This window comes from Candidatus Krumholzibacteriia bacterium (genome assembly GCA_030748535.1).
Lineage (GTDB): Bacteria > Krumholzibacteriota > Krumholzibacteriia > JACNKJ01 > JACNKJ01 > JASMLU01.
Genome location: JASMLU010000002.1, coordinates 171,278 through 286,620, shown reverse-complemented (window position 1 = coordinate 286,620; position 115,343 = coordinate 171,278). Strand labels below are relative to the sequence as shown.

Genomic DNA, 115,343 nt, shown 5'->3' with positions numbered 1-115,343 from the left:
GATCGAAGCGGACAGCCTTCTTCTGAAAGAAGCTCTCGCTCTCTTCGGCAAGACCTTTGACCGGCAGGACCGGCTCAGTGGCCATATGAATCTGAGCGGGGCGCCATCAGGACTGGAGTTGGAGGGCAAGCTGAGCGGCTCTCTTTACGGCTATGAACTGGCGGAACTCGAGACTCTCGGGCAGTTCCATGACGGGCAACTGACCTTGGACCGCATGGACGGAGAGCTGAACCGCAATTTCCTTCAGTCAAGTGCCCAGTTCCGTTTCCCCCGTGCAGGGAAGGGTCTGGGCCTGAGCATGGAAGGCCAGTTGCAGCATTTCGATCTGAACCGTTTCTTCGGCGGTGGGCCGGTTTCGGATCTGCAGGGCGATTTCCATCTGGAGAAAAGTCCGGAAACCCTGTCTCTGGGGCTTCAACTGGGTGAGGGGCATCTGATCGCTTTGCCCTTTGCTTCTGCTTATGCGGATCTTGAGTTCTCCGGTGATACACTTCATGTAAATCGATCCGGGTTTCTGGATACGGGCCTGAGCCTGAATCTGACCGGCTGGATCAATCCCCGGGAAGCGACCCTGCAACTGGAGGGGAGTGGAGAGAGCCGGTCTTCCGCCCTTTCCCGTCGCTTTAGCGGAGACACGCTTCTGCAAGGGGATCTGGATTTTCAGCTTTCTGCCGGGGGAAGCGCCCTTGCCCCCGACTTTTCTCTGGAGGGAGATTACCGGAATACGACGTATCTGGGGACAGGAATCAGTTCGGGGCATCTGCTTCTGGAGTCCGATTCTCTCTTGCGGGCTCCTCTGGAGGTGGAACTGACCGGGAAAGCACTGAAGCGCGGAGATTGGCATTTCGAAGAGGGCTTTCTGCGGGGGCAGATCCTCCCCGGGGCATTGGATCTCGACTTCCTTTCCCTGGACGGCCAGGACTGGGGACTCACTCTTTCCGGTCTGCTTCCTTTCGGGGAGAAGGAAGACTGGTTTCTTCGCCAGTGCTGGCTCCATTGGCAGGGTCATGACTGGCTGAACGACCGGGCTTTCCTCTACCGGCCCGGAGAGCGTCTCCCCCGTGGCTCTGTAGATTTTCGCTCCCGGGGCGGGCACCTGAGTTTCCGCCGCGAATCCGAAGAGGCAGGTCAGCTGGTCTGGAGAGATCTGGACCTGCAAGCCTTGCTGCCCGATTCCCTGAATCCGAAGAAACTGGAGGCAAGGAGCAATGGCTGGATCGAAAGGCGGGAGGATGGGAGTCTGGAGCTTTCATTGAGCCTCGATGAGTTCAGTCTCGCTTCCTCTCCGCCAGGGCAACTGAATCTGGATGCAGGATGGAAGGACGATGTCCTGAACCTGAGTTCTCTTCGCTGGGAAGAGGCGAGGGGGGGGCAGGTCTGGGTTTCCGGACAGCTCACGGGAATGCCTCCGAGCGGAGATGCTTCCTTGAGGATTCCCGAGGCACCCGAGTCGCTGGAACTGGAACTCCTCTTTTCCGATTTCTCTCTTGGCAAGCTGCATTCCCTGCTTCCCGGGACCGGGAAGCTGCAGGGTCTTCTCAGCGGGAACCTCCAGTTGGAAGGGCCTCTGGAGGAGCTCTCCTCTTCTGCAAGCATGCATCTGGACTCCTTGTCCATAGAGGACTGGGCTCTTCTGGAGTCACTGGATTTCGACGCAGAGATTGAAGGTGGAGGCTTGTATTTCAAGTCTCTGGAATTGAAGCAGGGGCCGGAACAGAGGAGCCGGATCAGGTCCGAGTTTCTCTTGCCTGCCTCTCTCTCCTTTCCAGGCGGCTTGAAGCTGGAAAAAGACGATGCCCTGGAGGGACAGCTCTTTCTGGATGCACGTTTGGAGGACCTGCCGGATCCTCTTGGATGGCTGGCCGAGGGGGAGGGCGATCTTCGCGGCAAGCTGCTTCTTGAGGGGAGTCCTTCCCATCCTCAGCCCCGGGGCGAGCTATCTCTTGACAAGGGGCGGCTTCGCCTGGCCGGCACCGAGGAACTCTTTGAGGAAGTCCGGATAGAGGCCCGGGTAGAGGGCGACAGCATCTTCCTTGAAGAGGTGGAGGCACAGGAAGGTCTGCGCTACCTTCGCCAGCGCAATGGTCACCTGAAGGCTCGCGGTTGGCTGACCTGGTACGGACCACTCCGCTATCAACTGAGTGCCACATTGAGTGACTTCGCTCTGGGTACTCTCCCCTTCTTCAGAGGTGATGTGTCCGGAGATCTTTCCCTCCAAAGGCAATGGTCGGGCGAAGCCTGGCGACCTTTTCTGGAAGGCCAACTTCTGGTTTCCTCCGGAGAGCTGCAAAGGAGGGAAATGGGGATTGGGTCAGAAAGCTCAGGCTCTGCTCTGGACTATCGTCTGAAGCTTCGTGCCGACGGGCAGCTCTTCCTGCGGGATGCGGAGTCGGATCTGGAACTGGCGGGCGACATTACTCTCGAGTCTCTGCCCTCGGGTTTCGATATCTCCGGCGAACTGGACATCCTGCGCGGGCGATACCTGATCTTCTGGAATCACTTCCGGCTTCTGGAGGGCCATCTGGATTTCAATGGAACCCGTGGATTCAATCCCATGCTCGATATCCGTGCAGAGAGCAGAACTAGCGATGATCTGATCACCCTGACAGTCTCGAATACACTTCAAGAACCAAAGGTAAGCCTCGAAAGTAAATCGGGTTACAGCGAAGAAGACGCCCTCAGGATCTTGGCGGGACTTCCCCCGGGAGATGTGGAGGGCATGGAATCCCTGCGAGGGGCTCTCGGCGGCAAGATCGCCACGGGGCTGATCAGCCAACTGGAGAACTGGGCGACCGGGGAACTTCTTAGTGGTGTGATCCAGAGCGTTGAAATTGAGAACCGGGGAGCGGAGGGCGAGGAGGAAACGCGCTGGCAGATTGCCTCCTATCTGCCCGGCGGAGTTTATGTGACCTACAATCAGGGCTTGAGTCAGAACTCGTCCCATGAACTGGGAATCGAGAAGAGAGTTCGCGACTGGGTAGTTCTGAGAATGGAAGTCTTGAGACAGTCGGAGCAACTTGGAGAAGAAGGGACAGCCGATGCCTACAACTTCGACATTCGTTTCCGCTATGAATACTAGCGGGAAACGGGCATCCCTCCTCCTGGCAGGAGTGCTGATTTTCCTGCTCCTGCTGCCTGCGGGAGCACAGGTCTTCGGCAAGAACAAGGTGCAGTACAATTCCTTCGAGTGGCGTGTCTACACGAGCGAGCATTTCGAACTCTACTACTACCCGGAGGAATCCCGTCTGGCCAGTCAGGCCATCCTGATCGCAGAGGAAGCCTGGACACGCCTTTCGCGACTTCTCAGCCATGAACCCATGAAGCGGGTTCCGCTGGTTCTCTTCAGTTCCCATCCATTTTTCCAGCAGACGAATGTTACCCCGGAACTGATTGGAGAGGGGACGGGGGGCTTCACCGACATCTATCGAAGCCGGGTGGTGCTGCCCTTTACCGGTTCGCTGTCGGAGTTCCGCCATGTGGTGGCCCATGAGCTGGTTCATGTCTTCATGCTTGATCTGCTCTTCGGGGGAATTGGCCCCCAGTACGCCATGCGGACTCTCGGGCAGATGAAGATGCCTCCCCTGTGGTTTATCGAGGGTCTGGCCGAGTACCTGTCTACGGGCTGGGATTCCGAAGCGGAGAGCTTTGTCGCAGACGCCGTGGCTTCAGACATGCTTCCCTCTCTGAACCGTCTCTACGGTGGTTTTCTTGTGTACAAGGAGGGCCAGGCCCTTGTTCGCTACCTTGCAGAGGAGTATGGGGAAGGGATTCTGCCGGAGATCCTGCAGGAAACCAGAAAGTCCTCTTCCTTTTCCAAGGCGCTTCGCAAGCGACTGGGGATGGATCTGAAAGAACTGGATCGTGCCTTTCGCAGAAAGCAGATGCAGGAGAGCTGGAAGCTGCTTGCCGATCACGAGGATCCTGCCACCGAGGCCTTCCCCCTTCGGGAGCATTCAGAAGGTCGAAGCTACTTTACCCGCCGCCCTTCTTTCTCTCCCGATGCACAGCGCATGGTCTGGTTTGAGGATCACGAGGGGGAGGTCAATCTCTATCTGGCCAGTGCCCTGGACGGGAAGGTCATCCGAAAACTCCTGACCGGGCATCGCAGCGCCGACTTTGAGAGCCTCCACCCCTTTGACAGCGGTGCTACTTTCTCACCGGAGGGAAGCAGGGTCGCCCTGCTAGCCCTTCGGGCCGGAAGGGACGAGATCCTTCTGCTGGATGCGGTGAAGGGAAAGGTCCTCCGTCGCATCGAGTCCCCTCTGGACAGCATGCGTCATCCTTCCTGGTCGCCGGATGCCGGGAGCATTCTGGTTTCCGGTGTCTTGGGGGGAGTGACGGACCTCTGGCTTCTGGATCTGGAAACGGAGGAATGGAGCCGCCTGACTCACAGCCTTGCCGATGAACAGGATCCGGTCTGGCTGAACGATGAGGAAATCCTCTACGCTGGCCATGAGTCCCTTCTCCCCGAGTCCAGGATTCCCGCAAGTCCTGCCGAACTGGACAGTTCCTCCTTCATCGGAAACGAGAGCATTTTCGATGATGGGCGGGGATACGAGATCTACCGCCTGCGCATCGGGGAGGGGAGTCGTCCCCTGACCTCCACGGCGGGCGATGACCGGGATCCACTTCCCCTCAGGGGAGGTGGCTATCTCTTTCGCAGCGATGTTTCCGGGCAGACCGCACTCTGGTATTGCGATCCCGAAGAGCGGCTTTCCCGAGTCTATTCTCCTTCGGGCGGCCTTCTTGACCCCTCTCTTTCTCCTGATGAAAACTCTCTTGCCTTTGTCAGCCTTCGTGGGGGGGGCTATGACCTCTTCATTCTGGAAGATCTTCCCGCAAGGCTGGAGGAAGCAGAAGAGGAATCTCCCGGGGAGAGAATGTGGATGCCCTTCGATCTCGCTCTGGACGGGCAGCACCTGCTTCCTCCCTCAAAAGCCCGGGAAGCTGACAGCCTTGTCGGACAGGATGCTCCCTATCGACTTCGTTTCCTGATTGATACCATGGGCCGCCGCCTGACCTTCAATACGCTCTACGGGCTTTACGGGAGCAGCGTGATTTCGCTCAAGGATGTTCTCGGTGACCACGAGATCCAGATTCTTCTGGATGTCTTCGGCAGAATCAGCGATTCGAATTTCCTGCTTTCCTATGCCAATCGAAAGAACCGGATCAACTGGAGCACGGGAGCCTACTCCTTCCTCAACTACTACCAGGGTACGGTCGGCGCCCTGGACGGGACCCTGCCCGAGGATCGCCTCTTTCTGGAGTGGAGCCGTGGTCTCTGGTTCGGGGGGAGTTATCCGCTGAATCTCTACACCCGTTTCGATGCGGATCTGAACCTCTACTACACGCATCGGGAGTACTTTGAAGGCTTCGATCTTTTCGGAGATCCCATTCCCGACCCGGAGCGAAGCGAGGAAAACCGTCTCTTGATCCAGCCGGGCATATCTCTGGTTCATGATGATGCGCTCTTTGCTTCTCTCGGCCCGGTAAAGGGAAGCCGCTGGATTCTGGGTCTTTCCCGCAGTGAAAGCCTTGCGGGAGATGTTCCGACCTCCCGCTGGATCATTCACGGTGACTGGAGGCGCTACCTTCTGGGGCCCGGTGGGCATAGCCTGGCTTTCCGGCTTTCAGGCCGCTACAGTCAGGGGCAGGATCCCCTCTGGTTCCATCTCGGAGGGCCTCAGGATCTGCGTGGATACGACTATCTGGAATTCTCGGGAACCCGAAGTATTCTGGGGAGTGTGGAATGGCGCTTTCCCTTCATTCGCTACCTGATGCTGGGCGGACCCATTCCCTTTGCATGGGGAAACATCGGGGGAGCGATCTTTGCAGACTTTGGCGCTGCCTGGAAGGAAAGCGATATCTTCGATCCTTGGGAAACCGATGAGGATGGTTTTCTGCTCCGGGATCTCCATGGGGACATCGGCTACGGGTTTCGAATGGATCTCGGCGGTGTTCTTCTGATGTGGGACATTGCCTGGCCCATGGATTTCCGGGAATTGGGCGACAGGCGCCATCACATTTCCATTGGCGCACAATTCTGATTCCCTCTTTTCCCCGAACCGGTTTCAGGCTATCTTGCTTCCTTCCACACACAGCGGAGTTGCATGAAGGCACTGTCCCTGAATAAACCGCAAGAAGAAGCCGTCCTGCATGAGGAGGGGCCCTGCCTTGTGATTGCAGGCGCGGGGAGCGGAAAGACCCGTGTCCTGACCGAGCGCATCCGGAGGCTGGTCACTGAGGGCACGCCTCCCTGGAGGATTCTCGGCTTCACTTTTACCAATCGCGCAGCTTCGGAGATGCGTCGCCGACTGGAGGAGTCACTCGGAGAGCGTGCAAGAAGGCTCTGGCTCGGCACCTTCCATTCCACGGGACTCAGGATCCTTCGCCGTGAATGGGAAGAGGCCGGCATCGACCGGGACTTCGGCATCTATGATGCTGATGACCAACTTTCGCTGCTGAAGAGAATCATCAAGGATCTTTCCATCCCGGAAGGGATCAGTCCCAATTCTGCCCGCTCGGTGATTGAGGGACTGAAGCGTTCGCTGATTCTTCCCTCTGAATTCGAAAGCCGCGCCGAGGGAATCGTGGAAGCCCGGGTGGCCCGCATTTACAAAGCCTATGAGGCGGGACTGCGATCGGCGAAGGCTCTGGACTTCACGGACCTGATTTCCCGCCCCGTCCGTCTTTTCCAGGAGAATCAGGATCTCATGCGATCCTGGGCAGATCGTTTTGATTTCGTGCTGGTCGATGAATTTCAGGATACGAACCCCTTGCAGATGCAGTTCATTTCTCACTTGTCCTCCCTTCACGGAAATCTCTTTGTGGTGGGCGACGATGACCAGTCCATCTATGGCTGGCGGGGTGCAGAAATCAGCCACATTCTGGAGTTTGAAAAACAGTGGAAGGGCGCACGCACGATTCGTCTGGAGCAGAATTACCGTTCCACGCGCCCCATCCTGGAAGTGGCCAATGCGGTGATCGCGAACAACCGGGACCGGAAAGGGAAGACCCTCTGGACGGCTCTTGATGAAGGCGAGAAGGTCAGGGTTCAAACCGTGCTGGATGAGGAAGAGGAAGCCGAGAGCATTGCCCGAAGGATTCGCAGCTCCGAAGTTCTCGACAGCCACTGGAACCGTCATGCAGTGCTCTATCGCACTCATGCGCAAAGCCGTTCTCTGGAAGCCGCACTCGGCCGCTACCGTATTCCCTATCGTATCATCGGGGGAACTCGATTCTATGACCGCAAGGAGATCCGGGATCTGCTTGCCTACCTGAAACTGGCGGCCAATCCCGCCGACACGGTCAGCTTTCAGCGGGTATTGAATGTGCCGCCCCGGGGAATTGGCAAGACCAGCGCAGCTAGGCTTCTGGATCTTGCCAGGCGTGAAAAGATGGCGCCGGGGCTCCTGATAACCGCCTTTCCCGATCTGCTGGAGGAACTGCCTGCTGCAGCTTCCCGGCGTCTTCGGGACTTCGGCAAGCTACTTCTTTCCCTGAGTCCCGATCCCCGCAGGGATCATGCTCCGTCGGTTCTGCAGCGACTGCTGGAGAAGGTTCCCTATCTTGACTACCTCGAGCAGAGTGATCCTTCGACCTTCGACACCCGCAGGGAAAATGTGGAAGAACTGCTCAATGCGTCTCAGGCCTTTTACGAGTCCCGGATCAGTGAGCCTGTTCCCGAGGATGAAGACAGGGCTTCCGCCGAGTCAGGTTCCCTGAGTGACTTTCTTGCCGATGTTGCTCTGGTAGCGGACATCGATTCTCTGGAGGAAGACAGCGAGACCGTTACGCTGATGACCCTGCACAATGCCAAGGGTCTTGAATACGACTCGGTCTATCTTTCCGGGGTGGAGGAGCTTCTGCTTCCTCATGCAATGAACATTGAGGAAGACAGCAAGCTGGAAGAGGAGCGCCGACTTTTCTATGTAGGAGTGACTCGTGCAATGCGCCTCCTCTTTCTCACCCACGCCCTCAACCGGCGTCGTTTCGGGGATACGCTATCCGTGATGCCTAGCCGCTTCCTTTCCGAACTGCCGGAGGACTGGGTTGAAAGGGAGGGGGAGGAACTTTCCTTCCGAAGCGGTACCTCTTCCTTCGCAAATCGTCGGAGCTCCTATCAGGGGAGAGCTGCGGCCCCCGTTCATCGTGCTCCTTCCAGTTCTTCCTGGGATGACTTCAGTCAGGAAAGCGGCAGTGAGAATGATTTCAGTCAGGATGAGTCCGGGCTTCGAGTCGGAATGCGAGTGCGCCACCCCAGTTTGGGTCTGGGCAAGGTTCACAAACTGGAAGGCAGTGGTGAGGATCTTCGCGTGATCGTCATGTTCGACCGGAAGGGAGCCCGCAAGCTCCTGGTCAGGGTGGCCGGACTGGAACCTGCCTAGCCTTCCTTGCGGGAAGAATGTCCGGCGCGGGCCTTTCGTGATTCCTCACTGCTGAAGGCCTCATGACGAATTCGGGCGATTTCTTCCAGACTGTCTTTCGACAAGGTCTCTTCCTCATCGAGCAGGTTCAGCAGGCGTCGGCTCCCGCAGAAGGCAGCGCGGGTTCCCTTGCTGATGGATTTTAGAACTTCGTGAGTTTCTTCTTCCAGTTGGTCTTCAGGGCAAACTCGATTGAGGAATCCGGACGCCATGGCCCGTCGGGCATCGATGGTCTCTCCCGTGAGAAAGAGCTCCCGGGTCAGGGCGGATCCCATTCGACGCATCCCCGTGTGGCTGTAGACCAAACCGAGTCGCACGGAGGGAATGGCCAGACGGATCCCCTCGGCGGCAATCCTCAGATCCGCACAGGATAGCAGTTCCAGGACCCTGCCCCAAGCGTCTCCCTGAAGGCTTGCGACGATGGGAGCGGGCCAGTCCGAAAGCCTCTGCATGAGAGATTCAAAGGGGTCATGCCGCCTCTCTTCCTCTGAAGAGTGAAAGATGCTCTCCGGAATCCTGTCAATCGGGTAGCCGGTGCTGAAGTGCTTCCCCTCGGAGCTGAGAAGAAGAATCGTGCTTCCATCAAGAGAGTCGAGAGCCTTGTGGAAATCCCGAAGAAGTTCGGGGGACAGCAGGTTGCGAGGGGGATCCTGGAGGCGGATCTCCGCCCACTGTCAGTGGCTGCTGCACTGGATCATCATGGCAACTCCCTGATTGATTTCGATCAGGCTAGTCCCTGTCATGAGGAATGGCCATAGAAAAAAGGGGGGCTATTGCCCCCCCAGAATTTGCTCAATGGATATTCTATCCGGTTCGCCCGGCTAGTTGCAGGAACTGATCGCGTAGAAGCTAGCGAAGAATCCGAGGTCGGCGACGTCAGTGGCGCCATCCTCATTGTAATCGTGGCAAGGATCAGATGTACCCGTATTGAAGTCACTGGCGAACTTTGCAAGGTCAGAAACGTTCACGGTGAGAGAACCGTCAAGGTCCGGACTGTCGGCGGACACGCAGACGGGGTTACCGTTGTTGAGGACAATGTCCAGGGCCAGAACGTAAAGATCGGTGTCATTACAGTTCACGCCCGTGCTTCCGTCGCCCGCAACTCCGCCGAGGATCGTGCCACTGAAAGTGGCCTGACCGTTAGCATCAGTACCGGAGTCGGCCTGGCTGGCCTGACCGGCGCAGGTGACGATCTGGGGATTGTAAAGAGTCAGGTCTGTGGCGGCGAGAGTCACAACGGGATCACCATAAATGTCGAGAACCGTAACCGAAATGACATAGCCGTTGTCCGAAAGGTCTTCGGCTCCACTAGGGGCAATCGTGAAACGACCGCAGTTTGCAGCAGACGCGGTGGAGTTTGCGGAATTCGGGATTCCGGCGAGTGCCACGGAGACGATTCCCATGGTGAGCAGGGCTGCCAGCGCAAAGGTGAGTTTCCTCTTGGCCATTCATAACCTCCTGAAGATGGCCGCCCCTGAGAAGTATGTCTTGCTAGGGGCTGAACCGAATGTTCAAACAAACAAAAGACAGACTAGGATGCCTTTCGCAAATATCCATGAGCAGGAATGATGCTGCCCAAGTTCCAACAGGGATAAGTATACCCCGAAAAGGGGTGAAGGGTCAACTGCTAGAAAGATGCTAGAGTTCTTTTGCCATTCCCTGGACCCGGTCAACAGGCACAGTAAACGCAATTCCGCTGCCCTTGCGGCTCAGGGGACCACAGATTTCCGGGAGCATTTTGAGGATGGCATCGGCCTTCTCCTCTTCCACCACGGAAAGAAGAAGGGAGTGCTGGCTTTCCCTTCCCGGGAAAAGTCCGCGAATTCCGGCGAATATCGGGATCTCTTCCGAGAGAATCTGCCCCATCCCTCTGGCATCCAGCACCGTTGAGCCGGTGACACCGACCTCCAGAAAGGCTTCCAGAATGTCCTCCAGGACATCGCTTTGGGGCAGGATGATGACGAGCATAACCATGGATTTCCACCTGTTTCCTGTGAGGGGGCAAGCTTCCTTCCTTTTTCCCGCTCAGGCAACAGAAAAGTGACTGCAAGCTGCCATTGACAGGAGAGACTTCCCTTTCTAGAGTAAGCGTCCGGCGCAAGCAAGGAAGGGTTTTCGTTTGAGCCAGCTACTGAGCGCGGAGCAATTGCACCAGAGGATGTTGCGTCGCAAGCGACTGGACGCGTTTTCTGCGCTACTCTATATCCTTCCCGCTGCGGCCGTGGTCTTTACCTTCCGTCTCGTTCCCATTATTGCGGCCTTCACATTCAGTTTCTTCGAAATCAAGATGGGAGCCCTGGTTGGCTTCGTAGGTCTGGGGCACTACGGAAAACTGTTCCAGGATCCGACCTTCTGGCACTCCCTCTCCACGACACTCTGGTTCGTACTCGGGACCGTGCCACCCGCGATCTTTGTCTCTCTCTTTTTCGCACTGCTTCTGAACCGGAAGATCCGTGCTCTGGGTCTTTACCGAATGGTCTACTTCATTCCCGTGGTAACGAGCATGGTGGCAGTGGCCGTCATCTGGAAATGGATCCTTGAGCCGGAAATCGGCATCCTGAATTTTCTGCTGGAGAAGATCGGAATCGGTCCCATGGGATGGCTGTCGGAAAGTCGGGGGATCTTCCAGCTCATGGCAGCAGGAGTGGGCCTGAGCCTGCCGGAGTGGGCTGGCGGGCCGAGCCTTGCCCTGATCAGCCTCGCCCTGGTGAACACCTGGAAGGGTCTGGGCTACAACATCGTGATCTTTCTGGCGGGATTGCAGAACATACCGAAGCAACAGTATGAGGCCGCTCGCATCGATGGAGCAAACAACTGGCAACTCCTGCGCTATGTGACCTGGCCCATGCTCAGTCCCACGACATTCTATGTTTTCATCATGAGCACGATTGTCAGTTTCCAGACTTTCAGTCTGGTCTACCTGATGACCTCTCCGCCGGGCGGGCCGGAGGACAGCACAAAGGTGCTGGTCTACTATCTCTTCGACAAGGGCTTCACGCCTCCGGCCAGTCTGGGACGGGCCAGTGCCGTGGCTCTGGTTCTCTTTGTGATCATCCTCGCGCTGACCATCGTGCAGCGGAAGGTCGCAGAGAAACGGGTTCACTACTAGGGGGACGGGATGAATCTGGATACGATGCGCAGGATTCCGGGGAGGGTGGGTATCCACCTTCTGCTGATCGTATGCAGTCTCACGATGCTCCTGCCCTTTGTCTGGATGAGTGCCACGAGCTTTCGCGACACGATGGAAATCACTCGCGATCCCTTTGGATTCATTCCCCGGATTTTCACCTCAGCGTTCACGGAGGGAGGGGAAGTTCGCTCAGTCGCCCGGGTCTTTGCCAACTACATTGAAGCCTGGCAGAGCGCACCCTTTGCCCGATACTTCCTGAACACGATTTTCGTGGCCCTCTCCTGCGTCTTCGGGGTGGTGGTGACCAGTGCGTTTGCGGCCTATGCCTTCGCGAGGATGGAGTTCAGGGGAAGGGACATTCTCTTCATGATCTTTCTGGCCATGATGATGGTACCCGAGCCAGTGTATCTGGTGCCGAGCTTTGTCATCATGGCTCGCCTACACTGGCTGGACACCTACTACGCGCTGATTGTCCCCTGGACCGTGAAGGTCTTTTCCATTTTCCTGCTTCGACAGCACTTCAAGACCATCCCCCAGGATCTCTTTGATGCGGCGAAAATTGACGGTGCCGGTCGCTTCAAGGTGCTCTTGTCCATTGTGATTCCGCTGAGTCGAGCCATTCTGGTGACGATCGTTATTTTCACGATTATCGGAAGCTGGAACTCCTTTCTCTGGCCGCTGGTCATGACGCACAGTCCGGAAATGCGCCCCATCCAGATCGGTCTTGCGGCCTTCAGTCAGGAAGAGGGAACCGAGTACGGCCTGATGATGGCGGCTACTACGCTCAGCGTCCTGCCACTTCTGATTCTCTACTTCTTTGCCCAGAAGCAGATCATTTCCTCCATGGCTTCCAGCGGATTAAAGGAGTAGGGATGAAGCGTTGGTTTCTCCTTCTGTCTTTGTTCATGACATTGACCAGTTGTGCGCCCGGCCCTTCCGATGAGGAAGTCATTTTCTGGCATGCCATGGGTCGATGGGAGGGCGTGCTTGTCGAGATTATCGAGGAATTCAACGCCACCCATCCGCAGTACCTTCCGGTCAAGGCCTACAACATGAGCCGCTATCAGGCCCTGAGTCAGAAGATCATTGCTGCGGTCGCTGCCGGACAGCCTCCGACGATCAGCCAGGCTTATGAGTCCTGGACCAATGAAATGCGCTCGGCGAAGATCATCGAGTGCCTGCAGGATTATGCCGATGGACCGAAGGGACTCAGCGATGCCGACTGGGAGGACATCCAGCCGGTTTTTCTGGAAGAGTGCAGGGACAGCGAAGGCAGGCTTTGGAGCTTCCCTTTCAACAAGAGCGTTCGCTCCCTCTTTTTGAACCGTGACTTCTTTCGGGATTACGGCTATGACCCCGATCTTCCCCCTGAGGACTGGAGCAGTTGGCGGGACATGAGCCTGGCCATGACCCGGGATCTGGACGGCGACGGGCGCAATGACCATTGGGGAAGCACGGCCAAAAACTCGGTGACTTTCTTCGGGAACCTGCTTCTGCAAAACGGGGGTGACTTCTTCACGCCCGATGGCAAACGCTCTGCCATTGACAGCCCGGAGGGAGTCGAGGCCATGGAGTTCATGTGGGAGTTGCTTGGTTCCCGCAAGATGGGTTACTCCACCTTTGACTATGCCTACCAGAACGAGTTCAAGGCCGGCCTGGTTGGCATGATGGAAAGTTCCTCGGTGTCTCTTTCCTTTCTGCGTGGCAAGATCGACTTCGAACTGGGAGTTGCGCCCCTTCCCGGACGCAAGAAGCGTTGCGCCCTGATTCAGGGGACGAATCTGGTGGTCTTCAAGAAGGCCAATGAGCGACAGAAGGAGTCTGCCTGGGCCTTCATTCGTTTTCTGACCAATCAGGAGAATGCCACGAAATGGTCACTGGCGACGGGCTATGCTCCTCTTCGCAAGAGCTGCCTTGAGGCGGAATCCATGAAAGCGCTGATGCAGGAAGTTCCCGGCCTTCGGGAGACCTATGAGCAGCTCACCCTGAGCCGCTCTGAGCCGAGCAACATGGCCTGGTTTGCCGGCAGGAAGTATCTGGAAGAGGGTGCCATCCAGCGCGTGATGCGTGGCTCGGCTGACCCCGCGGAGGCTCTGCACAAGACGGTCGCTAAAATCAACAGGGAAATTGACTCGGAGTTGTAGCTACTCCGGCATCCCCCTTGCACTTTCTCGCCTCCTCCCTCCCGCAAAGGAGGCGTGAATGCAATTCCTCAAGCCGGGGGCTTCTGTTCCCCTGATTCTCTGGATCCTCTGTATTGTGACGGCCCTGCCATCTGGCAGTTTCGCCGAAGTGATTCTCAGCGAGTTTCTGGCCGCACCGGGAAGTGACTGGAGTGGCGACGGCATCATTGACTGGCGTGATGACGAATGGGTGGAAATTGTCAACCGCGGTGACAGTCCCGTGGAGCTCGGGGACTACTGGATCTCCGACTCCGTGAGCGATCCTGCCTGCCGATTCCGTTTCAGCGGTGTTCTGGAGCCGGACTCCCTGATCTGGGTGACCGGGGCCGAAGCGCGCGCATGGCAACTGGACATGGGTCTCGGTGGTGCAGGCCTCAGCCTCCGCAACAGCGGGGGAGAAGTCGTGCTTTACCGGGACGAGGGAGAGGAAGTCATCGAAGTCAGCCGGATAGACTATCTCACCTATCAGGCGGAATATCGAAGGAGCTTCGGTCGCTTTCCTGTCGAGAGCGAGGAGTGGGTTCTCTTTGACGGTTACAATCTCTACCACGGGCAGCAGACTCCCGGTTCCACCGGCTGTATGCCGAGCCCCGGGAGGGAAAACGAATGCGAGTCTCTGGCTGTGGAAGAGGCAGACTGGAGTCGACTGAAGCAACGCTATTGATCTCCGGGCGAGGGGAGGCAGGTGCCTCCCTTCGCCGTGGACAGCCCTTATAGCCTGTGCTAGCTTTTTTCAGAGGAGGCGGCATGGCTCAGGCGATGGTATCTGCATTGATCGATTCCTTTCGGCAGGGCGACCGCCTTGCCCTCGCCCGCCTGATCACTCTCGTGGAGAACCGGGCAAGCGCCCGAGACGAGATCATCGATTCGATACTCCCTCTTGCGGGTCAAGCCTATCGCATCGGCATCACCGGACCTCCCGGTTCCGGGAAGAGTACCCTGCTGGAAGAGCTTCTTCTGAAATACCGTAAAGACGGAAAGAGCCTAGGGGTCATTGCGGTGGATCCGAGCAGCCCCTTCAGTGGAGGAGCCTTGCTCGGGGATCGCCTGCGGATGCGTCGTGCCGGAGCAGATCCCGGTGTGTTTATCCGAAGTCTGGGCTCACGGGGAGCTCTGGGTGGCCTGAGCGAGGCGGCCGACATGGCACTGGATCTTCTCGATGCCTTTGGCATGGAGCGGGTCTTTGTGGAGACGGTGGGTGTGGGGCAGAGTGAACTAGATGTCGCGGAAAACGCCTACACCACGGTGGTGGTTCTGGTCCCAGAAAGCGGAGACCAGATTCAGACGATGAAGGCCGGACTTATGGAAATCGGGGATGTTTTTGTCGTCAACAAGACCGATCGAGAGGGTGCCGGGAGAATGATGGAGGCTCTCGAACTCAGTCTCGAGGAGAGTCCGGCTCGGGAGGGATGGAAGCCTCCGGTTCTGGGAACCTGTGCGAAGACTGCAGAGGGGGTCCTGGAACTCCAGGCGGCCATCGAATCCCACCGCGAGCATATATCGCAATACGGCAAGCTTGGTAATCTTCGAAAAGAGATTGGCTTGCGAAGAATACATAAAGCGGTTTCTAGCTCAGTCACCCGTGCCCTCTGGTCCGATCCCCGTCGAGCAAAACTTCTCGACCGGGGTCTTGATCAATGGCTGTCAGGTGCAGTAGCTTTCGGGGAACTCGTGGAGTCTCTCCTTCCGGAGGGACTTCATGCAAAGAGTCAGGGGGAAGGCGATGAGTGAGATCATTCGGGTTCTCGTGGCCAAGCCGGGACTGGACGGGCATGATCGTGGCGCGAGAGTCATCGCTCTGGCTTTGAAGGATGCCGGCATGGAGGTTATTTACACCGGGCTTCACCAGACGCCGGAGATGGTCGTGGAAGCGGCTCTCCAGGAGGATGTGGATGTGGTGGCCCTGAGCAGTCTCTCCGGTGCCCACATGAACCACTTTCCCCGTGTCCGGGAGCTTCTCGACGAGGCGGGAGCCAGTCGGATTCTCGTTGTCGGGGGAGGGATCGTTCCGGACAAGGATCGGGAGGAACTCTCGAGTCTGGGAATCGGCCGGTTCTTTGGACCGGGAACCGACACCCGTGATGTGATTGACTACATCCATGAGGAAATGGCGGCCCGCAGGGCGAATGAGGAGGAAGCATGAGTGAGCGGCTAATGGTGATTGGCGCAGGAACCATGGGGAACGGGATTGCGCAGGTCTTTGCGGCAAAGGGCTATGAGGTTCTGATGGTGGATGTGGATGAGAAGGCTCTGGCACGGGGAATGAAAACGATCTCCGGCAGTCTGGAGCGTCTCGTGAAGAAAGAGAGAATCACTGAAGAGGAGCGGAATACAACGCTTGCCCGCATTCAGACATCAAGCGACCCGAACGATGGCGCCGAGGTCTTTCTCGCAATCGAGGCGGCCACTGAGAATCAGGAAATCAAGGAAAAGATCTTTGCACAGTTGGCAGGAATCGTCCGGGAAGATGCCTGGCTTGCCACGAACACCTCCAGCATCTCCATTGATGAACTGGCCTCCGGTCTTCCCAATCCTTCCCGCTTTCTCGGCATGCACTTCATGAACCCGGTTCCCATGATGAAATTGGTGGAGATCATTCGGGGCAAGGCGACTTCCCGGGAAGTGGAAGAGGGCGTGCTGGAACTGACCCGCAAGCTGGGGAAGATTCCTGTACTGGTCAACGATGCACCGGGCTTTGTCGCAAACCGGATTCTCATGCCCATGATCAACGAGGCCTGCTTCACTCTGGAAGAGGGTGTGGGCGAGAAGGAAGCCATCGACACGATCATGAAACTTGGCATGGCGCATCCCATGGGGCCTCTGGAACTTGCCGACCTGATTGGACTGGATGTCTGTCTGTCGATAATGGAAGTCCTTCATGAGGGCTTCGACGATGAGAAGTATCGTCCTAGTCCCCTTCTTCAGCGCCTGGTGGCCGAAGGCAAGCTGGGTCGGAAAACCGGCGAGGGTTTCTACGACTATCGCAAGGAAGGAGCCAGCGGGGCATGAGAATTTACCTGCTTCTCTTACTCATGGTTGTCGGTAGTGCCACGGCTCTTGAGCCACTGCTTGATGAGATGAGCAGGGAAGGCGCCGATCCTTTTATCCGCAGTCTTCTTTGGCCCGGTCTCGGGCAGATCGACCAGGGTCGCCTGGCCGAGGGTGCCGGTTTCGCCGGGGGAGCGGTCCTTCTTACCGTCGCGCTCTTCCAGTTCCAGATGGATTACCATGGAGCTGCTCTCGACTATCGAAATGCGGGCGACGCCTATGCCGATGCCATCGAGAATGGAGACAGCGATACGGCCTGGGAGAACTACCAGCGGCTGTCGAGCCTTCACGGGGATGCCGACCGGAATCTGGAGCGTCGCAACCATGTGCGAACCGCACTTCTTCTCTGGTGGTCTGCCAACCTCGTGGATGTCTGGTGGCATGAGCGGGGGGCTCCCGACAGGCTGCACCTGCGAGCGCATCTTCGCCCCGACAGAAACGGTCTTGCACTCAGCGTGGATTTCTAGGAGGGATGATGCTACGGAGAACTCTCATTCTTTTGGCCCCGGCCTTCCTTCTCGGATGTGGAACGGATCACGGGCCTCTGGTCATCGACAGCTTTCCCGCGCCCCTGATCACAGAGGCGCAGCTTGTGTCTGCGGACTCGGTGCATCTGGCCTGGGAGTTTGAGAGCAACGATGAGGTGGATCTCTATCGGGTCTACATCGGTCTCTATCTCGCCTATCCGGGGGGAGAGGCCGCAGATACTTCTGCGCTCCATGACTCCACGACAGCTCTCCACTACGACTACTGGGACACGGCACTCGCTGTCTTCGATTCCACGCTCGGCGATACACTCTATCGCTTTACCTATTTCCGCGTGGCTCCCGTGGTCGAAGGGGTCGAGGAACTGGCCAGCCCGCGCGCCTTCCCCTCCTGGTAGGCGGGATGCTGAGGCTCGGCTGCATTCTTGTTCTTCTTCTTGCCGGACTGGCCAGCCCGGACTGGATTGAACTGGATCCCGTGGAGGGCGAAAGCCCGTCTGTAGCTCCCGAGCGCGAAGAGCCGAAGCAGATCGACCTTCCCCGCCGTTTCGTCTGGAAGGGAAAAGTGAGGCAGCTTGCTCCTGTCGGCTTCATCTACCTGGGCGATTACTACCTCATTGATGAACTGGACTCCAGGATGGCCGATCTGGCTTGGGACAGGGCTCTCGAGGAGTGGCCCGCTTCTTCGCAGATTCACCGGAGGAAGGACCTTGCCGGGATCTTTCAGGGAAAGTGGCAGGAAAGTGCCAGCTCCCTGAAACTGGAGCCGGGAAGGAGTCTCGGAAAGGCCCGGCAGCTGGACTGGAATCTGGGTCCCGACCTTCCTCTCGATTCCCGGAATCCAACTGACATTCCCGGACTTCCGACCATCCTCTATCGACTGTCCCTCGAGGCCCTTCGCCAGCAGGACCCCGGGGAAGATGTGGACGCACGGGCTTTTCTGGAGGCGCGCCTGCTCGCGCTGAGCGGCAAGATCCGGGAAGCAAGACAGGTTCTCAAGGATGTGGAAGGGGAGGGGGAGTGGTTCGTGCAATTGGTGAACTTGCGCGGGCAACTCGATGACCTGTCATGGAATCCGGAAAGGGCACTCGCCGAATTCCAGATTCTGGCTGAGATGGGAATCGAGAGCGACTATCTCCGTTCCCGGATTCAGGGACTCAAGAGAGGACTCCGCCCTCTTCCCCGTTCGGAAGGATCAAAAGGGGAAGTCCGGGTTCGCCTTCTGGGAAGAACGAGGGAGGGGCGCTGGGCTCTGGAAGCACCGGATCCGCTTCTGAAGAGTCTGACTTCTGTTCACGAAGCCTCGGGAGCTTCCGTTCCGGCGAGACTCAGTTATCACTCGGAGGAGTACTGGGTTGTTTCCCTGCCACTGGGAAGCAGCAGCGGGGACTGGGAATCGGGAGATGTCCTGACCCTTACCGGTCGGATCTAGCGGTCTTCCACCAACTCGAGAAGCACCCCGTTTACATTCTTCGGATGGAGGAAGCAGACTCGCCGTCCTCCGGCTCCGATTGACGGGGGCGCAATGGGCAGGAGTCCCCGGCCCTTGAGAAACTCCAAAGCCCGGTCCATGTCCTCCACGGCGAAGGCCGCCTGTTGCAGCCCCTCGCCCCGGCGCTCGAGATACTTCGCAATGGGGGAGTTCTCTCCGTGGGGAGCGAGCAATTCGACATGACAGTTTCCCCCGTCGAGCATCAGGACTTCCACGCCCTGCTCTTCGAGTACCTCGCGGTGGAGGAAAGTGAAACCGAGATCTTCCGTCCAGCGGCGTCCGGCTTCTTCCAGATCACGAACGGCAATGCCGAGATGATCGAGTCGACGAAAGATCACAGGATCCCTCCTCCACGATAGGTTCCGAAGATCTCCCGAAGTGCCCCGAAACTCTCCCCCAGAGTCACTCCGGAAGCCAGTGCTTCCTTGAGAGCGGGGAGCAGGTTCTTGTCTCCCCGGGCGGTCTCGCGAAGGTGATCCAGACTGGATTCCACGGCATCCCGATCCCTGTTCTCCCGGAAGCGAGCCAGACCTTCCCGCTGTTCTTTTTCCAGTCCCGGAGACAGTTGGAAAAGAGAGCGGTCTTCCTCTTCTTCTTCGGACTGGTAACGGTTCACACCCACGACCGTCTGCTTTTCTTCCTCGATTTCCCGCTGGGTTCGGAAGGCAGCCTCTCCGATCTTGCGCTTCTGGAAGCCTCTCTCTATTGCCTCGGCCGCACCGCCCATATCCTCGATTTCTTCCAGCAGGCTCCAGGCCTCTTCCTCGAGGTCCCGGGTCCAGCTTTCCAGCAGGTAACTACCTCCCAGAGGATCCACCGTGTCGGCCACGCCACTCTCTTCGGCAATGACCTGCTGGGTGCGAAGAGCCAGTCTCACGGATTCCTCGGTGGGAAGAGCCAGTGCCTCATCGTAACTGTTGGTGTGAAGGCTCTGCGTCCCTCCCAGTACGGCTGCCAGTGCCTGAAGGGTCACGCGGACGGCATTGTTCAGGGGCTGCTGTGCCGTGAGAGTGCTTCCCGCCGTCTGGCAGTGGAAGCGTAGGCGCATGAGTTTTTCGTCCTTTACCCCGAACTTCTCCTTCAGAATTCGAACCCAGAGTTTGCGGGCCGCACGGAACTTCGCGACCTCTTCGAGCAGGTTGTTGTGCACATTGAAAAAGAAGGAGAGGCGGGGAAGGAAGTCTTCGGGCCCGAGCCCGGTTGCTTTGGCAGCGCGGACATATTCCACGGCATTGGCGAAGGTGAAGGCCAGTTCCTGGGGAGCGGTGCTGCCAGCCTCCCGGATATGGTAGCCGCTGATGGAGATGGTGTTCCAGCGTGGTGTGTGTTCAGCGCACCAGGCGAAGGTGTCGGTGACCAGTCGCAGGCTCGGTCCGGGAGGGAAGATGTAGGTTCCGCGGGCGATGTACTCCTTGAGGACATCGTTCTGAATGGTTCCCCGCAGGTTTTGGGAAGCCAGTCCCTTTCCTTCTGCCATGAGAACATACATAAGCATGAGCGCAGAAGCAGGCGAGTTGATGGTCATGGAGGTGGAGACAGCCGAAGGGTCGATGCCTTCAAAGAGACTCTCCATGTTCTCCACAGTAGAGACGGCCACGCCGACCCGGCCAAGCTCTCCATCGGCCAGTTCGTGGTCGGAGTCATAGCCCATCTGCGTGGGAAGGTCGAAGGCGGTAGAAAGTCCGGTCTGTCCCTGTTCGAGAAGGTAGCGAAACCGTTCATTGGTTTCCCGGGCTGAGCCAAAGCCCGCATACTGACGCATGGTCCAGAGCCGGCCCCTGTACTGGTTGGCCTGCACGCCGCGCAGGTAGGGAGCCTCTCCCGGATAACCCAGTTCGCTTTCGGGATCCAGACCCTCGAGTTCTTCCGGGCCGTAGAGGAGCTTTACCTTCCGTCCCGAAGGCGTCTGAAACTCTTCCTTGCGCTCAGGGTTCTTCTCGAGATGGGGGCGGAGACAGCGCTCCTTCCAGTCCTTCTTCCCGCTCATTCTTCCTCCCGGATGACGCGGGCGAGAATAGTGCCGGTCTCGACCATCTGCCCTTCATCCACCAGGTACTCACCCAGGTTTCCCTCGATCTCCGAGGCCAGTTCATTCTGCATTTTCATGGCTTCCAGAACGAGAATCCCTTCGCCCTTTTTCACCGGGTCTCCTTCCTTGAGAAGGCGACGCACCACGATGCCCGGCATGGGAGCCTCCAACTGGAAGTGGTCTCTGTCCTTCCCGGCACTGGCCATTTCCTCGGCGACAGCTTCCAGCTCATCGCGCACGATCACCTGTTTCTGTCCGGCGAGCGCGCCGATGGTGAACCGCCCACGATCCCAGTCTTTTTCCAGAAGGTCAACCATGTAGCTCTTGCCGTCGATGATGAGGGAGAAAATCTCGTCCTTCTCGACAATGATCTCTTCCACATGGTGAAGCTTGCCATCGAGATTGACGGCCCAGCGGTCTCCCTCGGGAGAGACCAGGATCTCTTTCCTCTCGCCGTCGATGGTCAGCAGATAGCGACTTTCCCTCATCCCTGCCTCCTTCTCATCACGGCCTGTCGGCGCGCGGCCTGTTTCCAGCGGCTGCCGGAACTGAACTCGGCCGGGCTGCCAAGATTGAGGCGCCGACTGTGGCGGTCATAGGCCAGGGTGGCGGCAAGCATGGCAACAAAGGGAAGCTCGGGGTCGCAGTCGAGCTTTGAGGAATCGAAATGGCGGTCGATGAAATGCGTGTCGAAATTCGCTTCCGCGTAGTCCTTCTGCTCAAGGAGCCACTGGTGAAAGGGAATGTTCGTTTTCACTCCGCCGATGGAAAACTCACTGAATGCCCGGCGGGCACGCTGGATTACTTCCTCCCGGCTTTCGCCATAGATTACGAGCTTGCTGAGAAGAGGATCGTAGTAGACGGGGATCTCGTACTTCTCATAGATCCCGCTGTCATGGCGAATGCCGGGGCCCACCGGTTCTCTCAGGCGCAGGATCTTTCCGGTCGAGGGCAGAAAGTCCCGGGACGGATCTTCAGCGTAGATCCGGAACTCCATGGCCCAGCCACGGGAAGAGAGATCCGCCTGGGCAAAGGGCAGGGTCTCTCCGCAGGCGATCAGGAACTGCAATTTCACAAGATCGACATTCCAGGTCAGTTCCGTCACCGGGTGTTCCACCTGCAGGCGTGTGTTCATTTCCAGAAAGTAGAACTCGCGGTTTGAGTCGACAATGAACTCCACGGTTCCCGCGCCTTCATACTCGCAGGCCTGGGCCACCCGGATTGCCATCTCGGCCATGTCTGTGCGCATGGAAGCATCGACGATGGGACTCGGGCTCTCCTCGACTACCTTCTGGTGGCGCCTCTGGATGGAGCACTCCCGTTCGCCGAGATGCACGCAGTTTCCGTGGCGATCGGCAAGAACCTGGATTTCCACATGGCGGGGACTGTCGATGTACTTCTCCAGAAAGACCGAGGGGTCGGCGAAGGCTTTTTCCGCTTCCTCGCGCGTATCCCGGAGAGCGGTCTCAAGTTCCTCTTCACTGCGAACCACGCGCATTCCCTTGCCGCCGCCGCCGGACGCAGCCTTGAGCATGACTGGGTAGCCGATTTCCTTTGCAAGCCTCGCTGCTTCCCCTGTTTCGGAGACCGGGCCGTCGCCGCCGGGAATGACGCGAACCCCGGTCTCGATCATCCGCGCTCTTGCCGAAAGCTTGTTGCCCATGGTTTCCATGGCTTCGGGTGAGGGCCCCACAAAGGTCAGACCCTCATCGCGCAGAGCACGGGCGAAGGCGGGATTTTCGGAGAGAAAGCCGTAACCGGGATGAACGGCATCGGCACCGCTCTTGCGGGCGGCCTCGATGATACGCTCGATGTTCAGGTAGCTTTCCGCAGAGGGTGCAGGGCCGATATTCACGGCCTCATCGGCAAAGAAAACATGAGAGGCTTCCCGGTCGGCATCGCTGTAGACGGCCACCGAAGGCACTTCCATCTCACGCAGGGCGCGCATGACGCGCAGGGCGATTTCCCCGCGGTTTGCGACCAGAACTTTCCGGATCTTCGAGGCCATGAGTCTCCTAGAGCGGGATGTTGCCGTGTTTCTTGGGAGGAAGTTCCTGCCTCTTGTTCGCAAGAGAGCGCAGTCCCGCAATCAGTTTCGAGCGTGTCTCTCTGGGCAGGATGACATCATCAATGTACCCCGCTTCGGCGGCCAGGTAGGGGTGGCAGAAGGTTTCATTGTATTCGTCGAGAAGTTCCTGGCGTTTCTCTTCGGAGTTGTCGGACTCCTCGAGTTCCTTGCGATGCAGGATGTTCACCGCACCTTCTGCGCCCATGACGGCCAGTTCCGCCGTCGGCCATGCGTAGTTCAGATCCGCCCGAATGTGTTTGCTGCTCATGACATCGTAGGCGCCTCCGTAGGCCTTGCGTAAAACGACGGTGATTTTCGGCACCGTAGCCTCACAGTAGGCATAGAGAAGTTTCGCACCATGCTTGATGATGCCCCCGAATTCCTGGTCTGTGCCCGGCAGGAAGCCCGGAACATCCTCGAAGGTAATCAGGGGGATGTTGAAGGCATCGCAGAAGCGGACAAAGCGTGCGCCCTTCAGGCTGGCGGCAATGTCCAGTGCTCCGGCGAGATTCTTCGGCTGGTTCCCGACAAGGCCCACGGTCTGCCCGCCCAGTCTTGCGAAGCCCACGACAATGTTCCTTGCGAAATGCTCCTGCACTTCCAGAAAACTGTCCCGGTCCATGACGCGACGCATGACCTCGGAAACATCGTAGGGCTGATTGTTTTCAGCGGGAATGATGCTGTCGAGCGATTCGTCCTCGCGGTCCACCGGGTCACTGCTGTCTTCACGCGGAGGATCGTCGAGATTGTTCTGGGGAAGGTAGCTGAGGAGCTTCTTGGTCAGCAGCAGGGCTTCCTGGTCGTTGGCGGCCATGAAGTGAGCTACGCCGCTTCGGCTGTTGTGCGTTCCCGCGCCACCGAGTTCCTCGAAGCTCACTTCCTCGCCCGTGACCATCTGGATCACCTTTGGCCCGGTCACGAACATGTGACTGCTGCCATCGACCATGACGATGAAGTCCGTGATCGCGGGGCTGTAAACGGCTCCGCCTGCACAGGGTCCCATGACCACACTGATCTGGGGGATGACGCCACTGGAAAGGGTGTTGCGAAGGAAAATGTCTGCGTAGCCGCCCAGACTCTGTACGCCCTCCTGGATTCTGGCTCCTCCGGAGTCATTGAGACCGATTACGGGGGCCCCGTTATCCAGCGCCAGATCCATGAGGCGGCAGATTTTTGCCGCATTGGCCTCGCTCATGGTCCCGCCGAAGACGGTGAAGTCCTGAGCGAAAGCATAGACCAGTCGCCCGGAGACCTGCCCGAATCCGGCGACCACTCCATCGCCGAGAGGGCGTTTATCCCGGATGCCGGGATCCTGGGAGCGATGCCTCACAAAAACGCCCAGTTCCTGAAAACTGCCCTTGTCATAGAAAAGCCGAATGCGTTCCCTGGCGGTGAGACGGCCGGACATGTGGATCTTGTTGATCCGGTCCTGACCCCCGCCCAGTTCCGCTTCCGCCTTCTTTTTTGCCAGAACTTCGAATTTCTCTTCGTGTGGCATGCCCTTCCTTCCCGAAAACGGGGACAATTCCTGTCGCGCAGTCTAATTGCTTTCCTGACAAGCGTCAAGGAGCGGGGATGCTTGACTTCCCATCGAGAATGGGGGAAAGTTCGTCTTTCGACATTTAATGAAGAGGTGGCTTTGTGAGTTGGTCGAACCTGACACTGGAATTCGAAGGCCCGGTGGCCCGTCTGGAGATTTTCCGCCCCAAGGCCCTCAACGCACTCAATTTCGAGACACTGAATGAACTGGATCGTGCTCTCGACGAGATTCGGTCCCGGGAATCCTGTAGTCTTCTCTTCTTGAGAGGAGAGGGGGCGAAGTCCTTCGTCGCCGGGGCGGATATCACTGAACTGGCGAAGCTGGATCGGGAGCAGGGCGTGGAGGTGGCCCGGCGTGGGCAGGCTCTCTTCGACCGCATCGAACTGCTGCCATTTCCCGTGATCGCCCTGGTCAATGGCTTTGCCCTCGGAGGAGGCTGTGAACTGGCCCTGGCCTGTGACCTCCGGATTGCCTCTGAAAATGCCGTATTCGGACTTCCCGAGGTCAAGCTGGGCGTGATTCCCGGCTACGGCGGCACGCAACGCCTGAGCCGCCTTCTGGGCAGTGGGCGGGCGCTGGAGATGATTTTTACCGGTCGCATGGTCCCGGCTCCCGAAGCCCTGTCCATGGGACTGGTCAACCGGGTCGTCCCTGCCGACTCGCTGGAGAAGGCTGGAAAGGAAATGGCAGAGCAGATTCTCGCCAACAGTCCCCGGGCTATTGCTGCAGCCAAGGAGTCGGTTCTGGAAGGACAGCAGGAGAAAATGGGGGAGGCTCTGGAGATCGAGGCCCGCCTTTTCGGGAATCTCTGTGGGGGCGAGGAGATGCAAGAAGGCATGGCGGCCTTCCTGGAGAAAAGAAGACCGGATTTTCCGGGTTCCTGACCATCGAAACGGTTTTCCCGGAAAGCCTTGACCATCTCCCCTTCGGGTCTTTTACTACCTGTAGGGTCGCTCCATTTCTCCTTTCGCAGGATCTCATGCGAGAGTGGTGGAATTGGCAGACACGCGGGATTTAGGATCCCGTGAGGAAACTCGTGGGGGTTCAAATCCCCCCTCTCGCACCTGAATCTCGGTCCAGAAAATGAGGAGCCATGAGCGAAGACAAAACATTGCAGGAACCTCACGCGCACGACCATCCGCCCCTGGTGGAATTGGAGTCGGTCGATGTCAAGGAAACGAAGAACTGGCAGCGGGAGGTGAGCGTCAGCCTTCCTTGCTCTGAATGGGAGAAGGCCCGCAAACAGGCTGCAGTGGAAACCCTGAAGTCTGTCGAGTTGCCCGGTTTCCGCAAGGGCAAGGCTCCGGCAGACCTGGTGGAAAAGCAGTTCGGCCCCCGGATCGATATCGAGGCCGTGGAGTGGCTGCTTCCCCGCGCCTGGCATCAGGCAAGCCATGATCTGGATTTCGTACCGATCAATGATCCGGAGTTTTCCGACATCGATTTTGGAGAGGGCAAGTCCTTCACCTTCAAGGCCACCGTGGAACTTCGACCGGAGATCCAGATCAAGGGCACCAAGGGCATGAAAGTGACCTGGTACAAGGAGAAACTCCCCGAGGATGCCTGCGAGCAGACCCTGACGAATATCCGCGAAGAGCGGGCCGACTTTATCCTCGTCGAGCGGGAAGCCGCTGACGGGGACCGGGTGACAGCCGACTTTCGTCAGATGGATGAGTCCGGCCTTCCCATCGTGGGAACCGAGGTCAAGGACCATGTATTTGAACTGGGCAATCCCATGATCCTCGAGGACTTTTCCAAGGGAATGAGTGGAATGAAGGCAGAGGATGAAAGAAGCTTCCCGGTCAAATATCCCGAGGATTTCGGCAACGAGGAACTGGCAGGAACGACTCGCAGTTTCCACGCCACTCTGCAGCGGGTGGAGGAAAAGAAGCTCCCTGAACTGAACGACGAGTTTGCGAAGGCGCTGGGAGATTTTGAGTCTCTGGAACAGTTGCGGGATCGAATTCAGAAGAACATGGAAATGGAAATCGAGGGCAGAAACCGGGAACGGCTCGATGCTTCTCTGGTTCAATCTGCCCTGGCCAAGAACGATTTTGAGGTCCCGCCTTCCATGATTACCGGCTATGTTGAAGCCATGATCCGCGAACAGGAAAGCAAGGGGCAGGAAATTCCCGAGACAGAGAAGGAAGAAGCTCGGAAAAATCTCCGTTCCGGTGCGGAATTTGCGATCAAACGCTGGTTCCTTCTCGATACGGTCGGGAAACAGGAAGCCCTTTCGGTCAGCGATGAGGAGTACCAGGAACACCTGGGAAAGCTTGCGGAACTGGAAGATAGCGACCTGGAGACCGTGGAGAAGGGAATTGAGAATGCGGGTGCCGAGGGACGGATCCGCGATGACCTGAAGCAGCGCAAGGTCCTTGACTATCTGATGGATCAGGCCAAGGTCAAGGAAGAGGACATTCCGGAGTCGGCCCCGCAGGTCGGTGCCGGAGCATCGTAAGGAGTGAGAGAGCATGGCTTACATGCCGGTACCCATGGTGATCGAGCAGAGCGGGCGCGGGGAACGTGCCTATGACATTTACAGTCGCCTGCTGAAGGATCGCATTATCTTCATCGGATCGCCCATTGACGACAATGTCTCAAATCTGGTGATCGCCCAGTTGCTTTTTCTGGAAGCGGATGATCCGGATCGGGATATTTTCATCTACCTGAACTCACCGGGCGGAAGCATTACTTCCGGCATGGCCATGTTTGACACGATGCAGTACATCAAGCCCGATGTGTCCACGATCTGCATGGGCATGGCGGCGAGCATGGGAGCCTTTCTGCTGGCCGCCGGTCAGAATGGCAAACGCTATGCGCTTCCCAATAGCCGGGTAATGATCCATCAGCCCATGGGAGGGACCCAGGGGCAGGCCACGAATCTCGAGATCTACACGAGAGAGATCCTGAAGACCCGCGACCGCCTCTATGAGATCATGGCAGACCTGACCGGCAAGAGTGCCGAGACCATTGCCGCTGACAGCGATCGGGACTTCTGGATGTCGGCGACTGAGGCTCTTGAGTACGGGCTTGTGGATCGTGTGATCGAAAAGGCTGACACCATCAAGGATGAGGGATAGGTACGACGGATGATCAAGTGCTCTTTTTGTGGCAGGGGACAGGACGAGGTGGCCAAGCTGGTCAGTGGTCCGAATGTCTATATCTGCAACGAATGCATCAAACTCTGTGATGACATTCTCGATGAGGAGATGGAAGTCTCTCCCGCATTTGAGGAGGATTTTCCCAAGCCCCGGGAATTGAAGGAGCAACTCGATCAGTACGTCATCGGCCAGGAGAAGGCCAAGGTGTCGCTGTCTGTGGCCGTCTACAATCACTTCAAGCGGATTTCCCATCTTCAGGAAGCCGATGAGGTGGAGTTGGAGAAGAGCAACATTCTTCTTCTCGGCCCCACGGGAACAGGGAAAACGCTTCTGGCGCGCACTCTGGCAACTCTCCTGAAGGTGCCCTTCGCGATCGTGGATGCTACGACCCTGACCGAGGCCGGCTATGTGGGCGAGGATGTCGAGAACATCCTGGTGCGACTTCTTCAGTCGGCCGACTACAATGTGGCCGATGCGGAACGGGGCATTGTCTATATTGACGAGATCGACAAGATCTCTCGAAAGAGCGACAACCCCTCGATCACGAGAGATGTCTCGGGCGAAGGCGTTCAGCAGGCTCTGCTCAAGATTCTGGAAGGGACGGTTGCCAATGTTCCTCCCCAGGGCGGACGCAAGCATCCGCAGCAGAAGTACATTGAAGTGAACACGAAGAATATCCTCTTCATGGTGGGGGGAGCCTTTGACGGGATTCACGAGATTATTTCCCAGAGGGTCGGCAACAAGACCATGGGTTTCGGTGCGGAGATCAAGAGCCAGAAGGAACGAAATCTGGACAACCTGCTCCTTCAGGTGGAGCCTCAGGACATGTTGCGTTTCGGTCTGATCCCGGAACTCGTGGGCCGTCTTCCCGTGGTTGCGCCGCTTCACGGGCTGGATGAGGCGGCTCTCACCGAGATTCTGGTTCGCCCGAAGAATGCCCTGGTTCGCCAGTATCGGAAACTCTTTGAGATGGAGAACATTCAACTGGAGTTCGACCCCGGTGCAATCCGCGCCGTGGCGTCTCGCGCTCTGGATAGAAACACCGGTGCCCGGGGTCTTCGATCCATCATGGAAGAGACCATGACCGAGCTCATGTATGACACACCGGGCAAGACGGACATTGAGCGTATCGTAATCAGCGAAGAAGTGATTAACGCGGGGGCAAAGCCCCGAATATTCCACCGGGATGAAGATGAGGCCCGTCAGGCCTGATCCCCAAGGAGACCATGCACAAGATTGACTACCAGGACCGGGTCCTTGAGATCGGGGAGGAACTGCCACTTTTGCCCCTTCGGGATGTCGTGGTGTTTCCCTCCATGATTCACCCTCTGCTCGTGGGACGGGCGGCCAGTGTGTCGGCTGTGGAAGCCGCCATGTTGCAGGACCGTCTCTTGCTCGTTGCCATGCAAAAGGACAAGGACATCGACGAGCCGGGTCATGAGGAAATCCATACCATAGGAACCGTCGTGCAGATCACACAACTTCTGCGACTGCCGGACGGAACCATGAAGATCCTCGTGGAGGGTCTCCTGCGCGCGGAGATCAGCAAGTTTGTCGACCATGAGGATCACTTCATGGCGCAGATTCGCCCCATGGAAGACCGGGAAGATCAGGAGAAGGCCCTGAAGGTCGAGGCTCTTATGCGGAGTCTGGAGGACAGTTTCCGCGACTATGTCAGCCTCAACAAGCGTGTTCCCGACGGAGTGCTGATTTCCATTGAGAACCTGGAAAGCCCCTCATTGCTGGCCGATACCATTGCCACTCACATTCCTGACAAGCTGGACATCAAGCAGGGTGTTCTGGAAGAGAACTCACCCGTCGGGCGCATCAAGCTTCTCCTGCAGATGATCACCGAAGAGATGGAGATCCTCAAGCTGGAGCAGGAAATCGAAACCGAGGTAAAGAGCCAGGTTCAGCGTAACCAGCGCGAGTTCTATCTGAACGAACAGCTCAAGGCCATCCGCCGGGAGCTGGGACACGATGATGAGGACGGCGGTGAGCTGGAGGAAATCGCCGGAGCCATCGAAGAGAGCAAGATGACCCGCGAGGCTGAAGAGGCTTCTCTCCGCGAGCTGGATCGTCTCTCCAAGATGCCTCCCATGAGCCCGGAGGCTTCGGTCATCCGTACCTATCTGGAGACCATGATTTCTCTTCCCTGGGGCAAGCGCAGCCGGGATCGTCTGGAGCTTGTCAAGGTCAAGGGGAAACTCGACGAGGATCACCACGGGCTTGAAAAGGTGAAGGACCGGATTCTCGAGTTCCTCGCCGTGATGAAGCTGACCCGCAAGGGCAAGAAAGTTTCACGCATGAAAGGGCCGATCCTCTGTTTCGTGGGCCCTCCGGGAGTGGGGAAAACCAGCCTGGGTCGCTCGATTGCTGATTCCATGGGTCGAAGCTTCCATCGGATCAGCCTCGGTGGCGTAAGAGATGAGGCTGAGATTCGCGGGCATCGCAGAACCTATATCGGTTCCATGCCCGGGCGCATTGTGCAGGCTCTCAAGCGGACCGGAACCCGCAATCCCGTCATTCTACTCGATGAGGTGGACAAGCTGGGTATGGACTTCCGCGGCGATCCGACCAGCGCATTGCTGGAAGTTCTCGACCCCGAGCAGAACAACACCTTCAGCGATCACTATCTGGAAGTGCCCTTCGATCTTTCCGAGGTCTTCTTCATCACGACGGCAAATAACCTGCATGCCATTCCTCCGGCCCTTCAGGATCGCCTGGAGATCATCCGGATCCCGGGCTACCTGCAGGACGAGAAGAAGGCCATCGCCAAGGGCTTCCTGATTCCCAAACAGTTGGAAGCTCACGGGCTGAAGGAAGGTCAACTGAAGCTGTCCGATGCGGTTCTGGATCGCGTGATCAGCGAATACACCCGGGAGTCTGGCGTTCGTAATCTGGAAAGGGAACTGGCGGCGCTCTGCCGCAAGACGGCCCGTCAGGTGGTGGAGAAAAGCGCAAAAGCGGTCTCGGTTACATCCAAAAAGCTGGAAGAGCTTCTCGGGCCGCCCCGCTTCCTGAGCAAGGAAATGGAAGAGGGCCATGAGATCGGACAGGCAACCGGCCTGGCCTGGACCCATGTGGGTGGCGAGACCCTGAACATTGAAGTGCAACTGATTCCCGGAAAGGGCGAACTGATCCTCACCGGACAGCTCGGCGATGTCATGAAGGAAAGTGCCAAGGCGGCGCAGACCATCGTGCGTTCCCGTGCCAGCGAGTGGGGACTGTCCCAGGACTGCTTCAGTTCGCATGACCTTCACATTCATGTGCCCGAAGGCGCTGTCCCGAAGGATGGCCCGAGTGCGGGCGTGGCCCTGACGACGGCTCTTGTCAGTGCGCTGACGGAGATTCCCGTTCACCACACCGTGGCCATGACAGGAGAGATCACCCTGCGTGGCAAGGTGCTGGCCGTGGGAGGGCTTCCCGAAAAGACGGTCGCGGCACAGAGACTGGGAATCCAGACCGTGATTCTGCCCAAGCAAAACGAGAAGGATCTCCCCGATCTTCCCGACACGGTGAAGAAGTCGCTGAACCTGGTCTTCGTTTCCACGATCGAGGAAGTTCTTGAACACGCCCTGCTCAAGATGCCCGGAAAGGCGAAGGCTTCCCGGAAGAAGACAGCGAAGCGGGGGACGGGACGGAACCGTCCTTCTCCTTCGGTCTCATGAGTGGCTGGAAGAATATCGACTTTGTGACCAGTGCATCCGAGCTCAGAGGCTGCCCGAAGCAGCCCTGGCCCGAGGTTGCTTTTTCCGGACGATCCAATGTTGGCAAGAGCAGCCTGATCAACACGATCGCTTCCCGCCGGGCTTTGGCGAAGGTCAGCGGCAAACCCGGGAAGACCCGTCTTCTGAACTTCTTTCTCCTTGGCGGCAACCGTCATCTGGTGGATCTGCCGGGCTACGGGTATGCGGCCGTGAGCAAGAGCCTGAAAGAGGAGTGGTCCGGCTTTGTCAGCAACTACCTTCAGAATCGGGAGCAGTTGGCAGGGGTGGTTCAGTTGATTGATTCACGGCACCCGCCCACGAAGCTGGACATACAGATGGTGGAGTGGCTGAGAGAGGCCGAAATCCCCGTGCTTCTCGTGCTGACGAAGGTGGACAAGATCAAGCGCGGGCAGCGTGCGAAGACCCTGTCCTCCGTGCGCAAGGCCCTTGGAATGGAGAGCGCAGAGCAGAGCATGTTCTTTTCCTCGGAGACGGGGGAAGGCAAGCCGGAACTGCGCTTGCAGGTGGATTCGATTCTCTCCGGCTGGAGATCGCTTTCCAGCCCTTGACGGCGTTTTCTTCGCCCTCTATCTTGGGGCGGCTTTCTCAGGGGGCAATCCAATGACAGAGAATCGCGGAAGCGCAACGGTAGTGCTCGGTGGACAGTGGGGCGACGAGGGCAAGGGCAAGATCGTGGACTATCTTGCCGAGACTCACGATGTCATCGTCCGCTATCAGGGTGGGGCGAATGCGGGGCACACGATCCGCACCGAGGGACAGGAGTACATCTTTCACCTGGTTCCTTCCGGCGTCCTGATGGAAGGCAAGGACTGTCTTCTCGGCGGCGGGCTGGTCATCGATCCCCTGGAGTTGATGGGCGAACTGGAAGCCCTTCGGCAGCGGGGAGTGTCGAGCGAGGGCCGGGTATTTGTCAGTTCTTCCGCCCACATGCTTCTTCCCTATCACAAACTGCTCGACCGTCTTCATGAGGAATCCCTCAAGGGAAAGAGCATTGGCACCACGGGTCGCGGTATCGGTCCGGCCTATACGGAAAAGGCCGCTCGCACGGGACTTCGCGGCGAGATGTTTCTTCTCGATGATGAACGATTTGAAAGAAGCATTATCGAGAAGTGCATCGAGATCAACCGGCGTGTAGATGCACTCTATGGTGCCGAAGGGTTGAATCCCAAGGAAACGGCAGAGAAGCTTCTGGCCATCAAACCCCAGATGGCGGACATGATCGTGGACTCACACCGTCTTTTGCAGGATGCCCTGGCTGCGGGCAAGAAGGTTCTGCTTGAAGGTGCTCAGGGTGCCTTGCTGGATCTGGATCATGGAACCTATCCCTTCGTGACAAGCAGCAACCCCACAGTAGGGGGAGCGATCATCGGTAGCGGCATCGCGCCCCGGCATCTGGAAAATGTGATCGGGATTTTCAAGGCCTATTGCACACGCGTCGGCAACGGCCCTTTCCCCAGCGAGCTGCTTGACGAGACCGGCGAGGAGCTTCGCTCGGTAGGAAGCGAGTTTGGAGCAACCACGGGCCGCCCGCGACGCTGTGGATGGTTCGACATGGTGGCCGCTCGCTACTCGGCAGAACTCAATGGCGTGACCCAGTTGGTCGTCACCAAGTTCGATATCCTGAGTGCCATGGACAAGATCTATGTTTGCACGGCTTACCGGGTGGGGGATGAAGTGATCGAACACTACCCTCGCGATCCGGCGACTCTTGAGATGTGTGAGCCCGTTCTGGAGGAATTTGAAGGCTGGGACGAGGTGCTCACCGAGATGCGAAACTGGGAGGAGATTCCCGATGCAGCTCGCACGTATCTGGATTTTCTGTCGAAGGGCCTCGATGCGCCTCTGCTCTATGTGAGCGTGGGGCCGGACCGGAAGCAGATCATTCCTGTACCCCGGTCGGGTGCTTGACAATCCATTCTCGCGTCTTACCTTGGACGCGCTGACCCGCTAGCTCAGTTGGTAGAGCATCTGACTTTTAATCAGGTGGTCGATGGTTCGAGTCCATCGCGGGTCACCTTGAAGAGCCCTTGCTGCACTTTGCAGTGAGGGCTGCCTCTTCCCATTTCCTCCCTGATCCACTACAATGGCATGCCAGAAAGAGGAACCCATGCTGCTACTTTTTGCCGGCATTCCTTTGACCCTGACAGGCCTGACCTACATCCCGGTCTGTCTGGCTCTCTTTGTCCTCTCCTTTTTGCTGCAACAGAGAGTGCTTCGCAGATCCCGAATGCGCTTCCCTATTCCATCGGCTTCCTTTTCTTTGCCCTGGTTTCCCTTACGGGGGTTCTGGCCGGAACGTTTTACTCCGGTACGCCCGCGGGGATTGAAGGGATGCTGGTTCTCAGTTCCTTCCTGCTGACCTTCGGCAATGCCAGCTTTGCCTATGCATTCTTCCGTTCCCGCCTTCCCCGTTTCTCGCCCTGGACAGGCTTCGCCCTGCTCGCAGTTCTCGGCACGGCGGTGTCCTTCTGGACCATCTGGACACCGGTTCACCCTTCGGTCGATTCTCATGGAGGAATCTACTGGGGGCTTCCTTTCAAGCTCTCTGCCTTGAGGGGCGCAATCTACTTTCTCGGCATTGGCCCCCTGATTCCTGTGGAATGGTCCCGATTCCGCTGCGCCCAACATCGTCTGGAGAGATCGAGCAGCCTCGGTTTCTTCCTGATCTTTGCCACAGTGCTGGCGATCGTGGCGATTGACTTCTACTACGAACCTCTGTCCGGTGCACCGGCCCTGATGAGTGAAGTCACGATCCTTCTGGCCACGGTCCTCAGTATCATTCTCTATGCAGCAGTGAACTTCGGGGTATTGCGAAACAGTGAGCGCCGGCAAAGGGAGCTGTCCAGCGCACTGAAACGAAGTCTGGAAGACACGATCCAAAGCCTCAGTGCCGCCCTTGAGTCGCGGGACCAATACACTTCCGGTCATCAGGAAAGGGTGGCGCGACTTTCGGGGGCCATTGCCCGTGAACTGGGGATGGGGGAATCGCAGATCGACGCAGTTAGCAATGCGGCGATCCTTCATGACATCGGCAAGATCAAGGTGCCTCTGGAGTACCTCACATCGCCCGCCCGCCTGAACAAGGAACAGTTTGCCATCATTCAAAACCACGTGATGGCAGGCTATGAAATCCTGCGGGGAATCGAGTTTCCCTGGCCCCTGGCCCGAATCGTAAAAGAGCATCACGAGAGAATTGACGGCAGCGGCTATCCCGAGGGCCTGCTCGCCGAGGAAACTCTCCCCGAATCGAGGGTCCTCAGTGTGGCCGATGTGGTGGAGGCGATTTCCTCCGATCGTCCCTACCGCCCCGCTCTTGGCCTTGAGCCGGCGCTGGAGGAGATCGAGAAGAATCGTGGGATTCTCTATGATCCGGAAGTGGTGGATGCCTGCCTTCGTCTCTTTCGGGAGAAAGGCTTCTCTCTGGACATCAAAGCCGGGGACTGAGCTAGCGCGCACTTCCCATAGCGACAAATCCGGCCCAATGGAAGGGATGGGTGTCGAGTCCCCGTTTCCTTCGATCCTCCAGGATCGCCTTTCTTGTCCGGTGAACGCAGTCTGCCGTGTTCATCCCTTCAGATTCCATGCGATAGAGCTCTGCCATCCAGAGGGAGGTGTCCCGGTCGGGAACCGGCCAGAGGCTGAAGATCACGGTTTCGCTTCCCGCAAGTTGAAAGGCACGGCTGAGACTCAGCATGCCCTCTTCCCTGTCGAGCCTCCCGAGCCCGGTCTCACAGGCGGACAAGACGGTCCAGCGAAGTCCCTGAAGATCCAGCCCCGCGATTTCCTCGGCACTCAGGAGTCCGTCTTCCTCTCCCACGGCAGCCCGGTTCGCCCCGGCCAGAGCGATACCGCAACGCAGTAGGGGACTCTCATCAAAGGTTCTTCCCTCTACCTCTTCTTCCGAGAGGAAGTAGGCGTGGCTGGCCAGGTGGAGCATCCTTCGACCCGGAGCAAGTGCCTTCAGCGCTGCTTCCCCCGCTTCCTGTTTGCTCAGGACAATATCTTCGGATGCAAGCGGCAGGGAGGAAAGTTCCCGGGCCGTCCCCGGGAGTGCAGTAAAGGAGCCCAGAAGTCCGCCTGACGGTTCCCCGTATTCCGGATTCCCGAGAGCCAGCATCCCCGTGCCGGGCAATGCGGCCACTCGCAGGAGATCCCTTTCACAGGACAGCCGGTGAAGGGCCATTTCCTCATCGGCCAGATAGCCTGAGGAGCCAATCGGCAGGGAAGCGAAACTGAGAAGCGACAGCGGGCCATCGGGAACAACAAAGAGGGTAGTCAGGCCTACCAGCTCAGGAGCCAGAGGATCCCAGACATTCACTCTGAGGGCTTCTGCGCTTTCACGATAACGGGACTCGCGAATTCGGGGTGGAGGAAAGAGCTTTCTGGCTGCACGAATCCCGCCCTGCCAGACCTCAATCAGCGAATCCCGGGGAGCAGAGGGCCCGAGAGGAATGACACCGAGTGCTTCCCGGTCCTTGCGCATGACAAGCGCCAGGTCGCAGGAGAGCTCATCGGGATAGCGGGAGTAGCGGAAGAAGGCCAGGAGAGCGGATCCCTCAGGCAGTGCTTTTCGAAGGGCCGCAAGGTTCGCAGTTCTGAGATCGACCTGTTCCCGATAGGCTTCGCTCTTGTCGGCCAGGGCCAGTTCCGCTTTCTGTTTTTCCTGCCTTGCCTCCTCCAGTCTCTGCTGGCGAAGCTCCTCAGGGATTTCAAGATCCTCCAGTGCGAAGCGGGCCAGATCGCTGCGCCTTCGATCCAGTTCCTCCTGAAGGGGAAGAAGGGAGGGATCCGGTGGAGGAGACTGACGGATCAGCATCTCGTCAAGGACCCGGGCCCGGGAACGGAGAAGGGCATTCCAGGCTTCTTCCAGGGAGGCGGGATCCGGTTTCGTTTCCAGAATGGAAAGCAGCAGGTTCCGGCTTCCCGGTCGACGGCCCGCATAACTTCGGGCCTGATGCTCGGGGAGAGCTTGCACCATGAGAACCCGGTGTTGCAGGCTCATTTCCTCGGCAGTCAAGGCGGTCTGGAATGCCTCTTCCCTCTTGCCGGAAGTCAGGTGAATGCGGGACAGCAGTTCGCGCATGGTATTCGTGCGAGGATGGATGTTTCCCAGCCTCCGGACGCTGGAAGCGAGGCCCTCTTCGGCAAGACTCCCGGCGTGTTCAAGTTCTCCCTGCTCCAGCAGAACTTCCGCAAGGTTCAGGCGACAATGCGCGGTGGCCGGATGCTCCTGTCCGAAGGTCTCCTGATGCTGCTGGAGAAGTTCCTCCAGTTCATCCCTGGCTTCTTCAAGCCTCCCCAGTTGCCAGAGACAGGCGGCGCAGTTGTTCCTTGTGCTGAGAACGGAACGGTGCAGGGGATCCCGGGACTTTAGGTAGGTGTTCAGTCCTGCTTCATAGTACTCCAGAGCCTGCTGGAACTGTTCCTCACTCCAGGCCAGATCCCCGAGTGCGGTCTGGGCCCAGGCTCTCTGGGGATGCTCGGGCATGATCTCCGCATAGATCGCTTCTGCTTCCAGAATGTGTTCCCGGGCCGCCCGGAGATCCCGGATCTTGATCAGGAAGCGTCCCAGGTTCTTCAGCCCGCGAGCCAGGGAACGATTGGGCTTGTCCGAGAAACTGCGCTTCAGGGAGAGGCTTTTTTCATAAGCCCGACGGGCCTTCTTCATTCGCCCGGCCTTGACGCAGGCATTGGCCTGATTGTCGAGGATCGTGGCGATGTGATTCAGGGGAGGATTTTCCTGTTCCTCCAGAATGGAAAGAGCCTCTTCGAAAATGGAGACGGACTTCGGGTAGTGACCGATGGCCATCTCAATGTTGGCAAGCCCGTTGAGCGTGTAGGCAACTTTTGGGTGCGTGTTTCCCAAATGGCGTTTGCGAATTCCCAGCCCCTGGAGAGTGGGGGCGATGGCGGCCTCTTCTTCTCCTGCTTCATAGAGGAAGTTCCCATAGCGGTTCAGTTCCCGGGCCAGGAGAAGGGAGTCCCCGGAAGCGAATATCTTCCGCAGACCAAGGGCTTGCTCGTAGCTGGGGCGCGCTTTCTTGAAGTCTCCTGCTCGCTTGTACACCAGAGCCAGATTGACCAGGCATTCCGCACGATCAGGGCTGTCCGGGCGAGCCTGATCACGCTGGAGCCAGTCCTGAAGAAGAGCCTCTGCCTCGTCCAGTCTTTCGGAAGCGAAGAACTCCCGCAAGTCCTTGATGTCTGGTGGAGGACCGGGATCTTCCCTAGCATGTGCGGGCAGGACAAGAAGGAGAATGAGAAACAAGAGAACTGTCAAGAAGCCTCCTTTGATGCGAGCCTAGTCAAATCCTGGCAAGGGTTCAAGCGGCTTCATGCTTCCTCACAGTTCCCCACAGTTTTGCTTTGTTTCCCTCGGAGGAAGCTGTCATACTTATCAAGGATCAAAACGCACCTGGCGAATCTGCATCCTGACCCGAAAGGGGTACCCATGAAGTACCGTCTTTCAATTCTTCTTCTCTGCATCCTTGTCCTTCAAGCCCTGTCCGTTGAACTCCTTCTCGGTTTGACCGATTCTGGAGAACTGCTTCTTCTGGACCCGGTGACAGGAACGGGGGAGCACTTTGCGCAGATGCCCTACAGCAACTGCGAGGCTCTTGCCTCTGATCCCGAAGGCCATCTCTATGCTATTGTCGAGGGCGATGACCTTGCCCGCTTCGATCCCGATACCGGCAATTCCTGGATCGAGGGAGACACGGGCAGTTACTGTCCCGTGGAAGCTCTGGCCTGGGGGCCCGGTGGTCTCTTTGCAAGCGCCGACCTGTCCTGCGAGGGAACTTCGGAACTCCTGATCAGCATCGATCCCAACACGGGAAGTGGAACCACGATTGGTCCCTATAGCGAAGGATGGGCGGATGTCGATGGTCTGAGCTTCACCCCTGAAGGGCTCTTGCTTGGCAGTGTTACCGGTCCAACGGCAGCGAACTGTGCTTTTATCATGATCGATCCGAATACGGCCCAGACTCTCTATCTGTCTACGCTGGGAGTGCCTCTGGTAGGACTGGACTATTCCCAGGAGGGTCTCCTCTTTGGGATCTCCCGTCCGCTTGATCAAGCCTCCCCCCAGATTCTTGTCACAATCGATCCTGCAACCGGGCTTCTCAGCGAGGTCGGACCCGTGGGATACGAGGGTCTCGTGGGCCTTGCCTTCATGACGATTCCGACGGCCAGCGAGGACTGTAGCTGGAGCATGCTGAAGTGGCGATACTAGGACGGCTTGTTCTTCCCTGTCTTGTCACTCTTCTTCTGGCTCCCATGTCCGCCCCTGCTCTTGATCTCTACTCCTGGGAGTACTTGTCCATGCAGGGGATTCATGCCACCTGCATTGAGGTCGACCCGACGCAGCCCCGGGTTTTTGTCGGAACCTATGAGGGGTTCCACTATCTGGATCAGGAAACGGGCACCTGGACAGAATGGGATGAAGAGGGCTGGATCGGCCGTAGCGTCTATGCCATCGGGCTGCATCCAGAATTCCCGGAACGGGTGATCACAGGCCGGATGAACGCCTGGTTCAAGGGCTATCTGGAAATCAGCGAGGATTTGGGCGCCACTTCATGGATTACCTACGATAGCGATGGCGGCTGGGTAACGGGTCTCCTCTATGGATCCTCGAAATACTATGCCTGCACCTGGTCCGATATCTCCCCCGGCGAGTTTCTTCGCTCCGGTGACGGAGGGGAGACATGGGAGCTTCTCCTTGGGCACGGTCATTATACGATGACCTCACTCGACGAAGACAACGGGCTCCTCTACCTGTCCGGCGATGCAGGCGTGGTCCGTTCCTGGGACGAAGGGGAGACCTGGGAGTCCATTTCCGGCGACCTTCCCCCGGGCTATGGCGTCTACGATGTTCATTGCGCCTTCCCCGGGGGTGATGCCTTCCCGGAACATTGCCTGTTTGCGAGTCTGGACACGGGAGTGTACCGGAGTTTTTCGTCTGGCAATTGGGAGCCGGTTCTTGATCATGCTTGCAGGGAACTGATTTCGATTCCGCGAGGAAGTTCCTGGCTTTCCCCTTCCGATTTTCTCGTCGCGGTCACTTTCTCCGGGCAGGTATTCCTGTCAGGGAACCTGGGAGAGAGTTGGGATGACTTCACGATGGACCTCCCGGGGCAGGCGATTGACGCCTCCTGGTCTTCTCTGGATCAGTCTCTCTATGTTGCCACGGCAAGCCAGGGCACCTTCCGTCTATCCGGTTTGATCACGCCGAGCCCGGATCCTGCGGCCAGCATCACTTTGCAGGCCTGGCCCAATCCCTTCAATCCGCTCACGAGAATCTCCTACTCCATGCCCGGGGAAGAGCCATTCAGCCTGGATATCTACGATGCTGAAGGTCGCCATGTTTGCAATCTCTTCCGGGGATTGGCTTCCCGGGGACAGGGTATCATCGACTGGAAGCCGCAGGGTCTGGCCAGCGGGGTTTATCTGGCGAGGATCAAGAGCCGGGAGAGAAGCAGAAGCCTGAAGCTACTTCTTGTCCGCTAGCGGGGATGGCGGCAGTAGAAGGCCGCGTCGTCTTTTTCAATCTGAATCTGTCCAAGGCGGTCCAGACACTCCCGCGCTTTCTCGACCATGCCGAGAGGAAGATCTCCCGCCTGACTCCCTTCCTGGAGCGGAGGCATTTTGAAGCGAAGATAGGCGAGAAGTTCTTCCAGATTCCCGAGTAGAAGCGGAGAGTGTTGGGATAGTCAATCCGGTGGACTTCGCGGAAGTGCTTCTTCAGTTTCTTCTCCCCGTTTTCAGAGGAAAAGCGATCCAGAAGCCCGAAGAGAGAGGTTTGCTTTTCCGAAAGCCCGAGGCATTCCATCAGGCTGTGAAAGCTCTGCGGGCTGTGAACGAGAGCGTGGAAGGCTCACTGTGTGCAATAATGCACCCCTGCACCTCCACAGGGAGATTCTAGACTCCAGGGTCGGAAAGTCAAGTTTGGGGAACGCGAATCCTTCCTTCTTGCTCGGTTTTGCGTTACAATCTGTACCTATTTATCAGGAGGATCCCATGCGTTCAATGAGCCAAGTCTTTTGTCTGATTTCCCTTTTCTTCCTTCTTTCCCTGCCTGCCAACTCCGCAGACCGCACCGACCCGGCCGGGGGAACGGGGGGAGGTCCGATTCTGGGTGAATTGCAGGTGACAGTGGTGGATGCCCTGAGTGGCGATCCCGTCCCCAGTGCCTTTGTCATGTTTGGTTCCGGCCCCGGAATTCCCTTACCCAACAATTATGGAACGACGGATGCGGCCGGCGAGATTGTGTTCACGGACCCGGTCCTCAGTGGGCCACTCACGGTGACGGCTGGCATGGCCGGCTACCGCTTTGTTTCCCTCTTGTCCCTTGATGCTGCCGAACTGGTGATTCCAATTGCCCCTGTTGCGATTGCCCAGGAAACATTCCAGGTGGGTGACAATGTCTCGGGAATCGATGTGGACAACGGTACCTGGAACTTTGGGGACGGCTATCTGGATCTCGCTTTTGTGCTCACTACCCTGAGCCTCGAGGGTCTGATGAATTTCGACATCGACAATCTCATGGGGCCCATGGAGACCATTGAAGTAATCGGAAACACTTTTGAGATCCCCTCGAATATCTACATCCCCAGCCAGTACGAGATCTTCATCGAAATCGTGAAAGACCACTATTACCTCTATCTGCCCGAAGGCCAGTACACCCTCGGAGCAATGTCCGGCCGCATCGACATCGGGATCCTTCTGGACGGCGGCGAGATTCAGGACATCATCAGCAACCTCAACTGGCGCGAGATCGACATTCTGGATGTGACGGTCACGGGCAACACTTCTTCTGCAGACCTCAGTGTGGGACCGGACCTGAACACCACGGCCCATATCAATCTCGACAATCTCCCGGAAGGTTCCCAGGCCTTTTGCATCTCTGCGGGCGATCTGGATGGGCTCAATGGCAGCGGACGCCTGGTTCCCCTGGGTCTGGACATGATGACCTGTGCCGCCGGTTCGGGAGGATGCGGGGGGACTGCCTCGCTCACTACGACAGCTGCCAGCGGTGAGTTCTCCGGCATGGGATACCACCCTCTGGTTGCCGTGTCGGTGGAAGGAACCGATGAGGTGCTGGTTCTCGTGGACCGGGAAGATCACCCGCGCGACTACACGGTGAACATGGGTGATTTCTTCTCCTCGCTGGATCTTTCGAGCATTCCCGGACAGGTGGCCTGGAACGACGTGGAGAATGCTTCCAATGGCTCTCCTCCTGTGGACATGCACATTGCGAGAATCATGGATAACACGGAGGAGGAGATCTATTGGGAGTTCTGGATTCCCGGAGATGTCGGGGAAGTCAGTTTCCCCTTCCTGCCTGCAGAAGCTCCCGCGGGACCGGCTCAGGGGGGAGACTATCGATGGGGCCATGCCTCCTTTGGCCTGACTTACAACTCCTCCGGCTTCGACTTCAATGACTTTGCCTTCACCGACCTCTACGATCATGGAAGTCACATGTCCATTGACGAACTGGCCTTTGTCTTCGAGAGTTCAGCGACCGCTGCCGAAGATGTTCCCGGGCTCTTTGCCCTGCGCGGGAACTGGCCGAACCCCTTCAACCCCAAGACCACGATTCGCTTTGAACTGCAGTCGGCAGGGCCGGGAGAATTGGCCGTCTACGACATTTCGGGACGCAAGGTTGCGAGTCTTGCCAGCGGCGAATTCGCAAAGGGTGCGCATGAGGTCCCTTGGAACGGCTGCGATGATGCGGGGCGCCTGCAAACGAGCGGCGTTTATCTGGCGCGTCTTCAGGTGGATGGGGAAGTGCAGAGTCACCGTATGCTCCTGATCAAGTAGGAGGGGGAAATGCTTCGCTGCGGGATTGTCCTCTTGTGGATTCTTTCCTCTTTGGCCGGAGCCACGGCTCTCGATGACTTCGTCTATGCTCCCGATCCGGATTTCCAGTGGTGGATTGAGGAGGAGATCCAGGAAGACGGCTACCGGATTGCCCGTATGAAGATGATCTCCGGCCAGTGGCGAGTTGCTTCGGAACTGGACGAGACGCATTGGGTGCATGACATCAATGTCTATGTGCCGGATGTCATTCTTCAGGATACGGGTCTTCTGATCGTAGCGGGCGGGAGCAGCAGTTCTGACCCGGCTGACCCGGATGCGGACATGATCTCCGGACTGATGGCCTCTTCCACGGGCTCCGTGGTCGCCGGGATCATGCAGGTGCCCTATCAGCCGATCACCTTTGCCGACGAGGACTTTGAGCGATATGAGGATGCCCTGATTGCCTATTCCTGGGCGAAGTTTCTGTCAGACAGCAGCGATGTGACCTGGCCAGCTCAACTTCCCATGACCCGCGCAGCAGTGCGAGCGATGGATGCCGTGCAGGAGTATGTTTCCAATCTGTCTCCTGCGACTCCTCTGGAGAACTTCTGTGTAGCCGGCGGTTCGAAGCGGGGCTGGACGACCTGGCTTACGGCGGCCGTGGAGTCGGGACCGCAGGGACAGGGCCGCGTTTCTGCGATTATTCCCATTGTCATTGATTGCCTGAATGTACAGGAGTCATTCGAGCATCACTTTGATGTCTATGGCTTCTGGGCCCCCGCCGTTCATGACTATGTAGAAGCCGGGGTGATGGACTATCTGGATACGCCGGAAGGCGATGCTCTCTTTCATCTGGTGGATCCCTTCGTCTACCGGGACCGATGTACCATGAACAAGATCATCTTCAATTCCACCGGAGACCAGTTTTTCCTTCCGGACTCCTGGCAGTTCTATTATGAGGATCTTCCCGGGCCGAAATACCTGCGCTATGTCCCCAATACGGATCATTCCATGAGCCAGCTCTCCGTGGATGTGGTGGCGGAAGTTCTCGGACTCTATGTCACTCTTCTGGCGGACGAACCCTTTCCGGACTACAGCTGGAGTATCAGCGATGAAAGGAGAATTCGTCTGGAGACTTCCGAACCGGGGGTTCAGGTGAGACTCTGGGAGGCTGTGAATCCCCAGAACCGGGACTTCCGTTACGATGTGATCGGCCCTGCCTATATGGATAGTCCGGTGACGGACCAGGGAGGGGGCATCTTTGAGGTTCTCGTCGATCGCCCGACAGAGGGCTGGAAGGCCTTCTTCCTGGAGGCAGAGTTTTCCGGCACCATGACACTCAGTACCGGGGTTTACGTGATCGGCGACGGGACTTCCTCCGGATCCGGGGACTTCCCCCTTCAGGCGGTGGCTTTGGAGGCCTGGCCCAATCCCTTCAATCCCCGGGTGCGCTTGCACTTCGAGTTGAAATCACGGGATTTTGTCAGTCTCAGGATCCACGATTCCCGGGGACGTTTGCTCTCGGTTCTCGCGGAAGGGGAACTGGCCAGCGGTCCCCACGATCGGGACTGGAATGGTCATGACGCAGCGGGTCGAGGCCTCCCGAGCGGTGTATACTTGGCAATACTGTCCACCTCTTCCGGTGTGGACACGCACAAACTTCTGCTATTGCGATAGATACAAACTTGTTGCCCTGGCATTTCCTTCTGAAATCCCTTGTAAGACAAGGGATTTTCCTTTGTGGAGGCAGTCCTACGGACAATGAGGTTCGATAAGGAAGATCTGGGCACAGCATCTCGGAACAGGCCTTGCTGATGTCAACATTGCTTGAGCTTAGCGCAGAATCTATAGGACAATGCCTACAAATTGGCCTGTAGGAATCCTACGCCAGATTTGGTCTTTTGCTGACTACAATGGATTGGAGATTCCTGCTAGAATTAGGGTCCCATAGATTGATACAGGATGGGTTCATAAGTTCCGGGTCGGGCCGGGACGAACCTCCAATGTTTCCTGCATCCGTTGCTTTGTCATCATTTTGGAGGATTTAGTATGGGACATATCGTGTCTCTGCTGGTATTTGTTGCTTTGCTCCCCGCTGTTGCATTGGCGAGAGCTCAGGCCTATTCCGGTGCTTCTGGACTTTTCAGCTCAATCTCCCTTCCCAAGGCTATTGGACGACCCGAGTTCATGGGCCCACTTCTGGTGGGGGCCGTGGTGGGTCTGGTCGTCTTTGCGGTCAGCTATGCCCTTCGGGTTGTGCTGTTCCGTCACAGTCGTGCCCGTGATCTGGAAGTTGCCCAGGGGCTTCCCCTGCGCATTCGTGCGCTGGTGGGCTTTGGCATTATCCTCCTGGTCGCCTTTGCCTTTATTGAGCGAGGAGATACGGGCAGTTTCCATGCGGAGGGTATGATTCGCGGAGACCAACTCTTCAGCGTCATGCCCCGGACTGGCCTCTTTCCCCAATATCCCACGATGGATGGTGATATTCCCCTGGGCGGAGCGGTGGTCAAGTTCATCCGGGTGGATGACATCAATGCCGAGATCGAGAAAGCCAAGCTGGAAATGGAGATCCTCACTGAAGAGGCTTCCCTTCTTGCCACACAGGCTCTGGAGGCTTCTCCCTCGGTTCTCAGAACCTACGAAACGGCTCGGCGCGCACTCAGCGAACTGGACAGCCGGGAGCAGTCCATCGCCGATGGCCGGGCAGAGCTTACCCGTCAGATGAATGCAGCCCGTATCGCAAGGGACTCCCGCGACAACCGGCAGAACAAGGAACTCCGGAGCATTGACCAGGAGATCAAGTCTGTCCGTGTGAAAATGAAGCATTCTGACAAGTCCTTCCGCACCGGGAACGAGTTGTTCGAGCAGGGCCTTCTCAGCAGGATGGAACTGGACGAACGCAAGGAAGCCATGGAGCTTCTCAAGAGCTCTCTTGTGGAGTTACGTGAGCGGCAGAGGCTGATCGAAGAGGAAATGACCGCCCTCACCGAACTGGATTCCGCCGACAACACGGCCTTTGAGCAGCAGATCCAGATGCGAATCGACATTGCAATACGGATTGAGGAAGATCGGGAACCCCTGGAGCAGGCTTTTGCAGATGCCCAGGCCGCTCTGGCAGAGGATCTGGTAAGAGCTCGCAGGATTCGCGACAAGCGCTTGAGGAAGATTCGTAGCAAGATTCGGGATTACGCCCTTTTCCTGGAAGATCCCAGCCATGCTGTGGTTGTGAGCGCTCCCTGGGCCGGCAAGGTAGGATTCCGGGAAGCCAGTCCGATGAGCCTGACTCCCGGGCAGGGTCCCCTTCTGGTCATGTACCAGCCGAACCAGATCTGGACCCGGGTCCTTCTGGAAGAAGCCGCTCTCCGGGATATGGATCTGGAGCGGATGGATATTCAACTGAGCTGGAATGACAAAGTTACAGGCCGTGAATATGAGTTCGATGGCCGGCTTCTCGGCAAGGAAGAACCCAAAAACGGTTTCGTGGTGCTCCGTCTTGCCTGCGACCCGCCGCCTCCTGCGATTCGATCGATCGCAACAGGCAAGCCGGTACCGGCTCTGGTGACCCTGTCTCCGCAATCGCTGGCGGTTGACCAGAACATCACTGTTCCCCTGGGTCTGACTCTGGGCGCAGCCCTTCTCATCTTCCCCGGCTTCGGTCGCCGTCGCAAGAGCAAGGATCCGGATCCGGTGGCTCCTGAGACAATGCAGGTACCGGAAAATGGAGACGATCAAAGCAGCCGCGTGCAGAAGGTTCTTCAGTTGGTCAGCCGCAATGAGACTTCCTCTCGGGAGGCCGTGGTGACCCTGGGCGACCCGGACTCTCTCCCCAGGGATACGGAGATCCCCCGGGAAGATCAGTATGTGGAATATGTCCCGAACCGGGGCCTGATGACCCGCAACTACACGTCCGAAGAGAAGGCTGCGGCGGGGACTGTGGAAACTCCCTCCATTCAGAATGGCAAGGGGAATTCCAGTGGCAATGGAAACGGCAATTCAGCCGCCTCCCCCCGGAAACTGGGCGCGGAACTCCATTCCTCGATTACGATGGACCAGGTGGACGAGATGCTCTTGCACCGGGTTCGCAATGCTCTGAGCCAGGGACACACCGCCGCCCTTCTTGCGATTGACTTCGGGGATCCTCTTCCTGCGCATTCTATTTACAATGCAGGACTTGGGTTTCTGGCACGGTCCTTGGAGGGGGAGACTGAAATAGAAGCACTGAGGGAAACGGCGTCGCTGCTATCTTCCTACCTGAAGATCCTGGATCTGGTTGGTGCAGATCGCATTGGAGAGGATCTCGGGAAACTTCGCATGGATGCGGAAGCTGCCCTCAGGGTGGCCGCTCGGCAGCGTCAGTGCCCGGATGAGGAAATCCAGGCCATGCTCAAGGGACTTCATCATTGAGCAATCGGCATTGACCGGGCAACAGAAGGACTAGAATGGCGGATACGAAAGTAACGACTCCCCCGAAGGCAGGACTGGAAACTCTCCTGCCAAAGAGAGGCCGGGTTTCCCCGGCTCTCTTTGTCCTTTTGGGCTTCCTCGGAGTTGTGATTCTGGGCTCTGCCCAGATCTACTACTTTACCCGCCTCGATCCGACGGCCAGCGGGATGACCCGCGGCATTTACATGCTGACCGTGGTTTTCTCCACCTCGGTTCTCTTTTTTGCGACCGTGTCGGGGATCCGCTACTTCCTGATGATGCTGGCCGCCTATCTCGGCTGGAACCGTGCCCAGGCGCGTCGCTTGTCCTCCATGGATTACTGGCCCCGGGTTTCGGTGCTGGTCCCCGCCTACAACGAATCCACTCGTGTGCTTCATGCCCTGGAATCTGTTCTTCAGGTGGACTACCACGATCTCGAGATCGTGGTCATCGATGACGGTTCCACGGATGACACCTTTGATCTGGCCTGCGCCTTCGCAGGCGAGCATGAGGGCAAGACGGTTCGCGTTCTCAAGAAAGCCAATGCCAAGAAGTCCAGCGCATTGAACCTCGGTTTTCACAAGTGCACCGGGGAACTGATCATGTGTGTGGACGCCGACTCCATCCTTGATGTGAACAGCGTGAAGGCCATGGTCCGGAATTTCGCTGACCCCGAGCTTGGGGGAGTGGCCGGTCAGGTGAGAGTGCGAAATCGCGGGAACATGATTACCCGCCTTCAGGCCCTCGAATACACGATGATGAACGGAATGCCCCGCATGGCGCAGAGCTTCTTTGCGTCGGTCCTGATTTCTCCCGGGCCGGTCTCCATGTTCCGCCGATCCGCCCTGAATGATGTCTGGAAGGCCTCCAAGAAATACGGCGACCGTTATGAGTCCTCGAATCCGGCTCGAGTGGACGGACCCTGGGAAGACGACACCTTTGCCGAGGATGCCGACTTGACGCTCAATGTCCTGCTCACCGGCTCCGGCGTGATTTACGACTCAGAAGCCATCAGTTACACGGCGGCTCCGACCTGGACCTTCGATCTCCTCAACCAGCGGTATCGCTGGTTCCGCGGCAATCTGCAGGCGGTCCGCAAGGTGTGGAGACGCTGGAGGAAGAGTCCGGGAGCGCCTTCGAAACTGGCCCTCTGGATGGGCTTCTTTCTGGTGGAAGCGATCCTCTGGCCCTTTGTCAACATGTACGGAATGTTCATGTTTGTCCTGCTGATCCTGACGACCGGCATGGTGGCCAACACGATTCTGATCACATTCTGCCTTCTCTTCCTGATTGACCTGAATGCGGCAGCATTTTCCATCTCTGTGGAGAACGAGGACAGGAAGCTTGCCATCCTGTCACCCATTTTGAGGATTTTCTACATGACCCTCCTCGATGTGAACTCTTTCTTCGCGCTCCTCGATGAGTTCAGGCACAAGAAGATGACTTGGTAGGGAATGAGTGGTGAGAGGAAAATTCACACCCTGAGTTTGCTCAGGGCGATGTTTTTAGGAGCCTGGTTGCTCCTCCCGACGCAGGTCCTTTTGGCGGACTTCGGCGAGTTTGAAGACGGTTCGGACAAATCGCATCATCAGCCGGGGTCCGCCATTTCTTTCAAGAGTTCCTCCCCTGCTGTGTTCGGCTATGTGGAGACTCTTTACGGAGACCTGAGTGCCGGGAAGATCGACTATCGCCCCTATACCCACATTGTGGACTGCTTCCTGATCCCCGATTCCTGGGGAAACACGGAGTCTGCGCATGGCCTTCCCCGAAAGAGCCTGATTGAAGCGGCTCACAGTGCGGGCTGTCGCGTTCTCCTTTCTCTGGGCGGAGGGTCGGTGTCGGGTGAAGTTTTCAGTGACATCGTCGCCAGGAAGCGGACCCGGGATCGCTTTGTCCGCGAGATCTGTGATCTGGCGGCATCGGCCGGCTACGATGGCCTTGACATCGACTGGGAATTTCCCCGGGGAGAAGAGCGTCATCGCTTCGTAACCCTGGTGAAGGCCTTTCGTGAGGAAATCGACCGGGGAGTCTGGAGGGATGCCTCCGGAGGCCGACCTCTTTTGACGATTGGCATCAGCCCGGGCTACTGGCTGCGGGGTTATGACTTCGAGGCCCTCGATCCGATGATCGACTATGGTCTTCTCTTCGGATACGACCACCGCAACCCGGCGCTGGGCCCCTGGATGCACTGGAAGGACCTCTGGCCGGAAGGGGAAGAAACCCCGATTGAAGGCTCGGTGAGCGGAGTGGCAGCAGAATTGCTGCAACGGGGATTGAGCCGGAGCAAGTTGGTCATCGGCTTTCCCTTCTATTCCAGTGCCGGGAAGCCCTGGATTCACATTCGAGACAAGGTGAAGGAGTCCAATGCTCCGCTGCACCCTCTCTATCTGGAAAAGAAGGTGGATGGGCAGTGGGTGACCGACGAAGAAGGCCTTCGGGAGAAAGTCAGTTCTGCCCTGAATGGACACGATGTCCAGGGGGGGGCTGTTGCCGGGGTGGCGGTATGGCAGATCGGCCATCAGGGCTTGAAACAGGATTTGAGCGAGGCATTGCTTGACGCGCTCGCATATTAGGATCAGGATTCCGAAAATAGGGAATCCTGATAATGGCACATTTCACTCAATGGAGTGTCCGATGAGTCAGTCAAACGCTCGTTTTTTCAAGGCAGTGGTTCTTGGCTTTGTCCTTGTCCTGCCTGTCGCATCCGCTCTGGCCCTGGAATTGGACCTGGGGGGAGACATGCTGCAGTCCAAGCCACAGATGCCCTCCTTTCAGGGAGTAATGCAGGGTGGAATGGGGGACCACTGGAAGTCCGCCAAGACCGAGGTCTATCCTGACAACCGCCAGAGCCTTTCTCTGGGACTTCGGGACGCAATCTCCCTCGGGCTTCGGAACAATCCCACACTGCGCTCCATCTGGTATGCCGGAGAGGCAGAAGCGACCGATGTGGAAGCCAGCAATGCGCGTTTTTCCTGGCAGCTGAGTGGAAAGGCGGAGGCAAACCCCGGCAACAACCGTCTGATCTATGCGAGGGAAGCCGTGGCCCTGAATCTGGCGAAGCGCTTCCCCACGGGTACTCTCCTCTATGCGCGCCATGCCATCGAGCATGGGCCCGACCAGGTCTTCAATTACGGAAGCAGCGCTTACTATGAGGATCTCAGTCGCCAACGGATGACCCTTCGCGTGGTCCAGCCAGTGCAGCGGAATCTGGGAACCGCGAACAATCTGGCCCCCGGCCGCATTGAGCTGGAGGAATTCAGTTCCACGGTTTCCACCTACCGCCACACGGCAGACTATCTGGCCTATGAAATTGAAGAAGCCTACTGGCGCCTCTATGGCTATCAGGAAACTCTCAAGGCCAGTCATGCTTCGCTGGAAAGTGCCCGGCAGCTCTTTGAGCTGACCAGCCTTCGTTTCAAGTCCGGGGAGATCTCCCAGATGGAGCTTCTGGTTTCCGAGGCGGGAGTTGCCGCCCGTCGTGAGGATATCATCCTCGGCAAGATTCGGGTGGAACAGGCCCGCGACAAGTTGCTCGGCCTTCTCCTTGACGAGAATTCGCCCTCCCGACTTTCCTCCATTGTCGAACTCAAGGATGAGCCGATTCTGAAAGTTGATATTCCGCCTTACCTGCCGCCGCTCGAGGAGGTTCTTTCCTCCCGGCAGGATTACTTGCGGGTTCGCCACGATATCGCTGCCAATGAGTTCAATATCGTCAAGGCGAAGAACAACATGAAACCGGGCCTCTATGTAACCGGCGAGATCAGTTACACGAGTATCGGGGGCACACTGAATTACAGCGGCGATCCCTACTCCGAGGATCCGATTGTCCCGCCCTCTGCCTATGAGGGGGGGGTGGAACTCTTCGTCGGAGTGGAAGCCGACCTCCACTTCCCCAACAGTGCCCAGCGGGCAGACTACTACCGGGCAAACCACAAGTTGATGGAAAGCCGGGAACACCTGCGTGCCGTGGAGATGCGCATCATCACGGAAATGAGAGAAGCGAAACTGGTGCTGGAATCCTGCCACGAGAGGATCCAGGTGACCCGCGCTTCCAGAGATCTTGCAGAAAAGCAACTGGCCGGAGAGCGGAAACGACTGGATCTGGGGCAGACCAGCAACCATGCCGTCCTGCTCTTTGAGGATCAGTTGACCCAGTCCAGAACCCGTGAGATCGAGGCGGTCGTGGACCTGCAGATCGCCATGGCCCAGTTGAGGAAGGCTTCGGGTTCGGGCCTGGAGCACTTCGGACTGTCCTTCTAGGAGGCCGCCCATGAGGGGCCCTTGCGCTGGATATTTCCGCAGCCGGTTTCTTTGCCTGCTCCTCCTCCTGCTCTTTTCCTTTCCCCTGCTTCATTGCGGAACGGACTTCCATGTCTATCTCCCTCCGGGGACGATTGGACCCGGACCCATGGTCACCCTGAACCGCAATGGCTTTCAACTGACTTTTATCAACACCTTCTTTTGCTGTGAGGATGCAGACGGGAACGAACTCTCCCGCATCGAACTGGTGGAGAACCCCATGCATCATGTCGAGGGGGGGCTTCTCTTCCCCGAGGCCTATGGTCCCGGGATCGATCTTGAGCTCGATACTCTTGATGGCAGTTTCCAGCAACTCTTCCACCTGAGCGAACTGCCCGCCCTGCCGGAGGGCTGTGAGATGCTGGTCTTCGAGGAGGAAATCGAGTTTAATCCTTCCATGGAAGTTTGGGTCATGGGGGACAGCCTGATGCGCCTTCTTCCCGGCGATAGTCTGGAAGTGGACAACTGGATCAGCCTCCGTGACCGCTACCTTTACGATATCTTTCTCTTCCCCGCTCCTGTGGCCTGGGATATCACCGAAAGAGATCGCGCCTGGATGTCCTATCGCATCGTTCTCGGCGCTCCCGGCACGGCGACACTTTCCACCCTGCTCCCTGCCGAGTGGCTGAGGGCGGGGCGCTACTGGCCGGTTCTCGTGGACCCGAAGGTGCTCTATGCAAGACCCACGGATGTGATGCCCTCCTGGAGCTCTTTTTCTGTGATGCCCGTGACGCCTGGCTCCCGCCGGGTAACCCTTGCGGCGACCTTTTACAAACCCATGGGCTATGGAGTGGAGGTTTCTGTAGACTGGGGCGACGGGGAAAGAGTGGTATACGATACCGAGTTCCCGATCACGCTGCAGCATGACTATCCCGCAGGCCAGGACAGCTTCATCATGCATTGTCAGGTGTCCGATTTGCAGGATATCAGCGCACGCCCGGGGCCGGGAGTTTGCAGGGCAAGGAGACTGGTCAATCTGGGGGACTAGTCGAGCAGTTGATTTTCCAGAGCATAACGCGTTAGAGCGGCGTTGCTGTCCAGCTTGGTCTTGTCCAGAATCCTGCGCCGATAGGTGCTGATCGTCTTGACGCTGAGCATCAGATCCGAAGCGATCTCCGACACTCTTTTCCCGGAGGCCAGCATCTTCATCACGGTGAACTCCCGGTCGGACAATTTCTCATGCGAAGGGCGGCTCGAATTGCCGGTGACTGCCATGAGGATCTGCTCGGCAACTTCCGGGCTGATGTACTTCCCGCCCTGGGCAACCTTTCGCGTTGCCAGAACCAGTTCCTTTGCATCACTTGCTTTCGTGATGTAGCCGGAAGCACCGGCTTTCAGGGCGCGGATGGCGTACTGGTCTTCCGGGTGAGTGCTGAGCACCAGAATCTGGATTTCCTTTCTGGATTCCTTCAGAGGGCGGATGAAATCCAGATTCCTAAATCCGACCGAAGAGATGTCGATGAGCAAGACATCGAATTCCAGATTCTTGCTGATGTTCAGGGCCTCTTGTGCGGAGCTGGCTTCCTCGACAACCTGCAGATCGTGCTCTTCCTCCAGAATCGCACGAAGGCCCTTTCGAACGATGGCGAACTCATCAGCGATCAGGATCCGGGTCATGAGAGGATTCTTCCGCAGGGGGGAATGGGGGAGGTGGCTTCCTTTTTCCTGTCAGACAATGCCCGACAGACAAGAGGGAGTTTATCCCGGCAGTTTCTGGAGTCTTGCGAGTGGCTCATGATGTCCTTCCAATAACACTCTGTCAGAAGCTATTATTATACAGGAGTTTGCAGGGAAAAGCCAGCGGGAAATCTCTGTAGGAAGAAAAGATGTTCCCCGAAATCCTTCAAACAGTTCCATGGGGATTCTGAAGGACTTCGGGGAATGATGTAGGACTAGAAGAAACTCTCCTGCCCCTCGATATGGGCGTGAAGCTGGAGGGCCAGCACTTCGCCCTCCACTTGGCCGGAGCCTCCCTGATACTCGGCCCGGAAGCGGAGACCCAGGAGTGCTTCTTCATGGTTCTGAAAGAGATCCACGAAGGCCTCGCCTCCGAAACTACCTTCCAGAACTTCCGCCTCTCCGCCGGGAGCGATGTCGTGAGAGATTTCAAGAAGGCGGGAGGAGTAATCCCAGAGATGTTCTTCACTTTCTGAGAGATAGACCTCGATCAGAATCTCTAAAGCGACATCCCCGGAAAGCAACTCATCGCTCAGCTCAAAGCGATAGTCAAATTCAAAGACATCCAGATTCACGATGTCCCGAAGCTCTGCGGGAAGAGTGACCGGCTCGTAGTTTTCTTCCGAGACCGGAGGAACCTGATCGACCTGTTCGGGTGGAAGAGCCACGGGGATCTCGAACTCGTAATGGAAAGTGCGGGATTCCTCGTCCATGAAGCTGTCGAGGTCCAGGTTCAGGATGATCCGGTTTCCTCCGCAACTTGCGACGAGAAGCATCAGGGCAAGAGTCGGGATCGCGAGAAGGGTCTTGATCTTGTTCATCGCGTCTCCTTGTAGAGGTTCAGGCTCATGGCGAGGACCAGGCCCTGTTCATCCTGGACGAAGGAATGGCCGGCCAATGCCAGGCTGAGTTCTGCTCTTCCCCGTCTCAATCCAATCCCTCCGCTCGGCTGCCAGTGTCCCTTGTAGTCATTGCGGATTCCCGCACGAAGGGCCAGGGGGCCGAAGCGTTTCTCGCCGCCCAAGTGCGCGCTGGTAAAGGACTCCCTTACCCGGACATCGCCGAGCAGCATCCAGCTGTCCCGGATCAGCGCGGCATTCAGGGTCCAGGAAGGGCTCAGTGGGAAGTCATGGGCTTCATCGCTCGCGAGAGTCTCGGTTTCAAAGTTCAGGCCTCCTCCCCCTTCCTCTTCTTCGCTTTCTGCCAGCCAGCTGCGGCTACTTTCTGACCGGGGAAAATGGACGGAGGCGAAGAGATCCTGTACGCCCAGACCGAGATCCCAGTCTTCGCCACGAAGGACGACTCCCAGATCCAGACCGAAGCCACTGCTGAAGGATCCCGGCAAGGCATGGGAACTGAGTGCTTCCAGGTCCAGGTCCATCGGATTGTCCGAGGAAAAGAGTGTGTCGGCAGTGCTTGCCCGAAGACGAATGTCACTGTCTGCAAAAGCGAGTCCCGTGAGAAGTTTCGGTGCAAAGGCAAGATGTAGCTTCGTCTTTTCATCCAGTTCCATTTCGGCCACGGCTCCGAAGGTCCAACTGAGTCCGCCCATCAGTCGAACATGGGCATCGATTCCATAGACCGAGTTGGCAAGCAGTGGATCGCCCTCTGCCAGAATCCCGTAGAAGGCATCATCCAGTTGGGTTTCCAGCGATGCGTACATGAGCGGAGCCAGACGCAGGCGGTAGGAGCGTGGACTGGACCTGCGTGTCCAGAGGTTCAGGCCGGGATCGCGGAAAGCGGTTTCAAAGCCCAGCGCTTCTTTCGGGATAAAGTGCTTTGCATCCTCCCAGTAAACACTCAGGTGATCCATCCCGAGGTTCAGCACCAGATCTCCATCCAGGGGATCCGGCTCCACAAGAGGAACATGCACCATGCCACTGGCCAGAATGTTCAAGAGAACGATGGGATCGAAGCCCGGATCCTTTGGATCAATGACCGGTGGGTTCCGCAAAAGATTTACTGCGCCCAAGGGCAGAGGCAGGGTGAAATTCCGGTTGGGATCCACGCGGTCCGGCAGAAAAGAATAGGCAAAGTTGTCGGACACCATGGAAGAGGATCGGGGCAGGGATGCTTCTCCCATCGCCATCTCCCGTGCATCCATTGTGAAGGCCGACAGAGCAGCGGGAAGAAGAAGAAAAAGAGAAAGCAGCCATAGGTTTGTTCGAGGCATTAGCAGTCCTTTCATTGGGAGGATTCTTTCCTCTTTGCTGCCCAGCGTCAAGGGGGAAGCCGTTTCGGGGAGTAATTTTCCCTACAATTCAGGAAGCGACACATCTGATGGGAATCTGTGCTATACTGAAAGAGGAGGAATGCGATGCGTTGTATCATCCTACTGCTCACGCTTCTGACGGTACCGGCTCTGGCTCTGCTTGAATTGGGGCCCGAGGAGATCGTTCAGGACGGTTTCGGGGATCTGATCGTTCAGGCCTATTCGATTCCCTGCATGGTGGACTGGAACGAGGACGGCCTCGATGACCTGATTGTGGGAGAGGGTGGCGGCCTCTTCAATGGAAAGGTGAGAGTCTATCCCAATCAGGGAATCCCCGGCAGTCCTCTTTTCAACGGCTATTTCTTCGCCCAGACCGAAGACGGGGATCTGGAACACCACGGTTCCGGCTGCATGGGTCTGTATCCTCGAATGGTCTATTGGAACGATGACGGAAAGAAGGATCTGCTTCTCGGGCGGGACAGCGGACAGGTCATGATTCATCTGAACATCGGAAGCGAGGAGGATCCTCTCTTCGATGCGGGTAGCTACCTGCAATGGGGTGAGCCGGGCAATCTTGTGGACATTGATGTCGGCGTTCGCTCCACTCCCAATTACCTTGACTGGAACAATGACGGTCGTCGCGATCTGCTGCTGGGTGCTGTCAGTGGCCTGATTCATGTCTACTTCAATGAAGGGACGGACACGGAGCCCGTTTTTCTCTCCGAGTATTTCGTCCAGGAATACGATTCTCCCCTTGTGGTTCCCGGGGGGAGGAGCAGTCCCCATTTTCACGATTTCGATGAAGACGGCCGTCTGGACTTTATCAGCGGCAACACCAATGGAGAGCTCTTTCTCTATCTGAATATCGGAAGCGAGGAATCTCCCGAGTTCGGCGGCTACACGGTTCTGGAGTCCGAGGGGCTTCCCATCGATCTCCCTTCTGCGGCCCGCTCCCGACCCTTCGTCTGGGACTGGGATGAGGATGAGCGGCTGGATGTGCTGGTGGGAGCCATCGACGGGAAGGTGCATCTGTTCCGTGGGCAGGAAGAAGTGGGCGTTCCCGCAGGAGAGCTCCTCGCGGCCCGTCTCCTTCCTCCCTGGCCGAATCCCTTCAATCCGCGTTTGGAGATTTCCGTGGAATTGCAGGAGACAGCAGAGGTCTCCCTTCGGGTTCTGGATGTTCGCGGACGCTTGGTGAAGAGCCTTTTTGATGGAAACATGGAGGCGGGGCGGCATTCGCTGACATGGCAGGCAGACGATTTCGGCAGTGGTCTCTACACGATACTACTGGAATCTGCGGGAGTGAGGCAGTCCCGAAAGGCCGTTTTCCTGAAGTAGCATTTCAGACTCATGGATCTGCATTCAGGGATATGATTGTCCCGAAGGAAAGATTCCCTTATAATTAAGCTGGATACCGGTCAAGGAACGAGAGGTCCCCATGCGTTTTCTTCATCTTGTTTTAATTCTGTTTCTTTTGGCGGTGCTTTCTGCGAGCGCAAGACTCGTGGAGAAGCAGGAGGCAGAGACTGCACTCCATGCTTTCCTTTCCGAGAGACTGGGCATGTCCGATGGCTGGTCCGACCGTGGAGCGGTGGCCGGAGAACTTCGGGAGATCCGCCGCGATGGTCGCCTTCTGGGCTACTGGTCTGACATTCAGCCCCGCGGACATGTGATCCTGTCACCGATTACGGAAATGCCGGCCATCAAGGCCTGGTCGGACAGTGATGACTTTGAGCCCGGTCGTTCGGGTTACTCGGAACTGATCCTGGATGCACTGAGTAGCAGTCTGGATTTTCTGGAAGACAATTACGGAGATCTCAATTCTCTTCCCGCCCATGTCGCGCCAGCAGGCAATCGACAGTCCTGGGAAAACCTGCTGGCCGGGCGACCGATGGCAGGAAACCGAAACAGTGTCGGCCCTCTTCTCACTTCCACCTGGAACCAGAGCTATCCCTACTACCTGGATTGTCCTCCCGGGGATGGGGGAACCTGCCTGGTTGGTTGTGTCGCAACGGCGGCCGCCCAGATTCTCAACTACTGGAAGTACCCTGAATACGGGAGCGGAAGCCACACCTATACCTGGGATGGAGATGACTCCTGTGGCGGCGTTCCCTCTTCCACACAACTTACCGCGACCTTCGAGGATCCCTATGACTGGGACAACATTCTGGATTCCTACTCGGGAGGCAATTCCCAGGCAGAACGGGATGCTGTTGCAGAGCTGAACTATGAAGTGGCCGTGGCCTATGAGATGAACTTTGGCGTCTGTGGCTCGGGGGCCTATGTCTACACGGGAGAAACGGTCTTCCCGGGCTTCTTCCGCTATGCAGAGACCACGGATTTCATCAACCGGAATACCCATTCAGCTTCGGAATGGTGGGATCGCCTGAAGACAGAATTCGATGCCCTTCCGCCGCGGCCGATCGCCTACCGGATCCACACCCATGCGATTATCGCAGACGGTTATCAGGATGGTTCAACCCAATACTACCACATGAACTATGGTTGGGGAGGAAGCGCGAATGCCTGGTATGCGCTGGACAATCTCTACTGCCCCTGGGATGGCTGCAACTACATGGTGGAGGCCATGCTCATCGGCATCGAGCCGGAGAACTTCTTCTCGGTGACCGAACCGGTGGCCGGGACGACCTGGGTTCACGGAGACGCTCTTTCTTTGATCGAATGGTGGGGGAGTTCTTCCGACAATGTCCGCCTGCTTCTCTTTCGGGGGACGGATTTCGTGGAAGACCTTTCCGGGTGGACTGCGAACGATGGTTCCGAGCTTCTTTCGGGAGAGGTTCTTGCCACCTGGGGAACCGGTTCGAATTATCGCGTGAAAGTTCTGGATGAGGACAATCACTTCGGCTGGAGTGGCGAGTTTTCCGTCTTCGCTCCTTCCGAATGGGCAGACGAGGGCTTCGATCCCCTGAACCATGCGGGTGCCGGCAAGGCTGCCTCCTGGTTCGACAACGATGACGATGGACTTCTGGACCTCTTTCTGAGCAATTCCAATGAAGAGAACTGTCTCTTCCAGAATCAGGGAGACGGTAGCTTTCTGGATGTCAGTTCTTCGCCCCTGAATCTCACCGGCAGTTCCCGCCAGGCCGCCTGGGCCGACTATGACAATGACGGAGACCTGGACTTCTACCTGACCCAGACCAACGGGGATACCAACCATCTCTTCCGCAACGACGGAGGAAGCTTCACAGATGTCACCCCTCTCCTTCTTCTGGACAGTTCCTACAGTCTGGGAGCAGCCTGGGGAGATTATGACCGGGATGGTTTGATGGATCTCTTCGTGGCTAATACTTTTTCCGCTGACCGTCTTTTCCACAATGAAGGCAATGGCATCTTCACCGAGAACACTTCCTACCCGCTCGGAGACAGTGGCAATGCCCGTTCGGTCAACTGGGTGGACTATGACAATGACGGGGATCAGGATCTTTATCTTGTTCGCGGAAACATGCAGAACCAGCTCTATGTCAATGATGGAAACGGCAACTTCAGTATTCTGTCAGGCGGGGCACACTCCGACTCCGGTCAGGGCTACGGGGCCTGCTGGGGCGACTATGACAACGATGGCGACATGGATCTGTTTCTGGCAAAGGATGGAGCGAACCTTCTTCTGAGAAATGATGAGGGCGTGTTTACAGATGTCAGTAGTTCACCTCTGGATGATGCCTCCCACAGCAAGAGCGGCGTCTGGGTGGACTATGACAATGACGGCTTCCTGGATCTCTACCTCTGCAGGCGATGGGAAAGCAACCGCCTCTTTCGGGGAGATGGCGCCGGCAATTTCCTGGAGGTCACCGATGCCGTGATTGGAGACGAGGGGCAGGGTCTGGGAACGGCCTGGGCCGACTATGACGGGGACGGGCGACTGGACTTTTATCTGGTCAATGAGGGGGGAGCCAATCGGCTCTTCCGCAATGTAAGTGAACACTCCAATCACTGGTTGCAGGTTGACCTGCTGGGGGAGGAGTCATCGACCATGCCCCTGGGAGCCAGAGTTCGGATTGTGTCAAACGGGGTCGAGCAGGTGCGGCAACTGGGAGCCGACTTTTCCTATCTGTCACAGCACTCGCCCACTCTTTCCTTCGGCCTGGGGACTAGCGCCACGGTAGACACGCTTCAGGTTTTCTGGCCTTCCGGGGAGCTCACGGACAGTCTGGGAATTGATGCGGACCAGCGCATTCTGATCGCGGAGGCGGGAATCCTGGTGGCGGCCGGCGATGAGATGCCTTCAGCATTGCGACTGCGCGGAGCCTATCCGAATCCCTTCAATCCGCAGACGAAAATCGCATTCGGGCTTCCGGAAGCCGGAGAAGTCGTCCTTCAGGTCTTTGACAGTGCAGGACGTTTGCAACGGGAATTCTCTCCCCGCTTCCTCGCTGCCGGACAGCATGAGATTGTCTGGGATGGAAGGAATGACCGCGGGCAGGATCTGTCGAGCGGGGTCTATCTGGCCCGTGTCAAGAGCGGCACGGAGAGTGACGAACTGAGGATCGTGCTCCTGAAATAGAAACCTGATTCCATGGAAAAGCCCCCGCTTTATCAGCGGGGGCTTTCTTCTTTTGATTCAGCTTCCGCAGATCGTTTCCATCATGATCGCACAGACCTGATAGGGATCCATGTTCGCATTGGGGCGACGGTCCTCAATGTAACCTTTCCCCGCCTTGTTGACATGCCAGGGGATCCGGACGCTGGCGCCCCGGTCACTGACTCCGGCACGGAAGCTACGGTAATCGCAGGTTTCGTGAAGCCCGGTGAGCCTCAAATTGATGAGGTCGCCATAGACCTCGATGTGCTCATCGGCCCGGGCTTCCAGCTTCCTGGTGGCTTCCCAGCAGGCCTCCAGACTTTCACGCATTTCTTTCGTGGAGAAGTTCGTGTGCGCGCCTGCCCCGTTCCAGTCGCCTGCGATGGGCTTGGGGTGGAGCTTGGCGTTCACACCGTAGTCTTCGGCAATCCGGTACAGGAGCCAGCGGGCCATCCAGAGATCGTCCGACACGGTGAGCCCTTCCACGGGACCCACCTGGAACTCCCACTGACTGGGCATGACCTCGGCATTGATCCCCTCAATGTGGATGCCCGCCTCCAGGCAGGCTTCCATGTGGTCTTCCACGATCTCGCGTCCGAAAACCTCATCCGCACCAATCCCGCAATAGTAATTGCCCTGGGGGGCTGGGAATCCTCCGTCGGGCCAGCCCAGAGGGTGATTGCCTTCGAAGAAGGTGTACTCCTGTTCAATCCCGAAAATGCAGTCATGCGCTGTGTGCTTCTCGGACATGTCGCGCAGGCGGGCTCGAGTATTGGACTCGTGTGCCGAGCCGTCGGCTAACATGACCTCGCAGAGAACGAGTTTGCTTTCTCCGCCCCGGATCGGGTCGGGATAGATCTTGACCGGCTGGAGAACGCAATCGGAATCGATGCCTTCGGCCTGCTGGGTGGAAGAACCATCGAACCCCCAGACCGGGGGATTGTCGAAGTCCTCACGAAGTACCTTGGTCTTGCTGCGGAGTTTGGCCGTGGGCAGCTGTCCATCGATCCAGATGTACTCTGCGTATGTGTAGTCTTTCTGAGTGACGTTCACCGAACACCATCCTGTTTGCGTGAGAGGGCAAAAGTCTGGAAAAGCGAACCTTAGGGATGCTCTGTGATGCTGTCAAGAAATGCCTTGCCGGGGGCATTTGCTCAGCCCGTCTGAGAACCGGGAAGCGCAAGGCTCTTCAAATCCCTCTGGCAATCCAGCGCTCTCCTGCATATCCTGCGTTCATGATTCAGAAACAGGATGAGCGATGGATGCGTCTGGCTCTTGAAGAGGCGCGGCAGGCCTTTGCGGAGGAAGAAGTCCCCGTGGGCTGTGTCGTTGTGCATCAGGGAAGGTTGATCGGGCGGGGACACAATTCGGTCGAAAGGCTGAATGACCCCACGGCTCATGCGGAAACTCTGGCTATTTCCGCTGCAGCGACAACTCTGGGTACATGGAGATTGACCGACTGCGAGCTCTTTGCTACCTTGGAACCCTGCACGATGTGCATCGGTGCCATTCATCTGGCCCGGATCAGCCGGCTGGTCTTCGGGGCTTCCGATCCAAAGTTCGGAGCTTGCGGATCCATCCTGGACGTTCCTTCGGAAACTCGCTGGAACCATCAGGTTCTGGTAGAGGGAGGAGTCCTGGCCGAAGAATCGGCTCAGCTGATGCGGGACTTTTTTCAGCGCCTGCGTCACTAGTGCATTGGAGAGTTGCGAGAGCGGTCGAATCGGCACGACTGGAAATCGTGTGTAGTGAAAACTACCCTGGGTTCGAATCCCAGACTCTCCGCCTTTTTATTTGGAGAGGTGCCGGAGCGGTTGAACGGGACGGTCTCGAAAACCGTTGAGCCCTCGCGGGTTCCCTGGGTTCGAATCCCAGCCTCTCCGCCGTTTCCCCGCTTGCCGAAGGCATTGCGGAGGCCCCGCATCCCTGAGCCGCAAGCACCAGGAGAAAGGCGACCTATGGACTACAAGGTCCTCGCTCTGAAATGGCGTCCCCAGCGATTCGGGGATCTGGTGGGCCAGGATCATGTCAGTTCCGTTCTTCAGGGGGCCTTGCGGCAGGAGCGCCTTGCCCAGGCCTATCTTTTCTCTGGTCCCCGGGGCTGTGGCAAAACGACCACTGCTCGCCTTCTCGCCAAAGTTCTCAACTGCGAAAACCCGGAGGGCGAGGAGCCCTGCGGAAGCTGCAATTCCTGCCAGGGGATTCTGGCCGGGAGCAGCCTTGCGGTGCAGGAGATTGATGCGGCGAGCAATCGTTCCATTGAGGACATCCGGCGCATTCGGGAGGAAGTGGGGCTTAGCGCTCTGGAGGGTCGCCACCGCATCTACATCATCGATGAGGCCCACCAGATCACCGGCGATGCGGCCAATGCTCTTCTCAAAACTCTGGAAGAACCGCCTCCGGGAGTGGTTTTTGTGCTGGCTACCACGGAGTTGGAGAAGATCATTCCGACCATCCGCTCCCGCTGCCAGTGTTTCTCCTTTCGGCTTCTGGGCGCCGATGAAATCGCGGGACACCTCGACCAGATTCTGTCTCGGGAGAAGATCCCTTCGGCAGAAGGCGTGACTCTTGCGATTGCACGCAAGGCCGATGGCAGCATGCGCGATGGATTGACGCTCCTCGACCAGGTGATTGCTTCTATTGAGGGCGAGATCAGCATGGAGCAGGTGATCGAGATTCTCGGCCTGCCCCGCTTTGACCATTTCTTCCAACTGACGGAGGCCTGTCTCGAGCGGGACGGTGCCGCCGCCATTCGGGCCATGAACCAGGTTCTCGACTCCGGGGTTTCGCCCCGGGACTTTGCGCTGGGCCTGTCCGGACACTTCCGCAACCTCCTTCTCCTCAAGCATGATCCTGCCCTGCTCGAAGGCGAGATGGGTCGGGAAGAGCGAGAGGCCTGCCAGAAGTATGCAGGGGATTTCAAGGCGGAGGATCTGCTTTACCTGACCCGGCTCCTCGGAGATCGCGCAGACCAGATTCGTTACGCCAGCCGTCCCCGGGTGCTGCTCGAAGCTTTGGTCATTGAACTGGCTCGCTTTGAGAGCCGGGTTATGCTCTCCGAGGTGATGGCCCTGCTGAAGAATTCCGCTGTTTCCGGGGGCATGGATTCCGGCGGGCGGAAACGGGAGAGTCACCCTGCAAAGCCCGCTCCCGCACCCAATGAGAAGAAAAAGGAAGTTTCCCCTGCTCAGTATCCTCTCAGCGGTGATGGTTTCCGGGCCGCCTGGCCGCACTTTGTCAGCGTGGTCAAGGAGAGCAATATGCTCAAGGGGAACTTCCTGGAGAAGGCCAGCCCGGGAGAGGTCACAGCCAGGAGTTTCTCGATCCGTTTTGCAAGGCACTTCCATGGCTTCCTCGACAGCCCTGCCGACAAGACCCTGCTGCAGGAAAGGTTCCTCGAGGTTTTCGGCGAAAAGAGAGAAGTTCGTCTCGACCTCGACAGTGCCCCGGAAGCCCGCGACCGGGTTTCCAGCGAAAGGGCTGAAGGAGCCAGGCGCAAACAGGATCGCAAGGACTACTCTGGCAACGATCTGGTTCAGGGTATTCTGGAAAAGTTTGACGGCGAAATCATCGAATCCTGAAAGGACAGATTTGAAGAACATTGGAAAGATGCTGGTTCAGGCTCAGCAGATGAAACGACAGATGGACAAGGTGCAGAAGGAACTCAAGCGTTGTCGTTTTGAGGCAAGTTCGGGGGATCTGGTGACCGTTGAAGTCAACGGTGCCATGGAAACCCTTTCCGTTAGCATCTCCGAGGAAGCCTTCGAATCCGGGAACCGCAAGAAGCTGGAGAAGGCTCTGGTCTCTGCGGTCAACGAAGCTCAGGAGAAGGCCAAGAAGGCCAGCCAGGAGAAGCTCGGTCCCCTGGTTTCCGACATGGGCATCCCGGGGATGTAGCGTGGATTTCGTCAGTCCTCTGCTCAGCCGCCTGATTCGCCGCCTGACCCGCTTGCCGGGGATTGGCGAACGGGGAGCGCAGAGGATTGCCCTGCATCTGCTTCACAGTGAAGAAGAGGAAAGCCGGGAGCTTTCCTCCCTCTTGCTGGAAGTGCGGGAGAATCTCGGATTCTGCGAGCGTTGTGGATTCTACTCCGAGACACGCCTCTGTCCTCTTTGCATGGACACTCGGCGGGATTCTTCCCTCCTTTGCGTGGTGGAACAGCCCGTGGAAGTAATCAGTCTGGAAAAGAGTACTGTCTATCGCGGCTACTACCATGTCCTCGGGGGAGTGATCAGCCCTCTCGACGGGATTCGCCCGGAAGATCTTTCTATCAATGCCCTGATTTCGAGAGTAAAGGTGGAGAAGATCTCCGAAGTGGTCCTGGCCCTTTCGGCCGGGGTTGAAGGCGAGACGACTTCTCTCTACCTCTCCGGACTTCTGGAGGATCTGCCGGTGAAGGTTTCGCGCCTTGCGCGAGGGCTTCCCGTGGGATCGAGCCTTGAGTATCTGGATGAGGCTACCCTGTCCCGCGCCTTTGAGGGGCGCGTGAAAGTCTGAGGTAAGCATGAGAAGAATTCTTCACTTCCTGGGAAGCACGGCCTTTACCGGGATGTTTCCCTTCGCTCCGGCCACGGTGAGCACCGCATTCCTCCTGCTCTTGCTGATCGTCTTTCAGCCGGGGGCGACGGATCTTCGACTCTACACCCTGATCGCCCTTTTCATCTCTGTTCCCATCGCCTCCCGAATGGAAGCGGACTACGGGAAGGATCCCTCCGAGTGCACGATTGATGAGGTGGCCGGCTTTCTGCTCCCTCTGGCACTGCTGGGAGTGGACCTTTCCACAGCGGGGATCTGGCGACTTCTGATTGTCGCCTTCTTCCTCTTTCGCTTTTTTGACATCGCAAAAGTCTGGCCGGGAAAGCGTCTGGAAGGATTGCCTTCCGGTTGGGGAATTGTCGCCGATGATCTGATGGCAGGCATCTATACCTTTCTCTCCCTGAAGATTCTCTCTCTATGGATTCCCTGGATCTAGCCGCCAAGCTGCTCGCGCCGATCCGTATTCTGGCTCTCGGAGACGAGTTGCTTCGCGGGGATCATCCGGATACGAACTCTCCCTGGCTGGCTTCCCGGCTTTCCGCCCTGGGCCATGTTCCCGAGTCTATCGAGCAGGGAGGGGATCGTGGCCGAAGGTTTCCCGAGGTCCTGTCCCGTTGGCAAGAAGAGGGCGGGGTTCTCATTGTGGGAGGCGGTCTCGGGCCGACCGAGGACGATCGCAGCCGTGAGCAGATTGCAGAATCGCTCGGTCGCCCCTTGCGGGAAGATCCCGAAGCTCTTGCCATGATCCAGGCCCTGGAAAAACGCCGGGGGAAATCCTTTACCTCGCATACGCATCGCCAGGCCCTCCTGCCCGAAGGCTTTCGCCCTCTTGCGAATCCCGTGGGTTCGGCCCCCGCTCTTCTGCTTGAGAAATCGGAGGGTTTCCTGCTGGTTCTTCCCGGAGTTCCCGCGGAGTTTCGCGCCATCTGCGAGTCACTGTTCCCTGCCATAGAGGATGAAGCCAGCCACTGGAGACTGATTGGAATCGGCGAGGATCGACTGGCCACACTCCTCGAGGGTTTTCCCGATCTGGAACAACTGGGTTTTTACCCCTCTCTTGAGGGGATCCGCCTTCGCCTGCCCCGGGATTTCCCGGGCAGGGAAGCCCTTGCTGCGATGCTTCAGCCCTGGCTTCTGTCAATGGATGGCCAGTCGCTGGAGGAATGTCTGGTCCAACTTCTGAAGTCGCGAGGGGAAACTCTGGGTCTGGCAGAGAGCTGCACCGGGGGAATGGCCGGGGCACACATCACGCGCGTCCAGGGGAGCAGCGAGGTCTTTCTTGGCGGGGTCGAGAGCTATTCGAACCATGCAAAGGAATGTCTGCTCGGAGTTCCCGGCGACATACTGGAAGAGGAGGGGGCCGTGAGCGAGGCTGCGGCCCGTTTCATGGCGAGCGGACTTCGGGAGCGGCTTTCCTGCGACTGGGCTATTTCCATTACGGGCATTGCTGGTCCCGGGGGAGGCAGTCGAAAGAAGCCGATCGGAACGGTCCACTTCGCTCTGGAGGGCCCCGGGACAAGCCTGCACCTGCAGCGGCTTTTCTCCCGCGAGCGCGAAGACAATCGTCGTCTGGCCGTGCAAACAGCCCTGACTCTTCTGTGGAAAACTCTCCGGGAAGACAATTCCCTGTCTCCCTGACCACCTTCTGGGCAGACTTTCCCGCTGAAAGCCTCCGGGGCGGGACTTTCTCCGGCACGAAAACTGCCATTCCGCCTCGAAATGTTTTTGACGCTCATCCGGCCGGATGCTAGTTTCGGTGAGGAAGATGAGCCGTCTGGAACGGGCCGCCGAGGTCCGCACCTCAAGGAGAAACCGCATGGCGAACACGCAGCAGAACGGCAAGAAGAAAGCTCTCGATCTGGCCCTCGACTCCATTGAGAAACAGTTCGGGAAGGGATCGATCATGAAGCTTGGCGAAGGTGCCGGGCTGACGGATATCGAAACGATTTCCACGGGCTCCCTGTCACTGGATCTGGCCCTTGGCGTGGGGGGAGTTCCCCGCGGTCGGGTAGTGGAGATTTATGGCCCCGAAAGCTCCGGCAAGACCACGCTGGCCCTGAGCATAATCGCCCAGGCCCAGAAAGAGGGTGGCTCTGCCGCCTTTGTGGATGCCGAACATGCCATGGACCCCCAGTATGCCCGCAAACTCGGTGTCGATGTGGACGAACTTCTGGTCAGCCAGCCGGACACCGGCGAGCAGGCCCTGGAAATCACCGAGGTGCTGATTCGTTCAGGAGCCCTCGATGTCATCGTGGTCGACTCGGTGGCGGCTCTGGTTCCCGCGGCCGAAATCGAGGGAGAGATGGGCGACAGTCACATGGGACTTCAGGCAAGGCTCATGAGCCAGGCCCTGAGGAAACTGACCGCTGCTATCTCGCGGAGCAGAACCTCCCTGGTCTTCATCAACCAGATCCGCATGAAGATCGGGGTCATGTTCGGCAACCCGGAGACTACGACTGGTGGAAATGCCCTCAAGTTCTACAGTTCCGTGCGCATGGACATCCGACGCATCCAGGCCCTCAAGCAGGGGGAAGAGATCATCGGCAATCGCACGAAGGTCAAGGTCGTAAAGAACAAGGTGGCCCCGCCCTTCCGCATTGCGGAGTTTGACCTCTACTATGGTGAGGGCTTCAGTCTGGAAAGTGATCTTGTCGATCTGGGAGTGAAAGCGGAACTGATTCAGAAGAGTGGCACCTGGTTCAGCTACGGTGATGTTCGTCTGGGTCAGGGCAAGGAAAACACCCGCCGCTTCCTGATCGAACAGAGCGAAATGCGCGATGAGATCCATGAGAAACTTCGTCGTCATTTCGGGCTGATTGCCGGGGATGAGGAAGCCGCTCCTTCGGAGGAAAAGAAAGAGGCCGGCGAGGAACAGGCCGGGAAGGCCAAGGCCCGCGGCGGATGAGCCGGGCAGCCGGAGCCATGGATCCACGCCTGAGGATTCTCGAATATCTGGCCAGGCGGGATCGAAGCGAGAAGGAAATCGGGGATCGTCTCCGTCAGTGGAACTGTGAAGCTCCGGAGATTGATGAGATCCTGCAGGAACTGATAGGTCGGGGCCTGGTCGATGACCGGGCCCTTGCCGAAAAGGTGAGGGACTGGCACATCCGGAAAGATCCTGTCGGCCCCCCGCGCCTCCGTGACAGATTGAGGCAGCGGGGGATTCCTGCAGAGATCGCCTCGGAGGTGTCCGATTCCATTCGGGATGAGGAATTGCTCCGGGAAATGGCAAAGCGTCTTGTGCTTCGAAGACTTCCGTCCCTTCTTCCTCTCGCCGGACCCTCCCGGGTTCGCAGATTGTCGTCCTATCTCTCACGCCGGGGTTTCCCGGGTGCCCTGGTTCGGGAACTCTGTCTGCCCCTGTATCGGGAAGACCTGGAGATGGAGGAGTTTGAAGAATGACCCATGTTGAACTGAGAAAGCTGTTTCTCAATTTCTTTGTCGAGCGTGGGCATCGGCATGTACCCAGTTCCAGCCTCGTCCCGGCCGAAGACCCGACCCTTCTGTTTACGACTGCCGGAATGGTGCAGTTCAAATCCTTCTATTCGACCACGGGCGATCTGCCCTACCGGCGGGCCACCACGATCCAGAAGTGCCTTCGGGCGGGTGGCAAGGACAGCGATCTTGAGAACGTGGGGCACAGTCCCCGGCATCTGACCTTCTTCGAAATGCTCGGACAGTTCAGTTTCGGTGACTATTTCAAGGAAGAGGCCATTGCCATGGCCTGGGAGTTCTTCGGAGAGCTGGATGTGGACCGCTCCCGGCTCTGGGTTTCCGTCTTTCAGGAGGATGATGACGCAGAAGAGATCTGGAAAAAAGTGGGCTTCCCCGCAGATCGAATTGTTCGCCTCGGAGCAGAAGACAATTTCTGGGGTCCGGCCGGAGATACCGGAGCTTGCGGTGCCAGCAGTGAGATTTACTATGATCTCGGTCCCGAAGCGGCCGGCGGACAGATCGGCGGCGGGCCGGGACTCGATGATCGCTATGTGGAAGTCTGGAACTCCGTCTTTCCCCAGTTCGACCAGCAGCCCGACGGCTCCCGTCCGGAACTGCCGAACCGGGGCATCGACATGGGATCCGGACTTGAACGAATGCTCCTGATGTTGCAGGGCAAGACCAATGTCTTTGAAACCGATCTCTTTACTCCACTCATGGACCGGATCCGGGAACTCAGCGGATACGATGGGCCGGATGAGGGCGAAGCACTGGTCGCGCTTCGGCGCGTGGCGGACCACTCCCGGACACTGGCCTTTACCCTGTCCGAAGGTCTGGTGCCTTCCAATGTGGGCAGGGGATACGTGCTTCGAAGAATTCTGCGCCGTGCGATGATGTCGCTCAGGACTCTCGATGTCCACGAGCCGTTTCTCTATCGCCTGCCCGCAGAAGTAGCATCACTCATGGGCGACTTCTATCCCGAGTTGCGGGAGAAGCAGAATCTGGTCGCCGATCTGGTGAAGTCCGAGGAAGAGAGTTTTCTGAAGACTCTTGAGCAGGGCGTGGGACGCTACCGGGAGATGATCGAGGCAGCCCGTGCTTCAGGGACTGCCATGCTCCCGGGCGAAGAGGTTTTTCGTCTCTACAGCACCTTTGGCATTCCCTGGGAAATGACTTGTGAGATGGCCGGGGAAGAAGGCTTTCAGGTGGACGAGGAAGCGTACCGGAATGCCCTGGAGGCAGACCGGAGTCTCTCCAAGGGTTCCAGCCAGTTCGAGGGAGAGGACCCGGGACTTCAGGAAGCGGAATTCGAGAAGCTCTGTGATGTCGGAGATCCCTGTTTTCTGGGCTACGAGAGTCTGGAAGCCGAGAGCAGGGTCGGAGAGTTCCGTCTCCTGGAAGAGGGACAGGCCGAACTGTCCCTGAGCCCTTCTCCCTTCTATGCAGCGGCCGGAGGACAGGTTTCCGACCGGGGGGTTTTGCTTTTGCCAGACGGCCGCGAACTGGAGGTTCTGGAGGTCGCCCAGAGGGGAGAAAGGCACCTTCACCGCCTTCGTCTGCCGAAAGACCTGAAAAACGAGGATCTTCCGTCTCTTCTTTCCGCTGCGTCACTTCAGGCCCGCGTGGACTCCGGGCATCGTCAGGCCGTGGCCCGCGCTCATACGGCAACGCACCTTCTGCATGCAGCACTTCGCGACATTCTGGGCGAAGGAGCCAGTCAGGCAGGAAGCTGGGTGGGACCGGATCGTCTGCGCCTGGATTTCAATCATGTACGGGCCCTTCAGGAGGAAGAACTCGACAAGCTGGAGTCGAAAGTAAACGACTGGATTCTGGAGGGACTCCCCGTGAAAACCCGGCTCATGAGCCGGGACGAGGCACTTCGCGAAGGCGCCACGGCTCTCTTTGGTGAAAAATACGGAGACGAAGTCCGTGTGGTGAGTGTCGGCGATGTCTCGACGGAACTTTGCGGAGGAACCCATCTTCAGGGAAGTGCTTCCATCGGATCTTTCCTCCTTCTGGGCGAGAGCAGTGTCGCCAGTGGTATCCGCCGCATCGAGGCCCTGACGGGACAGGAGGCCATTCGCCTCTTTGCTTCCCGAGGCAAGAGCCTGGTTTCCCTCTCCCGCTTTTTCAAGTCAGCGGAGAAGGAGGTTCCTGCAAAGGTGGAGGAGCTTCAGGCGCGACTTCGCAAGCTGCAAAAGGACTATGAAAACCTGCAGGCTCGTCAGGCGGCCGCTGGCAGTGAAGATATCCTGAAGTCCCGGGGGAAGGTGGGGGAACTGGAACTCTTTGAAGGGCGCCTCGAGGCTGACAGTCCGAAAACCGTTCGCAGCATGGCCGACTCACTGCGGGGAAAGCTCCGGGATTCATTGGCAGTCCTTCTGGCTGATGCGGGGGGCAAGCTGTCCTGTCTGGTTCTGGTGCCCGATACCCTGACGGATCGTTTCCATGCGGGAAATCTGGTAAAACAGGCAGCCGAGGCGACGGGAAATCGGGGCGGGGGAAACGCCGCCATGGCGCAAGCAGGTCTTTCCGATGCTGAGGAGTATGACAAGATGCTCTCGGAGATCACAAAGATCCTGGAGGGATAATGCGGATTCTGGTGACCGGATCGGGAGGCATGCTGGGTCGCCGCCTTCTGGAGGAGGCTTCCGCCCGCGGGCATTTCGCCCTGGGGCTTGATCAGCCCCGCTGGAAGCTGGAAAACCCGGAAGAGGCAGTAGCCCTTATCCGTTCCCAGTCTCCGGACCTCATCCTTCACACTGCGGCACTGACCGATGTCGATGGCTGTGAGTCCCGGGAGAAAGAAGCCCTGCAGATCAATGGACTGGCTACGAAGTTCCTCGCCGATGCGGCCGGGGAATCGGGCTGGCGCTTTCTCTATATCAGCACCGACTATGTATTTGACGGGAATAAGGGAGCGCCCTACGAGGTCGATGACCCGACAGGACCCGCAACAGTGTACGGGCGTTCGAAACTCCTGGGCGAGGAGGCCTGCCTTTCAGCAGGGGGGCTTGCGATTCGCCTCAGTTGGCTCTTCGGTCCCCAGGGCAGGAATTTCGTTCGCAGTGTTGCATTGAGGCTGAATGAGGGCGAGAAGCTGAAAGTGGTGGACGACCAGAAAGGGCGGCCCACCTTCACCCGGGACGCGGCCCAGAGCATTCTGGCACTTGCCGAATCGCAGGAGAGTGGGATCTACCATCTTAGCAACCATGGTGAAACGACCTGGTTTGCCTTTGCCCGCAAAATCGCCCAGTTGATGGGATTGGACGAGAGCAGGGTGAGGCCCTGTTCTTCGGAGGAGTATCCCACTCCTGCCCCGCGTCCTGCCGACAGCCGCCTGTCCACACGAAGGCTGGAAGCCTTTCGCCATGCCCTGCCGGACTGGGAAAATGCGCTCGAACGTTACATGGAGGAAGAGGGATGGATCTGAACCGGAGAATCCGGCGGCATCTGGAAGGACATGCGGAAACCCTGTCCAGGCTCTCGGAGATGGAAGAGGGCATTCTCGATTCCGCCAGAGCCATTGCGGAGGTTCTCTCTGCAGGGGGCCGAGTCTACCTTGCCGGAAACGGCGGGAGTGCGGCCGACGCCCAGCACATTGCTGCTGAGATGGAGGGGCGATTCCGAATTGAGCGTCCGGCCCGGGCGGTTCATTGCCTCACTTGCAACAGCTCTACCTTCAGTTCCATTGCCAATGACTACGGATTCGATCAGGTCTTCTCCCGACAGGTGGAGGGTTTTCTGGAAAAGGGCGATCTCCTGATTTTGATTTCCACGAGCGGTCAGAGTCCCAACCTGGTTTCCGCAGCGAAGAGTGCGAAGGAGAAGGGAGTCTCCCTTCTGGCTCTTCTCGGGCGGGATGGGGGAGAACTTCTGGCTCTCTGTGAGCGCAACCTCCTGGTTCCTTCCGCCGAAACAGCCTGGATTCAGGAAGCTCATATCACGCTTGGACACATGCTCTGTGATCTGGTGGATGAAATTCTGGAAAGGGAAGGCTTGTAGGGACAGGCTGCTCCTGATAGCCTGAATGCAGGGAGAGGGAAATGAGTGATCCAGTTGTCATCGGAATTGCCGGGGGTAGTGGCTCGGGGAAGACCAGCGTGGCCCGCAAGGTGCAAAGCTTCTTTCCCTATGAGCGCGTGCTCATCCTCAGCCATGATTCCTATTACCGGCACTATCCGGAGATGAGCCTTGAAGAGCGCTCGGGGTTGAACTTCGACCATCCTTCCGCCTTTGAAACCGACCTTCTGATCGCACACATTGATGAACTGAAGTCCGGTCGCAGAATCGTGCAGCCGAACTACGACTATGAAACGCACCTCCGTCAGGAGGAAGGTTTGCCCATGGGTCCCGGAGACATTGTCCTGCTCGAAGGCATTCTGGTTCTGGAGGATGCGCGACTTCGGGACCGAATGGACATCCGGATCTTTATCGACGCGGATGCCGATGAGCGTTTCATCCGGAGATTGCAGCGGGATGTGAAGAGTCGGGAGAGGGATCTGGAATCCATTATTCGGCAGTACACGGCAACGGTGCGCCCCATGCATCTTCAGTTTGTTGAATCAAGCAAGCGATACGCGGATCTCATTATCCCCGAGGGCGCACACAATGAGGTTGCCATTGATCTTCTCGTGACCAAGATTCACGACATCCTCAATCGCAAGAACCTGGAACAGGAGAATGGAGAATGACCGCAATCCTTGCCCTTTTCGAGGGAATGCGCCCGCGGCAGTGGGTGAAGAACTTCCTCCTCCTTTTCGGAGTTGTCTTTGCCCGGCAGGCCGGCAACCCGGATTCCCTTCTGCTTGCCTTTCAGGGCTTTGCTGTTTTCTGCCTGCTCTCCGGCTCGGTCTATCTTTTCAACGACCGACTGGATCTGGAGCAGGACCGCTGTCATCCAAAGAAGTGTCACCGCCCCATGGCTTCCGGTCGTTTGGGTGAAGGTCTCTTTCGAGCGGCCTTTCCCGTTTTCGTCTTACTGGCACTAGTATGGAGCTGGAGTCTCGGGAAGAACTTCTTTTTACTGGCCCTGGCTTTTTTCCTCCTGAACCTGCTCTATTCCACCTGGATGAAGCATCAGGTCGTTCTCGATGTCTTTGGCATTGCGATGAACTTTGTGATGCGGGCCGTAGCCGGGGTGGCAGTGCTGGCTCCTCAAATGGTGGCCGGTTTCGAGGGAAGCGGCGTGTCGGATTCCGGCTCTGTCTTCCTCAGCCCCTGGCTTCTGGTGACCACCTTCTTTGGTGCCCTTTTTCTGGCATTTGCAAAGCGGCGAAGTGAGCTTCTCCATTTGGAGAAGCCGGAGTCTCATCGAAGGGTCCTGAAAAACTATACCGCGCCTCTTCTGGATCAACTTCTCAGCATTTCTGCAGCAGCGGTTCTTCTGTCCTATGCACTCTACACACTCTGGCCGCAGACCGTGGAACATCTTGGGCAGGACATCCTGCTCAGTGCCTTCTTTGTTACCTATGGAGTGATGCGATATTTCTACCTGATCTACCGAAGGGATCTCGGGGGAGACCCCTCCGAAGTGTTTTTGCGGGACCGCCCCCTTCAGTTTGGCATCCTGCTCTATGTTCTCAGCGTCCTCTACAGTGTGGGTACCTAGATGACACAGGAATCTCTTCGCGCATTTGCCCCGGCAAAACTGAATCTTGGACTCGAGGTTATTCGCCAGCGGTCCGATGGTTTTCATGATCTGGAGACCATCTTTCAGGCCATCGATTTCGGGGATGATCTTGAGTTTAGCAAGGTGAAAGGCCGCGACGGCCTGCGCATGAAAGTCGAGGGGCTTCCCCTTTCCACCGGACCGGACAATCTGGTCAGCCAGGCCTGGGACATCCTGCGCCCCTTGCTACCCCCTGGGGAACAGGGACTCAATGTTCGTCTCCACAAGAGAATTCCTACCGGATCCGGCCTCGGGGGAGGAAGCAGTAATGCGGCAGCAACACTCAAGGCCATCTCGCGCCTCTGGAGCTTAAAGCTGTCCCCGGATCAAATGGCGGAACTGGCCCTGCAACTTGGTTGCGATGTCCCCTTTTTCCTTCGGGGAGGCACGGCCATCGGACGGGGGCGAGGGGAGATCCTGGAGCCTCTTGTTCCCCTGTCCAGCGGTGCCTTTCTCCTCCTGTTTCCGGGGATCTCTGTCTCCACGACCTGGGCTTTCGGGCAGGTGAAATTGGGCTTGACACGTCATTCCTATCGAATTAGGGTGGAACAAGTTAAGGCGTATCTTGCCCGTTTCCCGTCTCCCGCCATGGTTCTCAAAAATCGGCTGGAAGACGCAGTAGTCCCATCTTATCCGGTCATGGGAACGGCGGCAGAAGCCCTGACGGAGTCCGGCGCGGTTCATGTATCCATGTCCGGAAGCGGCTCTTGTCTTTTCGGCACCTACCCGGATATCAAGAGCGCAGAAGAAGTTTGTGAGGCCCTGAAAGAGCGGTGGGAGTGCCGGGTGGCGGCCCCATATCCCGGGGGCGCAGGGTGCGAGACAGTCTGACGCCACGTTCAATCCGCAGAAACGGAAGCAGGACAGGAGATCCGATGGAAATCACAGAAGTCCGGATTTCTCTGAGGGAAGACGAGAAGCTCAAGGCCTTCGCCAGTATTACCTTTGAGGACAGCTTCGTGGTTAGGGGTCTGAAGATTATCGAGGGCGCGAACGGCACTTTCGTGGCCATGCCCAGCCGTCGCAGAAATGACGGAACCTATCAGGACGTGGCCCATCCTGTGAACAATGAAACCCGGCAGAGGATTGAGGCGAGGATACTCGGCGAATATGCCAGGGAACTGAGCCTGGAGCGGGAGGGAAAAGCTCTTGCTTCTTCCGGCACCGATGATTACTAGTCCCTTTGCTGGGGCGTGGACAAGTGGCAAGTCACCAGTTTTTGGTACTGGCAATCGCAGGTTCGAATCCTGCCGCCCCAACCTTTTGATTCTATGATCACCGGCCCTGGCCGGTGATTTCATTTTCACCGTGGAGGGATGAACGAGATGTTCGGGAACCGGGACAATCTGCGTCTGATGTCGGGGAATGCCAGTCAGAGCCTTTCAGTCAGAATTGCCGCTTCCCTGGGGCTTCCACTCACGAAGACCACCGCGGAGAAGTTCAGCGACGGGGAAATCCACCTGCAACTGGGAGAGAATATCCGGGGCGTGGATGCCTTTATCGTGCAGTCCACTCCGGCGCCTGCTGACAACCTCCTGGAACTCCTGATGATGATCGATGCCTGTAAGAGAGCGTCCGCCGATCGTGTTACGGCAGTGATTCCCTACTTCGGCTACGCGCGACAGGATCGAAAGGATCGCCCGCGGGTTCCCATTACGGCGAAGCTCGTGGCCAACCTGATTGCCGGTGCCGGGGCCGACAGGGTTCTCACCATGGATCTTCATGCCCCGCAGATTCAGGGTTTCTTTGATCTTCCTCTCGACCACCTTTTGGCCGCACCGGTTCTTCTCGACCATGTTCGCAAGCTGGATCTGGAGCCGCTGGCCGTGGTCGCTCCCGATGTGGGAAGCGTGAAGATGGCCCGAGCCTTCGCAAAGCGCCTGGGTGCAGACCTTGCGATTGTGGACAAGAGGCGCCCTGCTCCCAATGTGTCCGAGTGTCTGGATCTGATTGGCAGCGTTGAAGAGAAACATGTCATTATCTTCGACGACATGATCGACACTGCCGGAACTCTGGTCGAGGCTTCGAAACTCTGCAAGGATCAGGGAGCCTTGACGGTTCACGCCACCGCCACCCATGCGGTTTTTTCAGGCCCGGCCAAGGACAGGATCGATGAATCGCCTCTTTCCAGCGTTGCCGTGACCGATTCTCTGGGGATAGAGGAATCCAGATTTCCCAGAAATTGCACGGTTTTGGACATTGCCCCCTTGCTTGCCGAGGCAATTCGACGTATTCATAATGCCGAGTCTGTAAGTTCTTTGTTTATTTGACCCCCGGATTTCCGGGACATTGCCAGCTTTCCGTATCCCGGCCATGAGAGCCCGGGGCGGATCGATGAGGAGTGAAATGAAAACCGTATCCCTCAAGGCCCAGAGCCGCCAGGGCAAGGGGAAGTCTGTCACCCGCAAACTGCGTGCTTCCGGACAGATTCCAGGCAACCTCTACGGTGCCGGAGTCCCTTCTGAGTCCATCCAGTTGAACAACACGGAACTGGAAACCATGTTTCGTCTGCACAAGGGCGGGAACTTCCTGATTGAGTTGGAAATCGACGATAATGAAGCGATTCTCACGCTTATCCGGGAACACCAGATCCATCCCGTGAGCCGCAAGCATGTCCACCTCGATTTCCAGCGCGTCCAGCTCGGTCAGAAGTTGAATGTCGACATTCCCATTTACCTGACCGGTGAAGCCATTGGTGCAAAGGATTTCGGTGGCACGGTCGAGCAGGTTCTGCGCAGTGTCAGTGTCAGTTGCCTGCCCCGTGAGATCCCCGACTTCATTGAGATCGATATCAATGAACTCGGAATCAATGACTCTATCCATGTGGGAAGCCTGGATGTTCCCAATGTGGAGTTCCTGGTCGATGAAAGTCAGACCGTCGTCCTCTGTGCGCCTCCGCGCCTGAGTACCGAGGCAGAAGATGAAGAACCCGAAGAAGGCCTGGAAGGGGAAGAGGCTGCTGAGGGTGAGGGCGAAGAGACTGCTGAAGGGTCTTCCAAAGAAGATGCTGAATAGCCTCCTTCGCTTCTTTGCTTCGAAGCGTCTTGACGATCAGAATCTGACCCGGGTCATCCTGGGTCTTGGAAACCCGGGTCGCCGATATCAGGCGACCCGGCACAATTTCGGGGTCATGGTTCTCGGAGACCTTCTTCGCCGCAGGCACCTGACCTTCCTTCCCGGCCGAGGCTCTTTTGAAGGCAGTCGCTTATCCAGTCCCGGAGGCGATGTCCTTCTGGCCAGACCGACGACCTTCATGAACCACAGTGGCCGGGCCGCCCTGGAGATCAGGGATCGAACCGGAATTTCGGCCGATCGCTTTCTCGTTCTCTGTGACGATCTGGACCTTCCATTGGGAAGGATCCGTCTGAAACAGGGAGGGGGGAGCGGGGGGCATCGGGGTCTTGAGTCCCTGATCCGGGAACTGCAAAGTGAAGACTTCCTTCGTTTGAGGATTGGCATCGGCCGTCCCCCGGAGGGAGTCGAAGTAAGCGATTATGTCCTCTCCGCTTTTGACGGGGAAGAACTTGACAGGGGGAGGCGGATTGTCGAATCTGCTGCCGATGCTGTCGAAATGTTTCTGGCTGAAGGGCTGGAGAAGACGGCCATGCGGTTCAATCCCCTGATGATTGAGTCCTGAATAGCAAGAACCACCAACCACAGAGGTAAGCATGGTAATCCCCCTGGTACTGGCCTCCGGCGTTCTCGCCCTCCTGTTTGCGGCCTACAAGTCCTCCTGGGTCAACCGTCAGAACCCCGGAGATGAGAAAATGATGGAGATTGGAAAGGCTGTGCGCGAAGGTGCCATGGCTTTTCTCTCCCGTGAATACAAGGTTCTCGGCATTTTCGTTCTGGCCGTTGCGATCCTTCTCTTCCTGGCGAACCGGGGAGCGGGCAAGGGTCTGGTCGCCGTCTCCTTTGTCGTGGGGGCACTGGCGTCTGGTCTCGCCGGCTATATTGGAATGCGTGTTGCGACGGCCGCGAATACGCGGACCACGCAGGCCGCTCGCACGAGCCTGACAGGAGCCCTGCAGGTCGCCTTTTCCGGCGGTGCTGTCATGGGAATGGCCGTGGTGGGTCTGGGTGTCATCGGGCTGAGTGGGCTCTTCTGGCTCTACGGCGGTTCTTCCGGAACGGCGGATCTGAGCTTTGTCATGGAGATCCTCTCCGGCTTTGCCATGGGTGCCAGCTCGATCGCCCTCTTCGCCCGCGTGGGGGGAGGGATCTACACCAAGGCCGCCGATGTGGGCGCAGACCTGGTGGGGAAGGTCGAGGCAGGCATCCCCGAGGACGATCCCCGCAACCCGGCGACCATTGCCGATAATGTGGGCGACAATGTGGGCGATGTTGCCGGTATGGGAGCGGATCTTTTCGAGAGTTATGTCGGCTCGATCATCGGCGCCATGGTTCTTGCAGCCGGTGCGAGCAGTCTCGCTCCTGAGCTTCGTCTCAACTATGTGTTGCTTCCCCTGGTTCTCGCCGGTGCCGGGATTCTGGTTTCCATTCTCGGGACCTTCTTCGTGAGGGTCAAGGAGGGGGGGAATCCCCAGACTGCCCTGAACATGGGTACCTTCGGTGCTGCGATTCTCATGGTTGTCCTGACCTGGTTCCTTGCTGAGCACTTTGCAGGGGGAACAGGTACCTGGTCAGCCCTGAATATCTTTGGAGCCACTGTCGTCGGGCTGGTGGCCGGAGTTCTTGTGGGGCTCTTTACGGAGTACTACACTGCGGAAAACCGGGGACCCACGCATGCGATTGCCAAGGCCTCCGAGACGGGTCCTGCCACGAACCTCATCAGCGGACTGGGAACGGGAATGCTCTCTACGGCGCTTCCCGTGATTGCCATTGCTTTGGCTCTTAAGTTCTCTTTCCAGTTGGCGGGTCTCTACGGCATCGCGATTGCGGCGCTTGGCATGCTGGCCACCACGGGCATTCAACTGGCCGTGGACGCCTATGGACCCATTGCTGACAACGCCGGTGGCTGTGCCGAGATGGCAGAGCTTCCCGCAGAAGTGCGCGAGCGCACGGACAAGCTGGATGCGGTCGGAAACACGACGGCGGCCATTGGAAAGGGTTTTGCCATTGGCTCTGCAGCCCTGACGGCTCTGGCTCTCTTCTCTGCTTTCAGCCAGACCGTGGGTCTCCGCTACGAGGACACCTCCATTCTGGATCCTTCCATCGTTACGGGACTCCTGATTGGTGCCATGCTGCCCTTCCTCTTTTCCTCCTTCGCCATGAAGGCGGTCGGAAGCGCGGCTTTCGAGATGATTGAAGAAGTGCGTCGGCAGTTCCGTGAGATTCCGGGCCTGCTCGAGGGCAAGGCTCGGGCGGATTACGCCCGCTGCGTGGACATTTCCACGGCCGCGGCCATTCGCCAGATGATTGCTCCGGGACTTCTCGCTGTTCTGACGCCGGTCTTCTTCGGCCTGATCCTGCGCAATCCGGTGATGCTGGCGGGGGTTCTTGCCGGCGTGACGTCCAGCGGCGTGCTGATGGCGCTGTTCATGTCCAATGCCGGGGGTGCCTGGGACAATGCGAAGAAGTACATCGAGGGCGGAAATCACGGCGGCAAGGGCTCGGAAGCCCATCATGCTGCGGTCGTGGGAGATACGGTGGGAGATCCCTTCAAGGATACGGCCGGACCGAGCCTGAACATCCTCATCAAGCTCATGAGCGTGGTGAGTCTGGTTCTCGCACCCTTGATGAAAAACTTCCTCTAAGTCTTTACAAACGCGGAAGATTCGCCTATCTTTTTCTGCCGGGAGCTTCGGCTCCCGGCTTTTTTCAATTCGATCGATGCCTGGCCGCAAGGCGGCCATACCCTGCTTCCGCCAGACGGAAGCCTCATGTCCGAAGGGAGGACGGCATTGAAGGCCTACGAATGCCTTTACATCCTGCATCCGGCCGCCGCTGAGCCGGAACTCAAGCAGTCTGCCGATAAATACGGCAAGATTATCACCGAACAGGGCGGAACCCTGAACAAGACCGACATCTGGGGCAAGCGCGAGTTGGCCTACCGGATCCGGAACCTTACTTCAGGCAACTACATCCTGCTTCGCTTTGAGGGCGACAACAATGTCCTCGATCACCTCAGCCATGGTTTCCGTGTGGATGACCGGGTTTTCCGCAACATGATCACCTATGAAATTCCCGAAGGCACGGGATACAATGATGAGATCATGGTTCTCTCCGAGAAGAAGGAAAGGCCCCGTCGCGGTCGTCGCCGCTTTGAGCGCCGACCCGGTGGAGGCGGTCGTTTTTCGGGGGGTCCCCGACGTGATGAGGGCGATCGCCCCCGTCCGCCAAGAGAGGAAACTGCAGCCCCGCCCCAGGTGGCCCCTGCGGAGGCAAGCGCTCCTGCGAGCGACAGCCCCGAGAATCCCAGTGCTGGAGGTGAGGAATAATGGCCAGAGTCCGACGCAAGAAGAAGCCGCGCAAACAATATGGACGGAAAAAGGTCTGTAAGTTCTGTGTGACCAAGCTTCACGACCTCGACTACAAAAACCATGAACTTCTCGGTCGTTTCATGAATGACCGGGGAAAGATCGCCCCTCGCCGCGTCACGGGAACCTGTGCACATCATCAGCGCACCCTGGTCAATGCGATCAAGCGTGCCCGCTACGTTGCGCTGCTGCCCTACACCCGTGAACACTGGCGATAGCGGCAAGGAGGCGAACAATGGATATCATTTTGCTGCAACATGTCGAAGGCCTCGGTGATCGCGGGGAAATTGTCAAGGTTGCCCGCGGTTACTATCGCAACTATCTCGGCCCGAAGAAGCTTGCCATGCTGGCCACGGATGGCAATCGTCGGCGCATGGCGGAGGAAGAGCGAGTTCGTGTCCTTCGTTCCAAGAAGCATCGGGATCTGTCCGGAAAGGCGGCCGAGGAACTCAACGGTCTTGAACTGGAGTTCCGCATGAAGGTTGGCGAAGACGGACAGCTCTTTGCTTCGGTGAATGCCCTAAAGATTGCCCAGGAACTGGGTCGTCTCGGCAAGAAGGTGGCATCGAAGAATGTTCTTCTTGAAGAGCCGATCAAGGCCCTGACGGAGGAAGCCGTGGATGTTGCGATCCGTTTCCCTCATGAGGTGACGGCTCAGGTCAAGGTCTCAGTAGTCAAGGAGTAGCTTTTTCCAGGGAGGGATTCCGGGTGGAACTGCCTCGGCACATTTTCCGTGAATATGACATTCGCGGCCTTGTGGGAGAGGAACTGCAGCCCGGGAGCTACCGCCAGATCGGGGCGGCTCTTGGCGCCCGGTTTCTCGCAGAAGGAGCCAGGGAGGCCGTCATCGGCCACGACAACCGGCTTCACTCTCCCGAACTCTATCAGGCTCTTTCCGAGGGCATCCGCTCCACGGGACTGGATGTCCTCGGTCTGGGTCTTCTCCCCACACCGGCTCTCTACTACGCCCTTGCCCGCAGGGAGGGGGGATGTGGAGCCGTGGTCACCGCAAGCCACAATCCTCCCGAGTACAACGGGCTGAAGATTGTTTCCGGGGGAATGGCCCTTTCCGGAGATGCGATTCGCTCTCTTCGCGATGAGGCCATGGGTCCTCTGCCCGAAGGAGACGGGGCTTGGCGCGAGGATGATATTCTCGACGAATATGTCGGGAATCTCCTCGGCAATCTCAAGACGGAACGACCTGTCCGGGTCGTGGTGGACTGTGCCAACGGAACGGCCGGGACCGTAGCCCGCCGCCTCTTTGAAGGACTGGATGCCCGCGCGGAGTTTCTCTATGAAGAACCCGACGGCACCTTTCCCAATCATCCGGCCGACCCGGTGGTCGAGGCGAACCTCCAGGACCTGATTGTCCAGGTGCGACGCAGCGGCGCGGAACTGGGGATTGCCTTTGACGGCGACAGCGACCGGCTCGGAGTCGTCGATGCCGAGGGCCGGATTCTCTGGGGAGACCAACTCCTGGCACTTTACTCCCGCAGTCTGCTGAAAGAGCATCCCGGCGCGAAGGTGATCTTCGAGGTGAAGTGTTCCCGCGCCCTGGCCGAAGATATCCGCGCCCACGGGGGCGAGCCCCTGCTCTGGAAAACCGGCCACTCCCTGATCAAGGCCAAGATGAAAGAGGAGAAGGCCCTTCTGGCAGGGGAGATGAGCGGGCACCTCTTCTTTGCTGACCGCTACTATGGCTTCGATGACGCTCTCTACGCGGCGGGACGCCTTTTGGAGATTCTCTCAAAAAGCGACATCAGCCTGGGAGAAATGCTCTCCGATCTTCCGCATTACGAATCCACACCCGAAATGAAGATTGCCTGTCCCGACGACCAGAAGTTCGAGATCGTCGAAGCACTTCGAAAGAAACTGGCCGGGAAGCACAATGTCATCGACATCGATGGAGTGAGACTGGAAATGCCCGAGGCTTGGGGATTGGTTCGGGCTTCCAATACCAGCCCGGTTCTCGTCCTTCGCTTTGAGGGCAGGGACCAGGACAGTCTCGATGAGGTCCGGGAACTGGTGATGGCAGAACTCGAGACCCTCTTGCCGGAGGAGGGCTGATGGCGACTCACCTGATCCTTCTTGCAGGCGGCAAGGGAAGCCGCTTCTGGCCCCTGAGCCGGAGCGCAAGGCCCAAGCAACTCCTGCCCCTGCTCAGCGAGAAGAGTCTCCTTCGGGAAACCTGGCTCCGCGTTCGTCCCCTGGCTCCCCCCGAAAGAATCTGGGTGATTGGCTCCCGCTCTCTGGAGTCGGCCTGTCTGAAGGAACTGCCGGAACTTCCCCGTGAAAACTATGTCGGAGAGCCTGTGGGAAGGAACACGGCGGCCGCCATTGCTCTGGGTCTGGCCCGAATCCTCCGCAGGGATCCTCGCGCCCGCATCGCAGTCTTTCCCACCGACCACTACATTGCTGACCGACAGGAGTTTCTTGCCCTGTGCCGCAGTGCCCTGAGGGAAACAGCGAATCGCTCCATCCTGACTCTCGGGATTCTGCCCGACCGTCCGGAGACCGGTTACGGCTACATTGAAACCTCATCCAAAGCCCGAGGCCGGACCGCCCGAAAGGTTCTGCGATTTCGCGAGAAACCGTCGGCGGCTCTTGCCCGCAAGTTTTTGGCCACGGGCAAGTTCCTCTGGAACAGCGGGATGTTCTTCTTCCAGGGGGATCGCATGAAGGAGGCTTTCATCGAGCATCTTCCCCAACTTTGGGAGTCAGTGGAAGAGTTGGCCTCGGAGGACAAGGATGCCCGTTTCCGGAGAGCGCTCCAGAGGGTCTATCCTCAGTTGCCTTCCCATTCCTTTGATGTGGGTATCATGGAGAAGGTGTCCGGGGTGAAGGTTCTTCCGGCCCGCATGGGCTGGAGTGATGTCGGAAGTTGGGAGGCTCTGGGCGAGCTTCTGCCCGAAGACGAAGAGAACCGGGGAAGAGGGGAGATCCTCTCTCTCGACTCCCGGGACAATGTGGTCTATTCTCCAGAGGGTCTGGTGGCTCTTCTGGGAGTGAAGAATCTGGTCGTGGTTCGGGACGGGGAACGCGTCCTGGTCTGCGACCGAAAACGAGTTCAGGAATTACGAAAACTGGTGGAACGGCTCGAATCCGAGGGCCGGACCGAGCATCTCTGATTGGGAGGAATGATGAAAAAGACCTGCATTCTCAGCCTGCTTCTGCTCCTGTTTCTGGGAGCCTGTGGAGAAAAAGCCAGCGAGGGAGACAGTGTCGTCCTTGCCACGATTGGTGACGAGACGATTACCCAGTCGGATTTCGATGCGGAGCTTGAGAAGGTGCCGCCCTTCCAGCGGCGGGACATGGAAACTCCCGAAGGCCGCGCAAAGTTTCTGGAAAGAATGGTGGAGATGGAGGCCCTCTATCTTGCAGCCAAAGATGCCGGCATGGAAGGGGATGAGGATGTGGTCGCAGAACACGACTACGCCGTCCGCCAGATCATGATGAAGCATTACTACAAGAAGCACATCGAGGCTGCGGCAAAGCCCGGGGATGAGGACATCGCCGATTACTACGAATCCCATGCAGAGGAGTTCGTCCTGAAGGCGAAGGTTCACGCGCGGATGATCCTGTCGAAGTCGGAAGATCGGTCTCGGGAAATCGCAAAGAAGCTGTCTGGAGGCGCAGACTTCCTGCTCCTTGCTTCCGAAGAGAATGAGGATCCCGCTCTTTCCGCCGAGTCCGGTGACCTGGGTTGGTTCACCCGCGATGGTTATGTGCGGAGTGTCGGGGTGAAACAGGAATTCACGGATCTCGTTTTCGCACAGGAAATCGGCTCGATCAGCGACCCCATTGAAATCGAGAACATTGGTTGGGCCATCGTTCTTCTGGAAGAGCGGGAGGATGCGCGGCAGCAGGATCTGGAGGAAGTCCGTTCGGAGATCATTCGCCGTCTGGAGCCCAAGGCTCGCGAAAAGATGTACCGCGACAGTCTGGATGCCCTGAAAGAGAAATACAATGCCGAGATTTTCCCCTCCGGGAAGCTGCAGGTCGGAGATCCGGAGGAACTCTTTCTCCTCGCCCAGGATACAAAGGATCCGAGAAAACGGATTGATTACTATCGCCAGCTTCTCGAGCAGTTCGGCGATTCCGAGCAGGCGGACCGGGCGCAGTTCATGATCGGCTTTGTCTTCTCGGAAGAGCTTCAGGACACCCTGCAGGCGAAGAGCGCCTTCGAGGCCTACCTTGAAAAGTACCCCGAGAGCGATCTTGCCAAGGATGCGAAGTACATGCTTGATGCGCTCTCAGGTGTGGCCCTGCCCCTGGAACCCTAGAGGAGACCGATGCCCTGTCGCCCGGTCGGTGACAAGAAACCTGTTCTGGAAGCCGGAGTCTGGCTTGCCCCCGGAGCCTGGCTTTCGGGGGAGGTCTTCCTTTCCGAGAGGGTCAATGTCTGGGACGGCGCGGTGATTCGGGGCGATCTTGCCCCCATCCGGATCGGCAGGGAAACGAACATCCAGGATGCGGTTGTCCTTCATGTGGACGATGACTTCCCCCTGACGATCGGCGCCCGATGCACGGTGGGCCATTCTGCCATTCTCCATGGTTGTGACATTGAGGATGAGGTTCTCATCGGCATGGCTTCGATTGTCATGAACGGTGCCCGTATCGGCCGGGGCAGCCTGATTGCTGCGGGGGCTTTGGTGAGAGAAGGAAGCGTGATCCCGCCCTTCAGCCTGGTGGCCGGACTTCCCGCCCGTATCCTGCGACAATTACCGGAAGAGGAAACTCTGGAAGAACGAGCGGCTTCGGTGGAGCGTTACCTCTCCATGGTCGCTGCCCACGAGGGAGCGCAGCCATGAGATTCCGCTTCCTGTTTCTTCTGCTGCTGCTTCTTCTTACTGCCTGCACGGTACGCAAGCCGGGTCTTGACCGACGGGCAGAGTTGGAGGAGAGAGAGATTCGCCATGAGGCGATTCGGGAAGCGTCCCGGCAGGGACTGGAACTCGAGGCTCGTACCCTGAGCATCCAGTTTCTTGAGGACTTCCCCGAGGATCTGGCCTGTCCCTCGCTTCACCTGTTTCTTGCCCGGACCTATCAGGAAGAGGCAAAGTTTGACCTTTCCCTTCACCACCTGGGCTTGCTCGAAGAGCAGTATCCAAAGAGCCGGGAAAACCTGGAGGGCCGCATCCGTCGAGCGGAGCTTTTTGCCCGAAGGGGAATGCCGCTCCGCTCGGCCACGCTTCTGGACCGCTGGCTGGAGGACTGGCCTGCGTCGGCAGAGAGGGAAGAGGCTCTCCTTCTTCTTCAGGATCTGGTGAACCGGGGACTGGATGAAAACGGGCTTCGCGAGTTTCGCCGTCGTCGCCCCGATTCTCCCCGGACAGCAAGAGCGGCTCTGGCTCTTGCGGAGATCCTGATTCGGGAACTTCGTCCTGCGGAGGCTCGCCCGATTCTTGCCTCGATTCTGGAGGATCCATCCCAGGGCCCGCTTCATCCCCGCTGTGTGGAACTCTTGAGTGCCATGGGCCTGAGCCTTCCGGGGATGGAGGATGTTCCCGATGCCGAGGTGCAGGTGAACCGGATTGGAATTCTGGCCCCTCTCAGCGGCCGCTTCAGCGTGTACGGCGAGGCTTTTCTGGAAGGTGCCCGCATGGCTCTTTCCCGTTTCAACGCTGAGTATCTTGCCAACTACGAAATGCTGGCTTCCGATACTCGCGGCGAACCGGTTTCCGCAGCTCTTGCCTCCCGGGACCTGATCAGCCGGCAGGGAGTGGTGGCACTTCTCGGAGAGGTGCTGACCAACCCGACGGTCTCGGCGGCTGTGGAAGCCAATGCGCGACAGGTTCCCCTGCTCTCGCCTTCTGCCACGGCCGAGAACATCCATGAGGTCGGCGACTGGGTCTTCCAGAACAGCATCACCAGTGAAGCGCAGGTGCTGGCTCTGGTGCGCTTTGCCTTCTACGAAGGTCTGGCGGCTCGCTATGCCGTTCTCTATCCGAGGCAGGGCAATGGTCAGGACCTTGCGCACTACTATGCTTCCATCGTGCAGGAACTGGGGGGCGAAATTGTAGCAAGCGTTCCCTATGAAGTGGGCATGACCGATTTCAGTCGCCCTCTGGAAGAAATCCGGGACGCCCAGCCGGAGGTTCTCTTTGTCCCGGGCGAGATCGATGAACTTCTCATGATCGTGCCCCAGTTGGCCTTTCACGATATCTACGGACAGATTCTTGGGAACGAATCCTGGAACTCCCGTCGCCTGGCCCGAATGGGGGGAGACCGCATCGAGGGAGCGATCTTTCCCAGTGACCTGCTCCTGCAGAGGGATCGTGCCCATTACGAGGATTTCCTGACACTCTGGGAGCGTCGTCATTCCGGGACTCCCAATCCAATTGCCGCCCGCAGTTATCTTGGCATGATGAGCCTGCTGGAATTGCTTGAGGGCGGCGCAGAATCAAGAGATGAAATCCGCGATCAACTCGCTCTGCGTTTCTCGGACTGGGGGGATGAGGAATTGAGAACCCTGCAGCTTTCCAGCCAGGTGACCCTGATGACCGTACAGGACGGGAAGATCGGGAGTTTCGGGGACAGCGAATTATTCGAGATCCCCGAGTAGAGTTTCTTGTCAGCATTCCCCGCTCCGTGATATTCTGCCCGCGTCACCCTGACGAAAGGGCTTCCCGTGAAGCAGATTCGACAGGCCTTGCAGGCGATTCCCTCGGTGGATCTCCTGCTGGCAAGCCCCGCGTTTCAGTCTCTGGAGCGGCGCTGGGGCCGGGAGTATCTGAAAAACCACCTTCAGATCTGCCTGGAGCAATACCGACGGGATCTCCGCGAGGGGAGGCAAAAGCCCCTGACTCGCGAGGAGATTCTCGGGGATCTGTCCCGTGACTGGGCTTCCTCCTGGAAGAATCTGGCCCTTGCTCCCACGCGCCGTGTTCTCAATGCCAGTGGTGTTCTTCTGCATACGAATCTGGGGCGCGCTCTTCTTTCCCCCCGCGCAAGGAAGGATGTCGCCACGGCGGCTTCCCGTCCGGTGGATCTGGAACTGGATCTGGAAACGGGTTCCCGTGCTTCCCGCCTGAGAAAGGTACAGTCTCTCCTGAAGGCCTGGTCCGGGGCAGAGGATGCTCTGGCCGTGAACAACAATGCGGCGGCCCTGACTCTTGCCGTGGACACGCTGGCCCGTCGTCGTCGCCTCCTGGTCTCCCGGGGAGAACAGGTGGAGATTGGCGGCAGTTTTCGCCTTCCTGAAATCCTCGAAAGATTTGCGGGCAGCATGGTGGAACTGGGTACTACCAATCGCACGAGGCTTTCGGACTATGCCTCGGCAATTCGCCGCAAGGGCGATGTGATCCTGAAGGTTCACCGAAGCAACTTCCGCCAGATCGGGTATGTGGAGGAAGCAAGTCTGGAAGAACTCGTGACTCTGGGGCGGGAAAAGGGATCGCCGGTCATCTACGATCTTGGCAGTGGCCGTTTTGACGAGGGCATGGACTGGCTGGATGAGCCGACGATCTCCGATGCTCTCTCTGCCGGACCCTCCCTGATCAGCTTCAGCGCAGACAAGGTTTTCGGAGGCCCTCAGGCCGGACTTGTTCTGGGAGAGGCAAAGATCATCGATGCCATGAGAAAGAACCCGCTGGCTCGTGCTCTTCGCCTGGACAAGCTCAGCCTGGCGGCTCTTTGCGCCACGATTTCCGGGCGCATGGAAAAGGATGGAGAGCTGCCGACCCGAAGTCTCTTGAGCAGGAACCGAAAGGAACTGGATCAGCGAGCCAGGACTCTGGCCCGCATGATCCGCGAGGAAAAGATCTCCGGCCTGCGCCTTCGCAGGGTGGAAAGCGAGGCAAGAAGTGGTGGAGGGGCGGCAGCCGAAGATGTATGGCCCAGCGCGGCTTTACAGATTCAGGTTCGTGGCTTGAAGGCCGGCAGGCTTTCCGCCCTCCTTCGCAAACAGAATCCCTCCCTGCTCGGAATTGTGAGCAAGGAGGAGTTCAGTCTGGACCTTGCGGCTCTTCAGGAAGATGAGTTGCCTCTGGTCGTGAAGGCCCTCCGGAAGGCAATCAAGGAAAGGGGGAATCCGTCATGAGTGATCAGGAGTTTTCCTCCGACGGGGATATTGCTCTCGAGAAACTCCGGGAGGCGATTGACGCAAGTGCTCCAGCAGACCACGGCGCACTGATCCTGCTGGAAGTCAATCCGGGGCCCTTTGGAGACACCCTGCGAATGATCGAGGAACTGGGCCGGGCCTGGGAGTCGGAAGGCAAGCGGGTGCTGGTCGTGGATGCCCATCCGGAAGATCCCTTCCTTGCTCCCTTTTTGCCGCTCGAATCCGAGGGCTTCTCCGAGATTCTTCACTATGGTCTGGGTCCCGATGCAGTGGTTCGCCGCCTGGAAGGCTTGCCCTGTCTCTGGATTTCAGCAGGAACCCTGGGCAGCCTCTCGCTGGAGGATCCCGCAGAACCTCGCAGAACCCTCAAGCGCCTTGTGAGTCGGGCAGAGCGTGTTCTCCTCTTGGCAAGCCCGGGGAATCAGGAAGGCTGGCTTCCTCTCTTCCGCGAAGCCTCCAGCTTCCGTTTCCGCAGAAGCGAGGAAGCTCCCTCAGAGGAAAGTCCTGCTCCGCTCTCTCCTCCTCCCTCCAGCGAGTCCGGGGATGTGGAAAAGGAGACTCCCCGCGAGCGCTGGGGGCATCGTCACTGGCCCTACTTCCTGATCGTGGTAGTCCTGATGATCTGGGCTGCCTGGTATTTTCTTCAGGACCCGGAGCGGGGCAACAGGGAAGAACGCACAAGCATGGTTCTGCCGCCGCCCGATCCCCTCTCCGTGGAGGAGGACAGGATTGCGGAAGTACCGCCTCTCCAGACAGAGAATATCCTGCTGCCGGAGGAGCCCGCCACTCCCGTGATGGAGGAGGAAACCTCCTTGCTGGAGAGCTTCTCCGTGCCGGAAGAAGAAGAGCCGGCTTATTCCGGTTTTGAGGAAATGGAGCTACTCCCGGAACAGCAAGAAGACAAGGTATCCGAGTCCACTACTCCTTCTGAGCCTGAAAAGACAAGGCCTGAAGTGGTCGAGGCTCCCAAAACCGCCCCCTGGCCGGTTCAGAGGCGCAAGGAAGGGCGCAGTTCCTGGAAAACTGCGCTTGACCACGAGGGTAGCTTTCACGTACACGTGAGTTCTTATCGTGACAGTTCCCGGGCGCTTCGAGACCTTGCCGATGAGCGTTTCCCGGAGCAGATCATCGTGATTCGCAGAGCCAGGGTTGGAGACCGCGACTGGTTCCGGATTTGTGTCGGAGAGTTCGAGGAACTCTCCGCGGCCTGTGCATTCCGGGATTCCCTCCTCGATGAGGCGGGACTGGATTACTGCGCAATTGGCATCAACCCCGTTGAGTAACGGGAAGAACGGAGTGGAATGCGCCTGACTCGTCTCGAAATGCTTGGCTTCAAGTCCTTCATGAACAAGGGCGATCTTCGTTTTGAAGAGGATGTCACCGCCATCCTCGGCCCGAACGGATGTGGCAAGAGCAATATCGTCGATGCAATACGCTGGGTTCTCGGAGAGCAGAGCGCAAAGCTTCTTCGGGGAAGCAAGATGGAGAATGTCATCTTCCAGGGCACTCGCCGTCGCCCGCCCATGGGTTTTGCCGAAGTAACCCTGACCTTTTCCGGGGCCAGTGAAACACTGCCCGTGGACTGGGACGAGTTCAGCATCAAGCGCAGAGTCAACCGTGGCGGGGGAAGCGAGTACTTCCTCAATGGAAAACCACATCGCCTTCGGGACATCCACGATCTTCTCTCAGGAAGCGGGCTTGGAAACCACGCCTATGCCATTATCGAACAGGACATGGTCAAGAGCATTCTCTCGGACAATGGCGAAAAGCGTCGCGTGCTTTTCGAAGAAGCCAGCGGCATTCTCAAGTACAAGCTCCGCCGCAAGGAGAGCCTGTCACGGATGAAGTCGGTGGAAGAAGACCTGCTCCGCATCGATGACATTCTGGAGGAACTGGGGAAACAGGTTCGCTCCCTCAAGTACCAGGTGGGCCGGGCCCGCAGTCACCAGCGCCTTCAGGAGGAGCTTCGTTCCGTGGAGATTCACGGTAGCTCCCAGGAACTTCACGGGATGTGGAAGCGGGATCGCACACTAAGCCGCAGTCAGGACAATCTGAATATCGAGTCGAGTGAAGAGAGCGGGAAGCTTTCCGGACTCGAAGAGGAAATCTCCCGCATTGAGCTCTCTTTGCTTGATAGGGAAAACCGCTACCGGAAAGAGCGGGAAGACTGGGATCAGGAGTCCGCGAAGCTTCGCAAGCGCGAGGAAGAAATCGTAATTCTGGAGGAGAAGATTCGTTCGGAGAATCGCCGGGCGGAGGATCTGTCCCAGGAGCGGAAGATTGCCCGCGATTCCATGGAGCGCAATGAGACTGCCGGCAGTGAAATCAGGCAGGAGAGCGAAACGCTGGAAGCGGAGCTGAAAGAGGCTGGAGAAAAACTGGCCGAGAGCCGGGACCAACTGAAAGTGCTGGACGAAGAGTATCGGACTTCTCGCGATCGGCTTCTTCGGGAAAAGCAAACTCGCCTGAACTTTGCCCAGAGCAGGGCAGAGGCGGGAGGCGAGGTGCAGAGACTGGAGGAGCGCCTTCGCCAGCTCAGCGAAGATCTGGCATCTCTTTCGGGCGAAGAAAACGAACTGGGTCGTCAGGAGAAAGAGCTTCGCAATCAGGCGACGGAAGCCCGCAGTCACCTTGAAGAGAGTGACCGGGAAAGGGAGAAACTGGAGACCCTGCGGGAGAAGAAGACCGGGCAGAAGGAAGAAGGAGAGAAAGAACTGAAGCAGGCACAGGAACTGCTTCGATCTCTGGAATCCGAAGAGAAGGAACTCCAGTCCCGCCGCGATCTTCTCATGCGCCTTCACAAGGAACGGGAAGGGATGCCCGAAGGCTCCCGCCGGCTTCTGAAAGAGGAGAACAGCGCAAGGGAGATTCGCGGGACTCTCTCCGACCTTCTCCAGATTGATCCCGGCGACCGGGAAATCTTTGAACTGGCTCTTTCCTCATCCCTTGATGCCCTTGTTCTGGATCATCAGGAGAAAGCTCTGCCCTGGCTGGATTCCCTGCGCCGGGAGGATGGGGGCCGTGCCCTGATTCTGGAAACCCGTGGCGAGGCGCGTGAAGGCAAATCTATTGAGGGACTTCGCCCCCTGCTGGATCTGGCGCGACCGGAGGAATCCCTTCGTCCGACACTCTCCCGACTCCTGTGGAACACCTATCTTGCCGCGGACACCGACTCTGCCCTGAAAGCCAGTCGCTTTCATCCGGACATTCGTGTTCTGACCCGGGAGGGCCTGCTCGTCGATTCCCGGGGAATCCTCTCCGGGGGGAGCAAGCCTTCGGCAGCATCAGCACTGGCCCGCGAAGAGGAAATCGAATCTCTGGGCAGACAGATTGGCGACATCGGTCCCCGGAAGCAGAGTGCGGAATCCCGGCAGGGCGAACTGGAGAGATCCATCACTTCCCTCTCCGATGAGATTCGGAGTCTGGGGGAACAGATTCGGGAGGCCCGCGAAATTGTCTCCCGCCACGAGCTGGAGAAGACCCGTCTGGAAACCCGCCTTCACCGTCTCGGGGAAGAATTGCAGGGCGTAAAAGAAGAACATCGTTTGCGCAAGGGTTCTGAAGGTACGATGAAGGATGCCTTGCAGCAGGCGGAGATGGATCTCCGGGACTTCCACGGCAAGGAGACTCCGGGAGAAGAGAACCTGGAGGAGTTGGAATCCCGGGTGCAGGACCTGGAGTCACTTCGGGACCGGTCGCAGGCGGAATTGTCCGACCTTCGCCTGGAGCATACGAGAATTGCCGGTGAGGGGGAGAAGCTTCGTCTCCGCGAGCAGTCCCGCGAACGGGAAGAGGATCAACTTGGCGAGAGGATCAGGCGCAGCGAGGAGGGGATCCGCGAGAGCGGGGACCGGGCTCAGGAAGCCCTTGCCCGCAAGGAGGAACTCTCACAGGGTTTGTCGGAGAGACAGGATGAAATCGAGAAACTCCGCAGTGGAAGCGACCAGCGCCTAGAGGAAATAAACTCATTCCGGGAAGCCCAGCGTGAGAAACAGGAAACGGCGAAAACCCTGCGGGATGCCCGGCATCAGAAAGAACAGACCGCCCACGAACTGGAGATCGAGCGGAGCACCCTGAAGGTTCGTATGGAGACACTCTGCGAGACAATTCTCGACAAGTACGGGATCGATCTGGATCCCTCTCGTGGTCCTTCTCTGGATGAGGAAACCCCGGAAGCTCCCGAGGGGAAAACCCTTCACGAGCATGTGGAGGAACTGAAAGAGAAAATCCGCAGACTCGGTAATGTGAACCTCCTCGCTCTTGACGAATTCGAGGAAGCCAATGAGAGATACCAGTTCCTCATCAAACAGAAGGAAGATCTGGAGGAAGCCCGCAAGGGGCTGATGGAAACCATTCGGAAAATCAACAAGGAAGCTCGCGAGCGTTTTGATGAGACCTTCAGCATCGTCCGAAAGAACTTCATCGAGATCTTCACGGCTGTTTTCGATGGGGGAGAGGCCGATCTCGCCTATTCCACCGATGAGGATCCTCTGGATGCGGAGATTGTGATTACAGCTCGCCCCCGGGAGAAGAGCATTGCCGACATCAGCCAGCTTTCCTCGGGAGAGAAGACGCTTACGGCCTTGTCCATTCTCTTTGCCATCTACCTGAGTAAGCCCAGCCCCTTCTGCGTCTTTGATGAAGTGGATGCTCCGCTTGATGACGCAAACATTGTGCGCTTCCTGCGTCTCATCCACCAGTTCAGCAAGGACACCCAGTTCCTGTTGATCACACACAACAAGAAGACCATGGAAGCGGCAAAGCACCTCTTCGGGGTGACCATGGAAGAAAGCGGGGTTTCGAGAATCGTCAGCGTGGCCTTTGATGAACTTCCCGAGGATCTGGATAGGGAGCCCCTGATTGCGGGCAAGGGAGCCTGATTGGGTATTCCCTCCTTCCTGCGTGGGATCATCCCATCCGGGAAGGGGGCTTTCCTCCGCCTTCCCCTTCCTCCCTCCCCAGCTTTTTTCGTTTTGGTTTTTCTAACCGTGTTGGCCATCTGGTGGCCGGCCCTTTCTACATCCTTCAGTCTCGATGACCTTGGCTTCCTGCTCAAGGCTTCGGAGATCGAGGGAGAGTGGGAGGGAATTCGAAGGCTGCTTTCCGTGCAGCTCTTTTTTGAAACAGGCTGGACACTGTTCGGCAACAATCCCCTGCCCTGGCACATCCTGCTTCTGGTTTTTCATGCCATCAATGCCAGTCTGCTGGCAGTTCTGGCTCTTCGGTGGGGACTCTCCCGGAAGGCGGCCGCCTATTCCTCCCTGATCTTTCTGTCTTCTCAGGTGGCCTTTACTCCCATTCACTGGGTCAGCGGTTTCCAGGAACTCTCAATGAGTTTCTTTGCCCTTCTTGCAGGCCTGGCCCTGATTCCCCGTCTGCGTTATTCTCTTCCCTTGGCATTTCTCTTTGCTCTGGCATCCTTGCTCTGTAAGGAGTCTGCGCTCTTGCTCCTCCCCATGCTGGGATTTCTGTTTCCCCTTTCGCAAAGAGACCGGGTCATTCTGATTCTCGGGGGCCTTCTCCTGGGGACAACCCTCCTGTTCCTGTCGGGAAGCCTCAACCCGCGTCCTCCCGGGGATCCCTACGAGACAGCCCTGGGTCTGAATCTCCTGTGGAACTTTCTGGGCTACCTTGCCTGGCTTGTTTCCTTTCTGGATCCATTTCCGGATCGTCTTCCCGAAATGCAGCCGGGTCTCGCACTTCGGGGCTTCCTTCCCCTGCTTCTGGCGGGAATCCTTGCCTGGCGATTCCGTGGAATTCGCCGCCCCCTGTTCACCGGACTTCTGGCCTTCCTGCTTCTTTTGCTGCCGATCCTTCCCCTTCTGCGGCACAGTTACCTCTACTACCTCTATCTGCCTGTTCTGCCTCTTTGTCTGCTCGCAGGAGCAGGCTTGGATCTGCGGGGAGATACCTGGACCCGGCTCGCTATTCCCCTTCTTCTCGCATTTCTCTTTCTCGGCGCCTGGCAGTCCTCGGAGAGAAGAACCATGATTCTCGAGCGGGATCTTCTGGCGGATCCCGTGATTCGCTATGCAGGGCTACTGGACAACGCTCTTCACTCACTGGATTCTTCGGGGGAAGCGATCCGGGGGGACCTGCGCATCATTGCCCCCTTTCTGAGTGAAGCAGTCAGTCTGGGAAGTGCTTCTCGCAATTCGTCTGCTGCAGTGGCGAGGGTCCGCTTCCTTCCCCTTCAGAAAGCTCTTCTGGAAGGGAAGGCCTTGCGGCTTTTTTATCCCGAACTGCGCTCTGCGGCCTTTCTTCATAATCTGGAAGAAGAGGATGACTGGACTTCCTGCAACTTCTGGTGGACTCACGGGCCGGGTTTTCTGGACTACCTGGGGGAAGGGGAGGCTGGAAGGAGAAATCTGGCGGCTCTCTACGCCCGACATGGTGAGTATCAGAAGGCAGAGCGGGAAATGAAGGCGGTCTTTCATCAACTGGAACGGATGTCCGGCGGGGACAGGGGAGATGCAGCGGCTGTTCCCGAAGAACTGCGGGGGAACTAGCGGAGGAGATCCGCGGCGTCGAACTTTTCGGGGATTCTCCAGGCTTCCGTTTCCGAGTCGTCGGCAAGGGGACGAACTTCCAGGATTTCCTTCCGGTCCTGTCCCCGTACTTCCACGCGGACGGTTTCTTCCTTCCGGCCCTTTCCGTAGCGAGCCACCATGGAGGCCATGATTTCCAGCTGTTCCGCTACCGGTTCCTGTTCCGTGAAGCTCTCCACGATGGCCAGAGGACCGGAGTGATCGAGAGCCTCCAGAAAGAGAGCCTCCGGGTAGAAGTGATGGAGGAAATTGTTCTCCGCTTCTTCCCTTCCAATGATCAGCTTGAAATCCGGTGACAGGCGAAAGTGGCGACCGACCTTCAGCAGAAGGGTCCCCTTTTCGTCGGGTTTCCCGCCCTCGGGGAGATGCCGAATGAGATCGTAAAAACGGGAGGCGTAGATTTCATCTGTCAGGAAACAGCAGCCTCCCGCCGGGCTGGGAATGTCCTGAAGGCCGGCCTCTTCCGCCCGAGCCATCTGCTGCTTTCGACTGCGCCCCTGGATACGAAGCAGTTGCTCCCGATCCACGAGCCCCTCTTTCTCCACGAGAGTGGGGGCCAGCAGTTTTGCAGACAGGGGCCGAAGGAGACGGCCTTCCAGGCCGGCGTCCTTCTCCACGATTTTCATGGCACGCAGATGCTGGCTCATGGGTCGCTGCCCGAGTACTTCCCCGGTAAAGACGAAATCTGCCCCTTCTTCCTCCATGATTTTCGCTGCGGCCCGGAGCATGTAGGCTCGACAGTCGATGCAGGGATTCATGTTCGCGCCATAGCCGTGCCGCGGCTTGAGGATGATCTCCATGTAGTCCTTGGAGATGTCCACCACGCGCACGGGGACTTTCAGGTCGCTTCCGGCGCGGAGGGCTTCGTTGCGAAGCCTGCGGGGATCCTGTTCGGAGCCGAAAGAAGCCATGGCTCGATGATGGTCGCTTCGGCAAAAACCGGTGGAGAAGTTCACGGCAAGAACCTCGATGCCCTGTTCCCGAATCACATGGACGGCCAGGGTGCTGTCCAGTCCGCCGGAAACCAGACCGATGGCTCGAACGGTCCTGCCCTCAGCAGTTCTGCGGATGGGGAGATCAGAAGACATCGTTCCTCTTTCGGATTCTCAGGCGGGTCAGGGAGCCTTCCTCTTCCATGCTCAGCAGTTCCTGATCCTGGGCCTGACACCAGGCGGGCAGATCCATGCGGACACCGATATCATCGGAGACTATTTCCAGAATGTCCCCGATTTCCAGTGCCTTGAGGGCTTCTGCGGTTTTTGTCACCGGGACGGGACAAAAGGTGCCGCGCGTGTCCAGCTGTGTTTCCATAGAGGATTCCTTTCCTGATCTCAAGGTATCCCCTTTGGGAGCATTTGCCAGTAGCCCGCTTGACAATCCTCCCGAGAATCGTAAGCTTGTTCCGTGAGCCTTCGGGGCGGGGTGCAATTCCCCACCGGCGGTGAAGGGCTTCGGCCCTCAGCCCGCGAGCGGTTTCGGCTGCTGATCCGGTGTAATTCCGGAGCCGACGGTAAGAGTCCGGACGGGAGAAGGCAATGGGACGGGTCCCTGGACCCTTCGTCCTCCCTTGCCCCCTACCCCGGAGTCTCCTCCGGATTTTCTTTGGGAGCAGGATGAATCAGCTGAACAAGGATACTGTCTGGATGCGCCGAGCTCTGGAGCTTGCCTCTCGCTGTGGTCCGGAGGTGGAGCCGAACCCGCGGGTCGGGGCTCTTCTGGTTCGTGATGGACGGCTGATCGGCGAAGGCTGGCATCGTGCTCTGGGCAGCGCCCATGCCGAGATCGAGGCCCTATCCTCCTGCACGGAAGATCCTCGGGGATCGACTCTCTATGTGAGTCTGGAACCCTGCCACCGAAGCGGACTCACTCCTCCCTGTACGGATGCGATTCTGAAAGTGGGCATCTCCCGCGTGGTTTATGCCTTGGATGATCCCAATCCCGCAGAGTCCGGTCGCTCCGCCCACCTATTGCAGGAAGCGGGGCTGGAGGTTCAATCCGGGATACTGGAAGAAGAGGCCCGGGAGCAGAACCGGATCTACCTGCGCAATCAGGAGAGCGGGCGTCCCTGGGTCTGCCTCAAGACCGCCGGCAGTCTGGACGGCAAACTGGACGCGGGCCCGAAAGAAAATCGCATCGTCAGTGGCGAGGAGTCCCGTCGTAGTGTTCATGTCCTTCGTTCGTCACTGTCGGCAGTGGTCATCGGTGCGGAAACAGCTTTTCAGGATCTGCCTCGACTGGATCTTCGCCTCCTGGAAAACCAAAAGGGCGCATTGCCCCGCCCCGTGGTTTTTGACAGCCATCGCCTGCGTTGCCCTGCAGACCTGACCTTTGACGACCGCTCTCCGATTCTTCTGATTCCCGATAGCCTGGAGGATTCCCGGCTCATGGAACACCGGGACCGGGGCTGGAAAATTCTGCGTGTGAAAGAGGACGGGGAGGGACGCCTTCACCTGCCTTCCGCTCTCGAGCTTCTTTTGCAGGCGGGTCTGGCGAGCCTTCTTGTGGAAGGGGGGGGACGCTTGCACAGTGCCCTGCTTCAGGAGGGACTCTGGGACTGCTGGCGACACTATCTCGCTGCCCGATTGTTTCCGGCGGTGGGGACGCCCCTTTGGTCGGGCGCATCACGATTTGAGAACTTCCGCATCAACAAGACAGAACGATCGGGGGAAGATCTTCTTCTGGAGTTTCTTCCCGGGAAAGAGGCTTGAATGTTCACAGGAATTGTTCAGGAACGGGGGAGAGTGCGAAGCCTGCGCCGGGAAGGCGAGGGCGCCCACTTTGAGGTCGAGGCCGGAGAAGTACCCGGCGAGATCAGCATCGGGGATTCGGTCTCGGTCAATGGGGTCTGTCAGACCGTAACGAAGCTCTCGCAAGACAGCTTTCAGTTCTTCGCTATGGGAGAAACCCTGCGGGCCACGAATTTCGAGGATCTCCGCGAAGGAAGCCCGGTAAATCTGGAACTTGCTCTCACACCAACGAGCCGCCTCGGGGGGCATTTCGTGACGGGTCATGTGGATGGTACAGCCAGGATTGCCGGGATTCGGGATGAGGGAAACTGGTCCACCTTTACTCTTGAGATGGAAGAGGATCTGGCCTCCCAGCTGGTTCCCAAGGGCAGTATTGCCATCGATGGAATCTCCCTGACCGTGGGACCGGAGGTCCGCGAGCAGGGCTGCGAACTCTATATCATTCCGCACACGCTGGAAGTGACCACCCTGGGGAAAGCCTCCGCGGGGCAACGAGTCAATGTGGAGACCGATCTGATTGGAAAGTATGTCCTGCAGTATGTGGAGCGGGGCGAAAGCCGCAACCGGGACAGCAGCCTTATGGAGCTTCTTGCCGGCCAGGGCTTTCTGGGAAAGGACGGAAAATGAAGGACTATTCCAAGGTGGAGAACGCGCTGGAGATCCTCCGTCAGGGCGGGATGCTCGTGGTGGTTGATGACGAGGACCGTGAAAACGAGGGCGATCTGGTCATGGCCGCTGAAAAGGTGGATGCCGCTGCGGTGAACTTCTTTGCAAAGGAAGCTCGTGGTCTCATCTGTGTTTCGGCCGAAGCGGAAATCCTGGAAAAACTGGATCTCGATCCCATGGTTGCGAGAAACACCTCTCACATGGGGACTCCCTTTACGGTCAGTGTGGATGCCAGAGAGGGGATCAGCACGGGCATCAGCGCTCAGGACCGGGCCCGCACCGTGAAGTTATTGGCGGATCCTGAGTCCCGTCCCGACGATTTTGCGCGCCCCGGCCACATCTTTCCCCTGAAGGCCGCTCCCGGCGGAGTTCTGCGACGAGCCGGCCATACCGAGGCCGCCAGCGATCTGGCACGCCTCGCCGGGCTTCGTCCCGTGGGGATGCTCTGCGAGATTCTTCGCGAAGATGGCAGCATGGCCCGTGTTCCCGACCTTCGGGAGTTCTGTGCCAAGCATGACCTGGCAATGATCTCCGTGCAGGAACTGATCGGCTACCGCAGTGCAAAGGAATGTCTCGTCAAAAGGGTGGTCGATGTGGATCTTCCCAGCCTTTACGGGGATTTCCAGCTCTACCTTTTTGAAAACCTGATTGATGCCAGCCAGCATCTGGCACTGGTCAAGGGAGAGCCAAAGGAGGATGCGGCCCTGGTGCGCGTCCACAGCCAGTGCTTTACCGGGGATGTTCTGGGCAGTCTGCGCTGCGATTGCGGCGAGCAAAGAGTCCGGGCTCTCGAGCAGATTGACCGTGCCGGATCCGGCGTCTTTCTCTACATGATGCAGGAGGGCCGGGGAATTGGTCTTGAGAATAAACTGCGTGCCTATCAACTGCAGGACGAGGGGCTTGATACCGTCGAGGCGAATCATCACCTCGGGTTTCAGGCCGATCTTCGGGACTATGGAATTGGTGCGCAGATTCTCCGTGAACTGGGCCTGAAGAAGATCAGGCTTCTGACGAACAACCCGCGGAAGGTCGTGGGCCTGGAGGCCTATGGACTCGAAATACTGGAACGGGTCCCGATCGAGATCGAGGCCAATGAGAAGAATCGTCGCTATCTTGATACCAAGCGCGACAAGCTAGGCCACTTTCTGGGGACTCACTCGAAGAAGGCCGCAAACAGCAGTGGGCAGGAATCCTGAAGGGAGAATCCGATGATTGAAGGGAAACTGAATGCAGAAGGCCACCGATTCGCATTGGTAGTCAGCCGTTTCAATGACTTCCTCACGGGCAAGTTGGCCGAGGGGGCCCGGGACTGTCTGGTGAGACACGGGGCCGGGGAAAGCGACATTGAGGAAATCCGGGTTCCCGGAGCCTTTGAAATCCCTGCCATTGCCCGTCTTGCAGCCGAATCGGGCCGATTCGATGCGGTGATTTGCATTGGCGCAGTGATCCGGGGAGGGACTCCGCACTTTGATTACATATCCGCCGAGGTCGCCAAGGGAGTGGGATCTCTTGCCATGAACTCACCTGTGCCGGTACTCTTCGGCGTCCTGACAACGGACACGCTGGAGCAGGCCATCGAGAGAAGTGGAAGCAAGAGCGGAAACAAGGGTTGGGAAGCAGCACTATCTGCCATTGAAATGGTGGGACTGAGTGCCGCACTGAAAGGCGAAGATGGGTAAAAGACGAAAGGCGCGGGAACTGGCTTTGCAGGTTCTCTTTGAACTGGAGTTCTCCGGCAAGGAAGCGAAAGTGGCTCTTCTGGAGCAGGCCGCTCGCAGGGACAGTCACAAGGAGAGCGAGGACTACGCTTTCTTTCTTCTTGAAAAAGTAGGAGGGGAAAAGGAGAGCCTTGACGAGAAGATCAACGCAAGGCTGGAGACTCGCAAACCCGAGCGCGTCAGTCTCGTTCTGCGAAGTATTCTGAGGATGGCCTTGAGCGAGGGCATTCACTGCCCGGAAATCTCGAGCGAGGTGATTCTTAATGAGGCCATCGAACTCGCCCGCAGTTTTGAGAGCGAGGAATCCACGGCCTTTGTCAACGGGATCCTTGAGAAACTTCTGAGCGAGGAGCGAGGCGCGAAGGAATGAGGGAAAGCCGTCGGGAACACTGGGATACCTTCTGGGAGGAGCGCCCTGTCGAAGAGGTCTATGAATCCGTGGGAGATCTCGTCGGGGAGTTGGATCGTTGGGCGGATTTGCCCGGCTTACGGATCCTTGAAGTGGGCGCTGGCAGCGGTCGGGACTCCCGGCTTCTTGCCTCCCGCGGAGCGCTTGTCAGTGTTCTGGACTACTCCCTTCCGGCTCTGAACAGCTCTCTCGGGGGAAGGGCCCCGGAAGGGATTCAGGCGATTCGCGCCGACGCCCTGCAGCTTCCCTTCCAGAACAACAGCTTCGATGTGGTCTTTCACCAGGGTCTGCTCGAGCATTTTCGGGATCCAGTTCCGCTTCTGAAAGAAAACGTCCGCGTTCTGGCTCCCGGAGGGATTCTACTGGTTGATGTACCCCAGCGCTGGCACTACTACACGCTTGTCAAACGGATCCTGATCGCTCTGGATCGCTGGTTTGCCGGATGGGAATGTTCGTTTTCCGCCAGGGAACTGGAAGGTCTTCTGCGCGATTGCGGGCTGGAGCATCTGACGACCTATGCGGACTGGCCCAAGCCCGGGCTTCCTTACCGGGCCTTGCGGAAGCTCCTTTCCCGGCTTCGGCTGAAGCTGCCGGCAAGCCCTCCGCAACCGCCTCTTTTTGTGCGCACGGGGGATTCCCTCAGAAAATCACTTCGCTATTCGAGAGCCGGGCACTATTCTGCCATGGTCATTGGATGCGTGGCCCGGAAACCGGGAGACTCGATTGGCTGAGAGAAAACGGAGGATCCTGGCCGTCAACTGGCGGGATCGAAAGAACCCCGAAGCCGGGGGAGCGGAGACCCATCTTCACGAGATCATCGAACGATGGGCTGAGGACGGCGATGAGCTGACCCTCCTCTGCGCCGGCTTTCCCGGAGGAGCGGAAGAGGAACACTACGGTGGCCTGAGAATCCTTCGGGCCGGTAATGCCTGGAATGCCAATTTCGCACTTTTCTTCCGTGCCCGCCGTCTCCTTCGCCAGGAGTCCTTTGACTGTATCGTTGAAGATGTGAACAAGATTCCCTTCTTCCTGCCACTTCTCAGTTCCCTGCCTCACCTTCTGCTGATCCCCCATCTCTTCGGGACGACGGTCTTTCGGGAAACCAATCCGTTATTCGCCTTTTATGTCTGGCTCTTTGAATTGCCCATTCCCCTTGTCTACCGAAATAGTGGCGTGGTCGCGATCAGCCCCAGTACTCGCGACGATCTGCTGGCCAGGGGCATGAAGAAAGACAAGGTGGAGGTCAGTTACTGCGGTTTCGACCCGAAGCCCTATGATCGCGAGAATCCTCCCGGGAAGGGAAAGAGTCCCCGCCTGATCCATCTGGGGCGGCTTCGCAAGTACAAGGGAGCCGATCGAGTGATCCGGAGTTTTGCAAAAATCCGGGATGAGATGCCGGAGGCCCGCCTGGAGATCGTGGGAGACGGGCCCGAACTTCCCAATCTCAGAAAGTTGTCGAGGAAATTGGAACTTGACAACTCTATCACCTTTCATGGATTTATGAGTCTGGAGGACATGGTGAGCCTGCTCTACAAGTGCCATGTCTTTCTGAACAGTAGCCCCAAGGAGGGATGGGGGCTGACGGTGATCGAGGCGGCGGCCTGCGGGGTTCCCGCGGTGGCCTCGGATTCTCCGGGACTTCGGGATTCCGTCGAGGACGGAAAGACCGGGATTCTGGTTCCACCCGATGACACGGATGCCATGGCAGAGGCTACTCTGGAACTTTTGCGCTCCCCCGAGCTGCGTGAGGCGATGGCCGAGCGGGCTGCTCGAAGAGCGAGGGAGTTCTCCTGGAATCGAACGGCCAGGGAGGCCGGAGATCTGCTTGACCGTCTCATGGAGAGTGGCCTTTGAAGAATATCCTCCTCTTGATCGGGAAACTGGCGGTATCTGCGACTCTGGTATTTCTGCTCCTGCAGCGGATCTCCCTCGGCGATGCCATGGCCGTCCTCGGCGAGGCCAAGCTTCTTCCCTTTTTCGCGGCCTTTCTCCTTTTCGGAGCCAGTGTTTTCGGAGGAGCCTGGCAATGGGGCTTTTTTCTCCGGACTCTGGGAATCTCCATTTCCTGGAAAAAGGTGATAGAGGTCTACTGGGTGGGTCTCTTCTTCAACAACATCCTCCCGGGCAATGTGGGCGGAGATCTCGTCAAGGTTCTGGACCTGAAGAAGGAACAGCAGGATCCCATTACTTCGGCGGCCGCCACCCTGGCAGATCGCCTGACCGGGCTGAGCGCCCTGGCCTTTTTGGCACTGCTGGCATCCTGGCTCCTGAGAACAGAGCCGGGACTGGAAACCATTGGAAACGCAGTGTTTCGCAGTTCCCTTCTCTACCTCTTTCTGGCCTTCCTCTTCCTCCTCAATCCCGTGGCCTCGGGCATGAGAAGGCTGGGTATTCTGACCGGGATTCTCTCGGAGGGAGGGAAGCGCTGGAGGATTTTTGAGCTCTTTGAGGTTCTTCGCTGTCGGAAACGGGTCCTGTTTCGCCTCTTCCTGCTTTCCCTACTGGTGCAGGGAATGAGGGTCGGAGTTCACTTTCTGGTCTGCTATGCCCTGATTGGCTCTGCTACGCCCTCCTTTGGGCAGTTCTTTATCGCCATTCCCCCGCTGGCCTTCGCCCTCGTTCTTCCGGTGACCATTGGCGGACTGGGACTGAGGGAAAGTCTGGCAATTCCTCTTTTCCGCCCCCTGGGTCTGATCGGTGAAGTTCCTGTGGCACTTCAGTTTCTGGCCTATTTGCTCATGCTTCTGGTCTCCTCGATCGGGGGTTTTGTCTTCCTGCTTCGCCGACTGCCGTCCGAAGCGGTGAAGAACCGCTGAAAAGCCTTGCCTCCCGGGGCACATTCCTTCAGATTCCCTGTTGAATTCAGCACTTGCACGGGTTTTTCCCCCGGAAAGGTCTCATGAGACGCTATCATCCCGCGATTCTGTGGGGAGGCATCCTTGCCTTCCTCCTGCCCTTCCTTGTCTATCTTCGGACCATGAGCCGAACACTCAATTTCTGGGACTGTGGCGAGTTCATCGCAACGAGCTATATCCTTGGTATTCCGCATCCTCCCGCCACTCCGATGTATGTTCTGGTCGGAAGGCTGGCCTCGCTTATGCCCTTCGGGGAGGGGGTGGCGCACCGGATCAATATGTTGAGCGCCCTCTTCGGCTCCCTGGCCACTCTGATCATGTTCCTGCTGGTCCTCAAGGCGACTCGAAGTTGGGGTGCGTCTGCCGTTCAGGGAGGAACGAGGCTTTACCTTCGTGTGGCCGGTGCTCTCTCTGCTTCCTTCATGCTCGCCTTCAGCGACACATTTTGGGGCAATTCCATTGAGGCAGAGGTCTATTCCCTCAGTGCTTTCCTCATGGGTCTGGTCACCTGGCTGATCCTGGACTGGAAAGAGAAGGCCGATCAGTCAGGCAGCAACGGCAAGGTACTCCTGATTCTCTATCTGCTGGCTCTCGGAGTGGGTTTTCATCTGGGAACGATTCTGATCTTTCCCGGCTTTTTCTTTCTCGCCCTGCTGGTGGAGAAGAAAGGATTCAGCAATATCGAGTTGTGGGTCGTGGGAGCCGCACTGGCCTTTTTTCTGGGAAGTACGATTCTCCACCTTCCGGACCTCTGGATGGGGGGCGGCCTTCTGCTGACCCTCATGGTCTCGATCTGGCTGTTCAGCACCGGCAAACGCTTTCCGCTGGCGGCGCTTGCCGTCTTTGTTTTGGGACTCAGTGTCCATCTCTTTCTCATGATTCGTGCGGGGCATGATCCGGGGCCGGCCATCAACGAGGCGGACCCTTCCACTTGGGAGAACCTGCTGGCTGTTCTCAAGCGGGAGCAGTACCCTGCCCGCTCATTGCATGTTCGGGAAGCCAGTTTCTCTTTCCAGTTGAATCATTTCTGGGGATACCTTTGGAACCAGTTCCAGATGCCTTTCCAGACCCGGCTTTCTCTGGGCAGCTTCTTCCTGAACCCGGGCGCTGCGTTGACCGCCCTGCCTCTGGGCCTCGGGGTACTGGGGATCTGGCAGCAGTGGCGCAGAGAGAAGAAGGTATTTCTGGCCCTTTTCATCATTCTTCTGGTGAACAGCGTCGGTCTGATTCTCTTTTTGAACTTCACCAACCACGAGGTGAGAGAGCGGGACTACTTTTACACGCCCGGCTTCTATTTCCTTTCCCTGTTCATCGGTCTCGGAATCACGGGACTCCTGGAAGGTTTTCTGGCGGAGAAACGGGGCAAGCTCCAGAGCTCACTGATCGCGGCCCTGCTCCTCTTGCTTTCCTTTGGTCCTCTGGTCTCACACTTCTACACTCATGATCGCAGTGAGCTCCGGATTGCGCGCGACTATGCATGGAACATGCTTTCGCCCCTGGAAGAGAATGCGGTGATCTTTACGAACGGGGACAATGACACCTTCCCGCTTTGGTACCTGCAGGAGGTTGAGGGGATCCGCATGGATGTCCGGGTGGTGAACCTGAGTCTACTGAACACTGACTGGTACATGAGGCAGTTGCGTGACAGGGACCCGGTGCTTCCCATCTATCTGGACAATGATGAAATCGCGGAAGTCGCAACGCATTACTACCAACTGGAGGACGGGCGCATCCTTCAACCCCGCGACGAGATCATCAACCGAATGATGATGAACACCCAGAAGGAGGGATGGTACACCCGCCCCTACTACTTCGCCGTTACTGTCCCCCGGGAATCTCTTCTGCCCTGGATGGAGTACTTGCGCATGGAGGGCATGGTTTACCGCATGACGCTCGAAAAGGGCAAGGAGCAGGTGGACCTGGAAAAGCTCCGCTACAATCTGGAGGAGGGCTACATCTGGCGCGGGATCTTCTCTGACTGGGGGGCGGATGGCAGCGAGCAGGGACTCTCCGGCGAGATCCCCCGCTTCCCGGTTCAGCAGGAGGAGCCTTTCTATCTCAATGCTACCGTGATCCACCTGATCCAGAACTATGCGGCCGCCTGGAGTCGTCTTTCCATCGAAATGAGCCGGGGAGACGAGGGAGTTCAGGATGATCAAGAGGCGGTAAGAGCCATGGAGCGGGCCTGGCAGATCAATCCGGAGTTTGTGCCCGCCATGCTCTATCTTCCCTACCTCTATGGACAGGCCGGGGACTCCCTGCGCGTGGGGCTTGCCTACGATACCTTCAGCGAGAAGGATCCCCAAGACTACCGTTTCTGGGCTCGCTATGCGCAATACCTGGAGACTCTTGGCAGACATGAGGAAGTGGTCATCGCGCTCGGGAGAATCATTGAACTGAATCCCGATTCCGAGGCTGCCCACATCTCGCTTCTTGACTACATCGTCAGCTTCTTCCCGACCCGGAAGAATCTCACTGCCATGCAGACAAGGCTTGAGGAATACCTTGCAAGGAATCCAAAGAGTGAAGCCATTCGCGAAAGACTGGGCCTCTTGAAGGAGGGCATGCAAGCGGGGCAAGGAGTACAGGGTGAGCGATAGTGTTCTTGTCACGGGGGCGGCCGGTTTTATCGGTTCGCAACTTAGTGAAAGGCTTCTTGCCGAAGGGCGGGAAGTCCTGGGGATCGACTGTCTGACGGACTACTACGATCCGCAGATCAAGCGGGGGAACCTGTCGGTCTGCCTCAAGCATCCATCCTTCCAGTTTCTGGAAGAGGATCTCATGGAGGCGGATCTTCCTTCCCTACTCGATGGCTGCAAGCGGGTCTTCCACCTCTCCGCCCAGGCGGGGGTAAGGGCCAGTTGGGGTGCGGACTTCGGTATCTATCTGCGGGAAAATCTCGCGGTGACGCAGAGGATTCTCGAGAGCCTGAAATCTTTCCCGAATGTTCGGCTTGTCTATGCCAGCACCAGTTCGGTGTACGGGCAGGTGGAGAGCCTCCCGATGCGAGAGGAACAACGCCCCCGACCCTTCAGTCCCTACGGGGTGACGAAGCTCTCTGCCGAGCAAATGGTGGATCTGTACCGGATGAATTTCGGTCTTCAGGCCCGGGCGCTTCGTCTCTTCACGGTCTATGGTCCCCGACAGCGACCGGACATGGCATTTTCCCGCTTCTTCCGTGCCGCCCTGCGAGAGGAAGAGATTCCGGTCTACGGGGACGGAAAGCAGACCCGCGATTACACCTTCGTCGAGGACATCGTCGAGTGCTTCCTTCGTGCGGCCGAATACGAGGGCGAACATTTCGTCTTCAATGCGGGCGGAGGAAGTCGTCTTCCGCTTCTGGAGGTCTTCGAGATCATGGAAAGCCTGCTGGGGAAACCCCTTCGCCTCCGACACGAGGAACGCAAGAAGGGTGATGTCCTGGACACTCTTGCTTCCACGGAGAGAATCCGGGAGGAACTGGATTTCCTTCCCCAGGTTTCCCTGACAGAAGGACTCGCGAGACAACTGGAATGGACCCTTGAAACCGGAGACGCTGTATGAACCTGTCCATCGTCATCCCTTCATGGAACGAGGCCGAGAGCCTCCCGGAACTTCTCGAGCGGGTGCAGGAGCATGCGAAGGCATTTGCACCCTACGAGATTCTGGTCATTGATGATGGAAGTAGCGACGGAAGCCCGGAGCTTCTGGAGCGCATGAGCTCGGAGATCCCGGAACTCGGCTATTACTGTTTCGGTCGCAACTATGGAAAGAGTGCCGCCCTGGCCCTGGCCTTCCAGCATGTCCGGGGGGAGATCGTCATTACCATGGACGCCGATCTTCAGGATGATCCCGCAGAAATTACCGCCCTGATCTCCCGGCTCAATGAGGGCTGGGATCTGGTCAGCGGCTGGAAAGAGGACCGCAAGGATCCCCTGTCCAAGACTCTTCCCAGTTTCTTTTTCAATCGTGTGATGAGAAGGGTGACAGGGCTGAAGCTTCATGACTTCAACTGCGGGCTGAAAGCCTACCGACAGGAAGTGGTCAAAAACCTGCGGGTCTATGGAGAACTTCATCGTTTTCTCCCGGCTCTTGCGAACTGGGACGGTTTCCAGGTGACCGAGATTCCCGTGCACCATCACGCCAGGAAGTACGGAGAGAGCAAGTTCGGCATGAGGCGATACCTCAATGGCTTCTTTGACCTGATGACGATCAGCTTTACCTCACGAAGTTCGCTCGCACCTCTTCATACCTTTGGCAGAGTCGGTTTCTTCTTTTTCCTGACCGGCTTTGCGATCAATGCCTGGTTTGGAGGCGTCTGGCTTGTGACCCATGCCCTGCGGGTTCGCCCACTGCTGATTCTGGGCTGGGTTCTTCTGATTCTCGCCATCCAGTTCTGGAGTCTGGGGCTTCTCGGCGAATTGATGATTCACCTGCGAGCCCGGGAGGAATCCTACCGGATCAAGTCCTGGAAGGAGCCACATGGTTCCTGAGGCGAGAAGACTGGGCATCGTGGTTCTCAACTGGAATGGGGCGGAGGTGCTTCCGGCCTGCCTGAACAGCCTGCGCAGTGCCGCGGAAGCCAGTCGCCACGAGGTCTCGGTTCTTCTTGTGGACAACGATTCCCGGGACGATTCCGTCTCAATGGCAGAGGAACTCTGGCCGGAACTGGCAGTTTTGCGCAATGAGGAGAACCTCCTCTTTGGCGGGGGAATGAACCGGGGTCTGGACTACTGGCTCGACCGCAAGCAGGACTTCGTGCTCCTCCTGAACAACGACATCAAGTGCGATGTGGACTTTCTGGATCCTCTCGTCGAGGATCTGGAGAGGGATCCCCGGCGGGGAGCTGCCTCCCCTCGCATCCACTACCTCGATCCCGCCGACCGGCTCTGGTATGGAGGGGGGAAGGTTAGTCGACTTGCGAGAATTACATCCCATCGGGGCATCCGGAAAAGACCCGTGGAGGATCTGCTTCGTTCCGACGAGACCGGCTACCTCACTGGCTGTGCGATTCTGGGCAGACGGGACTTCTGGAAAGAGACCGGCGGCTTCGACCCTGCCTTCCCTTTCTATGCGGAGGATGTGGACCTCTCTCTTCGAGCGAGGGAACAGGGCTGGCTGCTCCGTTATGTCGCCGAGTCGATGATCTTTCACCGCGTTGGTTTTTCCAGCGGAGGAGGAATGGCTCCGGCAAAGTTGCGCGCCCAGCTGACTGCATCCGGGAAGTTGATCCGCCGCCATGTGTCGGCACCCTGGAGACCCCTCGCACGCCTGGCCTGGACGCTGCATCTGGCCCTTGCCATCCTTCGAGCCCTGTTTCGCGGGGAATGGTCCGTGCTTCCCGCAGCCGGAGCGGCTCTTGTCGGAAGGGAGAAGCCCTGATGGAAGCTTCCTCCCCATGGCGGCGCGCCTTGAGACTGGAAGGCAAAAGAGGCTTTGCCCTGGCTCTGCTTCTTTATCTCGCACTTCTTGCCCTGCTCTTTCCGGAAGCGATCTTTCAGGGGAAGGTTTTTCAGACTCCTGACAGTCTTGCTCCCGGAGGCCTTGCCGTCTGGGCAAAGTCCCAGGGGCTGGATTCTCCTCTCTGGAACCCCCTGATTTTTGCAGGAATGCCGGCCTTCGCCAGCCTCAGCTATCACCCCGGACTCTATCCGGTGAATCTCTTCCTGCGTTTTCTGATCGACCATGCGGGTTTCCCGCCCCTGACCTGGCTCCTCTTTCACTACCTCTGGGCTTCACTCGGAATCTTTGCCTATCTCCGATGGAAGGGGAGCTATGGCTGGACGGCCTGGATGGCGGGCGCCCTGTTTCTCCTTTTGCCCTCACAGGTTGCCGTGGGTGTTTACGGCCACGGTAGCAAGGTGATGAGCTACTCCTGGATTCCCTGGATCCTGCTCTTTACGGACCGGGTGACAGGCGGCCGCAGAATCCTGCTGGATCTGGCTCTTCTGGCTCTTTCGGTCACCGGCCTGCTTCTCTCTGCCCATGTACAGGTGGTTTACTACGGTCTCCTGACAGCGGGTCTCTATGCCTTTTTCCGCCTGCTCCGTTTGCTGATGAAGAAACAGTCGAAGGCAGCGCTGCTCCGTCTCGGAGCCGGACTTCTGGCACTGCTTCTTGCCATGGGAGCATCTGCGATCCTCTATGGGCCGGTCCATGAGTACAGCGCTCACTCGATTCGGGGGGTCAGCCAGGGTGGCGGCGCAGACTGGGACTACGCCACGGCCTGGAGTCTGCATCCGGTCGAATGGTCCACCTTCCTTTTTCCCTCCAGCGTGGGATTCGGGGAGGAGACTTATTTCGGGCATATGCCCATGACAAACTACCCGAACTACCTGGGCCTTTTGCCCTTTCTCGTTCTGATTCTGAACTTCTGGCGAAGAAAACCCTGCCATCTGGAACTCTTCTTTGCCGGACTCTTTCTGATGGCGACCCTGGTCGCCGCTGGCAGGCATTTCCCGCTGCTCTATCGACCCTTCTATGATTTCCTCCCCTGGTTCAACCGTTTCCGTGTTCCCGTGATGATCCTGCTTCTGCAACAACTGAGCCTTGCCATTCTCTTTGCCCGGGGGCTCGACCGGGTCTTGAGAAACCCGGGAGAGGGCAAGAAACTGCTACGCATTGTCCTGATCGCTTTTCTTCTCTCGCTTCTTCTGCTGGTCTTCCTGCCGGTGGAAGAGGTCGCAGAAGAGGGTCTTGCCCGCCGACTGGCACCGCGTCTCTCCTCCCTCACTCCCTCGCAGGCCCGGGGCTTTGTTGCAGGTCTGGCCGGGAAGGCGGCCGACTGGTTCCGGATGGACTCTGCCCGAAGTGTCCTGCTACTGACGCCCTTTATCCTTCTCCTCTGGAAGAGGCATCATCGCGTATTTCGCTGGGGCTTCCCCGCAGCGGTTCTTCTCATCCTGCTTTTGGACTTCCTGCCTCTTGACTATCGAATCCTCCATCCGGAAAAACACTGGGATTCCCACAAGGGGCGCGGCCTCTGGGCGGAGCCTGCCTCTCCGGAAATGCGACTTCCCTCCGGCGACCTGCACTTTCTCAGCGGTAATCTGGGCGACGAACGCTTCTATGCACTTTCGGGCAGCGGTTTTGAAGGCAATGAGGCGGCGGCCAGGGGACTGGCCAGTCTCGGGGGCTATCATGCCGCAAAACTGGCATTGGCCGATTCGGTCATTCGTGCCCTTCCCCGTGGTGGCGCTCCCCTTCTCGGGAGATTTTCCGTGAAGTACCTGATCGCCGGACGCAGCCTCAATGCCGGTCCCGACTTTCCCCCGGTTCGAAACGCCCCGCCGGGAATCTATGAAAACCGCCACTGGCGGCCTCGCCTTTTTCTGGAGGACCGGGTCATCCTGAAAAGCCCGGAAGAAAGTCGGGCCCTGCTCCTGAAGGGGATGGCCCCGAAAGCGGGTATTTTCCTGTCTGCAGGATCCGCTCTGGAATTGCATCCCTCCGGGGAAGCCTGCGGTCGCATTCTCGAAGCGAGTTACGGACTGGATGAAGTTTCCTGTGAAGTGGAAATGCAAGACCCGGGGCTTCTCGTTCTGGCTGACATGAACTATCCCGGCTGGTCTGTGGAAGTGAACGGGAATGAAGCGGAGCTGCTGAGCGCGGACGGTTTCTTCCGCTCAGTGTACTTGAGTGAAGGCAGCCACCGGATTCGTTTCTTCTATGAACTGCCAAACTGGAATCTCTTGAGAGCCTCCTGGTTTTCCTCATTCGGACTCATGGGGCTTCTCATGATTGCCGGATTGCTGACCCCGAAACTCCGAAGGGAGAGATCATGAAGGGCCTGGTGATCATACCGACCTATAACGAAGAGGATAACATTCGCGGCATTGTCCTTGAAGCTCTGAAGCAGGATCCTTGTCTGCAGGTGCTGGTCGTGGATGACAACTCTCCGGACGGAACCGGGGAGATCGTGGCAACCATGCAGAAGGAGGATCCGCGCATTCACCTCCTCCGGCGTCCCGGGAAGATGGGGCTCGGTTCGGCCTACATCGACGGGTTTCGATATGCCCTGAAGATGGAAGACATCGACTGCATTTTCGAAATGGACGCAGACTTTTCTCACAACCCCGAAGATCTTCAGCGGATGCTCAAGGGCATCGAAGGCTGCGATCTGGTTCTCGGGAGTCGCTATCTCGAGGGCGTGACGGTAGTGAACTGGCCCCTGCGCCGACTTTTCCTCAGCCTGGGAGCCAATGTCTACACAAGGCTGGTGACGGGCATGCCGATCCGCGATGCCACGGGAGGCTTCAAGTGTTTCCGCAGGGAAGTGCTGGAAGCCATTCCTCTGGAGAGAATCCGCAGCGACGGCTACAGCTTCCAGATTGAGATGAACTATCAGGCCTGGAAGCGGGGCTTTGCAATTCGCGAGATTCCGATTGTTTTCACAGACCGGAGGGTGGGAGTCAGCAAGATGAACCGGAAGATCATTGTGGAAGCAATCTGGATGGTCTGGAGGCTACGCTTCTCCAGACTTCGCGTAGGGAAGAGAAAGGCCGATACCGGATGAAGGATGTCATCACGGTTCTCTATGTGAGCTATTTTTCGGGGAAGGAGATCCTCGAGAGTCTCAATAGCCTCCGGAAGAGCGGCACAAGCCGCCGTCTGGAAGTGATCGTGATTGACAACAACAGCGGCGATGACAGTGTTGCTCTGCTGGAGCGGGAAGAGGATGTCCGGGTCATCGCGAATGGCTCCAATCTGGGCTATGCAAGAGCCGTGAATCAGGGCCTTCGGGCCGGAAGCGGTGATCTCTTTCTGGTCCTCAATCCCGATGTCAAGGCGGAGCCGGGGTCCATTGATATTCTGACTGACTACCTCGAGAGCCATCCCCATGTGGGGATCGTGGGTTCCCGCCTTCTCAACGAGGATGGCAGTCTTCAGCACTCCTGCCGTTCCTTCTACACGCTCTGGACCATCCTCCTTCGCCGAACTCCCCTGAAGAAACTCTTCCCGAAGAGCCGTGCCCTTCGCCATCACCTGATGCTCGACTACGATCACGCCAGCCCAAGGCGCGTGGACTGGATTCTCGGAGCCTGCATGATGGCCCGACGAAGTGCCGTCGAGGAAGTGGGCGGCATGGATGAACGGTTCTTTCTCTACTTCGAGGATGTGGACTGGTGTACTCGCATGGCGAAGCGGGGCTGGGAAGTCCACTATGAGCCTGCTTCCCTGATGAACCATGTGCACAAGCGAGCCAGTGCGAAGAATCCTTTCAGCCGGAGCCTTGTCGCCCATCTTTCCAGTTTTCTTCACTACTACGAGAAGTGGAATCCGGTCTCCTACATCCTCAAGCGATATCGGAACCCGGTGCGCATTGCGGGACTGGCCTTGCTGGATCTCGCCGCTCTTGCCCTTGCATTGAGCGCGGCCGTGCAACTTCGTCTCATCTTCGGGGGGCTCTTTGAGGGAACCTATTTCGACCCGGCTCCCTATTACCGTTTCATGCTTTTCTATGCCGGGATCAGTCTGGTCTTCTTCGCTGTCAACGGGCTCTACCGGGTGGATCGGCGGACCAGGGGCAGCGACGAATTCCTGAAGCTCTTCCGCTCTGAATTGCTGATCCCGGTCGTCCTGCTTGCTGTCAATTTCCTGGCAGGGGAAGACATCGTTTCCCGCTCGGTGGTTCTCCTCAGCGCGCCCCTTTCGCTCTTCCTGATTTTGCTCTTCCGTGTCCTCATCCGAAGCCTTCATCACCGTTTCCTTCGACTGAACTTTGACCTGAAGCGGATGCTGCTTCTGGGCACTGTCGAAGAGTACGCCCTCATTGAGCGTCTTGTGGGAGAGCACCCCGAGTTCGGGCTGGATCTGGTAGGTCGCCTGGATCCGGGAGGGAACCCGGAGTCTTCCCTGGGGGGCGTGGAGGATCTTTCCCGGCTCGCACGGGAAGAGAGGATTCAGGAAGTGCTGGTGGCTTCTTCCGCCTCCTCGGCCAGCCAGGTTGCTTCCATTCTGAAAGACTGCAGAAAGATGAGCATGGACCTCAGTGTTCTGGGAGGACTGTCGGCTCTATTGCGGGGTCCCCAGTCGGGCGACTTTCTCGGGATCCCTGCCCAGCGTTTCCGGGCCGGGGGAATTGATTTCCTGCTTCGCTTTCTGAAAAGACTCAATGATTTTGTACTGGCTCTTTTTCTGCTGCTTCTTTCTCTCTTGCCGTCTTTTTTCCATCTCATAACAGCGGGGCGGAAAAGGCAACGCAGGACTGTCAGTTACCGGGGAAAGAAGGGCGAGGCTCTCGACTTCCCCCTTGTTCTGGGGAAAAGGGCTGCGTTTCTTTCCGACCTTCTCAATCCCTGCCTCTATCTTTCAGTGCTGCGGGGGGATCTCAGTCTGGTCGGACCGCTTCCCTCTTCTCTTGACCGGACGGGGATGCAGGATGTCCGCCCGGGTCTGACTGGATATTGGAGGATTCCAGCCTCCGCTTCCCAACAGAAATTCTACCGCGAACTGGATCGCCTCTATTCGCTCAACTGGAGCCCGGGTCTGGATTTCAGAATCTGGGGAGAGACTTTTTCCTGTCAGATGAAGGGACGCTTTCCCGAGGAATTTTGCCGGAGGCTGGATGCATGAAGTTCTGGACCCTGATCCTCTGTCTTGTCCCCCTGGCCATCTCTGCTACGGAGTTGGAGTGGGTCTCTTGGCCGGATGCCAGTGATATCCGCAGCTTCTCCTTTGACGGCAGCAGGCTCTGGGCAGCAGGTCGCGGGGGGGCGCTGTCACTGAATCCCGATAGCGGGGAGGTCGAGTTCCTGCGCGCATCCGACGGGCTACCTCTCAACGACCTCAATGCGGTGCTCGCCCTGTCGCAGGATGAAATCTGGTTCGCCACCAATGGTGAAGGCCTGGCCCGCTATCGTCCCGCAGATGAGGAAGTCTGGAAACGCTTTCAGGTTTTTCCTCAGGCGATCACCTCTGATCGGCTTCTCTGTCTGGAAGAAGGGCCGCAGGGAAGAGTCTGGTATGGCAGTGATGCCGGCTTCGGAGTGATGGAAGGCGTTGTGCCCGGGGAAATCTGGGATGCCTGGGAGGGCCTGGGGAACGAGGAAGTTCGATGCCTGGAGTTCGAGGGCGACAGCCTCTGGGTCGGGACCGCCGACGGTCTCTTCCTTCTGCCTCCCGGGGGAGTGCTGGAGGAGGATGCAGGGGTTCCGGAATCCGCGATCCTTGATCTGGTTTACGGCGACCGTCTCTATTTACTTGCGGAGGGCAATGTCCATTTTCTGAATGATAACGGTGACTGGCAGACACTGGCCGATCCCCTGAGCGGCCATTCGGCAAGAGCGTTTTTCTGGAACCAGGACAAACTCTATGTCTCCTGGAGAAGCAGTTCGGAGACGGGCAAGCTCCTTGCCTGGAATCCCGGCACGGAGAGTTGGGAAGACCTTTCCTCCGGCTTGCCGGAGGTTCTCGATGGGAGCTATGCCCGCCCGGTTCTCTCGGCACTCCATGTAGACGACGGAGGAAATGCCTGGCTGGGAGGACAGGTTTATCGGGGCATGGGCCCGGGAATCCTCTGGAGAAAAGAGGGACTCTGGCAACGCTTGTCTCTTCAGGAAGGGCCCCTTTCTCCGGAGACCACGGCCCTTTCCTTTGGAGCATCGGGCCGCTGGATTACCGGGAGCAAGGGCGGGGCTGCCTGGTATGATGGCGAGTGGCACTGGATCCCCATGCAGGATGAATGGAGCAATGCTCCGGCCTGGAGTCTGGACTGCATGGAGGACTCGGAGGGCTGGGCCTGGTTTTCCCGATTCGGAACCTCCACGCTTCGCATTCATCTGGACAGCGGGGACTGGGAAATGCTGGAGGCCGGTGCGGGAAGCATCGCTTCGCATGCCGTGATCCGCATGGGGGAGGATTCCTCGGGGAACCGATGGTTTGCCCTCGATGGTTTTGGACTTTCCGTTTTCACTCCGGAATCGGAGTGGCTGCATTTCACGGGCGTGAATGCGGGGCTTCCCGGAGACATCATCGACGGGCTGGCCTTCCCGGCACCCGGCGAGGTGGCACTTCTTGTGCGGGGCCTGGGTCCCTGTATCTGGGATACCGGGGGCACGATCGATTTCTTTCTCGACGACACCTGGTACGCCCCCGGCAATGGAATCTCCGATCCCCAGGGCAGGATCATCACGGACACGACCGGCTTTGATCTGGATGCGCGATCCGGAGAAGACTGCCTCTGGCTGGGACAGAGTGACGGGCTCCTGCTTCTGGAATCCTGGGGTGGGGGATGGACTGTCAGTGACTATCTGAACAAGAAGACCTTCCTTCGGGATGGGCTTCTTCATGCCCAGGTCAATGCCGTGGCTGCTGGCCCCGGACGGAGTGCCTGGCTTGCCACAGCCGGCGGGCTTTCCCGCGTGGAACTGGATGCGGAGGCCGGGCTCTGGAGTATTGACAACTACACGAGCGAGGCGGGCCGGGAGGCTGCGGGCAAGGATCTCTTCGGACCGGATGTCTTGGCTCCTCTTTCCGGGCTGGATGTCTACCGGGTTGCTCTTCACCCGGATGCAGACCGGCTTTTCCTGGGGATGAAAGATGCGGGCTTGCTGGAACTGATCTTGCACCCGGACTCCGCACCTGTCGATCAGTCTCTGACCACGGTGTATCTCTACCCCAATCCAATCACCGGGGAGAGTGCCCTGAGCTTCGGTGGAATCAGCGCAAATCTGGATGTAGAGATTTTCAACCTGGAGGGACAGTTGGTAAGCCGTACAGAGGATGTCGCTCCCGGAGAGGATCTCTGGCCCGGGCTGGAGACCCGCTTTGGGAACCGTGCCCTGAGTGGTCGGTATTTCCTTCGCCTGAAGCAGGGTTCATCGAGCCAGCTTCGGAAAGTCGTGCTTCTGCGATAGGAGGGGCTTTGAAACGAATTCTCATTCTGGGGGCCGGAGTGGCCGGGCGCATGGTGGCGGAGGAAATTTTCTCCTCTGATGGCATGGGCATCGAGCTTCTGGGTTTTCTCGACGACCGCGAAGACCTTCAGGGGGAAGAGGCCGGCGGCTTTCCGGTACACGGAAGCTGTGACGATCTCGAGGACAAGGTGCGGGAACTCGGGGTTGACGAACTGATCATCGCCATGCCCAGTGCC

The 115,343-nt window shown here is 57.9% G+C and carries 96 protein-coding genes, 5 tRNA genes and 1 riboswitch (2 of these 102 running past the window's edge); of the genes, 85 read left to right on the top strand and 16 right to left on the bottom strand.

What is annotated here, in order from left to right; all coding sequences use genetic code 11:
* The 3 genes from QGH30_05195 to QGH30_05185 all read left to right on the top strand — a co-directional run.
* Positions 1-3,079 carry the 3' portion of a translocation/assembly module TamB domain-containing protein gene (locus QGH30_05195; protein ID MDP7021730.1) on the top strand. 692 nt of this gene lie to the left of the window's left edge, so only the last 3,079 of its 3,771 coding nucleotides appear in the window; the start codon falls outside the window, past its left edge; the stop codon is at positions 3,077-3,079.
* On the top strand, positions 3,069-6,047 hold the full coding sequence (locus QGH30_05190) for a hypothetical protein (GenBank protein ID MDP7021729.1): 2,979 nt from the start codon (positions 3,069-3,071) through the stop codon (positions 6,045-6,047). The genes QGH30_05195 and QGH30_05190 overlap by 11 nt, the downstream gene beginning before the upstream one ends.
* A gap of 63 nt (positions 6,048-6,110) precedes the next feature.
* Complete coding sequence (locus QGH30_05185) at positions 6,111-8,387, top strand: UvrD-helicase domain-containing protein (protein ID MDP7021728.1); 2,277 nt, start codon at positions 6,111-6,113, stop codon at positions 8,385-8,387.
* On the opposite strand, the gene QGH30_05180 is transcribed toward QGH30_05185, so the two are convergent.
* The 3 genes from QGH30_05180 to QGH30_05170 all read right to left on the bottom strand — a co-directional run bounded on the left by QGH30_05180 (position 8,384) and on the right by QGH30_05170 (position 10,400).
* Complete coding sequence (locus tag QGH30_05180; protein ID MDP7021727.1) at positions 8,384-9,058, bottom strand: enoyl-CoA hydratase/isomerase family protein; 675 nt, start codon at positions 9,056-9,058, stop codon at positions 8,384-8,386. The genes QGH30_05185 and QGH30_05180 overlap by 4 nt on opposite strands.
* Before the next feature lie 189 nt (positions 9,059-9,247).
* Entirely contained in the window at positions 9,248-9,874 is a 627-nt protein-coding gene (locus QGH30_05175) for a hypothetical protein (protein ID MDP7021726.1), read from the bottom strand.
* Positions 9,875-10,064: 190 nt separating this feature from the next.
* Complete coding sequence (locus tag QGH30_05170) at positions 10,065-10,400, bottom strand: hypothetical protein (protein ID MDP7021725.1); 336 nt, start codon at positions 10,398-10,400, stop codon at positions 10,065-10,067.
* Positions 10,401-10,545: 145 nt separating this feature from the next.
* Here QGH30_05170 and QGH30_05165 point away from each other — a divergent pair, with 145 nt between their 5' ends.
* The 10 genes from QGH30_05165 to QGH30_05120 all read left to right on the top strand — a co-directional run bounded on the left by QGH30_05165 (position 10,546) and on the right by QGH30_05120 (position 18,704).
* Positions 10,546-11,535 carry a sugar ABC transporter permease gene (locus QGH30_05165; GenBank protein MDP7021724.1) on the top strand — a complete coding sequence of 330 codons (990 nt, stop codon included), beginning with the start codon at positions 10,546-10,548 and terminating at the stop codon, positions 11,533-11,535.
* A gap of 9 nt (positions 11,536-11,544) precedes the next feature.
* Positions 11,545-12,426: a carbohydrate ABC transporter permease gene (locus QGH30_05160; protein MDP7021723.1), complete on the top strand. Its 882-nt coding sequence runs from the start codon at positions 11,545-11,547 to the stop codon at positions 12,424-12,426.
* A gap of 2 nt (positions 12,427-12,428) precedes the next feature.
* Positions 12,429-13,700 carry an ABC transporter substrate-binding protein gene (locus QGH30_05155; protein ID MDP7021722.1) on the top strand — a complete coding sequence of 424 codons (1,272 nt, stop codon included), beginning with the start codon at positions 12,429-12,431 and terminating at the stop codon, positions 13,698-13,700.
* A 58-nt stretch (positions 13,701-13,758) separates the two neighbouring features.
* Positions 13,759-14,403 (top strand): lamin tail domain-containing protein, encoded by a 645-nt coding sequence (locus tag QGH30_05150; protein ID MDP7021721.1) that lies wholly within the window; start codon positions 13,759-13,761, stop codon positions 14,401-14,403.
* A gap of 83 nt (positions 14,404-14,486) precedes the next feature.
* Positions 14,487-15,470: a methylmalonyl Co-A mutase-associated GTPase MeaB gene (meaB, locus tag QGH30_05145; GenBank protein MDP7021720.1), complete on the top strand. Its 984-nt coding sequence runs from the start codon at positions 14,487-14,489 to the stop codon at positions 15,468-15,470.
* Positions 15,463-15,882 carry a cobalamin B12-binding domain-containing protein gene (locus QGH30_05140; GenBank protein ID MDP7021719.1) on the top strand — a complete coding sequence of 140 codons (420 nt, stop codon included), beginning with the start codon at positions 15,463-15,465 and terminating at the stop codon, positions 15,880-15,882. The genes meaB and QGH30_05140 overlap by 8 nt, the downstream gene beginning before the upstream one ends.
* A complete protein-coding gene (locus QGH30_05135) occupies positions 15,879-16,748 on the top strand; it encodes a 3-hydroxybutyryl-CoA dehydrogenase (GenBank protein MDP7021718.1) in 870 nt (289 codons plus the stop codon). The genes QGH30_05140 and QGH30_05135 overlap by 4 nt, the downstream gene beginning before the upstream one ends.
* Positions 16,745-17,254 (top strand): hypothetical protein, encoded by a 510-nt coding sequence (locus QGH30_05130; protein ID MDP7021717.1) that lies wholly within the window; start codon positions 16,745-16,747, stop codon positions 17,252-17,254. Before QGH30_05135 ends, QGH30_05130 begins: the two co-directional genes overlap by 4 nt.
* A gap of 8 nt (positions 17,255-17,262) precedes the next feature.
* Positions 17,263-17,670, top strand: coding sequence for a hypothetical protein (locus QGH30_05125; GenBank protein MDP7021716.1), 408 nt, complete (start codon positions 17,263-17,265; stop codon positions 17,668-17,670).
* Positions 17,671-17,675: 5 nt separating this feature from the next.
* Positions 17,676-18,704 carry a hypothetical protein gene (locus QGH30_05120; protein ID MDP7021715.1) on the top strand — a complete coding sequence of 343 codons (1,029 nt, stop codon included), beginning with the start codon at positions 17,676-17,678 and terminating at the stop codon, positions 18,702-18,704.
* Here the strand turns inward: QGH30_05120 and mce are convergent.
* Genes mce through QGH30_05095 form a run of 5 tightly spaced genes read right to left on the bottom strand, consistent with a single transcriptional unit; the run spans position 18,701 to position 24,359 of the window.
* A complete protein-coding gene (gene mce, locus QGH30_05115) occupies positions 18,701-19,102 on the bottom strand; it encodes a methylmalonyl-CoA epimerase (protein MDP7021714.1) in 402 nt (133 codons plus the stop codon). The two genes, QGH30_05120 and mce, sit on opposite strands and share 4 nt — an antisense overlap.
* On the bottom strand, positions 19,099-20,751 hold the full coding sequence (locus QGH30_05110; GenBank protein ID MDP7021713.1) for a methylmalonyl-CoA mutase family protein: 1,653 nt from the start codon (positions 20,749-20,751) through the stop codon (positions 19,099-19,101). Before QGH30_05110 ends, mce begins: the two co-directional genes overlap by 4 nt.
* Positions 20,748-21,281, bottom strand: a complete 534-nt coding sequence (locus QGH30_05105; GenBank protein ID MDP7021712.1) for a biotin/lipoyl-containing protein — start codon at positions 21,279-21,281, stop codon at positions 20,748-20,750. The genes QGH30_05110 and QGH30_05105 overlap by 4 nt, the downstream gene beginning before the upstream one ends.
* Positions 21,278-22,801: an acetyl-CoA carboxylase biotin carboxylase subunit gene (gene accC / locus QGH30_05100; protein ID MDP7021711.1), complete on the bottom strand. Its 1,524-nt coding sequence runs from the start codon at positions 22,799-22,801 to the stop codon at positions 21,278-21,280. The genes QGH30_05105 and accC overlap by 4 nt, the downstream gene beginning before the upstream one ends.
* A gap of 7 nt (positions 22,802-22,808) precedes the next feature.
* The gene (locus QGH30_05095; GenBank protein ID MDP7021710.1) at positions 22,809-24,359 is read right to left on the bottom strand and encodes an acyl-CoA carboxylase subunit beta; all 1,551 of its coding nucleotides are present in this window, start codon (positions 24,357-24,359) and stop codon (positions 22,809-22,811) included.
* A gap of 143 nt (positions 24,360-24,502) precedes the next feature.
* Here QGH30_05095 and QGH30_05090 point away from each other — a divergent pair, with 143 nt between their 5' ends.
* The 10 genes from QGH30_05090 to QGH30_05045 all read left to right on the top strand — a co-directional run bounded on the left by QGH30_05090 (position 24,503) and on the right by QGH30_05045 (position 34,680).
* A complete protein-coding gene (locus QGH30_05090; GenBank protein MDP7021709.1) occupies positions 24,503-25,285 on the top strand; it encodes an enoyl-CoA hydratase-related protein in 783 nt (260 codons plus the stop codon).
* A 97-nt stretch (positions 25,286-25,382) separates the two neighbouring features.
* Positions 25,383-25,464: transfer RNA gene (locus tag QGH30_05085), tRNA-Leu, on the top strand.
* 30 nt (positions 25,465-25,494) lie between these two features.
* Positions 25,495-26,862 (top strand): trigger factor, encoded by a 1,368-nt coding sequence (gene tig, locus QGH30_05080; GenBank protein ID MDP7021708.1) that lies wholly within the window; start codon positions 25,495-25,497, stop codon positions 26,860-26,862.
* 13 nt (positions 26,863-26,875) lie between these two features.
* Positions 26,876-27,484, top strand: a complete 609-nt coding sequence (clpP, locus tag QGH30_05075; protein ID MDP7021707.1) for an ATP-dependent Clp endopeptidase proteolytic subunit ClpP — start codon at positions 26,876-26,878, stop codon at positions 27,482-27,484.
* A 9-nt stretch (positions 27,485-27,493) separates the two neighbouring features.
* Positions 27,494-28,717: an ATP-dependent Clp protease ATP-binding subunit ClpX gene (gene clpX / locus QGH30_05070; protein MDP7021706.1), complete on the top strand. Its 1,224-nt coding sequence runs from the start codon at positions 27,494-27,496 to the stop codon at positions 28,715-28,717.
* Between the two features lie 14 nt (positions 28,718-28,731).
* Positions 28,732-31,176, top strand: a complete 2,445-nt coding sequence (lon, locus tag QGH30_05065; protein MDP7021705.1) for an endopeptidase La — start codon at positions 28,732-28,734, stop codon at positions 31,174-31,176.
* The gene (yihA, locus tag QGH30_05060) at positions 31,173-31,784 is read left to right on the top strand and encodes a ribosome biogenesis GTP-binding protein YihA/YsxC (protein ID MDP7021704.1); all 612 of its coding nucleotides are present in this window, start codon (positions 31,173-31,175) and stop codon (positions 31,782-31,784) included. The genes lon and yihA overlap by 4 nt, the downstream gene beginning before the upstream one ends.
* Positions 31,785-31,836: 52 nt before the next feature.
* On the top strand, positions 31,837-33,144 hold the full coding sequence (locus tag QGH30_05055; GenBank protein MDP7021703.1) for an adenylosuccinate synthase: 1,308 nt from the start codon (positions 31,837-31,839) through the stop codon (positions 33,142-33,144).
* A 33-nt stretch (positions 33,145-33,177) separates the two neighbouring features.
* Positions 33,178-33,250, top strand: a tRNA-Lys gene (locus QGH30_05050).
* A 74-nt stretch (positions 33,251-33,324) separates the two neighbouring features.
* Entirely contained in the window at positions 33,325-34,680 is a 1,356-nt protein-coding gene (locus tag QGH30_05045; protein ID MDP7021702.1) for an HD domain-containing protein, read from the top strand.
* A 1-nt stretch (position 34,681) separates the two neighbouring features.
* On the opposite strand, the gene QGH30_05040 is transcribed toward QGH30_05045, so the two are convergent.
* Positions 34,682-37,516, bottom strand: a complete 2,835-nt coding sequence (locus QGH30_05040; protein MDP7021701.1) for a CHAT domain-containing tetratricopeptide repeat protein — start codon at positions 37,514-37,516, stop codon at positions 34,682-34,684.
* Between the two features lie 171 nt (positions 37,517-37,687).
* On the opposite strand from QGH30_05040, the gene QGH30_05035 reads away from it, so the two are divergent.
* Together QGH30_05035 and QGH30_05030 are read left to right on the top strand one after the other, a co-directional pair.
* A complete protein-coding gene (locus QGH30_05035) occupies positions 37,688-38,467 on the top strand; it encodes a hypothetical protein (GenBank protein ID MDP7021700.1) in 780 nt (259 codons plus the stop codon).
* Positions 38,455-39,741, top strand: coding sequence for a T9SS type A sorting domain-containing protein (locus QGH30_05030; GenBank protein MDP7021699.1), 1,287 nt, complete (start codon positions 38,455-38,457; stop codon positions 39,739-39,741). Before QGH30_05035 ends, QGH30_05030 begins: the two co-directional genes overlap by 13 nt.
* Here QGH30_05030 and QGH30_05025 read toward each other — a convergent pair.
* Positions 39,738-39,878, bottom strand: a complete 141-nt coding sequence (locus tag QGH30_05025) for a hypothetical protein (GenBank protein ID MDP7021698.1) — start codon at positions 39,876-39,878, stop codon at positions 39,738-39,740. The two genes, QGH30_05030 and QGH30_05025, sit on opposite strands and share 4 nt — an antisense overlap.
* 382 nt (positions 39,879-40,260) lie before the next feature.
* On the opposite strand from QGH30_05025, the gene QGH30_05020 reads away from it, so the two are divergent.
* The 7 genes from QGH30_05020 to QGH30_04990 all read left to right on the top strand — a co-directional run bounded on the left by QGH30_05020 (position 40,261) and on the right by QGH30_04990 (position 51,742).
* A complete protein-coding gene (locus QGH30_05020) occupies positions 40,261-42,054 on the top strand; it encodes a T9SS type A sorting domain-containing protein (protein ID MDP7021697.1) in 1,794 nt (597 codons plus the stop codon).
* Positions 42,055-42,063: 9 nt separating this feature from the next.
* Positions 42,064-43,710, top strand: a complete 1,647-nt coding sequence (locus QGH30_05015; GenBank protein MDP7021696.1) for a PhoPQ-activated protein PqaA family protein — start codon at positions 42,064-42,066, stop codon at positions 43,708-43,710.
* Positions 43,711-44,220: 510 nt separating this feature from the next.
* Positions 44,221-46,437 carry a hypothetical protein gene (locus tag QGH30_05010; GenBank protein ID MDP7021695.1) on the top strand — a complete coding sequence of 739 codons (2,217 nt, stop codon included), beginning with the start codon at positions 44,221-44,223 and terminating at the stop codon, positions 46,435-46,437.
* A 35-nt stretch (positions 46,438-46,472) separates the two neighbouring features.
* Positions 46,473-47,906, top strand: coding sequence for a glycosyltransferase family 2 protein (locus QGH30_05005; protein ID MDP7021694.1), 1,434 nt, complete (start codon positions 46,473-46,475; stop codon positions 47,904-47,906).
* Between the two features lie 66 nt (positions 47,907-47,972).
* Positions 47,973-49,028, top strand: a complete 1,056-nt coding sequence (locus tag QGH30_05000; protein ID MDP7021693.1) for a glycosyl hydrolase family 18 protein — start codon at positions 47,973-47,975, stop codon at positions 49,026-49,028.
* A gap of 61 nt (positions 49,029-49,089) precedes the next feature.
* Positions 49,090-50,715 (top strand): TolC family protein, encoded by a 1,626-nt coding sequence (locus QGH30_04995; GenBank protein ID MDP7021692.1) that lies wholly within the window; start codon positions 49,090-49,092, stop codon positions 50,713-50,715.
* A gap of 10 nt (positions 50,716-50,725) precedes the next feature.
* The gene (locus QGH30_04990) at positions 50,726-51,742 is read left to right on the top strand and encodes a hypothetical protein (GenBank protein MDP7021691.1); all 1,017 of its coding nucleotides are present in this window, start codon (positions 50,726-50,728) and stop codon (positions 51,740-51,742) included.
* Here the strand turns inward: QGH30_04990 and QGH30_04985 are convergent.
* From QGH30_04985 to QGH30_04975, 3 genes are all read right to left on the bottom strand, one after another.
* A complete protein-coding gene (locus QGH30_04985) occupies positions 51,739-52,371 on the bottom strand; it encodes a response regulator transcription factor (GenBank protein ID MDP7021690.1) in 633 nt (210 codons plus the stop codon). The genes QGH30_04990 and QGH30_04985 overlap by 4 nt on opposite strands.
* 275 nt (positions 52,372-52,646) lie before the next feature.
* On the bottom strand, positions 52,647-53,252 hold the full coding sequence (locus QGH30_04980) for a hypothetical protein (GenBank protein ID MDP7021689.1): 606 nt from the start codon (positions 53,250-53,252) through the stop codon (positions 52,647-52,649).
* Positions 53,249-54,604, bottom strand: a complete 1,356-nt coding sequence (locus tag QGH30_04975) for a hypothetical protein (protein ID MDP7021688.1) — start codon at positions 54,602-54,604, stop codon at positions 53,249-53,251. The genes QGH30_04980 and QGH30_04975 overlap by 4 nt, the downstream gene beginning before the upstream one ends.
* Positions 54,605-54,748: 144 nt before the next feature.
* On the opposite strand from QGH30_04975, the gene QGH30_04970 reads away from it, so the two are divergent.
* Both QGH30_04970 and QGH30_04965 read left to right on the top strand, forming a co-directional pair.
* Entirely contained in the window at positions 54,749-55,981 is a 1,233-nt protein-coding gene (locus QGH30_04970) for an FG-GAP-like repeat-containing protein (GenBank protein MDP7021687.1), read from the top strand.
* A gap of 100 nt (positions 55,982-56,081) precedes the next feature.
* A complete protein-coding gene (locus tag QGH30_04965) occupies positions 56,082-59,165 on the top strand; it encodes an FG-GAP-like repeat-containing protein (protein ID MDP7021686.1) in 3,084 nt (1,027 codons plus the stop codon).
* A 57-nt stretch (positions 59,166-59,222) separates the two neighbouring features.
* On the opposite strand, the gene glnII is transcribed toward QGH30_04965, so the two are convergent.
* Complete coding sequence (gene glnII, locus QGH30_04960; protein ID MDP7021685.1) at positions 59,223-60,236, bottom strand: glutamine synthetase GlnII; 1,014 nt, start codon at positions 60,234-60,236, stop codon at positions 59,223-59,225.
* A gap of 185 nt (positions 60,237-60,421) precedes the next feature.
* Here glnII and tadA point away from each other — a divergent pair, with 185 nt between their 5' ends.
* From tadA to QGH30_04790, 34 genes are all read left to right on the top strand, one after another.
* Positions 60,422-60,877, top strand: coding sequence for a tRNA adenosine(34) deaminase TadA (gene tadA, locus QGH30_04955; protein MDP7021684.1), 456 nt, complete (start codon positions 60,422-60,424; stop codon positions 60,875-60,877).
* Positions 60,878-60,883: 6 nt separating this feature from the next.
* Positions 60,884-60,968 (top strand) — tRNA-Ser (locus QGH30_04950).
* Between the two features lie 11 nt (positions 60,969-60,979).
* Positions 60,980-61,066 (top strand) — tRNA-Ser (locus QGH30_04945).
* Positions 61,067-61,141: 75 nt separating this feature from the next.
* Complete coding sequence (gene dnaX / locus QGH30_04940; protein MDP7021683.1) at positions 61,142-62,764, top strand: DNA polymerase III subunit gamma/tau; 1,623 nt, start codon at positions 61,142-61,144, stop codon at positions 62,762-62,764.
* On the top strand, positions 62,739-63,080 hold the full coding sequence (locus QGH30_04935) for a YbaB/EbfC family nucleoid-associated protein (protein MDP7021682.1): 342 nt from the start codon (positions 62,739-62,741) through the stop codon (positions 63,078-63,080). Before dnaX ends, QGH30_04935 begins: the two co-directional genes overlap by 26 nt.
* Before the next feature lies 1 nt (position 63,081).
* Positions 63,082-63,681: a recombination mediator RecR gene (gene recR, locus QGH30_04930; GenBank protein ID MDP7021681.1), complete on the top strand. Its 600-nt coding sequence runs from the start codon at positions 63,082-63,084 to the stop codon at positions 63,679-63,681.
* Positions 63,682-63,688: 7 nt separating this feature from the next.
* Positions 63,689-64,156, top strand: coding sequence for a phosphatidylglycerophosphatase A (locus QGH30_04925; GenBank protein MDP7021680.1), 468 nt, complete (start codon positions 63,689-63,691; stop codon positions 64,154-64,156).
* Positions 64,138-65,358, top strand: a complete 1,221-nt coding sequence (locus QGH30_04920; protein MDP7021679.1) for a nicotinamide-nucleotide amidohydrolase family protein — start codon at positions 64,138-64,140, stop codon at positions 65,356-65,358. Before QGH30_04925 ends, QGH30_04920 begins: the two co-directional genes overlap by 19 nt.
* Before the next feature lie 178 nt (positions 65,359-65,536).
* The gene (recA, locus tag QGH30_04915; GenBank protein MDP7021678.1) at positions 65,537-66,625 is read left to right on the top strand and encodes a recombinase RecA; all 1,089 of its coding nucleotides are present in this window, start codon (positions 65,537-65,539) and stop codon (positions 66,623-66,625) included.
* Positions 66,622-67,122, top strand: a complete 501-nt coding sequence (locus QGH30_04910) for a RecX family transcriptional regulator (protein ID MDP7021677.1) — start codon at positions 66,622-66,624, stop codon at positions 67,120-67,122. Before recA ends, QGH30_04910 begins: the two co-directional genes overlap by 4 nt.
* Positions 67,119-69,746: an alanine--tRNA ligase gene (alaS, locus tag QGH30_04905; GenBank protein MDP7021676.1), complete on the top strand. Its 2,628-nt coding sequence runs from the start codon at positions 67,119-67,121 to the stop codon at positions 69,744-69,746. The genes QGH30_04910 and alaS overlap by 4 nt, the downstream gene beginning before the upstream one ends.
* Entirely contained in the window at positions 69,746-70,588 is an 843-nt protein-coding gene (gene rfbD, locus QGH30_04900) for a dTDP-4-dehydrorhamnose reductase (protein ID MDP7021675.1), read from the top strand. Before alaS ends, rfbD begins: the two co-directional genes overlap by 1 nt.
* Complete coding sequence (locus QGH30_04895) at positions 70,579-71,160, top strand: SIS domain-containing protein (protein MDP7021674.1); 582 nt, start codon at positions 70,579-70,581, stop codon at positions 71,158-71,160. The genes rfbD and QGH30_04895 overlap by 10 nt, the downstream gene beginning before the upstream one ends.
* 41 nt (positions 71,161-71,201) lie before the next feature.
* Positions 71,202-71,849, top strand: coding sequence for a uridine kinase (gene udk, locus QGH30_04890; protein MDP7021673.1), 648 nt, complete (start codon positions 71,202-71,204; stop codon positions 71,847-71,849).
* On the top strand, positions 71,846-72,766 hold the full coding sequence (locus tag QGH30_04885) for a UbiA prenyltransferase family protein (GenBank protein MDP7021672.1): 921 nt from the start codon (positions 71,846-71,848) through the stop codon (positions 72,764-72,766). Before udk ends, QGH30_04885 begins: the two co-directional genes overlap by 4 nt.
* Positions 72,767-73,657, top strand: coding sequence for a 4-(cytidine 5'-diphospho)-2-C-methyl-D-erythritol kinase (gene ispE / locus QGH30_04880; protein MDP7021671.1), 891 nt, complete (start codon positions 72,767-72,769; stop codon positions 73,655-73,657).
* A 44-nt stretch (positions 73,658-73,701) separates the two neighbouring features.
* Complete coding sequence (spoVG, locus tag QGH30_04875) at positions 73,702-74,004, top strand: septation regulator SpoVG (protein MDP7021670.1); 303 nt, start codon at positions 73,702-73,704, stop codon at positions 74,002-74,004.
* 9 nt (positions 74,005-74,013) lie between these two features.
* A tRNA-Gln gene (locus tag QGH30_04870) sits at positions 74,014-74,085 on the top strand.
* A gap of 66 nt (positions 74,086-74,151) precedes the next feature.
* On the top strand, positions 74,152-75,096 hold the full coding sequence (locus QGH30_04865; GenBank protein ID MDP7021669.1) for a ribose-phosphate pyrophosphokinase: 945 nt from the start codon (positions 74,152-74,154) through the stop codon (positions 75,094-75,096).
* Between the two features lie 76 nt (positions 75,097-75,172).
* On the top strand, positions 75,173-75,841 hold the full coding sequence (locus QGH30_04860; protein ID MDP7021668.1) for a 50S ribosomal protein L25: 669 nt from the start codon (positions 75,173-75,175) through the stop codon (positions 75,839-75,841).
* Complete coding sequence (pth, locus tag QGH30_04855) at positions 75,831-76,463, top strand: aminoacyl-tRNA hydrolase (protein ID MDP7021667.1); 633 nt, start codon at positions 75,831-75,833, stop codon at positions 76,461-76,463. The genes QGH30_04860 and pth overlap by 11 nt, the downstream gene beginning before the upstream one ends.
* A gap of 31 nt (positions 76,464-76,494) precedes the next feature.
* Positions 76,495-78,543 (top strand): sodium-translocating pyrophosphatase, encoded by a 2,049-nt coding sequence (locus QGH30_04850; GenBank protein ID MDP7021666.1) that lies wholly within the window; start codon positions 76,495-76,497, stop codon positions 78,541-78,543.
* A 126-nt stretch (positions 78,544-78,669) separates the two neighbouring features.
* Complete coding sequence (rpsF, locus tag QGH30_04845) at positions 78,670-79,227, top strand: 30S ribosomal protein S6 (protein ID MDP7021665.1); 558 nt, start codon at positions 78,670-78,672, stop codon at positions 79,225-79,227.
* Complete coding sequence (gene rpsR / locus QGH30_04840) at positions 79,227-79,484, top strand: 30S ribosomal protein S18 (protein MDP7021664.1); 258 nt, start codon at positions 79,227-79,229, stop codon at positions 79,482-79,484. Before rpsF ends, rpsR begins: the two co-directional genes overlap by 1 nt.
* Positions 79,485-79,501: 17 nt before the next feature.
* Positions 79,502-79,951, top strand: a complete 450-nt coding sequence (rplI, locus tag QGH30_04835) for a 50S ribosomal protein L9 (protein MDP7021663.1) — start codon at positions 79,502-79,504, stop codon at positions 79,949-79,951.
* Positions 79,952-79,974: 23 nt separating this feature from the next.
* Positions 79,975-81,333 (top strand): phosphomannomutase/phosphoglucomutase, encoded by a 1,359-nt coding sequence (locus QGH30_04830; GenBank protein MDP7021662.1) that lies wholly within the window; start codon positions 79,975-79,977, stop codon positions 81,331-81,333.
* Positions 81,333-82,394 (top strand): mannose-1-phosphate guanylyltransferase, encoded by a 1,062-nt coding sequence (locus QGH30_04825; GenBank protein MDP7021661.1) that lies wholly within the window; start codon positions 81,333-81,335, stop codon positions 82,392-82,394. The genes QGH30_04830 and QGH30_04825 overlap by 1 nt, the downstream gene beginning before the upstream one ends.
* Positions 82,395-82,406: 12 nt before the next feature.
* Positions 82,407-83,549 (top strand): peptidyl-prolyl cis-trans isomerase, encoded by a 1,143-nt coding sequence (locus QGH30_04820; protein ID MDP7021660.1) that lies wholly within the window; start codon positions 82,407-82,409, stop codon positions 83,547-83,549.
* Between the two features lie 9 nt (positions 83,550-83,558).
* Entirely contained in the window at positions 83,559-84,077 is a 519-nt protein-coding gene (locus tag QGH30_04815) for a gamma carbonic anhydrase family protein (GenBank protein MDP7021659.1), read from the top strand.
* Complete coding sequence (locus tag QGH30_04810; protein MDP7021658.1) at positions 84,074-85,831, top strand: ABC transporter substrate-binding protein; 1,758 nt, start codon at positions 84,074-84,076, stop codon at positions 85,829-85,831. The genes QGH30_04815 and QGH30_04810 overlap by 4 nt, the downstream gene beginning before the upstream one ends.
* Before the next feature lie 66 nt (positions 85,832-85,897).
* Positions 85,898-87,307 carry an L-seryl-tRNA(Sec) selenium transferase gene (gene selA / locus QGH30_04805; protein ID MDP7021657.1) on the top strand — a complete coding sequence of 470 codons (1,410 nt, stop codon included), beginning with the start codon at positions 85,898-85,900 and terminating at the stop codon, positions 87,305-87,307.
* A complete protein-coding gene (locus QGH30_04800; GenBank protein ID MDP7021656.1) occupies positions 87,304-88,611 on the top strand; it encodes a hypothetical protein in 1,308 nt (435 codons plus the stop codon). The genes selA and QGH30_04800 overlap by 4 nt, the downstream gene beginning before the upstream one ends.
* Positions 88,612-88,629: 18 nt before the next feature.
* Positions 88,630-92,208 carry a chromosome segregation protein SMC gene (gene smc / locus QGH30_04795; GenBank protein MDP7021655.1) on the top strand — a complete coding sequence of 1,193 codons (3,579 nt, stop codon included), beginning with the start codon at positions 88,630-88,632 and terminating at the stop codon, positions 92,206-92,208.
* Positions 92,209-92,316: 108 nt separating this feature from the next.
* Positions 92,317-93,837: a hypothetical protein gene (locus tag QGH30_04790; GenBank protein MDP7021654.1), complete on the top strand. Its 1,521-nt coding sequence runs from the start codon at positions 92,317-92,319 to the stop codon at positions 93,835-93,837.
* On the opposite strand, the gene QGH30_04785 is transcribed toward QGH30_04790, so the two are convergent.
* Positions 93,834-94,964 carry a thiamine biosynthesis protein gene (locus QGH30_04785; protein MDP7021653.1) on the bottom strand — a complete coding sequence of 377 codons (1,131 nt, stop codon included), beginning with the start codon at positions 94,962-94,964 and terminating at the stop codon, positions 93,834-93,836. The two genes, QGH30_04790 and QGH30_04785, sit on opposite strands and share 4 nt — an antisense overlap.
* Positions 94,954-95,187, bottom strand: coding sequence for a sulfurtransferase TusA family protein (locus QGH30_04780; GenBank protein MDP7021652.1), 234 nt, complete (start codon positions 95,185-95,187; stop codon positions 94,954-94,956). The genes QGH30_04785 and QGH30_04780 overlap by 11 nt, the downstream gene beginning before the upstream one ends.
* 93 nt (positions 95,188-95,280) lie before the next feature.
* Positions 95,281-95,414, top strand: a riboswitch (FMN riboswitch).
* Between the two features lie 75 nt (positions 95,415-95,489).
* On the opposite strand from QGH30_04780, the gene ribD reads away from it, so the two are divergent.
* From ribD to QGH30_04695, 17 genes are all read left to right on the top strand, one after another.
* Positions 95,490-96,584, top strand: a complete 1,095-nt coding sequence (gene ribD / locus QGH30_04775; protein ID MDP7021651.1) for a bifunctional diaminohydroxyphosphoribosylaminopyrimidine deaminase/5-amino-6-(5-phosphoribosylamino)uracil reductase RibD — start codon at positions 95,490-95,492, stop codon at positions 96,582-96,584.
* Positions 96,585-97,250, top strand: a complete 666-nt coding sequence (locus QGH30_04770; GenBank protein MDP7021650.1) for a riboflavin synthase — start codon at positions 96,585-96,587, stop codon at positions 97,248-97,250.
* Positions 97,247-98,485, top strand: a complete 1,239-nt coding sequence (locus QGH30_04765; protein ID MDP7021649.1) for a bifunctional 3,4-dihydroxy-2-butanone-4-phosphate synthase/GTP cyclohydrolase II — start codon at positions 97,247-97,249, stop codon at positions 98,483-98,485. The genes QGH30_04770 and QGH30_04765 overlap by 4 nt, the downstream gene beginning before the upstream one ends.
* Positions 98,486-98,497: 12 nt before the next feature.
* Positions 98,498-98,968: a 6,7-dimethyl-8-ribityllumazine synthase gene (ribE, locus tag QGH30_04760; GenBank protein MDP7021648.1), complete on the top strand. Its 471-nt coding sequence runs from the start codon at positions 98,498-98,500 to the stop codon at positions 98,966-98,968.
* Positions 98,961-99,377 carry a transcription antitermination factor NusB gene (nusB, locus tag QGH30_04755; protein ID MDP7021647.1) on the top strand — a complete coding sequence of 139 codons (417 nt, stop codon included), beginning with the start codon at positions 98,961-98,963 and terminating at the stop codon, positions 99,375-99,377. The genes ribE and nusB overlap by 8 nt, the downstream gene beginning before the upstream one ends.
* Positions 99,374-100,147 (top strand): class I SAM-dependent methyltransferase, encoded by a 774-nt coding sequence (locus tag QGH30_04750; protein MDP7021646.1) that lies wholly within the window; start codon positions 99,374-99,376, stop codon positions 100,145-100,147. Before nusB ends, QGH30_04750 begins: the two co-directional genes overlap by 4 nt.
* On the top strand, positions 100,140-101,270 hold the full coding sequence (locus QGH30_04745) for a glycosyltransferase family 4 protein (protein MDP7021645.1): 1,131 nt from the start codon (positions 100,140-100,142) through the stop codon (positions 101,268-101,270). Before QGH30_04750 ends, QGH30_04745 begins: the two co-directional genes overlap by 8 nt.
* Complete coding sequence (locus tag QGH30_04740; protein ID MDP7021644.1) at positions 101,267-102,232, top strand: lysylphosphatidylglycerol synthase transmembrane domain-containing protein; 966 nt, start codon at positions 101,267-101,269, stop codon at positions 102,230-102,232. The genes QGH30_04745 and QGH30_04740 overlap by 4 nt, the downstream gene beginning before the upstream one ends.
* 83 nt (positions 102,233-102,315) lie before the next feature.
* Complete coding sequence (locus QGH30_04735; GenBank protein ID MDP7021643.1) at positions 102,316-104,871, top strand: DUF2723 domain-containing protein; 2,556 nt, start codon at positions 102,316-102,318, stop codon at positions 104,869-104,871.
* Positions 104,861-105,814 carry an NAD-dependent epimerase/dehydratase family protein gene (locus tag QGH30_04730; GenBank protein MDP7021642.1) on the top strand — a complete coding sequence of 318 codons (954 nt, stop codon included), beginning with the start codon at positions 104,861-104,863 and terminating at the stop codon, positions 105,812-105,814. Before QGH30_04735 ends, QGH30_04730 begins: the two co-directional genes overlap by 11 nt.
* Complete coding sequence (locus tag QGH30_04725) at positions 105,811-106,743, top strand: glycosyltransferase family 2 protein (GenBank protein ID MDP7021641.1); 933 nt, start codon at positions 105,811-105,813, stop codon at positions 106,741-106,743. Before QGH30_04730 ends, QGH30_04725 begins: the two co-directional genes overlap by 4 nt.
* Positions 106,733-107,632, top strand: a complete 900-nt coding sequence (locus QGH30_04720; GenBank protein ID MDP7021640.1) for a glycosyltransferase family 2 protein — start codon at positions 106,733-106,735, stop codon at positions 107,630-107,632. The genes QGH30_04725 and QGH30_04720 overlap by 11 nt, the downstream gene beginning before the upstream one ends.
* The gene (locus tag QGH30_04715; protein ID MDP7021639.1) at positions 107,632-110,034 is read left to right on the top strand and encodes a hypothetical protein; all 2,403 of its coding nucleotides are present in this window, start codon (positions 107,632-107,634) and stop codon (positions 110,032-110,034) included. The genes QGH30_04720 and QGH30_04715 overlap by 1 nt, the downstream gene beginning before the upstream one ends.
* On the top strand, positions 110,031-110,765 hold the full coding sequence (locus QGH30_04710; GenBank protein MDP7021638.1) for a polyprenol monophosphomannose synthase: 735 nt from the start codon (positions 110,031-110,033) through the stop codon (positions 110,763-110,765). Before QGH30_04715 ends, QGH30_04710 begins: the two co-directional genes overlap by 4 nt.
* Positions 110,762-112,825 (top strand): glycosyltransferase, encoded by a 2,064-nt coding sequence (locus QGH30_04705; protein ID MDP7021637.1) that lies wholly within the window; start codon positions 110,762-110,764, stop codon positions 112,823-112,825. The genes QGH30_04710 and QGH30_04705 overlap by 4 nt, the downstream gene beginning before the upstream one ends.
* Positions 112,822-115,107: a T9SS type A sorting domain-containing protein gene (locus tag QGH30_04700; protein ID MDP7021636.1), complete on the top strand. Its 2,286-nt coding sequence runs from the start codon at positions 112,822-112,824 to the stop codon at positions 115,105-115,107. Before QGH30_04705 ends, QGH30_04700 begins: the two co-directional genes overlap by 4 nt.
* Before the next feature lie 8 nt (positions 115,108-115,115).
* Positions 115,116-115,343, top strand: partial view of a nucleoside-diphosphate sugar epimerase/dehydratase gene (locus QGH30_04695; GenBank protein ID MDP7021635.1) — the 5' end (the start) only. 1,191 nt of this gene lie beyond the right edge of the window; 228 of the gene's 1,419 nt are visible here — the first part of the coding sequence; the start codon lies at positions 115,116-115,118; the stop codon falls past the right edge of the window.

What these genes read in the sequence shown, in the direction of transcription:
- QGH30_04705 (MDP7021637.1), top strand. Translation starts at nt 110,762, where the DNA reads ATGAAGGATGTCATCACGGTTCTCTATGTGAGCTATTTTTCGGGGAAG.
- QGH30_04785 (MDP7021653.1), bottom strand. Translation starts at nt 94,964, where the DNA reads ATGTCTTCTGATCTCCCCATCCGCAGAACTGCTGAGGGCAGGACCGTT.
- ribD (MDP7021651.1), top strand. Translation starts at nt 95,490, where the DNA reads ATGAATCAGCTGAACAAGGATACTGTCTGGATGCGCCGAGCTCTGGAG.
- QGH30_05105 (MDP7021712.1), bottom strand. Translation starts at nt 21,281, where the DNA reads ATGAGGGAAAGTCGCTATCTGCTGACCATCGACGGCGAGAGGAAAGAG.
- QGH30_04825 (MDP7021661.1), top strand. Translation starts at nt 81,333, where the DNA reads ATGGCGACTCACCTGATCCTTCTTGCAGGCGGCAAGGGAAGCCGCTTC.
- udk (MDP7021673.1), top strand. Translation starts at nt 71,202, where the DNA reads ATGAGTGATCCAGTTGTCATCGGAATTGCCGGGGGTAGTGGCTCGGGG.
- QGH30_05190 (MDP7021729.1), top strand. Translation starts at nt 3,069, where the DNA reads ATGAATACTAGCGGGAAACGGGCATCCCTCCTCCTGGCAGGAGTGCTG.
- QGH30_04850 (MDP7021666.1), top strand. Translation starts at nt 76,495, where the DNA reads ATGGTAATCCCCCTGGTACTGGCCTCCGGCGTTCTCGCCCTCCTGTTT.
- QGH30_04750 (MDP7021646.1), top strand. Translation starts at nt 99,374, where the DNA reads ATGAGGGAAAGCCGTCGGGAACACTGGGATACCTTCTGGGAGGAGCGC.
- QGH30_05020 (MDP7021697.1), top strand. Translation starts at nt 40,261, where the DNA reads ATGAGCCAAGTCTTTTGTCTGATTTCCCTTTTCTTCCTTCTTTCCCTG.
- ispE (MDP7021671.1), top strand. Translation starts at nt 72,767, where the DNA reads ATGACACAGGAATCTCTTCGCGCATTTGCCCCGGCAAAACTGAATCTT.
- QGH30_05110 (MDP7021713.1), bottom strand. Translation starts at nt 20,751, where the DNA reads ATGAGCGGGAAGAAGGACTGGAAGGAGCGCTGTCTCCGCCCCCATCTC.
- QGH30_05015 (MDP7021696.1), top strand. Translation starts at nt 42,064, where the DNA reads ATGCTTCGCTGCGGGATTGTCCTCTTGTGGATTCTTTCCTCTTTGGCC.
- QGH30_05150 (MDP7021721.1), top strand. Translation starts at nt 13,759, where the DNA reads ATGCAATTCCTCAAGCCGGGGGCTTCTGTTCCCCTGATTCTCTGGATC.
- QGH30_05185 (MDP7021728.1), top strand. Translation starts at nt 6,111, where the DNA reads ATGAAGGCACTGTCCCTGAATAAACCGCAAGAAGAAGCCGTCCTGCAT.
- QGH30_05005 (MDP7021694.1), top strand. Translation starts at nt 46,473, where the DNA reads ATGGCGGATACGAAAGTAACGACTCCCCCGAAGGCAGGACTGGAAACT.
- pth (MDP7021667.1), top strand. Translation starts at nt 75,831, where the DNA reads ATGCTGAATAGCCTCCTTCGCTTCTTTGCTTCGAAGCGTCTTGACGAT.
- QGH30_04770 (MDP7021650.1), top strand. Translation starts at nt 96,585, where the DNA reads ATGTTCACAGGAATTGTTCAGGAACGGGGGAGAGTGCGAAGCCTGCGC.
- alaS (MDP7021676.1), top strand. Translation starts at nt 67,119, where the DNA reads ATGACCCATGTTGAACTGAGAAAGCTGTTTCTCAATTTCTTTGTCGAG.
- QGH30_04995 (MDP7021692.1), top strand. Translation starts at nt 49,090, where the DNA reads ATGAGTCAGTCAAACGCTCGTTTTTTCAAGGCAGTGGTTCTTGGCTTT.
- rpsR (MDP7021664.1), top strand. Translation starts at nt 79,227, where the DNA reads ATGGCCAGAGTCCGACGCAAGAAGAAGCCGCGCAAACAATATGGACGG.
- spoVG (MDP7021670.1), top strand. Translation starts at nt 73,702, where the DNA reads ATGGAAATCACAGAAGTCCGGATTTCTCTGAGGGAAGACGAGAAGCTC.
- QGH30_04700 (MDP7021636.1), top strand. Translation starts at nt 112,822, where the DNA reads ATGAAGTTCTGGACCCTGATCCTCTGTCTTGTCCCCCTGGCCATCTCT.
- QGH30_04910 (MDP7021677.1), top strand. Translation starts at nt 66,622, where the DNA reads ATGAGCCGGGCAGCCGGAGCCATGGATCCACGCCTGAGGATTCTCGAA.
- accC (MDP7021711.1), bottom strand. Translation starts at nt 22,801, where the DNA reads ATGGCCTCGAAGATCCGGAAAGTTCTGGTCGCAAACCGCGGGGAAATC.
- QGH30_05095 (MDP7021710.1), bottom strand. Translation starts at nt 24,359, where the DNA reads ATGCCACACGAAGAGAAATTCGAAGTTCTGGCAAAAAAGAAGGCGGAA.
- QGH30_04765 (MDP7021649.1), top strand. Translation starts at nt 97,247, where the DNA reads ATGAAGGACTATTCCAAGGTGGAGAACGCGCTGGAGATCCTCCGTCAG.
- QGH30_04810 (MDP7021658.1), top strand. Translation starts at nt 84,074, where the DNA reads ATGAGATTCCGCTTCCTGTTTCTTCTGCTGCTGCTTCTTCTTACTGCC.
- tig (MDP7021708.1), top strand. Translation starts at nt 25,495, where the DNA reads ATGAGCGAAGACAAAACATTGCAGGAACCTCACGCGCACGACCATCCG.
- QGH30_05125 (MDP7021716.1), top strand. Translation starts at nt 17,263, where the DNA reads ATGCTACGGAGAACTCTCATTCTTTTGGCCCCGGCCTTCCTTCTCGGA.
- QGH30_05170 (MDP7021725.1), bottom strand. Translation starts at nt 10,400, where the DNA reads ATGGTTATGCTCGTCATCATCCTGCCCCAAAGCGATGTCCTGGAGGAC.
- smc (MDP7021655.1), top strand. Translation starts at nt 88,630, where the DNA reads ATGCGCCTGACTCGTCTCGAAATGCTTGGCTTCAAGTCCTTCATGAAC.
- QGH30_05045 (MDP7021702.1), top strand. Translation starts at nt 33,325, where the DNA reads ATGCCAGAAAGAGGAACCCATGCTGCTACTTTTTGCCGGCATTCCTTT.
- clpP (MDP7021707.1), top strand. Translation starts at nt 26,876, where the DNA reads ATGGCTTACATGCCGGTACCCATGGTGATCGAGCAGAGCGGGCGCGGG.
- QGH30_04865 (MDP7021669.1), top strand. Translation starts at nt 74,152, where the DNA reads ATGTTCGGGAACCGGGACAATCTGCGTCTGATGTCGGGGAATGCCAGT.
- QGH30_04970 (MDP7021687.1), top strand. Translation starts at nt 54,749, where the DNA reads ATGCGTTGTATCATCCTACTGCTCACGCTTCTGACGGTACCGGCTCTG.
- QGH30_04860 (MDP7021668.1), top strand. Translation starts at nt 75,173, where the DNA reads ATGAAAACCGTATCCCTCAAGGCCCAGAGCCGCCAGGGCAAGGGGAAG.
- rpsF (MDP7021665.1), top strand. Translation starts at nt 78,670, where the DNA reads ATGTCCGAAGGGAGGACGGCATTGAAGGCCTACGAATGCCTTTACATC.
- clpX (MDP7021706.1), top strand. Translation starts at nt 27,494, where the DNA reads ATGATCAAGTGCTCTTTTTGTGGCAGGGGACAGGACGAGGTGGCCAAG.
- QGH30_04990 (MDP7021691.1), top strand. Translation starts at nt 50,726, where the DNA reads ATGAGGGGCCCTTGCGCTGGATATTTCCGCAGCCGGTTTCTTTGCCTG.
- QGH30_05035 (MDP7021700.1), top strand. Translation starts at nt 37,688, where the DNA reads ATGAAGTACCGTCTTTCAATTCTTCTTCTCTGCATCCTTGTCCTTCAA.
- dnaX (MDP7021683.1), top strand. Translation starts at nt 61,142, where the DNA reads ATGGACTACAAGGTCCTCGCTCTGAAATGGCGTCCCCAGCGATTCGGG.
- QGH30_04895 (MDP7021674.1), top strand. Translation starts at nt 70,579, where the DNA reads ATGGATCTGAACCGGAGAATCCGGCGGCATCTGGAAGGACATGCGGAA.
- QGH30_05055 (MDP7021703.1), top strand. Translation starts at nt 31,837, where the DNA reads ATGACAGAGAATCGCGGAAGCGCAACGGTAGTGCTCGGTGGACAGTGG.
- QGH30_04725 (MDP7021641.1), top strand. Translation starts at nt 105,811, where the DNA reads ATGAACCTGTCCATCGTCATCCCTTCATGGAACGAGGCCGAGAGCCTC.
- QGH30_04980 (MDP7021689.1), bottom strand. Translation starts at nt 53,252, where the DNA reads ATGAACAAGATCAAGACCCTTCTCGCGATCCCGACTCTTGCCCTGATG.
- yihA (MDP7021704.1), top strand. Translation starts at nt 31,173, where the DNA reads ATGAGTGGCTGGAAGAATATCGACTTTGTGACCAGTGCATCCGAGCTC.
- QGH30_05025 (MDP7021698.1), bottom strand. Translation starts at nt 39,878, where the DNA reads ATGCCTCCGCTCCAGGAAGGGAGTCAGGCGGGAGATCTTCCTCTCGGC.
- QGH30_05160 (MDP7021723.1), top strand. Translation starts at nt 11,545, where the DNA reads ATGAATCTGGATACGATGCGCAGGATTCCGGGGAGGGTGGGTATCCAC.
- QGH30_04975 (MDP7021688.1), bottom strand. Translation starts at nt 54,604, where the DNA reads ATGCCTCGAACAAACCTATGGCTGCTTTCTCTTTTTCTTCTTCTTCCC.
- QGH30_05130 (MDP7021717.1), top strand. Translation starts at nt 16,745, where the DNA reads ATGAGAATTTACCTGCTTCTCTTACTCATGGTTGTCGGTAGTGCCACG.
- meaB (MDP7021720.1), top strand. Translation starts at nt 14,487, where the DNA reads ATGGCTCAGGCGATGGTATCTGCATTGATCGATTCCTTTCGGCAGGGC.
- QGH30_04800 (MDP7021656.1), top strand. Translation starts at nt 87,304, where the DNA reads ATGAGTGATCAGGAGTTTTCCTCCGACGGGGATATTGCTCTCGAGAAA.
- ribE (MDP7021648.1), top strand. Translation starts at nt 98,498, where the DNA reads ATGATTGAAGGGAAACTGAATGCAGAAGGCCACCGATTCGCATTGGTA.
- QGH30_04925 (MDP7021680.1), top strand. Translation starts at nt 63,689, where the DNA reads ATGAGAAGAATTCTTCACTTCCTGGGAAGCACGGCCTTTACCGGGATG.
- recA (MDP7021678.1), top strand. Translation starts at nt 65,537, where the DNA reads ATGGCGAACACGCAGCAGAACGGCAAGAAGAAAGCTCTCGATCTGGCC.
- QGH30_05155 (MDP7021722.1), top strand. Translation starts at nt 12,429, where the DNA reads ATGAAGCGTTGGTTTCTCCTTCTGTCTTTGTTCATGACATTGACCAGT.
- lon (MDP7021705.1), top strand. Translation starts at nt 28,732, where the DNA reads ATGCACAAGATTGACTACCAGGACCGGGTCCTTGAGATCGGGGAGGAA.
- nusB (MDP7021647.1), top strand. Translation starts at nt 98,961, where the DNA reads ATGGGTAAAAGACGAAAGGCGCGGGAACTGGCTTTGCAGGTTCTCTTT.
- QGH30_05135 (MDP7021718.1), top strand. Translation starts at nt 15,879, where the DNA reads ATGAGTGAGCGGCTAATGGTGATTGGCGCAGGAACCATGGGGAACGGG.
- QGH30_04780 (MDP7021652.1), bottom strand. Translation starts at nt 95,187, where the DNA reads ATGGAAACACAGCTGGACACGCGCGGCACCTTTTGTCCCGTCCCGGTG.
- QGH30_04885 (MDP7021672.1), top strand. Translation starts at nt 71,846, where the DNA reads ATGACCGCAATCCTTGCCCTTTTCGAGGGAATGCGCCCGCGGCAGTGG.
- QGH30_04920 (MDP7021679.1), top strand. Translation starts at nt 64,138, where the DNA reads ATGGATTCCCTGGATCTAGCCGCCAAGCTGCTCGCGCCGATCCGTATT.
- QGH30_04710 (MDP7021638.1), top strand. Translation starts at nt 110,031, where the DNA reads ATGAAGGGCCTGGTGATCATACCGACCTATAACGAAGAGGATAACATT.
- QGH30_05010 (MDP7021695.1), top strand. Translation starts at nt 44,221, where the DNA reads ATGGGCCCACTTCTGGTGGGGGCCGTGGTGGGTCTGGTCGTCTTTGCG.
- QGH30_04715 (MDP7021639.1), top strand. Translation starts at nt 107,632, where the DNA reads ATGGAAGCTTCCTCCCCATGGCGGCGCGCCTTGAGACTGGAAGGCAAA.
- QGH30_04720 (MDP7021640.1), top strand. Translation starts at nt 106,733, where the DNA reads ATGGTTCCTGAGGCGAGAAGACTGGGCATCGTGGTTCTCAACTGGAAT.
- QGH30_05140 (MDP7021719.1), top strand. Translation starts at nt 15,463, where the DNA reads ATGAGTGAGATCATTCGGGTTCTCGTGGCCAAGCCGGGACTGGACGGG.
- QGH30_04965 (MDP7021686.1), top strand. Translation starts at nt 56,082, where the DNA reads ATGCGTTTTCTTCATCTTGTTTTAATTCTGTTTCTTTTGGCGGTGCTT.
- QGH30_04815 (MDP7021659.1), top strand. Translation starts at nt 83,559, where the DNA reads ATGCCCTGTCGCCCGGTCGGTGACAAGAAACCTGTTCTGGAAGCCGGA.
- QGH30_05175 (MDP7021726.1), bottom strand. Translation starts at nt 9,874, where the DNA reads ATGGCCAAGAGGAAACTCACCTTTGCGCTGGCAGCCCTGCTCACCATG.
- QGH30_04820 (MDP7021660.1), top strand. Translation starts at nt 82,407, where the DNA reads ATGAAAAAGACCTGCATTCTCAGCCTGCTTCTGCTCCTGTTTCTGGGA.
- QGH30_05120 (MDP7021715.1), top strand. Translation starts at nt 17,676, where the DNA reads ATGCTGAGGCTCGGCTGCATTCTTGTTCTTCTTCTTGCCGGACTGGCC.
- rplI (MDP7021663.1), top strand. Translation starts at nt 79,502, where the DNA reads ATGGATATCATTTTGCTGCAACATGTCGAAGGCCTCGGTGATCGCGGG.
- QGH30_04985 (MDP7021690.1), bottom strand. Translation starts at nt 52,371, where the DNA reads ATGACCCGGATCCTGATCGCTGATGAGTTCGCCATCGTTCGAAAGGGC.
- rfbD (MDP7021675.1), top strand. Translation starts at nt 69,746, where the DNA reads ATGCGGATTCTGGTGACCGGATCGGGAGGCATGCTGGGTCGCCGCCTT.
- QGH30_04735 (MDP7021643.1), top strand. Translation starts at nt 102,316, where the DNA reads ATGAGACGCTATCATCCCGCGATTCTGTGGGGAGGCATCCTTGCCTTC.